General features: G+C 67.5%; 99 protein-coding genes and 5 tRNA genes (2 of these 104 cut by a window edge). 80 read left to right on the top strand and 24 right to left on the bottom strand.

The window, feature by feature from the left end:
* Positions 1 to 353: the beginning of a DUF1963 domain-containing protein gene (locus tag B7R22_RS08905; RefSeq protein WP_116411393.1), read on the bottom strand. 355 nt of this gene lie to the left of the window's left edge; 353 of the gene's 708 nt are visible here — the first part of the coding sequence; the start codon lies at positions 351 to 353; its stop codon lies off the left edge, out of view.
* Positions 354 to 418: 65 nt separating this feature from the next.
* Here B7R22_RS08905 and B7R22_RS08900 point away from each other — a divergent pair, with 65 nt between their 5' ends.
* Entirely contained in the window at positions 419 to 1,567 is a 1,149-nt protein-coding gene (locus B7R22_RS08900; RefSeq protein ID WP_116411392.1) for an alkaline phosphatase family protein, read from the top strand.
* Positions 1,568 to 1,615: 48 nt separating this feature from the next.
* On the opposite strand, the gene B7R22_RS19165 is transcribed toward B7R22_RS08900, so the two are convergent.
* Together B7R22_RS19165 and sepH are read right to left on the bottom strand one after the other, a co-directional pair.
* Positions 1,616 to 1,828: a hypothetical protein gene (locus B7R22_RS19165; protein WP_172582278.1), complete on the bottom strand. Its 213-nt coding sequence runs from the start codon at positions 1,826 to 1,828 to the stop codon at positions 1,616 to 1,618.
* An 11-nt stretch (positions 1,829 to 1,839) separates the two neighbouring features.
* The gene (gene sepH, locus B7R22_RS19785; RefSeq protein ID WP_253258969.1) at positions 1,840 to 3,381 is read right to left on the bottom strand and encodes a septation protein SepH; all 1,542 of its coding nucleotides are present in this window, start codon (positions 3,379 to 3,381) and stop codon (positions 1,840 to 1,842) included.
* A 202-nt stretch (positions 3,382 to 3,583) separates the two neighbouring features.
* On the opposite strand from sepH, the gene B7R22_RS08890 reads away from it, so the two are divergent.
* A complete protein-coding gene (locus tag B7R22_RS08890) occupies positions 3,584 to 3,877 on the top strand; it encodes a DUF4193 domain-containing protein (protein WP_104244106.1) in 294 nt (97 codons plus the stop codon).
* A gap of 12 nt (positions 3,878 to 3,889) precedes the next feature.
* Here the strand turns inward: B7R22_RS08890 and B7R22_RS08885 are convergent, their stop codons facing one another.
* Complete coding sequence (locus B7R22_RS08885) at positions 3,890 to 4,342, bottom strand: DUF3093 domain-containing protein (protein ID WP_116411391.1); 453 nt, start codon at positions 4,340 to 4,342, stop codon at positions 3,890 to 3,892.
* A 51-nt stretch (positions 4,343 to 4,393) separates the two neighbouring features.
* Here B7R22_RS08885 and dut point away from each other — a divergent pair, with 51 nt between their 5' ends.
* From dut to B7R22_RS08860, 5 genes are all read left to right on the top strand, one after another.
* Positions 4,394 to 4,846 (top strand): dUTP diphosphatase, encoded by a 453-nt coding sequence (gene dut, locus B7R22_RS08880; RefSeq protein WP_116411390.1) that lies wholly within the window; start codon positions 4,394 to 4,396, stop codon positions 4,844 to 4,846.
* Between the two features lie 84 nt (positions 4,847 to 4,930).
* The gene (locus B7R22_RS08875; protein WP_116411454.1) at positions 4,931 to 5,605 is read left to right on the top strand and encodes a DUF3710 domain-containing protein; all 675 of its coding nucleotides are present in this window, start codon (positions 4,931 to 4,933) and stop codon (positions 5,603 to 5,605) included.
* 8 nt (positions 5,606 to 5,613) lie between these two features.
* Complete coding sequence (locus tag B7R22_RS08870) at positions 5,614 to 6,378, top strand: DUF3159 domain-containing protein (protein ID WP_116411389.1); 765 nt, start codon at positions 5,614 to 5,616, stop codon at positions 6,376 to 6,378.
* Between the two features lie 22 nt (positions 6,379 to 6,400).
* The gene (locus tag B7R22_RS08865) at positions 6,401 to 8,791 is read left to right on the top strand and encodes an HAD-IC family P-type ATPase (protein ID WP_116411388.1); all 2,391 of its coding nucleotides are present in this window, start codon (positions 6,401 to 6,403) and stop codon (positions 8,789 to 8,791) included.
* A 111-nt stretch (positions 8,792 to 8,902) separates the two neighbouring features.
* The gene (locus B7R22_RS08860) at positions 8,903 to 11,725 is read left to right on the top strand and encodes an aconitate hydratase (RefSeq protein ID WP_116411387.1); all 2,823 of its coding nucleotides are present in this window, start codon (positions 8,903 to 8,905) and stop codon (positions 11,723 to 11,725) included.
* 292 nt (positions 11,726 to 12,017) lie between these two features.
* Here B7R22_RS08860 and B7R22_RS08855 read toward each other — a convergent pair whose 3' ends face one another.
* Complete coding sequence (locus B7R22_RS08855; RefSeq protein ID WP_116411386.1) at positions 12,018 to 13,688, bottom strand: YncE family protein; 1,671 nt, start codon at positions 13,686 to 13,688, stop codon at positions 12,018 to 12,020.
* 143 nt (positions 13,689 to 13,831) lie between these two features.
* On the opposite strand from B7R22_RS08855, the gene B7R22_RS08850 reads away from it, so the two are divergent.
* Positions 13,832 to 15,160, top strand: coding sequence for a virginiamycin B lyase family protein (locus B7R22_RS08850; protein ID WP_172582277.1), 1,329 nt, complete (start codon positions 13,832 to 13,834; stop codon positions 15,158 to 15,160).
* A 100-nt stretch (positions 15,161 to 15,260) separates the two neighbouring features.
* Positions 15,261 to 17,204: a 1-deoxy-D-xylulose-5-phosphate synthase gene (dxs, locus tag B7R22_RS08845; RefSeq protein WP_116411384.1), complete on the top strand. Its 1,944-nt coding sequence runs from the start codon at positions 15,261 to 15,263 to the stop codon at positions 17,202 to 17,204.
* Between the two features lie 178 nt (positions 17,205 to 17,382).
* Here dxs and B7R22_RS08840 read toward each other — a convergent pair whose 3' ends face one another.
* From B7R22_RS08840 to B7R22_RS08825, 4 genes are all read right to left on the bottom strand, one after another.
* Positions 17,383 to 19,518, bottom strand: a complete 2,136-nt coding sequence (locus B7R22_RS08840) for a 3-hydroxyacyl-CoA dehydrogenase NAD-binding domain-containing protein (protein WP_116411383.1) — start codon at positions 19,516 to 19,518, stop codon at positions 17,383 to 17,385.
* Between the two features lie 15 nt (positions 19,519 to 19,533).
* Complete coding sequence (locus B7R22_RS08835; RefSeq protein WP_116411382.1) at positions 19,534 to 20,742, bottom strand: thiolase family protein; 1,209 nt, start codon at positions 20,740 to 20,742, stop codon at positions 19,534 to 19,536.
* 80 nt (positions 20,743 to 20,822) lie between these two features.
* Positions 20,823 to 22,001, bottom strand: a complete 1,179-nt coding sequence (locus tag B7R22_RS08830; protein WP_253258977.1) for an HRDC domain-containing protein — start codon at positions 21,999 to 22,001, stop codon at positions 20,823 to 20,825.
* Positions 22,002 to 22,095: 94 nt separating this feature from the next.
* Positions 22,096 to 22,704: a DUF3000 domain-containing protein gene (locus B7R22_RS08825; RefSeq protein WP_116411380.1), complete on the bottom strand. Its 609-nt coding sequence runs from the start codon at positions 22,702 to 22,704 to the stop codon at positions 22,096 to 22,098.
* 88 nt (positions 22,705 to 22,792) lie between these two features.
* Here B7R22_RS08825 and B7R22_RS08820 point away from each other — a divergent pair, with 88 nt between their 5' ends.
* Entirely contained in the window at positions 22,793 to 24,004 is a 1,212-nt protein-coding gene (locus B7R22_RS08820) for an alpha/beta hydrolase family protein (protein WP_116411379.1), read from the top strand.
* On the opposite strand, the gene B7R22_RS08815 is transcribed toward B7R22_RS08820, so the two are convergent.
* Positions 24,001 to 24,444 (bottom strand): SufE family protein, encoded by a 444-nt coding sequence (locus B7R22_RS08815; RefSeq protein ID WP_116411378.1) that lies wholly within the window; start codon positions 24,442 to 24,444, stop codon positions 24,001 to 24,003. The two genes, B7R22_RS08820 and B7R22_RS08815, sit on opposite strands and share 4 nt — an antisense overlap.
* Positions 24,441 to 25,346 carry a sulfurtransferase gene (locus B7R22_RS08810; RefSeq protein WP_116411377.1) on the bottom strand — a complete coding sequence of 302 codons (906 nt, stop codon included), beginning with the start codon at positions 25,344 to 25,346 and terminating at the stop codon, positions 24,441 to 24,443. Before B7R22_RS08810 ends, B7R22_RS08815 begins: the two co-directional genes overlap by 4 nt.
* 62 nt (positions 25,347 to 25,408) lie before the next feature.
* On the opposite strand from B7R22_RS08810, the gene zapE reads away from it, so the two are divergent.
* Positions 25,409 to 26,446 carry a cell division protein ZapE gene (gene zapE / locus B7R22_RS08805; RefSeq protein ID WP_116411376.1) on the top strand — a complete coding sequence of 346 codons (1,038 nt, stop codon included), beginning with the start codon at positions 25,409 to 25,411 and terminating at the stop codon, positions 26,444 to 26,446.
* A gap of 234 nt (positions 26,447 to 26,680) precedes the next feature.
* Positions 26,681 to 27,988, top strand: coding sequence for an ammonium transporter (locus B7R22_RS08800; protein ID WP_116411375.1), 1,308 nt, complete (start codon positions 26,681 to 26,683; stop codon positions 27,986 to 27,988).
* A 102-nt stretch (positions 27,989 to 28,090) separates the two neighbouring features.
* On the opposite strand, the gene B7R22_RS08795 is transcribed toward B7R22_RS08800, so the two are convergent.
* Positions 28,091 to 29,782 carry a long-chain-fatty-acid--CoA ligase gene (locus B7R22_RS08795; RefSeq protein WP_116411374.1) on the bottom strand — a complete coding sequence of 564 codons (1,692 nt, stop codon included), beginning with the start codon at positions 29,780 to 29,782 and terminating at the stop codon, positions 28,091 to 28,093.
* Positions 29,783 to 29,944: 162 nt separating this feature from the next.
* On the opposite strand from B7R22_RS08795, the gene B7R22_RS08790 reads away from it, so the two are divergent.
* From B7R22_RS08790 to B7R22_RS08780, 3 genes are all read left to right on the top strand, one after another.
* The gene (locus B7R22_RS08790; protein ID WP_116411373.1) at positions 29,945 to 30,139 is read left to right on the top strand and encodes a hypothetical protein; all 195 of its coding nucleotides are present in this window, start codon (positions 29,945 to 29,947) and stop codon (positions 30,137 to 30,139) included.
* Positions 30,140 to 30,252: 113 nt separating this feature from the next.
* On the top strand, positions 30,253 to 30,564 hold the full coding sequence (locus tag B7R22_RS08785) for a DUF3072 domain-containing protein (protein ID WP_116411372.1): 312 nt from the start codon (positions 30,253 to 30,255) through the stop codon (positions 30,562 to 30,564).
* Positions 30,565 to 30,600: 36 nt separating this feature from the next.
* Complete coding sequence (locus B7R22_RS08780) at positions 30,601 to 31,206, top strand: type II toxin-antitoxin system PemK/MazF family toxin (protein ID WP_253258967.1); 606 nt, start codon at positions 30,601 to 30,603, stop codon at positions 31,204 to 31,206.
* A 324-nt stretch (positions 31,207 to 31,530) separates the two neighbouring features.
* On the opposite strand, the gene B7R22_RS08775 is transcribed toward B7R22_RS08780, so the two are convergent.
* Positions 31,531 to 32,748, bottom strand: coding sequence for an alanine racemase (locus B7R22_RS08775; RefSeq protein WP_116411371.1), 1,218 nt, complete (start codon positions 32,746 to 32,748; stop codon positions 31,531 to 31,533).
* An 84-nt stretch (positions 32,749 to 32,832) separates the two neighbouring features.
* Positions 32,833 to 32,905 (bottom strand) — tRNA-Val (locus B7R22_RS08770).
* Positions 32,906 to 33,100: 195 nt separating this feature from the next.
* On the opposite strand from B7R22_RS08770, the gene B7R22_RS08765 reads away from it, so the two are divergent.
* The 3 genes from B7R22_RS08765 to B7R22_RS08755 all read left to right on the top strand — a co-directional run bounded on the left by B7R22_RS08765 (position 33,101) and on the right by B7R22_RS08755 (position 33,424).
* Positions 33,101 to 33,172, top strand: a tRNA-Gly gene (locus tag B7R22_RS08765).
* A gap of 36 nt (positions 33,173 to 33,208) precedes the next feature.
* A tRNA-Cys gene (locus B7R22_RS08760) sits at positions 33,209 to 33,279 on the top strand.
* A gap of 73 nt (positions 33,280 to 33,352) precedes the next feature.
* Positions 33,353 to 33,424 (top strand) — tRNA-Val (locus B7R22_RS08755).
* Positions 33,425 to 33,588: 164 nt separating this feature from the next.
* Here the strand turns inward: B7R22_RS08755 and B7R22_RS08750 are convergent.
* Both B7R22_RS08750 and folP read right to left on the bottom strand, forming a co-directional pair.
* Positions 33,589 to 34,347 (bottom strand): pyrimidine reductase family protein, encoded by a 759-nt coding sequence (locus B7R22_RS08750; RefSeq protein ID WP_116411370.1) that lies wholly within the window; start codon positions 34,345 to 34,347, stop codon positions 33,589 to 33,591.
* 10 nt (positions 34,348 to 34,357) lie between these two features.
* Positions 34,358 to 35,257 carry a dihydropteroate synthase gene (gene folP, locus B7R22_RS08745; RefSeq protein ID WP_116411369.1) on the bottom strand — a complete coding sequence of 300 codons (900 nt, stop codon included), beginning with the start codon at positions 35,255 to 35,257 and terminating at the stop codon, positions 34,358 to 34,360.
* A gap of 160 nt (positions 35,258 to 35,417) precedes the next feature.
* Here folP and thrS point away from each other — a divergent pair, with 160 nt between their 5' ends.
* The 12 genes from thrS (at position 35,418) to B7R22_RS08685 (ending at position 48,458) form a co-directional block, all read left to right on the top strand.
* Positions 35,418 to 37,340 carry a threonine--tRNA ligase gene (thrS, locus tag B7R22_RS08740; RefSeq protein ID WP_216363430.1) on the top strand — a complete coding sequence of 641 codons (1,923 nt, stop codon included), beginning with the start codon at positions 35,418 to 35,420 and terminating at the stop codon, positions 37,338 to 37,340.
* 80 nt (positions 37,341 to 37,420) lie between these two features.
* Positions 37,421 to 37,930, top strand: a complete 510-nt coding sequence (locus B7R22_RS08735; protein ID WP_253258976.1) for an HIT family protein — start codon at positions 37,421 to 37,423, stop codon at positions 37,928 to 37,930.
* An 83-nt stretch (positions 37,931 to 38,013) separates the two neighbouring features.
* Positions 38,014 to 38,913, top strand: coding sequence for a pyridoxal 5'-phosphate synthase lyase subunit PdxS (gene pdxS / locus B7R22_RS08730; protein ID WP_116411366.1), 900 nt, complete (start codon positions 38,014 to 38,016; stop codon positions 38,911 to 38,913).
* On the top strand, positions 38,903 to 39,502 hold the full coding sequence (pdxT, locus tag B7R22_RS08725) for a pyridoxal 5'-phosphate synthase glutaminase subunit PdxT (RefSeq protein ID WP_116411365.1): 600 nt from the start codon (positions 38,903 to 38,905) through the stop codon (positions 39,500 to 39,502). Before pdxS ends, pdxT begins: the two co-directional genes overlap by 11 nt.
* A gap of 29 nt (positions 39,503 to 39,531) precedes the next feature.
* Positions 39,532 to 40,290 (top strand): YebC/PmpR family DNA-binding transcriptional regulator, encoded by a 759-nt coding sequence (locus B7R22_RS08720; RefSeq protein WP_116283192.1) that lies wholly within the window; start codon positions 39,532 to 39,534, stop codon positions 40,288 to 40,290.
* A 12-nt stretch (positions 40,291 to 40,302) separates the two neighbouring features.
* Positions 40,303 to 40,953, top strand: a complete 651-nt coding sequence (ruvC, locus tag B7R22_RS08715) for a crossover junction endodeoxyribonuclease RuvC (protein ID WP_116411364.1) — start codon at positions 40,303 to 40,305, stop codon at positions 40,951 to 40,953.
* Positions 40,954 to 41,077: 124 nt separating this feature from the next.
* Entirely contained in the window at positions 41,078 to 41,713 is a 636-nt protein-coding gene (gene ruvA / locus B7R22_RS08710) for a Holliday junction branch migration protein RuvA (RefSeq protein ID WP_116411363.1), read from the top strand.
* Positions 41,710 to 42,789 (top strand): Holliday junction branch migration DNA helicase RuvB, encoded by a 1,080-nt coding sequence (ruvB, locus tag B7R22_RS08705; RefSeq protein WP_253258966.1) that lies wholly within the window; start codon positions 41,710 to 41,712, stop codon positions 42,787 to 42,789. The genes ruvA and ruvB overlap by 4 nt, the downstream gene beginning before the upstream one ends.
* Positions 42,790 to 42,866: 77 nt before the next feature.
* Entirely contained in the window at positions 42,867 to 43,292 is a 426-nt protein-coding gene (gene yajC, locus B7R22_RS08700) for a preprotein translocase subunit YajC (RefSeq protein ID WP_116411362.1), read from the top strand.
* A gap of 130 nt (positions 43,293 to 43,422) precedes the next feature.
* Positions 43,423 to 45,153 (top strand): protein translocase subunit SecD, encoded by a 1,731-nt coding sequence (gene secD, locus B7R22_RS08695; protein ID WP_116411361.1) that lies wholly within the window; start codon positions 43,423 to 43,425, stop codon positions 45,151 to 45,153.
* Positions 45,153 to 46,178, top strand: coding sequence for a protein translocase subunit SecF (gene secF / locus B7R22_RS08690; protein ID WP_116411360.1), 1,026 nt, complete (start codon positions 45,153 to 45,155; stop codon positions 46,176 to 46,178). The genes secD and secF overlap by 1 nt, the downstream gene beginning before the upstream one ends.
* Before the next feature lie 27 nt (positions 46,179 to 46,205).
* Positions 46,206 to 48,458 (top strand): RelA/SpoT family protein, encoded by a 2,253-nt coding sequence (locus tag B7R22_RS08685; RefSeq protein ID WP_116411359.1) that lies wholly within the window; start codon positions 46,206 to 46,208, stop codon positions 48,456 to 48,458.
* Here B7R22_RS08685 and B7R22_RS08680 read toward each other — a convergent pair.
* From B7R22_RS08680 to B7R22_RS08670, 3 genes are all read right to left on the bottom strand, one after another.
* A complete protein-coding gene (locus B7R22_RS08680; protein ID WP_116411358.1) occupies positions 48,445 to 49,014 on the bottom strand; it encodes a hypothetical protein in 570 nt (189 codons plus the stop codon). The two genes, B7R22_RS08685 and B7R22_RS08680, sit on opposite strands and share 14 nt — an antisense overlap.
* A gap of 135 nt (positions 49,015 to 49,149) precedes the next feature.
* Entirely contained in the window at positions 49,150 to 50,376 is a 1,227-nt protein-coding gene (locus B7R22_RS08675; RefSeq protein WP_116411357.1) for a DUF349 domain-containing protein, read from the bottom strand.
* A 13-nt stretch (positions 50,377 to 50,389) separates the two neighbouring features.
* The gene (locus B7R22_RS08670) at positions 50,390 to 51,193 is read right to left on the bottom strand and encodes a peptidylprolyl isomerase (RefSeq protein ID WP_116411356.1); all 804 of its coding nucleotides are present in this window, start codon (positions 51,191 to 51,193) and stop codon (positions 50,390 to 50,392) included.
* A 155-nt stretch (positions 51,194 to 51,348) separates the two neighbouring features.
* On the opposite strand from B7R22_RS08670, the gene B7R22_RS08665 reads away from it, so the two are divergent.
* The 44 genes from B7R22_RS08665 to pyk all read left to right on the top strand — a co-directional run bounded on the left by B7R22_RS08665 (position 51,349) and on the right by pyk (position 99,983).
* A complete protein-coding gene (locus B7R22_RS08665) occupies positions 51,349 to 52,680 on the top strand; it encodes a replication-associated recombination protein A (RefSeq protein ID WP_116411355.1) in 1,332 nt (443 codons plus the stop codon).
* Positions 52,681 to 52,870: 190 nt separating this feature from the next.
* Positions 52,871 to 53,506, top strand: coding sequence for a 30S ribosomal protein S4 (gene rpsD / locus B7R22_RS08660; protein WP_172582275.1), 636 nt, complete (start codon positions 52,871 to 52,873; stop codon positions 53,504 to 53,506).
* A gap of 114 nt (positions 53,507 to 53,620) precedes the next feature.
* Complete coding sequence (locus tag B7R22_RS08655; RefSeq protein ID WP_116283179.1) at positions 53,621 to 54,049, top strand: DUF948 domain-containing protein; 429 nt, start codon at positions 53,621 to 53,623, stop codon at positions 54,047 to 54,049.
* Positions 54,050 to 54,102: 53 nt separating this feature from the next.
* Entirely contained in the window at positions 54,103 to 54,324 is a 222-nt protein-coding gene (locus B7R22_RS08650; RefSeq protein WP_116411354.1) for a hypothetical protein, read from the top strand.
* A complete protein-coding gene (alaS, locus tag B7R22_RS08645) occupies positions 54,324 to 56,990 on the top strand; it encodes an alanine--tRNA ligase (protein ID WP_116411353.1) in 2,667 nt (888 codons plus the stop codon). The genes B7R22_RS08650 and alaS overlap by 1 nt, the downstream gene beginning before the upstream one ends.
* A gap of 67 nt (positions 56,991 to 57,057) precedes the next feature.
* Entirely contained in the window at positions 57,058 to 57,537 is a 480-nt protein-coding gene (gene ruvX, locus B7R22_RS08640; RefSeq protein WP_172582274.1) for a Holliday junction resolvase RuvX, read from the top strand.
* Positions 57,530 to 58,735, top strand: coding sequence for an endolytic transglycosylase MltG (gene mltG, locus B7R22_RS08635; protein ID WP_253258965.1), 1,206 nt, complete (start codon positions 57,530 to 57,532; stop codon positions 58,733 to 58,735). The genes ruvX and mltG overlap by 8 nt, the downstream gene beginning before the upstream one ends.
* Positions 58,732 to 59,592, top strand: coding sequence for a shikimate dehydrogenase (locus tag B7R22_RS08630; RefSeq protein ID WP_116411351.1), 861 nt, complete (start codon positions 58,732 to 58,734; stop codon positions 59,590 to 59,592). Before mltG ends, B7R22_RS08630 begins: the two co-directional genes overlap by 4 nt.
* Positions 59,593 to 59,633: 41 nt before the next feature.
* The gene (aroC, locus tag B7R22_RS08625) at positions 59,634 to 61,001 is read left to right on the top strand and encodes a chorismate synthase (RefSeq protein WP_172582273.1); all 1,368 of its coding nucleotides are present in this window, start codon (positions 59,634 to 59,636) and stop codon (positions 60,999 to 61,001) included.
* Positions 60,998 to 61,498: a shikimate kinase gene (locus tag B7R22_RS08620; RefSeq protein ID WP_116411350.1), complete on the top strand. Its 501-nt coding sequence runs from the start codon at positions 60,998 to 61,000 to the stop codon at positions 61,496 to 61,498. The genes aroC and B7R22_RS08620 overlap by 4 nt, the downstream gene beginning before the upstream one ends.
* Positions 61,495 to 62,601, top strand: a complete 1,107-nt coding sequence (gene aroB / locus B7R22_RS08615; protein WP_116411349.1) for a 3-dehydroquinate synthase — start codon at positions 61,495 to 61,497, stop codon at positions 62,599 to 62,601. The genes B7R22_RS08620 and aroB overlap by 4 nt, the downstream gene beginning before the upstream one ends.
* The gene (locus tag B7R22_RS08610) at positions 62,598 to 63,044 is read left to right on the top strand and encodes a type II 3-dehydroquinate dehydratase (protein WP_116411348.1); all 447 of its coding nucleotides are present in this window, start codon (positions 62,598 to 62,600) and stop codon (positions 63,042 to 63,044) included. The genes aroB and B7R22_RS08610 overlap by 4 nt, the downstream gene beginning before the upstream one ends.
* Before the next feature lie 69 nt (positions 63,045 to 63,113).
* The gene (efp, locus tag B7R22_RS08605; RefSeq protein WP_116411347.1) at positions 63,114 to 63,677 is read left to right on the top strand and encodes an elongation factor P; all 564 of its coding nucleotides are present in this window, start codon (positions 63,114 to 63,116) and stop codon (positions 63,675 to 63,677) included.
* A gap of 12 nt (positions 63,678 to 63,689) precedes the next feature.
* Positions 63,690 to 64,112, top strand: a complete 423-nt coding sequence (gene nusB, locus B7R22_RS08600; RefSeq protein ID WP_116283169.1) for a transcription antitermination factor NusB — start codon at positions 63,690 to 63,692, stop codon at positions 64,110 to 64,112.
* 120 nt (positions 64,113 to 64,232) lie between these two features.
* Positions 64,233 to 64,376 (top strand): transcription antitermination factor NusB, encoded by a 144-nt coding sequence (locus tag B7R22_RS08595; protein WP_253258964.1) that lies wholly within the window; start codon positions 64,233 to 64,235, stop codon positions 64,374 to 64,376.
* A 202-nt stretch (positions 64,377 to 64,578) separates the two neighbouring features.
* Positions 64,579 to 65,256: a bifunctional pyr operon transcriptional regulator/uracil phosphoribosyltransferase PyrR gene (pyrR, locus tag B7R22_RS08590; protein WP_301182604.1), complete on the top strand. Its 678-nt coding sequence runs from the start codon at positions 64,579 to 64,581 to the stop codon at positions 65,254 to 65,256.
* A complete protein-coding gene (locus tag B7R22_RS08585; protein WP_116411345.1) occupies positions 65,253 to 66,227 on the top strand; it encodes an aspartate carbamoyltransferase catalytic subunit in 975 nt (324 codons plus the stop codon). Before pyrR ends, B7R22_RS08585 begins: the two co-directional genes overlap by 4 nt.
* A complete protein-coding gene (locus B7R22_RS08580; protein WP_116411344.1) occupies positions 66,224 to 67,594 on the top strand; it encodes a dihydroorotase in 1,371 nt (456 codons plus the stop codon). The genes B7R22_RS08585 and B7R22_RS08580 overlap by 4 nt, the downstream gene beginning before the upstream one ends.
* Positions 67,591 to 68,238, top strand: a complete 648-nt coding sequence (locus B7R22_RS08575) for a PH-like domain-containing protein (RefSeq protein ID WP_116411343.1) — start codon at positions 67,591 to 67,593, stop codon at positions 68,236 to 68,238. Before B7R22_RS08580 ends, B7R22_RS08575 begins: the two co-directional genes overlap by 4 nt.
* Positions 68,238 to 69,398 (top strand): glutamine-hydrolyzing carbamoyl-phosphate synthase small subunit, encoded by a 1,161-nt coding sequence (gene carA, locus B7R22_RS08570; RefSeq protein ID WP_116411449.1) that lies wholly within the window; start codon positions 68,238 to 68,240, stop codon positions 69,396 to 69,398. Before B7R22_RS08575 ends, carA begins: the two co-directional genes overlap by 1 nt.
* Positions 69,398 to 72,739, top strand: a complete 3,342-nt coding sequence (carB, locus tag B7R22_RS08565) for a carbamoyl-phosphate synthase large subunit (RefSeq protein ID WP_116411342.1) — start codon at positions 69,398 to 69,400, stop codon at positions 72,737 to 72,739. Before carA ends, carB begins: the two co-directional genes overlap by 1 nt.
* Positions 72,736 to 73,632 carry an orotidine-5'-phosphate decarboxylase gene (pyrF, locus tag B7R22_RS08560; RefSeq protein ID WP_116411341.1) on the top strand — a complete coding sequence of 299 codons (897 nt, stop codon included), beginning with the start codon at positions 72,736 to 72,738 and terminating at the stop codon, positions 73,630 to 73,632. Before carB ends, pyrF begins: the two co-directional genes overlap by 4 nt.
* Positions 73,629 to 74,555: a guanylate kinase gene (gmk, locus tag B7R22_RS08555; RefSeq protein WP_116411340.1), complete on the top strand. Its 927-nt coding sequence runs from the start codon at positions 73,629 to 73,631 to the stop codon at positions 74,553 to 74,555. Before pyrF ends, gmk begins: the two co-directional genes overlap by 4 nt.
* Before the next feature lie 61 nt (positions 74,556 to 74,616).
* On the top strand, positions 74,617 to 74,883 hold the full coding sequence (gene rpoZ, locus B7R22_RS08550) for a DNA-directed RNA polymerase subunit omega (RefSeq protein ID WP_104243599.1): 267 nt from the start codon (positions 74,617 to 74,619) through the stop codon (positions 74,881 to 74,883).
* A gap of 87 nt (positions 74,884 to 74,970) precedes the next feature.
* On the top strand, positions 74,971 to 76,191 hold the full coding sequence (coaBC, locus tag B7R22_RS08545) for a bifunctional phosphopantothenoylcysteine decarboxylase/phosphopantothenate--cysteine ligase CoaBC (protein ID WP_116411339.1): 1,221 nt from the start codon (positions 74,971 to 74,973) through the stop codon (positions 76,189 to 76,191).
* Positions 76,184 to 77,380, top strand: a complete 1,197-nt coding sequence (metK, locus tag B7R22_RS08540) for a methionine adenosyltransferase (protein WP_116411338.1) — start codon at positions 76,184 to 76,186, stop codon at positions 77,378 to 77,380. The genes coaBC and metK overlap by 8 nt, the downstream gene beginning before the upstream one ends.
* Before the next feature lie 53 nt (positions 77,381 to 77,433).
* Positions 77,434 to 79,617 carry a primosomal protein N' gene (locus B7R22_RS08535; RefSeq protein ID WP_253258963.1) on the top strand — a complete coding sequence of 728 codons (2,184 nt, stop codon included), beginning with the start codon at positions 77,434 to 77,436 and terminating at the stop codon, positions 79,615 to 79,617.
* Entirely contained in the window at positions 79,614 to 80,564 is a 951-nt protein-coding gene (gene fmt / locus B7R22_RS08530; protein ID WP_116411337.1) for a methionyl-tRNA formyltransferase, read from the top strand. Before B7R22_RS08535 ends, fmt begins: the two co-directional genes overlap by 4 nt.
* On the top strand, positions 80,561 to 82,261 hold the full coding sequence (locus B7R22_RS08525; RefSeq protein ID WP_216363428.1) for an RsmB/NOP family class I SAM-dependent RNA methyltransferase: 1,701 nt from the start codon (positions 80,561 to 80,563) through the stop codon (positions 82,259 to 82,261). The genes fmt and B7R22_RS08525 overlap by 4 nt, the downstream gene beginning before the upstream one ends.
* A 92-nt stretch (positions 82,262 to 82,353) precedes the next feature.
* Positions 82,354 to 83,016, top strand: coding sequence for a ribulose-phosphate 3-epimerase (gene rpe / locus B7R22_RS08520; RefSeq protein ID WP_116411336.1), 663 nt, complete (start codon positions 82,354 to 82,356; stop codon positions 83,014 to 83,016).
* Between the two features lie 60 nt (positions 83,017 to 83,076).
* Positions 83,077 to 83,340 carry a phosphoribosyl-ATP diphosphatase gene (locus B7R22_RS08515; RefSeq protein WP_116411335.1) on the top strand — a complete coding sequence of 88 codons (264 nt, stop codon included), beginning with the start codon at positions 83,077 to 83,079 and terminating at the stop codon, positions 83,338 to 83,340.
* A gap of 32 nt (positions 83,341 to 83,372) precedes the next feature.
* Complete coding sequence (gene hisG / locus B7R22_RS08510; RefSeq protein WP_116411334.1) at positions 83,373 to 84,212, top strand: ATP phosphoribosyltransferase; 840 nt, start codon at positions 83,373 to 83,375, stop codon at positions 84,210 to 84,212.
* 31 nt (positions 84,213 to 84,243) lie between these two features.
* Positions 84,244 to 85,005 (top strand): imidazole glycerol phosphate synthase subunit HisF, encoded by a 762-nt coding sequence (hisF, locus tag B7R22_RS08505; protein ID WP_116411333.1) that lies wholly within the window; start codon positions 84,244 to 84,246, stop codon positions 85,003 to 85,005.
* A complete protein-coding gene (gene hisI, locus B7R22_RS08500) occupies positions 85,002 to 85,430 on the top strand; it encodes a phosphoribosyl-AMP cyclohydrolase (RefSeq protein ID WP_116411332.1) in 429 nt (142 codons plus the stop codon). Before hisF ends, hisI begins: the two co-directional genes overlap by 4 nt.
* A 23-nt stretch (positions 85,431 to 85,453) precedes the next feature.
* Entirely contained in the window at positions 85,454 to 87,064 is a 1,611-nt protein-coding gene (locus tag B7R22_RS08495) for an anthranilate synthase component I (RefSeq protein WP_116411446.1), read from the top strand.
* Positions 87,061 to 87,834, top strand: coding sequence for a Trp biosynthesis-associated membrane protein (locus B7R22_RS08490; protein ID WP_116411331.1), 774 nt, complete (start codon positions 87,061 to 87,063; stop codon positions 87,832 to 87,834). Before B7R22_RS08495 ends, B7R22_RS08490 begins: the two co-directional genes overlap by 4 nt.
* A 124-nt stretch (positions 87,835 to 87,958) precedes the next feature.
* Positions 87,959 to 88,189, top strand: a complete 231-nt coding sequence (locus B7R22_RS08485) for a DUF6704 family protein (protein WP_116411330.1) — start codon at positions 87,959 to 87,961, stop codon at positions 88,187 to 88,189.
* Positions 88,190 to 88,195: 6 nt separating this feature from the next.
* Positions 88,196 to 88,969 carry an indole-3-glycerol phosphate synthase TrpC gene (gene trpC / locus B7R22_RS08480; RefSeq protein WP_116411329.1) on the top strand — a complete coding sequence of 258 codons (774 nt, stop codon included), beginning with the start codon at positions 88,196 to 88,198 and terminating at the stop codon, positions 88,967 to 88,969.
* Complete coding sequence (gene trpB / locus B7R22_RS08475) at positions 88,966 to 90,303, top strand: tryptophan synthase subunit beta (RefSeq protein WP_116411328.1); 1,338 nt, start codon at positions 88,966 to 88,968, stop codon at positions 90,301 to 90,303. The genes trpC and trpB overlap by 4 nt, the downstream gene beginning before the upstream one ends.
* Positions 90,304 to 90,314: 11 nt before the next feature.
* Positions 90,315 to 91,100: a tryptophan synthase subunit alpha gene (gene trpA / locus B7R22_RS08470; RefSeq protein WP_116411445.1), complete on the top strand. Its 786-nt coding sequence runs from the start codon at positions 90,315 to 90,317 to the stop codon at positions 91,098 to 91,100.
* Between the two features lie 228 nt (positions 91,101 to 91,328).
* Positions 91,329 to 92,312, top strand: a complete 984-nt coding sequence (gene lgt / locus B7R22_RS08465) for a prolipoprotein diacylglyceryl transferase (RefSeq protein ID WP_253258975.1) — start codon at positions 91,329 to 91,331, stop codon at positions 92,310 to 92,312.
* 125 nt (positions 92,313 to 92,437) lie between these two features.
* Positions 92,438 to 97,015: a glutamate synthase large subunit gene (gene gltB, locus B7R22_RS08460; RefSeq protein WP_116411326.1), complete on the top strand. Its 4,578-nt coding sequence runs from the start codon at positions 92,438 to 92,440 to the stop codon at positions 97,013 to 97,015.
* Positions 97,008 to 98,465 carry a glutamate synthase subunit beta gene (locus B7R22_RS08455; protein ID WP_116411325.1) on the top strand — a complete coding sequence of 486 codons (1,458 nt, stop codon included), beginning with the start codon at positions 97,008 to 97,010 and terminating at the stop codon, positions 98,463 to 98,465. The genes gltB and B7R22_RS08455 overlap by 8 nt, the downstream gene beginning before the upstream one ends.
* A gap of 66 nt (positions 98,466 to 98,531) precedes the next feature.
* Complete coding sequence (pyk, locus tag B7R22_RS08450; protein WP_116411324.1) at positions 98,532 to 99,983, top strand: pyruvate kinase; 1,452 nt, start codon at positions 98,532 to 98,534, stop codon at positions 99,981 to 99,983.
* A gap of 80 nt (positions 99,984 to 100,063) precedes the next feature.
* Here pyk and B7R22_RS08445 read toward each other — a convergent pair.
* Positions 100,064 to 100,144, bottom strand: a tRNA-Leu gene (locus B7R22_RS08445).
* Positions 100,145 to 100,183: 39 nt separating this feature from the next.
* Between B7R22_RS08445 and B7R22_RS19160 the strand changes: the two genes are divergently transcribed.
* The 3 genes from B7R22_RS19160 to polA are packed head-to-tail and all read left to right on the top strand — an operon-like array spanning position 100,184 to position 103,984.
* Positions 100,184 to 100,789 carry an ANTAR domain-containing response regulator gene (locus B7R22_RS19160; protein WP_172582271.1) on the top strand — a complete coding sequence of 202 codons (606 nt, stop codon included), beginning with the start codon at positions 100,184 to 100,186 and terminating at the stop codon, positions 100,787 to 100,789.
* 8 nt (positions 100,790 to 100,797) lie between these two features.
* Complete coding sequence (locus B7R22_RS08435; RefSeq protein WP_253258974.1) at positions 100,798 to 101,193, top strand: hotdog fold thioesterase; 396 nt, start codon at positions 100,798 to 100,800, stop codon at positions 101,191 to 101,193.
* A gap of 58 nt (positions 101,194 to 101,251) precedes the next feature.
* Positions 101,252 to 103,984 (top strand): DNA polymerase I, encoded by a 2,733-nt coding sequence (gene polA, locus B7R22_RS08430; protein ID WP_116411321.1) that lies wholly within the window; start codon positions 101,252 to 101,254, stop codon positions 103,982 to 103,984.
* Between the two features lie 156 nt (positions 103,985 to 104,140).
* Here the strand turns inward: polA and B7R22_RS08425 are convergent, their stop codons facing one another.
* Genes B7R22_RS08425 through B7R22_RS08415 form a run of 3 tightly spaced genes read right to left on the bottom strand, consistent with a single transcriptional unit; the run spans position 104,141 to position 110,259 of the window.
* Positions 104,141 to 107,776 (bottom strand): error-prone DNA polymerase, encoded by a 3,636-nt coding sequence (locus tag B7R22_RS08425; RefSeq protein WP_116411320.1) that lies wholly within the window; start codon positions 107,774 to 107,776, stop codon positions 104,141 to 104,143.
* A gap of 60 nt (positions 107,777 to 107,836) precedes the next feature.
* Entirely contained in the window at positions 107,837 to 109,483 is a 1,647-nt protein-coding gene (locus B7R22_RS08420; protein WP_116411319.1) for a DNA polymerase Y family protein, read from the bottom strand.
* Positions 109,484 to 109,485: 2 nt separating this feature from the next.
* Positions 109,486 to 110,259 carry a hypothetical protein gene (locus B7R22_RS08415; protein WP_253258962.1) on the bottom strand — a complete coding sequence of 258 codons (774 nt, stop codon included), beginning with the start codon at positions 110,257 to 110,259 and terminating at the stop codon, positions 109,486 to 109,488.
* Positions 110,260 to 110,328: 69 nt separating this feature from the next.
* Between B7R22_RS08415 and B7R22_RS08410 the strand changes: the two genes are divergently transcribed.
* Both B7R22_RS08410 and B7R22_RS08405 read left to right on the top strand, forming a co-directional pair.
* Positions 110,329 to 110,658: a hypothetical protein gene (locus tag B7R22_RS08410; RefSeq protein ID WP_116411318.1), complete on the top strand. Its 330-nt coding sequence runs from the start codon at positions 110,329 to 110,331 to the stop codon at positions 110,656 to 110,658.
* 98 nt (positions 110,659 to 110,756) lie between these two features.
* A complete protein-coding gene (locus B7R22_RS08405; protein WP_116411317.1) occupies positions 110,757 to 112,499 on the top strand; it encodes a DUF885 domain-containing protein in 1,743 nt (580 codons plus the stop codon).
* 2 nt (positions 112,500 to 112,501) lie between these two features.
* Here B7R22_RS08405 and B7R22_RS08400 read toward each other — a convergent pair whose 3' ends face one another.
* On the bottom strand, positions 112,502 to 113,791 hold the full coding sequence (locus B7R22_RS08400) for a putative Ig domain-containing protein (protein WP_172582270.1): 1,290 nt from the start codon (positions 113,789 to 113,791) through the stop codon (positions 112,502 to 112,504).
* Between the two features lie 234 nt (positions 113,792 to 114,025).
* On the opposite strand from B7R22_RS08400, the gene rpsA reads away from it, so the two are divergent.
* A protein-coding gene (rpsA, locus tag B7R22_RS08395; RefSeq protein ID WP_116283136.1) for a 30S ribosomal protein S1 crosses the window boundary here: on the top strand, positions 114,026 to 115,343 show its 5' portion. Its footprint extends 143 nt past the window's final position; 1,318 of the gene's 1,461 nt are visible here — the first part of the coding sequence; it begins with the start codon at positions 114,026 to 114,028; the stop codon falls past the right edge of the window.

The raw sequence follows: 115,343 nt of genomic DNA, 5'->3' as shown, positions 1-115,343 counted from the left end.
GATGGGCCTTCGGCTTCAGCGCAAAGGGGCCCGGAAAACGCATGCCCCGGCTGGAGGATCACAGCATTCTCGCCTCCGTCGAAGGATCGGGTCTCAGGCACCGGCACTCCATCAACCAGGCTGTCAGTCATGAAGAGGTAGGCCATCTGCTGGGGCGGCCAGCGCGGCGGAGCATCGACAGGCGAGGCATCCTTGACCGCGATCTGGCCGACGAAGCGCATCTTCGTGCCGAAGCGCCGGCTCAACGGCCATTTCGGGGATGCTCTCCATACCGGCTGCCCGCCGAACTTCGTGACGAATCCACGCGGATCGCGCGCCTGTTCGACGAAGGACAGTCTCGCTCCGAATACCATCTAATCGAGGATACATCATGTTACGTGCCTGAGGGAGCTGAAGGGCGTGTGACATTCTTGGAACAATGACCGCACCGCTTCCCACTCTCTCTCCTGACGTACCGCACCTCGTCGATGTGCTGCCCAGCTGCCTTCAAGCGTTCGACGGCCAGCCCAATGCGCTCGAGCTCCCTCGTGCCGAGCGCATCGTCGTGGTGCTGGTCGACGGGCTCGGGGTCTCCTCCCTCCGGGCGCGGGCCGGGCATGCGCGTCACCTCATGGCGGCGCTCACGAAGAAGGCGAAGCTCGCGAGCGGGTTCCCCACCACGACCGCCGTCGCGCTGGCCTCGCTCACGACAGGCACGCCACCCGGCACGAACGGGATGGTCGGCTACACCGCGCTCGTTCCCGGCCACGACGTGGTGCTCAACCAGCTGAGCGGCTGGGGAGTGCAGATGGTTCCTCGCGAATGGCAGGCCCAGCAGACACTCTTCGAGCGCGCCTCGGCCGCGGGCATCGGATGCTCGGCCATCGGTGCGGCCCGCTATGAGACCAGCGGATTCACCGAAGCAGTGCTGCGGGGTGCCCGCTACATCGCCGGAAAGACGATAGCCGACCGGTTCGCTGCAGCCCGCGTCGCCCTCGACGCCGGGGGCCGCCAGCTGGTCTATGTCTACGTGCCCGAGCTGGACATGGCCTCCCACGCCCACGGTTGGCAGAGCGGCCAGTTCATCACCGCACTCGAAGCTGTGGACTCCTCGGTCGCCTCGTTCGCCGCCGCACTTCGGGCAGGGGAGGGGATGCTGCTCACCGCCGACCACGGCATGGTCGATGTCCCCACCACCTCCCATGTGCTCTTCGACACCGTGCCGGAGCTCGTGGCGGGGGTGCGGCACGTGGCCGGTGACCCGCGCTGCCTGCAGCTGCACCTCGAGCCGGGGCTGCCGGTGGGAGCCGCGGATGCCCTCGCCGAGGCCTGGCGGGCGGTCGAGGGATCGCGGGCCTGGGTGGCGACCCGGGACGAGGCGATCGACGCCGGCTGGTTCGGGGACGTTCTGCCGGGCATCCGCGGCCGGATCGGCGACGTACTCGTGGCGGCGCGCAAGAACATCGCCTACTACGACTCCAGGCGGACGCCCCCGGCGAAGCGCACGATGATCGGGCAGCACGGCTCGTGGAGCGACGATGAGCTCTCCGTACCGCTGCTGCGCTTCGGCGCGTTCGCGCAGGCTTGATGGTGTGGCCGAGGGTCTGGTGATCCACCGGGCGTGACGCTCAGGCAGTCAGGACTGCCAGCGCTGTTCTCCGCCTACGGACTGGGCGGTCGGGCGGAGGCCGAGGTGGCGAGCGGCGGCCTGCGAGGCTGCGTGGTCGGAGTGGATGTGCACGACGATGGTGGTGGCGCCCACGCTCTCCCTGAACCATTCCTGCGACCCGGATGGGCCGGAGGTCCAACGCGGTGTGACCAGGCGAGCGGCGAGCACAGCTCGGCTCACCTCAGCGCGGCTCAGCTCAGGTCGTCGTCGCTTCGCGCGCCGAACACGATCTCGTCCCAGCTGGGCATGGAGGCGCGTGCCTTGCGGCGGGGCTGGGAGCCGGTCTGGCGCTGCCTGCCCACTGCAGACTGCTCCGTCGCCTCGAGACCCGCCAGCGGCGTGTCGGCGGAATCCTGGGCGGCCTGCTCGGTGGTGTCCCCGTCGTCGCGGGTCGACGTCGCGTCGCTCTCGGCGGCCGGCGTGAGGTGGGCCACGGGGCGGCTGTCGCGGCCGAGACCAGAGGATCCGCGGGTGAACATGCCGGCGTGCGCGTGCTGGGAGGGGTGGTCGGCGCGGCCATCGTCGTAGCTGTCGAGGTCGTCACCGTCGTCGGTGAACGACGCGGATTCCCGCTCACCCCGTCGACGGCGGAGTGCCTCGAGCAGATCGGCCGTCTCGTTGTGGGCGGCCGCCGGCGGGGTTGCGCGGTTGACGGCAGCGGCTGCGGCACGCGCAGACGACTCCTGGTCGGTGCGCGATGCGGGGCGAGCGAAGGGTGTGGGATCGACGATCACCGGGGGAGCGGTCGGGCCGCGACCGGGTTCGCGCGTGGTCGTCTCTGCCGAATCGGTAGGGGACGCGGACGCCGAGCGGGCCACCGAACCCCAGATGGAGCGTGCGGCCGGGCTCTCGGTGCGCTCGGCCGCAGGGGGAGCTGCGGGGCGGGAGTCCGGCCGGGCAGTTTCGTCGTCGGAGTCCGAGGCGTCGTCGGCGTAGCGGCCCTGGCTGCCCAGGTCGTCGTCGCTCTGGTCGACGCCGAACGCGGCATCCAACTCGTCGAGGCCGAGACCGGCCTTCGCTGTACGACTGGGAGAATCGGTGCGCCCGAGAGCATCGGAACGTCCCAGACCATCAGTGCGCTGGATGCCCGGGCCTGCGGGCGTCGTCTCGACACCGTTCAGGTCGACGGCACGAAGGCGCGGGATGAGTCCGTCGGAGAGCTCGCCGTGCTGCGAGAGCGTGATCGCCCCCGAGTTGAGCGGCGTGAGGGAGTGCCTCTTCGGCTCGTACTGCCAGCGCGCATCGTGATCGATCTCGCTGGCGGTGAAGGTGAGCTTCACGATCCAGCCCGACTCCTCCTTCCAGCTGGCCCAGCGCAGGTCGGTCGCGCCGAGACCCGCCAGGCGCTCCTCGATGATCTCGCCGAAGGTCGATGACTGCTCGTCGCTCAGGGGATCGCCGCGGAGCGGATCATTCGAGGAGGCGACCTTCACGGCGACCTTGAGGGCCGACGACACGATGTGCAGCCGCTCGGCCACCACCGGGCCCTCGAAGCGCTCGACGTACTCGAGAGAGGCTCCTGTCGCGCGGGCGACATCCTCGGCACTCATCCCCGCCCGGATCTGCGACTGGATCTCGCGCGGCGACACCTTCACGCCGGTGGTCGCGGCTGAGGTGCTCTGGCGGAGCCTCGACTGGAGCACTTCGTCGATGGCCACGCGGTAACGCTCGCCGGTCTCCGAGGAGACGAGGAGCGCCCCGTTCTCGATGCCGATGACTGTGAGATCTTGCATGGTTTCTGGCCCCGTCTTGGTCTGGAGTTCCCTGCAAGGATGCCACGACAAACCCCCGGATCCCGGGAATGTTCGGGGCGTGCCGTAAGTTGCTACGGGCATAGGAGATAGTGGTCGCCGAGGCGGTTTGCTATTCCTACTTGAATGATGCAAACTAACGCCGCCGATTTTGTTTCAGCTGGCGTATGAGAAGTGGATAAGCATGGCAACCGATTACGACGCTCCGCGCAAGACCGACGACGATTCCGACTCGATTGAGGCGTTGAAGGAGCGGGTCCCCGACAAGATGTCCGGGGTCGTAGACGTTGACGACGCCGACAACCCCGGTGGCTTCGAACTGCCCGGCGCAGATCTCTCAGACCTCGATCTCGATGTGGTGGTTCTCCCACCGCAGGCAGACGAGTTCACCTGTGTGAGCTGTTTCCTGGTGAAGCACCGTTCGCAGATCGATCACCAGACGAAGCTCGGGCCCGTCTGCATCGAATGCGAGATGTAAGAAACCAAACGTCTACGACGTGAGCTCGTGGTCAGCCTTCTCGAGGGCGGCCACGAGCTCTTTTGGGTTACGGGTCGAGATGAGCCAGTAGGGCACCGGGTCTTCGGGGTCCTGGATGGTCACTTTTACCACAGGCTGGATCCAGCCCCGGATGCACAGCCACGCCCGCGCGTCGAGTCGCTGCCCCCGGGCCATCGTGGCCGCCGCACCGGTCATCGCCTCGGGCTCACCGACGAGCGACAGCGGGATGCGAGCCTTGCCGGCCACGAGCATCCCGTCCTCCACACTGATGACGGGTGAGAGAACGAACAGAACGAGTACGCTTCCGCCGTACAGAACGACGGCGCAGATGATTCCCGCCAGCATGTTGATCGGCGCGAAGACCAGGATGCTCGCAGGGATGAGCAGAACCAGGTAGAGGTAGATCCGCCCGCTGGGGCTGAGTCTCTCGCGATACGTCGACATGACCCTATTCGATCAGATATTCGCTGGAGCAAACTGCACTACCCTCGACTCGTGACTGAATCCGTCGAAGTTCTCATCAAGGCTGAGCACATTCCCAGCTACGCCCACCCGGGCGATGCCGGTGCCGACCTCCACGCGACCGAAGCGCTGACGCTGGCTCCCGGCGAGCGCCGCACGGTCGGTACAGGCGTCTCCATCGCGCTCCCCGACGGCTACGCGGCCTTCGTCGTTCCGCGGAGCGGGCTCGCCAGCAAGCACGGAATCACCATCGTGAACTCGCCGGGAACGGTCGACGCCGGCTACCGGGGCGAAATCAGGGTGGCCCTTCTGAACACGGACACCTCTGTGGCGTACGATATCGCCGTCGGGGAGAGGATCGCCCAGCTCATCGTCATGCCGGTGACGCGCGCAGTCTTCGTTCCCGTCGAACACCTCCCGGGCAGCGCCCGCGGAGTCGGCGGCTTCGGCTCGACCGGCACCACCACCCTCCCCTCAGGAAGCTGATTGAACGTGTCAGACAACGCAGAGAGCACCACCCCGGCCGGCAAGCGCGGAAGGGGAAAGCGCTCCCGGGCGACCGCGGTCGAGTTGGCCGGCGAGGTCTCCACCGAGCTCGAACCGGGTTCGGCACTCGCCGACCAGAGCGCTGCCGACGGCGACGAATCGTCGGATGTCAGCGCCGCCCAGCCGGTCGACGCGAAGTCGGCCCCGGAGAACCGCGCCACCGACGGCCCCTTCGACTCCGACGAAGCCAATCCGGCCAGGCCCTACGTCGACCTTGGCGGCGTGAAGATCCTGCCCCGGGAGGGCCTGCAGTTGCGGCTCGAGGTCGAGGAGGGCACACAGCGCGTCGTCGCGGTCGGTCTCGACTTCGCCGGCTCCACCCTGCAGGTGCAGGCGTTCGCCGCTCCCCGCTCGACCGGGCTCTGGAACGACATCCGGGGCCAGATCCGTGACCAGATCACCGGGCAGGGCGGAACACTCGTCGAGCAGGAGGGCGTCTTCGGCCCCGAACTTATCGCCGAGGTACCCGCTCCGGGCCCCGACGGCACGCCGGTGCTGCGCCTCGCGCGTTTCGTCGGCGTCGACGGGCCGCGCTGGTTCCTCCGCGGGGTCATCGCGGGCGATGCCATGCAGAACGAGGCGTCACGGGCTGCGGTCGAAGAACTCTTCCGCAGCGTCGTCGTGGTGCGGGGCATCTCGCCGATGCCGCCGCGCGATCTCATCCCGCTGACCATTCCCAAGTCGAGCGCTGCGATCTGAGCCGCCGGATGCCCGAAACCCCCGGTTCACCCGAGACCCCAGATCCACTGGCCGCTCGGGAGCCTGCCGAGCGGCCCGCCTCGTTCTCCGACGCATTCGCCGCTGCGGCCCGGCGCTCGGGGATCGGCCAGGTCGCACCCGGTGAGACGCCCACAGCGCAATCGCTGGTGCGTGCCATCGGCGGCGTCCGCGGCCTGATCGAGTCGATCCTCCCGGGGCTCGCCTTCCTCGTCATCTACACGGTCACGAAAGACCTGACGCCGAGCGTGATCGCCCCGCTGGTGGTCTCGGTCGTGTTCATCGTGGTGCGCCTCGCCACGCGGAGCCCCGTGATGCCGGCCGTGGCCGGACTCATCGGTGTCGCAATTTCCGCCGCTCTCGCGCTCTTCACGGGGCGTGCCGAAGACAACTTCCTTCCCGGGCTCATCATCAACGCCGTCTCGATCGTGGTGCTGCTGGTGTCGATCATCGTGCGCTGGCCGCTCATCGGGCTGATCGTCGGTGTGCTGACCGGCGACATGACGGGGTGGCGATCCGACCCGGCGAAGTTCCGCGTGGTACTGATTGCGTCCTGGTGCTGGGTCGGGCTGTTCGCCCTCCGCCTGGGCGTCGAGGCGCCTTTGTATCTCGCGAGCCAGGCCGCCGCGCTCGCCTCGGTGAAGCTGCTGCTGGGGGTTCCGCTCTACGCGGCGATGCTCTGGGTGACATGGTTGCTCGTGCGCGCTGCCTTCGGGCACCAGAAGGCAGTCGCAGCGCCCGCCGAGCGCCCGTAGCGACCACGAGGGCGAGCGCGGGATGACCCAGGAGAAGGTGGCGACCGATCCCGGCCTGTCGCGTGCCGAGGTCGAGGAGCGGGTCGCCGCGGGGCAGGTGAACGTCACCCGCACGCCGACCTCCCGGCCGGTGAAGAGCATCCTTGCCGAGAACGTCTTCACGCTGTTCAACGGCATCCTGACCGTCTGTTTCGTCGTGGTCTGCCTGCTGGGTGACCTCCGAGACGGCTTCTTCTTCGGAGTCGTCGTCTTCAACGCGGCCATCGGCATCGTGCAGGAACTCCGCGCCAAGCGTGCCCTCGACCGGCTCGCCCTGCTCGCCTCGCCCGAGACGGCTGTGCGCCGGGGCGGGGAGCTGGTGGTCATCCATCCGGAGCAGGTGGTGCTCGGCGACCTGGTGATCGCGCGGCCGGGTGACCAGATCACGGCCGACTGCGTGGTCGAAGCGACGACCGCGCTCTTTCTCGACGAATCGATGTTGACGGGGGAGTCCGACCCCATTCCCAAGAAGACCGGCGACACCCTGATGTCGGGGTCGTTGGTGTCCTCCGGCACGGGCGAGGCCCGCGTCGTCGCTGTCGGCGCCGACTCCTACGCCAGCAGGCTGACGGCCGAAATCAAGCGCCACAGCCTGGTGCACTCCGAACTGCGCGCCGCGACGAACCGCATCCTCGTCTACCTGTCGTGGATCCTGGTTCCCCTCATCGTCATCATCCTGCTGGGCCGGATCGGCGCCTACGGCGGGTTCGCCGCCCTGTTCGACCCGAACGACCAGAGCTACCGCCAGGCACTGATCGACGCAGTCGCGAGCGTGGTCGGCATCATCCCCGAGGGCCTGGTGCTGCTCACCAGCCTCGCCTTCGGGGTCGCGGCCATCCAACTCACCCGCCAGCGGGTGCTTGTGCAGGAACTCGCGGCGGTCGAGGTGCTTGCCCGCGTCGACGTGCTCTGCCTCGACAAGACGGGCACCCTGACCACGGGGGCCATCGGGTTCCACGGCCTGCAGCAACTGCCCGGCCGCGACGACGACCTCGGCGGGGCCACCCGCGCGCTGGCCGCGCTGTCGACGGATGACGCGGGCAACGCCACCTCGCGGGCCCTCGCCAACCGTTTCGAACTCGGCGGTGCGGTCGTGGGAGAACGGCTCGCGTTCAGTTCGCTCCGTGGATTCAGCGCGGTGGGCCTGACCCTTGGGGATGTTCCCACCACGTGGCTGCTCGGGGCTCCGGAGCGGCTGCTGGCCGGGCATCCGGAATACCTCGCCGAGGCGCACGCCATCGCGGCGACAGGGCGTCGCACGCTCGCCCTCTCGCAGACAGCGGATGCACCCTCGAGCCTGCTCGACGATCCTGCTCTGCTCGAGCGGGCCGAACCCGCGTGCTTCGTGATCCTGGAGGAGACCCTCCGCCCGGAGGCACCCGGTACGCTCGGCTACTTCGCCGACGAGGGCGTGCGGGTGATCATTCTCTCGGGCGACAACCCGCACACCGTCGGATCGATCGCGCGCCAGCTGGGTCTCGGCGATGCTGCGGTGGATGCCAGCACCCTCGTCACAGACGAGGAACTCACGGATGCCCTGGCCGCCGGCAGCGTCTTCGGCCGTGTCGCCCCCGAGCAGAAGCGCCGCATCGTGAAGACGCTCCAGGCCCAGGGCCGCTCGGTCGCGATGACCGGCGACGGCGTCAATGACGCGATGGCCATCAAGGACGCGGATCTCGGCATCGCGATGGGCAACGCCACGCCGGCGACCCGGGCCGTCTCGCGGCTGGTGCTGCTCGACAGCCGCTTCGACCGCCTGCCCGAGGTGCTCATGCTGGGGCGGCGGGTCATCGCGAACGTCGAGCGGGTGTCGAACCTGTTCCTCTCGAAGACGGTCTACGGCATCGTGCTGGCCCTCGTGACGGCGGCCGCGGCCTGGGAGTACCCGTTCCTGCCACGCCAGCTGACCCTTGTGTCGACGCTGGCGATCGGGATCCCGTCGTTCTTCCTCGCTCTGGCCCCCAACCGGCGCCGCTACCGCTCCGGTGTGCTGCCGCGGGTGCTGAAGTTCTCCCTTCCGACCGGGCTGATCGCCGCGGCGACGTGCCTGGTCGCGTATGCGCCGCTCCGGGTGGCGCTGCCGCAGTCCGATGCGCGGAGTCTCACGACGATCGCCCTGTTCATGGTGTCGCTCTGGATCGTGTCGGTGCTCGCACGGCCCCTGTCGAGGCCCCGGGTGATCCTCGTCGCCTCGGTGAGCGCGGCGTTCGTGCTGTCGTTCGTGGTGCCCTTCACGCGGGACTTCTTCATGCTGTCGTTCACGCTGTCCCCGTGGTTGGCCTACGTCGCCGCGATCGGTACCCTCGGGGCATCCGGGATCGAGCTCTACTACCGGTTCGCAAAACGCAAGGGTCTCGTCGTCGACCGGGCCTGATCCAGGTGGTAAAGTTATCTCGACGTCAAGATACTTTGGTAAGGGGACCCTTGCTAGCCACTGTTGTCCCAGACGAACAAGATTGACGTAGTCAGCGAAGGAGAAGACGCCGTGTCTGCAGTAAACAGTTTTGGGTCGAAAGACACCCTCACCGTGGGAGACAAGGGGTACGAGGTCTACCGCCTCGACACCGTTCCCGGGTTCGAGAAACTCCCGTTCAGCCTCAAGATCCTGCTCGAGAACCTGTTGCGCACCGAAGACGGTGCGAACATCACGGCGGAGCACATCAAGTCCCTCGGTTCCTGGCAGCCCACCGCCGAGCCCGACACCGAGATCCAGTTCACCCCCGCACGCGTCGTGATGCAGGACTTCACCGGCGTTCCCTGCATCGTCGACCTCGCCACCATGCGCGAGGCAGTCGGCGAGCTGGGCGGCGACCCCACCAAGATCAACCCGCTCGCACCTGCCGAGCTCGTCATCGACCACTCCGTCATCGCCGACCTGTTCGGCAGCGAGAACGCTCTCGAACGGAACGTCGACATCGAGTACGAACGCAACGGCGAGCGCTACCAGTTCCTGCGCTGGGGCCAGACCGCGTTCGACGACTTCAAGGTGGTGCCTCCGGGAACCGGCATCGTGCACCAGGTGAACATCGAGTATCTTGCACGTGTCATCTTCACCCGAGAGGTGGGCGGGGTGCTCCGCGCCTACCCCGACACCTGCGTCGGCACCGACTCGCACACCACGATGGTCAACGGCCTGGGCGTGCTGGGCTGGGGCGTCGGCGGCATCGAGGCCGAGGCGGCCATGCTCGGCCAGCCCGTCTCCATGCTCATCCCGAAGGTCGTCGGCTTCAAGCTCTCCGGCACCATCCCGGCCGGCGTCACCGCCACCGACGTCGTTCTGACGATCACGCAGATGGTGCGGAAGCACGGCGTCGTCGGCAAATTCGTCGAGTTCTACGGAGAAGGCGTCACCGCCGTTCCGCTCGCGAACCGCGCCACCATCGGCAACATGAGCCCCGAGTTCGGCTCGACGGCCGCCATGTTCCCGATCGACGACGTGACGCTCGACTACCTGCGCCTCACCGGCCGGAGCGACGAGCAGGTCGCCCTGGTGGAGGCCTACGCCAAGCTCCAGCACCTCTGGCACGACGCATCCGTCGAGCCCTCGTTCAGCGAGTACCTCGAACTCGACCTCTCGACGGTCGTGCCGTCGATCGCTGGGCCCAAGCGGCCCCAGGATCGGGTCGAGCTCAGCCGTGCCAAGTCGCAGTTCGAACTCGACCTCAACGACTACGCCACGCAGGACCTCTCGCGGGTCGACGCAGGCCTCGAGGACACCTTCCCCGCCTCCGACCCGCCCAGCTTCACGCCGCAGGATTCGGATCGTGCCCACGAGCTGGCCCACAGCCACGTGTCACACGCTCCCGGCAGCGTCTCGAAGCCGACGGCCGTGCACACCTCGTCCGGCGACTACACGCTCGACCACGGAGCGGTTGCGGTCGCCGCGATCACCTCGTGCACCAACACGTCGAACCCCTCCGTCATGCTCGCAGCAGGCCTCCTGGCCCGCAACGCGGTGAAGAAGGGCCTGAAGTCGAAGCCGTGGGTCAAGACCACCCTCGCGCCCGGCTCCAAGGTCGTCACCGACTACTACGAGAAGGCCGGCCTCACGGGCGACCTCGAGGCCCTCGGCTTCTACACCGTCGGCTACGGCTGCACCGTCTGCATCGGCAACACCGGCCCCCTCATCGAGGAGGTCACCGACGCGATCAACAAGAACGACCTCGCCGTCACCGCCGTGCTCTCGGGCAACCGCAACTTCGAGGGTCGCATCAGCCCTGACGTCAAGATGAACTACCTGGCCTCACCGCCCCTGGTCATCGCGTACGCCCTCGCCGGGTCGATGAACTTCGACTTCGAGGTCGACCCGCTCGGCCAGGACTCCGACGGCAACGACGTGTTCCTGAAGGACATCTGGCCCGACGCGGCCGAGGTGCAGGAGACGATCGACACGTCGATCAACACCGGCATGTTCACCCACGAGTACTCCAGCGTGTTCGACGGCGACGAGCGCTGGCGTTCGCTGCCCACCCCGACCGGCCCGACCTTCGAGTGGGATGCCGAGTCGACCTACGTGCGGAAGCCCCCATACTTCGACGGCATGACCATCGAAACCACTCCGGTGTCCTCGATTGTGGATGCGCGGGTGCTCGCCAAGCTCGGCGACTCCGTCACTACCGACCACATCAGTCCTGCCGGCAACATCAAGGCCGACAGCCCCGCCGGCAAGTACCTCGACGCCCACGGAGTCGACCGCAAGGACTACAACTCCTACGGATCGCGCCGCGGCAACCACGAGATCATGATCCGGGGCACGTTCGCGAACATCCGCCTGCGGAACCAGCTCCTCGACAATGTGGAGGGCGGCTACACCCGCGACTTCACGCAGCCGGATGCCCCGCAGGCGTTCATCTACGACGCGTCGCAGAACTACCAGGATGCCGGCACTCCGCTGGTCATCCTGGGCGGCAAGGAATACGGATCGGGTTCCTCGCGCGACTGGGCCGCGAAGGGCACGTCACTTCTCGGTGTGAAGGCCGTCATCGTCGAGAGCTTCGAACGCATCCACCGGTCGAACCTCATCGGCATGGGCGTGCTGCCCCTGCAGTTCCCGGCCGGCGAGAGCTGGGCGTCGCTCGGTCTCGACGGTACAGAGGTCATCAGCATCTCGGGTGTCGAGGAGCTCAACGAGGGTCGCACCCCGAAGACGCTCCACGTCACCGCGGTGCCGTCGGCCAACTCGCCCTCGGGCAAGGAGACGATCGAGTTCGACGCCGTGCTGCGCATCGACACCCCCGGCGAGGCGGACTACTACCGTAACGGCGGGATCCTGCAGTACGTGCTCCGTTCGCTGGTCACTGCGGCGTAACAGCCCCGGTGCCTTCCCGCCGAAACGGCCTCCTTCCTTCGCGGAGGGGGCCGTTTCGCTGTTTCCGTCACACGTTGCTCGTCACACGCTGCCCGTCGGGCAGCGATCCGTGCCGTGAGTGCACGGAACGGTCGGCCCTCGCCGCATCCGTCGCGCTATCGGCCGAGGATCGGCCTGTGGCCGCCGATTCGATGATTCGCGGAGGTGCCGGGCGGTCGTCACCCGCGCGGGACGGTGTGTATCGCGAGTCCTGGCGGCAGCTTCTCTCACCCGGATCGAAGAGGGCGATCTTTCAGTTCCGGCGGTGAACGGAGCGCGAACGGATGCCGGGCTGGGTGCGCCTGCGAGCCAGTCGCGTCGTGGCCATGCCGAGGATCAGCGCCGTCGCAGCGGCCGCCAGGGCGCTCACTACTGCATCCGTACCGGAACCCGTCGAAGCCAGGTGGTGCGCATCCGCGGCTGATCCGCCGGCCGTCAGCGATGCGGAGTCACCGGGGGTGTGAAAGTCACCAGAGCTCCCGGAGTCGCCGCCAGCGCTCCCGCCGCCCGGCGCCGGCGGGTCGACCGGAGGCGCGGGCCGGGTGGTCGGCGGAAGCGGGGCGGGCTCGATCACGAGCGTGTAGTTGGCCGCTCCAGCGGGGTCGACACCGTTCGAGGCCGTCACCGTGAACGGCGCGGGGGACACGGGCACCGAGGTCGGCGTGCCGGTGATGGTGCCTGTTCCGCTGCCGGGTGTCGCCGTGAAGGCGAGGCCGGGCGGAAGGGATCCCGTCAGCGTGACGGTTGGAGCGGGTGTTCCGCTGGCCGTGATCGTGAAGGTGTACGGCTCGCCGACGGAGGCGGTGGGCGGCGCCCCGCTGGTGATCGTCGGACTCGTCTGGCGACTGATCACCGAGAGACGGTTGCTGCCGAAGTCGGCCACGATGGCTCGGCCGAGCGCCGGGTCGATGGTGACCTGCCGGGCATCCGAACCGACCGGTACTGTCTGCGTGAGCAGGGACTCGCCCTCTATGACCGAGACGTTCTGCGAGGTGTTGTTCACGACGTAGGCCGTGTGGGTCGTGCTGTCGACGGCGATGGCGTCGGGGTCGGCGTTCACACTCACCGTGCGGAGCACAGCGCCGCCCCGGATCTCGGTGACGTTCGTCGACTGCGCGTTCAGCACATACGCAGTGTGGGTCGAGGTGTCGACGGCGACCGCGAGGGGGTTCGCGCCCACAGGAACGGTCATCGGCACGATACCGGTGCCCTGGATGACCGAGACGTTCTGCGAGGTGTTGTTGACGACATAGGCCGTGTGGGTCGTGCTGTCGACGGCGATGGCGTTCGGATCGGCGTTCACGCTCACTGTCCGCACCACGGCGTTGCCGACGACCTCGGAGACGTTCGTCGAGAGGGTGTTCACGACGTACGCGGTGTGCGTCGAGGTGTCGACGGCGATGGCGACGGGCCTGTTGCCCACGGCGACAGTTGTCGCGGCGAACGCGCCAGGCGCAGGCTCGCGGATGATCGACACGGTGTTGCTCAGCCGGTTGCCGACATACGCGGTTCCCGTCGTGTCATCGACGGCGACCGACGCGGGCGCTGTGCCGACGCCGATGGTCGCAATGACCGCGTCTCCGCGGATCAACGTCACGTCACTCGACCCCGCATTCGTGACGTAGGCCGTGTGGGTCATGCTGTCGACGGCGACGGCCGTCGCGTCGGCGCCGATGCTGAGCGCGCGCACGAATGCACCTGTGCGGAAGAGCGTCACCGTGGATCCCGCGCTGTCGACGGCGTAGATGGTGTGGTCGACCGTGTCGACCGCAACCGCCAGGGGAGCGTGCACCGTGAGCGACGACGTCACGACATACACGGTCGTTGCGGCGAGCGCGTTGGCGGGCATCCCGGCCAGCGCGAAGGGAACGAGTGCTGCAACAGCGCAGACGGAGAGATGCAGAGAGTGACGAGTGTGGCGCATGGGACCACAATAGATGATTTTCTATCATGATGCACACATACCTGAGGTTTGAAAACCAGAGGTGGTCATTCTGCACAATAAATGAGACACTCTCAGTACCGGGGGAACACTGGGGCTCGCCCCTCGACCCCGAATGGATCGCCGTGAATCCGATCATCCGTCGCCTCCCCGCTGCTGCTGCGGCCGGGCCGATGCCAGCCGTTGCCGCTCCTGCCTCCGTCTGGGCCTCGGCCCGAGCTCTGGCTCTCGCCCTCATGCTGGCGCTGGCACTGTCGGTCGTCGCTCCCGCTGTCCGGGCGGAGGCGAAGACCCTCGACTCGGTCGTCGCCGAACTCGGTTCCGCCGCGAAGCCGGTGGCAGCTGCGACGGATGCCGCGGGCAACGTCTACGTGCTGAACGAGGGCGACGCCACCGTCTCGAAGTTCATGCCCGGTGGCGGTCTCGTGCGCATCTTCGCCTCTCTCGGCGCATCGGCCAGGCCCCAGGGAATGACGATCGATCCGAAGGGCTACCTCTTCGTCGCCTGCGCGGGCACCGACTCGGTGACGCGCATCTCCCCGACGGGCACGGCCGTCGCGTACTGGGCCTACGACGGCGCCGGATCGATGCCGCGCGGCATCACCTCCGACCGGGTCGGCAATGTCTTCGTCTCGAACTGGGGCACGTCCACGATCACCAGGATCTCGGCGACAGGCGCCGTGCTGCCGGTCTTCGCGCGGCTCGACCCCGCCGACCGGCCGCTCGGCCTCACGACAGACGCCGCAGGAAGCGTCTACGTGGCCGAGACGCAGACCAATCGCGTTTCGAAGGTGCTGGCGCCGGGTGCTGTGCAGGAAGCCTTTGCCGAGTTGCCGAAGGGTGCCGGCGCGCCCTCCGGACCTTTAGCGGTGGCGGTGGATCCATGGGGTGCACTCTCGGTGGTCACCTCGAGTGGAAGCGTGTCGAGGTTCGCGGCCGACGGCTCGCTGCTGGCGGCGAGCGTTCCGCTCCCGCCCGGGTCGCATCGTCCGACGGGAGTGCTGCTCGACGCTTGGGGGGATGCTTTCGTCGGAGACGAGTTCGCGCCCGGGGTGACCGTGCTCGACGCGGCGGGCAGCGGCGCAGCATCCCTCGCCGCGTTCGGTTCGGGCACGATCGTCCGCGCGGTGGCGCTCTCGGGCAGCGGGCTGCTGGCGGCCGACTACGTGTCCGGGTCCGTCCACCGAATCGAGTTGGCCCCCACGCTCGCAACACCGCCTCTTGCGGCTACGGTGCGGCGCGGTGTGCCGACGGCTCTGGATGTCCAGACCACCGGTCTCACCCCGAAACTCATCGTGAGTGTCGGGGTGCTTCCTCCCGGTCTGACCCTGGATGAGACGACGGGTCGACTCTCGGGCTCGCCGACCGTACTCGGCACCTACGCTTTCGACGTCGTGGCCGCGAACCACTGGGGCGTGACGGCTCCGCAGCACGAGGTGCTCGTGGTGCGCTGAGCATGTCAAGCATGCGCCAGCCTTCAAGGGTTCTCATGAAGCACTTATAGACTCAGGGGAGCCCTCTTCCGGGCGACGAGAACTCGAAAGGTGGCATCAGGTGACACTTCTCGAACAGATCCACGGCCCGCGCGACCTCGACGCCCTGACCCAGGAGCAGCTGGTGCAGCTGGCCGCCGACGTGCGGAACTTCCTCATCGCCGAGGTGTCGAAGACCGGCGGCCACCTCGGGCCGAACCTCGGCGTGGTCGAGCTGACCATCGCCATCCACCGGGTCTTCGACTCACCTCACGACGCGATCGTGTTCGACACCGGCCACCAGTCCTACGTGCACAAGCTCCTCACCGGTCGTCAGGACTTCAGCCGCCTGCGCGAGAAAGGCGGCCTCGCCGGCTACCCGCAGCGCTCGGAGAGCGAGCACGACGTCGTCGAGAGCTCCCACGCCTCCAGCTCGCTGAGCTGGGCCGACGGCATCTCCCGTGCCTTCACCATGACTGGCCAGGCCGATCGGCACGTCGTGGCCGTGGTGGGCGACGGCGCCCTCACCGGTGGCATGACGTGGGAGGCGCTCAACAACATCAGCGACGACAACGACCGGAACCTGGTCATCGTGGTGAACGACAACGGCCGCTCCTACGCCCCGACGATCGGCGGCATGGCGCGCTACCTCAATGGCGTCCGCACGAAGGCCGGCTACCAGGATCTGCACCACTCGAGCGAGCGTCTGTTCGGCCACTTCGGAGCGGCCGGCCGGGCGATCTACCGCGGCGCGCGCGGCGGGATGCACGGCTTCCTCTCCCGTCTCACGAACAACGAGTCGCTCTATTCCAACCTCGAGATCAAGTACCTGGGGCCGATCAACGGTCATGACCTCAGCGCCATGGAGGAGGCTCTCCACCAGGCCAAGGAGTACCACGGCCCGGTCATCGTGCACGCCATCACCGAGAAGGGACGCGGCTACCAGCCCGCCCGGAACGACGAGGCCGACCAGTTCCATGCCGTCGGGCAGATCGACCCCGAGACGGGCGAGCCGATCGGGGGTGCCTCGGGCGGCCCGTCGTGGACGAGCGTCTTCTCGGCCGAGATCGCCAAGCTCGCAGCATCCAACGACCGCATCGTGGGCATCACCGCCGCGATGCTCCGCCCCACGGGCCTCCATACGATGGCCGAACACTTCCCGAAGCGGGTGCTCGACGTGGGGATCGCCGAGCAGCATGCCGTGACGAGTGCCGCCGGCCTCGCCTTCGGTGGTCTGCACCCGGTGGTCGCCCTCTATGCGACCTTCATCAATCGCGCCTTCGACCAGGTGCTGATGGATGTCGGCCTGCACAAGGCCGGCGTCACGTTCGTGCTCGATCGCGCGGGTGTGACGGGCCCTGACGGCCCGAGTCACCACGGAATGTGGGACCTCGCCATCCTGCAGGTCGTACCGCACATCCGCCTGGCCGCGCCCCGCGACGCCGAACGTCTGCGTGAGGAGCTCGCCGAGGCGATCGCTGTGGATGACGCTCCCACCGTCGTGCGCTTCCCGAAGGGTGCGGCGAGTGCCACCATCGACGCTGTCGAGCGTTTCTCCGACGGAGTGGATGTTCTCCGCCACGCTTCCCAGAAGGATGTGCTCATCGTCACCGTCGGGCCGTTCGCGGCCACGGGCCTGGAGGTCGCCGAGCGGCTTGCGGCGCAGGGCATCGGGGCGACGGTCATCGACCCTCGCTGGGTGGTGCCCGTGGCGAAGAGTCTCGTCGACCTCGCAGCTGAGCACCGCCTCGTCGTGACCATCGAGGATGGCGTGCGCGTCGGCGGTGTCGGTACCCGGATCCGCCAAGATCTCCGTGCGGCCGGCGTCGACACGGCGCTCACCGAGTTGGGGCTGCCCGACGAGTTCCTCGACCACGCCTCGCGCGCCGAGATCCTCGAGCGGGTGGGCCTCACTCCGCAGCACATCGCCCGCGACATCGTGGCGCAGGTCATCGGCAGCAAGATCCCGCACGCCCGCCCCCTGCCCGACGACGCGGACTCGTCCCGCCAGCTCGACGCCCGCTAACGCTCTCGCACCGGTCATTCCCGCGGAGGCGCGCACGCTTGTCGCTTCCGCGGGTGCGCGCGCAAGCGCGAAAGCGACAAATTGGCACGCCCGTGACGAACGGCACACAACGCGAAAGGCCCCGCCGGGCATCCGGAGTGGATGATCGGCGGGGCCTGGGGGTCAGGCAGGATGCGAGCTACTCGACGCCCGCGATGCGGGGGTGGTGGAACGTGTCTCCGAAGACGCGCTCCGACGCACCGACACGGTCGAGGTACGGCGTCACGCCGCCCATCTGGAACGGCCAGCCGGCACCGAGGATCATGCAGAGGTCGATGTCCTCCGCTGCGTGCACCACGTCGTCTTCGAGCATGCGGTGGATCTCGTCGGCCAGGCCGTCTTCGACGCGCCGCAGGATCTCCTCACCGGTCATGGGTGACGTTCCACCCGACACGATCTTCACCGCGGTCTTGTCGAAGCCCTTGATCTTGCCTTTGGCATCGCGCTCGAAGATCCTGCCGTGCTCGGCGAGCCTGTGCAGGTTGGTGCTCTCGAAGAACCGGTCGGGGAAGGCCGCGTGGTGCGTGTCGAGCACGTGCGCGCCGACCTTCAGCCCCACGAGCTCGAGCAGTTCGAACGAGGACATCGGCAGCCCGAAGGGATCCAGAGCCGTGTTGACGACCTCGAACGGGGTTCCGGTGTCGACGGCGTGCATGGCCTCACCGAGCAGCTTCGCCAGGATGCGGTTCACGACGAATCCGGGGGTGTCGCGCGTGATCACCGCATTCTTGCGGAGCAGAGCGGCCGTCACCATCGCGGTCGACAGCGTCGCCTCGTCGGTCAGCGGCGTGTTCACGACCTCGACCAGCGGCATCACGGCCACCGGGTTGAAGAAGTGGAAGCCGACGACGCGCTCCGGATGCGCCAGCTTCGCCGAAATGGCCTCGACCGAGAGCGACGAGGTGTTGGTGGCCAGCACGGCCGTCTCGGAGATGTACTGCTCGATGTCGGCGAAGACGTCCTGCTTCACCCCGAGCTCCTCGAAGACAGCCTCGATGACCCAGTCCGCGTCGGCGAAGTCGGCCTTGTCGGTCGTGCCCGAGATGAGGTGGTTGAGGCGGTTGGCCTCGTCGGGGGAGATGCGCTTCTTCGACAGCAGCGTCGCAATCTCGCTCCGGATGTAGTCGAGTCCCTTGTCGACGCGCGCCTGGTCGAGGTCGGTGATGATCACCGGAACCTTGAGCCGGCGAACGAAGAGCAGCGCGAACTGCGAGGCCATCAGGCCGGCGCCGATGACGCCCACCTTGGTGACCTTCTTCGCGAGTGCCTTGTCGGGAGCCCCCGCCGGCTTCTTCGCGCGCTTCTGCACGAGGTTGAACGCGTAGATGCTCGCGCGGAACTGGTCCCCGGCGACGAGATCGGCCAGCGCCTCATCCTCTCTCGCGAACGCCTCCTCGCGGGTGCCCGACTTGGCAGCCTTGAGCAGGTCCAGCGCAGCGTAAGGCGAGCGCGCCACCGTACCGATGCGGCCTTCGAGCATCTTTCGCGCGATGCCAATCGCGGTATCCCACTTCACGAGGCGCTCGACGCGCCCCGGCTCGTTGGCGCGCTTGACGGAGATACGTCCGGTGAGCACGCCGTCGGCCCAGACCAGCGACTCCTCGAGGAAGTTCGCCGAGCCGAAGATCGCATCCGCCATCCCGAGGTCGAAGACATCCTGGCCCGTGAGGGTGCGGTTGTTCTTCAGCGGGTTCTCGACGATCACCTTCAGGGCATTCTCGATGCCGATCAGGTTCGGAAGCAGGTAGGCGCCGCCCCAGCCGGGAATGATACCGAGGAAGACCTCGGGCAGGGCCGCAGCTGCGATCCCCGAGTCGACCGTCCGGTAGTCGCCGTTCAGGCCGATCTCGACCCCGCCACCGAGCGCGAGCCCGTTGATGAACGTGAATGACGGCACACCCACCGAGCCGAGCTTCGAGAGCATGAAGTGCCCGAGCTGGGCCATCTTCAGAGCGAGGTCGCGGGAGGAGACCTCTCCGACCTTGCTGAGGTCGGCACCGGCGGCGAGGATGAACGGCTTGCCCGTCACGCCCACGGCGTGGATCTCCCCGGCGGCCGCGCGGACGGCGAGGGCATCCAGAGCGGTGCCGTACTCGAGCAGGGTCACCGGCCCGAGAGTGGACGGGCGCGTGTGGTCGCGCCCGTTGTCGAGCGTCAGCAGGGCGAGGACCTTGCCGCTCGGGAGCGGGATGTCACGCACGTACGAGTGCGTGACGACCTCGTCGGCGGAGAATTCGAGAAGGTCGGTGAAATCGATGTCAGCGTAGTTCGTCATGTGAGGATCGCCGCGTCAGCGCGACTTCTTCGCCTTCCGGTCGTAGTTCGGGTTCTCCCAGATGACGGTGCCGCCCTGGCCGAGGCCGACGCACATCGCCGTGATGCCGTAACGCACCTCGGGGTGCTCGGAGAACTGGCGGGCCAGCTGGTTCATCAGGCGCACGCCCGAGGAGGCGAGCGGATGCCCGATGGCGATGGCCCCGCCGTACTCGTTCACGCGCGGGTCGTCATCGTCGATGCCGAAGTGGTCGAGGAACGACAGCACCTGGATGGCGAAGGCCTCGTTGAGCTCGAAGAGCCCGATGTCGGTGATCGACAGGCCGGCCTTCTTCAGCGCCTTCTCGGTGGAGGGCACCGGGCCGATGCCCATGATCTCGGGCTCGACGCCGGCGAACGCGAAGCTCACCATGCGCATCTTGGTGGTCAGGCCGAGTTCCTTCGCGACGGCACCGCTCGCGAGCAGGCTCGCCGTCGCACCGTCGTTCAGGCCGGACGAGTTGCCCGCTGTGACGCGGCCGTGCGGCCGGAAGGGTGTGCGCAGACCGGCGAGACCCTCCATGGTCGTCTCGGGGCGGGGAGCCTCATCCCGTGTGGCCAGCCCCCAGCCGCTCTCGCTCCGGGTGGCGACCGGGATCAGGTCGGGCTGGATCTTGTTCGCCTCGTAGGCTGCGGCGACCTTCTGCTGGCTGCGGAGCGCGTAGCGGTCGGAACGCTCTTTGGTGAGCGCCGGGAACCGGTCGTGGATGCGCTCGGCGGTCATGCCCATGTTGAGAGCTTCTGCGCCCACGAGCTTCTCGGCGAGGAACCGCGGGTTCGGGTCGGCCCCGAAGCCCATTGGGTGACGGCCCATGTGCTCGACGCCCCCGGCGATCACGAGGTCGTAGGCGCCGAAACCGATGCCGCCGCCGAGGGTGGTGACCGACGTCATGGCGCCGGCGCACATCCGGTCGATCGCGAAGCCGGGAACCGACTTCGGCAGCCCGGCGAGCAGAGCAGCCGTGCGACCGAGGGTCAGGCCCTGGTCGCCCTGCTGCGTCGTGGCCGCGATGGCGACCTCGTCGATGCGGTCGTGCGGCACGTTCGGGTTTCGCTCGAGCAGGCCCAGCATTGCCTTGACGACCAGGTCGTCGGCTCGCGTGTTCCAGTACATTCCTTTTTCGCCGGCACGCCCGAAGGGGGTGCGGACTCCATCAACAAAGACGACTTCAGATATTTCGGCCACTGTGCCTCATGCCTCTCATGGATTCGCGTGGTTCCCACCCTACGCACCCACATTTTCGCCCTGAAATCGGTTGTTGCTTCCTACGATCCGCTGTCTGCGTCGTCGAGAAGCATTTGGTGGGCTCCTACAAAGGCTTGGGCGATTGGCTGTGCGGTTAGCTCAATCTGCCAGGGCCTCGCACCGGCCTTCTGGAGGGCATCGCCAATGGTCTCCGGTGTGATGGACGTCGGGGGAGTCCACGCTGCGCGGCGCAGGTACTCCGGGGTGAGCAGGTTCTCGAGCGGGATGTTCTGCTGTTCACCGAGTTCGACGAGAACCAGTCGCGCTGCCTTGAGCCGGGCATCCGCCTCGGGGTTCCGATCGGACCAGCTCCGCGGTGGCGGCAGGGTGTCGCCGTTCCGGGCGATCTGCGGAGGCTCGGTGGATGCTCGCCCCACCTCGACGGCGTTCCACCACCGATCGAGCTCCGAGCGTGATGCCCGGCCGGTGAAGTCCCGCATCGAGGCGAGGTCGCGCTTCGTGGCGGGAAGCGCGCGCGCTGCGGCCGTGAGGGAGAGATCGGGCACGAGCCGGCCCGGCGACACGTCGAGTTCCTGGGCGAGCGCGTCGCGCGCAAGCCAGAGCTCGCGGGCAGCCGACAGGTTCTTCGCCCCGCGGAGCGAGTGCACCCCCGAGAGCCGACGCCACGGCTCGGCTGCCGGGGGCTTCGCCTCCTTGTCGAGCGTCGCCTGGAACTCCTGCGAGGCGATGTCCGTCTTCCGCTGTTCGCTCAGCATGCCCACCATCACGTCGCGCACATCGATCAGCAGTTCCACGTCGAGGGCGGCGTATTCGAGCCAGGTCGCGGGCAGGGGACGCGTCGACCAGTCGGCCGCGGAGTGCTCCTTGGCGAGATGGATGCCCAGCAGCTCCTCGACGACGGTGCCGAGCCCAACACGGGGGAGGCCGAGGAGTCTCGCGGCGAGCTCGGTGTCGAAGATCCGGGTGGGTTCGAGGCCCACCTCCCGGAGACACGCCAGATCCTGGCTCGCTGCGTGCAGGATCCACTCCTCGCCCGCGATCAGCTCGGAGAGCTCGGCGAACGAACCGATCGGCGGCGGGTCGAAGAGGAATGTGCCTGCCCCGCGACGGTAGAGCTGGATGAGGTAGGCGCGCTGGGAGTATTTGAAGCCCGATGCCCGTTCCGCGTCGATCGCGAGCGGGCCCGTTCCGGCGGCGATCCGTTCCACAGCGTCGAGGTAGGCCTCACGCGTGTCGATGACGGTGCGACCGGCGGCGAGAGTACCGGCCGCGGCAGTGTCGTCGTCAGGGCTGCCGGCGGCAGGTGCGCCTTTCGCAGGAGTCGGAGCCGGCTCAGCCACGCGCCTGGCGCCTCGCCTGGAGCAGGCTCACTCCTTCGGGAACGGGCGGGAGGCCGGCAAGCATGCACAGCAGCTCACCCCACCCTTCGACGTGCGCCTTCATCTCTTCGTCTCCCGGAGTCCACGATGCGCGAAGCTCGATCTGGGCCCCGTCGCCCTGCTTCGCGAGTTCGCCGAATCCCGACGAGATGATCTTTGTTGCCGTGCCCGAAGCATGTGAATAGTCTGCACCCTTTGTGTCGAGCGCATCGATCAACCACGACCAGGTGACGTCGGCCAGGAACGGGTCGAGCCCGATCTCGGTCTCGAGCGGTGCCTGCACGAAGCAGACCACGCGGAACGCCCCTCCCCAGGCCTCGGGCTCGTCCGGGTCGTGCAGCAGGATGAAGCGGCCGGTACCGAGGTCGCTGTCGGAGCCGTGGCGCGGTGACCCGTCGGCACGTCTCACATCAGCGCTGAGGGCGAGGGAGTAGGGAGCCAGGTTGGCCGGTGAGGCGATCTCGTTCACGACGAGTTCGGGCCGGGAGACCGCTTGGCGGAGTGAGCCGAGAGCCGCAGTGAAAGCCGCCGGCAGAGCAGGGCTGAAGGGAGAATCGGACACGTCGCCAGACTAGAGTTTTTTTGTGTGTCCGCTGGGAGGCACGCCGTCGGCGTCCTGCCGCGGAGCGGACACGTGAAATGCTGGTCCGATGACAGACGAACACGCTCCGATGGGGGCAACAGCTGGCCGGGCCGTTCCCGCGTGGGCGATCACGGCCATCGCGGTCGGCTCCGTCGCGACTCTCGCCGCAGCGGGCCTCGCCGTCGTCACCGCCAAGTTCTCGCGGTCGGTCGTCATCCCTACCGATTCCGCCGTCGAGGATCTGCGCATCCACGCCGTCGACCTCAACGCCCGCACCGTGACCCTCGGCGTCTCGGCCGACTCGCTGGTGCCCGGCCGCTACAGCCTCTGGTTCCAGAACGGCACGGGTCATGCCCGCGTCGGCGACATCGTCAGCGTGGGCGGCGGCCGCGTCATCCGGAGCCTCGAGCGCGTCGACTACGGCGAGCTGCAGGATGCCCGGTGGGGCCGCCTCGGCAGCTGGTACTACCTCGACCCGAGGGAACTCGGGCTGCCCGTCGAAGACGTCGTCGTCGGGACGGAGCTCGGGCCGGCGCCGGCCTGGGTCGTGCGGCCCGATCCGGAGGCGGCCGAGGCGAGGCCGGGACGCTGGGTCATCGCCGTGCACGGCCGCGGAGTACGGCGCCCAGAGACGATCCGCGCCCTGCCGCTGCTGCACGAACTCGGGTTCACCACGCTGCAGGTCTCCTACCGCAACGACGGTGAGGCACCGCGCAGCTCCGACGGCCGCTATGCGCTCGGCGACACCGAGTGGCACGACGTGGAGGCGGGCATCCGGTACGCCGTGGATCACGGGGCGACGAGCATCGTGCTCTTCGGCTGGTCGATGGGCGGGGCGACCGTGTTGCAGGCGGCGACGCGGTCGGAGTTCCGGGATCGCATCACCGCGGTCATCCTCGACTCGCCGGTGGTCGCGTGGAGCGACACGATCGTGTTCCAGGGCCACCTCAAGCACCTGCCCGAGCCGGTCTCCCAAGCGGTGATGGCCACGATCGGCAACGCCGTGGGCAAGGTGGTCACCGGCCAGCAGCAGCCGATCGACTTCAAACGGCTCGACTTCGTGGCGCGTGCCTCGGAGATCTCGTTCCCTGTGCTCATCCTGCACAGCGACGACGACGGCTTCGTGCCCCCGACCGCCTCCCGGAAGCTCGCCGAAGCCCGCCCCGACCTCGTGACGCTGGTGCCGTTCTCGATCGCGAAACACGTGCGCCTCTGGAACTACGATCCGGCCCGCTACATGGCCGCCATCCGCGCCTGGATCGTGGCCCGCGGTCTCTAAGCCGAGTGCTTGCGCTCCCTGACCTGGCGCTTGGTGCGGCCGAGCATCGCCGTCATACCGCGCACGCGGAGGGGCGAGACGGCCTCCATCAGGCCGATCATCTGCGGGAAGTCGTCGGGCACCGCCAGAACCTCGTCGGCGGTCATGCCGGCGAGGCCCTGCGCCAGGATCGACGCGAAACCGCGCGTGGTGGGCGACTCCTTCGGTGCGGTGGCGTGCAGGTGCACGACGTCGGCGTCGTCGACCTCCACGAAGATGAACACCGGCGACTGGCACTCCTCGACGCGCTCGAAGAGATCCGGATGCTCGGCATACCGTTCGGGAAGCTCGGGCAGCTCGTTCGAGAACTCCAGCAGCAGTTGCAGCCGCTCCTTGAGCGTCAGTGCGAGGAAGTCGTCGCGGATCTCTGCGAGGGCTTCCGGCAGTTCGGCAGCGCTCACGCCGTCGGCACCTCGCCGCGCTCAGCGCCCTTCACGATCGGCACCCGCACGGCGGAACCCCACTCGGTCCACGAACCGTCGTAGTTGCGCACGCCCTCGAAGCCCAGCAGATGGGTGAGCACGAACCAGGTGTGGCTCGACCGCTCGCCGATGCGGCAGTACGCGATCACGTCGTCGTCGTCGGTCAGGCCGAGGCCCTCCCGGTAGATCTCGTTAAGGTCGGCCAGCGGTTTGAAGGTGCCGTCCTCCGCTGCGGCCTTCGCCCACGGCACGTTGTGCGCGCTCGGGATGTGGCCGGCCCGGAGCGCGCCCTCGTCGGGGTACGCCGGGGCGGTGGTGCGCTCACCGCTGTACTCTTCGGGGGAACGCACGTCGATCAGCTTGCCGCCCACGTCGAGGTGGTCGAGCACGTCATCCTTGAACGCGCGGATCTCCACGTCGCTCCGCTCGGAGACCGGGTACTCCTTCGGGATGATCGGGGGCTCGTCGGTCGTCGTCTCGCGGCCCTCGGCGATCCACTTGTCGCGGCCGCCGTCGAGCAGGCGCACGTCTTCGTGGCCGAACAGGCTGAACACCCAGAGCGTGTAGGCCGCCCACCAGTTGCTCTTGTCGCCGTAGATGACCACGGTCGAGTTGCGGTCGATGCCGCGGGAGCCGACGAGCTCGGCGAACTGCTCACCGAAGATGTAGTCGCGGGTGACAGGGTCGTTGAGGTCGGTGTGCCAGTCGATCTTGACCGAACCCGGAATGTGGCCGGTCTCGTAGAGCAGCACGTCTTCGTCGCTCTCGACGACCACCAGGTCGAGGTCGCCCAGGTGTTCGGCGAGCCACTCGGTGCTGACCAGACGGTCGGGGTGGGCGTACTCGGCGAACTTCGGTGTGGTGTCGGTTTCGACAGCCATGGTGTTACCTCCAGTAGCGGCCGTGCGGCCGGGCGATCCTCATTGCGCTTTAATACTCAGTGATGACAACTGACAGCGGCAGTACAAGTATTCCTTTGCACCTCGTCGACCTCCGACCGACACTGAGCGGTGCAGAGATGGCGGCGGTGCTTGTACCGCCCCGCCAGTTTGACACGGCATCCTTCGAGTCCTACCGGCCCGACCGGGATTACCCGTCACAGGGCGAGACACTGCACCGGATGCGCGACTTCGCCGCCTCGTGGGCCCCGGCCAAGGGCGGTGGGTTCTTCTCCCGCGCGAAGAAGCTGCCCGCCGCTAAACCCGGCATCTACCTCGACGGCGGGTTCGGCGTGGGCAAGACCCACCTGCTCGCCGCTCTCTGGCATGCCGCCCCGGGGCCGAAGTACTTCGGCACGTTCATCGAGTTCACGGCGCTCGTGGGCGCGCTCGGCTACCTCGAGACCGTGAACCTGTTGAAGGGCGCCAAGCTCATCGCCATCGACGAGTTCGAGCTCGACGACCCGGGTGACACGATGATGATGACGCGCTTGCTGGGGGATCTCGTCGCAACGGGCACGAAGATCGCCGCGACATCCAACACGCCGCCGAACGCGCTGGGGGAGGGCCGGTTCGCGGCCCAGGACTTCCTCCGCGAGATCCAGGCCCTCGCCGACCGGTTCGAGATCATCCGCATCGACGGCACCGACTATCGGCGCCGCGACATCGAGGGGCATGCGAAGACCTTCACGGCCGAGCAACTCGGCGTCGAGGTCGACCGCCTGGCCGCCGCCGGAGAGACGTTCACCGCCGACAGCTTCGGGGAGGTGATCCAGTTCCTCGGCTCACTACACCCGTCGAAGTACGTCAAGCTGCTGGATTCACTCGATGCGCTGGTGCTCACCGAGGTCGTGGAGCTCACGAACCAGACCGATGCGCTCCGCTTCGTGGCCTTCATCGACCGGGTGTACGACGCGCAGCTGTCCATCCTGGCCTCTGGGGTGCCGCTCGACGGCGTCTTCGCGGGAGACATGATGAACGGCGGCTATCGCAAGAAGTACCTGCGCTCCGTGTCCCGGCTGATCGCCTCGACGCAGCGCTAACACCTTTCAGGCGAGCCCCCAAACGGGGGTCATAGACCTCAATCGAACTGTCGGCTCGGCGAAACACAGTTGTTACAAAGGGCAGAGTCGCGTTACGTGCCCGAAACATACTTTCACCTCAGCCGAAACGTCGACCCGCGATGCTGTTGGGCGTAGCCGAGGCAAACGCAGACCCGACAGTGAGGGCATCTGTGCATCGGTGCAACAACTCGGTTCGAGAGAGGTAACTTTTCGATGGATCCCACAATTGGAGACCTGACCACCACGGTCAACGCACTCTGGCTACTCGTAGCAGCGGCGCTCGTTCTGATCATGACTCCCGGCGTAGCATTCTTCTACGGCGGCATGGTCAAGGCGAAGAGTGTCGTCAGCATGATGATGATGAGCTTCGGCGCCATGGGGCTCGTCGGTGTGCTCTGGGTGCTCTACGGCTACGGATTCGCCTTCGGCACCTCCGTGGGCGACACCTCGAACGATCTCATAAAGGGTGTTCTCGGCAACCCGAGCGGCCAGTTCCTGCTCGGCGACCTGGTCTCCAACCCCGATGGCTCGGGCCCGAACCTATACGGACTGGCGTTCGCCGGCTTCCAGGCGACCTTCGCGATCATCACCGTCGCTTTGATCTCGGGCGCCATCGCCGACCGCGCGAAGTTCGGCTCCTGGATGCTCTTCGCCTTCCTCTGGGTGACCATCGTCTACTTCCCGGTCGCGCACTGGGTGTTCAACTTCACGCTCACTGACGGCAAGACGTCCGATGGTGGCTGGATCGTGTTCGGCCTCGGAGTGAACGACTTCGCCGGTGGTACGGCTGTGCACATCAACGCCGGCGCTGCGGGCCTCGCTCTCGCTCTCGTCCTCGGCAAGCGCATCGGTTTCCAGAAGGGCATCCAGAAGCCGCACAACGTGCCACTGACCCTCCTCGGTGCTGCTCTCCTCTGGTTCGGCTGGTTCGGGTTCAACGCCGGTTCAGAAGCTGCAGTCGACGGCACCGCCGCCCTCGCCTGGATCAACACCCTCGCCGCTCCTGCCGCCGCCATCCTCGGCTGGCTGATCGTCGAGAAGGTAAAGGACGGCAAGCCCACCTCGATCGGTGCGGCATCCGGCGCGGTCTCCGGCCTCGTCGCCATCACCCCGGCCTGCAACATCCTGACGCCCGGCTGGGGCATGGTGCTCGGCCTCATCACCGGTGCGGTCTGCTGCCTCGCGATCGAGCTGAAGTTCAAGCTCGGCTTCGATGACTCGCTCGATGTCGTGGGCATCCACCTCGTCGGCGGCATCATCGGAACGCTCTACATCGGTATCTTCGGAACCGGCATCGGCCTGATCGACAGGATCGCGAACGGTGACGCGACCCCGCTCAGCCAGCTGGGTGCGCAGGCAGTCGGAGCCGGAGCGGTGCTCGTCTTCTCGTTCGTCATCGCCTGGCTCCTCGGAACGGCGATCCAGAAGACCATCGGCTTCCGCATCAGCACGGAAGACGAAGTCGCCGGCGTCGACACGGTCGTTCACGGCGAAGAGAGCTACGCGCTCGATCCCGCCTGATCCACCGCCTGCACCAACAGGCACTGCACCACTGATACAGAAGCCGGGCGTCTCTCCTTCGGGAGGGGCGCCCGGCTTTTTTCGTTTCAGACCTCGGTCGTTTCAGGCCGCGTTCTTCAGCAGGTCGTCGCGCACCTTCTTGCGCAGCACCTTGCCGATGAGCGAGGTCGGCAGCTCATCCACCACCACGACGCGCCTCGGCACCTTGTAGGCGGTCAGCGCCTCACGGCAGAAGTCCCGGATCGCCTTCTCGTCGAGAGTCGCACCCGGATTCAGCACGACGGCGGCGACGACATCCTCGCCGCCGTTCGCGCCGGGCAGGCCGACCACGGCGGCATCCTTCACGCTCCGGTGCTGGCAGAGCGCATCCTCGACCTCGCTCGGGGAGACGTTGAAGCCGCCCGTGATGATGAGCTCCTTGATGCGGTCGACCACGGTCACGAAGCCGTCGGCGTCGATCGAGACGATGTCCCCGGTGCGGAACCAGCCGTCATCCAACAGGACCTCACGGGTCTGGTCGGGCTTCTGCCAGTAGCCCTGGAACACCTGTGGACCCCGGATGAGCAACTCCCCGGCCTCGCCGGTCGGCCGTTCGCTCGTCACATCGTCGGGGTCGACGACCTTCGCGTCGGTGCTCGGGAACGGCACGCCGATGGTTCCGGCGCGCCTGGTCGGCCCTACGGGATTGCCGAGCGCCACCGGGGAGGTCTCGGTGAGTCCGTAGCCTTCCACGAGCAGACCGCCCGTCACGCGCTCCCAGAGCTCGACCGTCGGCGTGGGCAGGTTCATCGCCCCTGAGATGGCGAACCGGATGCCCGACAGATCGGTTCCGCGCGTCTCGGCTGCCTCGGCGAGCCGTTTGTAGATCGGCGGAACGGCGGGCAGGAAGGTCGGCGGATGCTTCCTTGCCGCGTCGAGCACGAGGTCGACGTCGAAGCGGGGGAGCAGCACGAGCCGCGCCCCGGCGCTCATCGCGAACGTGAGGCAGAGCGTCAGTCCGTAGGCGTGGAACATCGGAAGCACCCCGTAGACGACCTCGCGGCCCTCCTCGAGCCCCGGCAGCCACGCCCGGCCCTGCAAGGCGTTCGCGTGCAGGTTGAAGTGGGTCAGCATCGCGCCCTTCGGCGTTCCCGTGGTGCCGCTGGTGTACTGCAGGAGGGCGATGTCGTCGACGCCCGGGCGCGGGTGGGACTTCCGGATGCGCCGGCTCTCGAGCAGGGACTCCCAGTCGATGGTGCGGCGCACCTTCGCGTGCAGGGCGTTCCGGGCATCGCGCGCCTTCTTTACCGGGAGCCGCAGGGCGATCCGTGTGTGCAGGGGCATCGCGCGGGTCAGGTCGACCGAGACGATGTGCTCGAACGCGACGTCGTCGGGCATCCGCTGGATGGTGTCGACCACCTTGTCCCAGGCGATGACGACGGTCGCGCCGTGGTCCTCGAACTGGTGGCGGAGCTCCCGCGGGGTGTAGAGCGGGTTGTGCTCGATCACGATGGCGCCGAGTCGCAGCACGGCATAGAAGGCGGCGATGTGCTGGGGGCAGTTCGGCAGCACGAGCGCCACCCGGTCGCCCTTCTCGACACCGAGCCGGCGGAGGCCCTCTGCTGCCCGGTCGATCTGGTCGCCGAGCTCACGGTAGGAGGTCTCGGCTCCGAAGAACACCAGGGCCGGCTTCTTCGCAAACCGTTTCACCGACGCCTCGATGAGATCGACGAGCGAACCCGTCGGCAGATCGATCTCGTGCGGAACACCCTCTGCGTAGCTGCTCAGCCAGGGCCTGGCGGTGTCACTCGTCATCGTCGTGCTGCCTTTCGTCGGCCTCGTCGCCCCCTTCATTATGTTGCCTTAGCACGACCCGTGAATCACCGCCAAGACCTTTACCGGCCGTCGACGAGATCAATAGGCTGTGGCCACGGAGTGCCGGAGAGCCTGCACTCAATGAGAGACGGAGCAGAAGACATGGGACTTCTTGACAACGCCAAAGAGGCAGCAGAAGCGGCAGGCGAGAAGCTGAGCCGTGCATTCGACGACACCAAGGGGCGTGTCTCCGACAAGGTCGATGAGGCCAAGGCCGACGCCGAGGTGAAGAAGGCGGAGCAGAACCGCGACGCCACCGAGGCGAAGAACGACTTCAAGGAGAACCTGCGCGACTGATCTCCGACCCGCGGATCCCGGGCCTTGCCGCTGCACTTTCGTGCGGTGTCAAGGCCCTCGTCGTTTCTCCGCCGGTGTTGGTCGGCTGATTTATTCTGACGTACATGAGTGACATGAACAGCACAGACGACAACACCGAACCCACGACCGAGCCAGCTGAATCGACCGAGCCGACCGAGCCGACCGAACCGACCGAACCGACCGGCGACACCCTCGGCGGCGACCGCCCCGATCCCAGCACGAGCGCCAGCAAGGACCCGAGCGACTGGGTCACCGGCGACGAGCCGATGACCGGTCCGCAGCGTAGCTACCTCGACACCCTGGCGCACGAGGCGGGCGAAACGCTGTCTGCCGACCTGACCAAGGCCGAAGCCTCCGAGCAGATCGACCGGCTGCAGCAGGAGACGGGTCGCGGGCAGGCCTGATCGGCCGGGAGGGCACGCTCACGTAGATTGGTGTCCGTGCCCTCCTTCACCCATTTCCTCGGAACGGTTCTCCGGTCGATCGCCTCCGGGCTGGCTCCGCAGAAAGCCTCGCCGCGAAACCCTCCGCGCGGCACGACCCCACGGGGCTCCAACCCTCGCGGTACCACTTCTCGCCCCACGACTTCTCGCACCTCGACCCCGCGCACCACGACCACCCGGCCTGCTCCGCCGCCCTCCGATGCCACCCGCACGGTCGAGATCGACTCCCGCACCCTGGGTCACCAGAAGCTCGCCTATGCCCCGCACGCCGATGCGCGGCCGGACCCGGGCGAGGTCGTCTGGACTTGGGTGCCGTACGAGGAGAACGACGGCCGCGGCAAGGACCGCCCCATGCTCGTTCTGGCGCGCCTGAGTGCGACGACGGTGCTGGGCATCCAACTCACCAGCAAGGCGCACCCCGACGACCGGGGCGCTCTGGAGCTTGGCCCCGGCCCCTGGGACCCCGCGGGCCGGGCCTCCTGGGTGCGCCTCGACCGGCTCTTCCGCGTCACTGATGCCGGCATGCGCCGCGAGGGCGCGGCTCTGGATGCCCCCACCTACGCCCGCGTAGCGAAGGCCCTCCAGCAGCGCTACCGCTTCTGACCGGCCCCCGCACCCCAGCCTGCGCCACCCCGCCTGCGCCGCCCCGCCTGCGCCGCCCCGCGCGTGCCGCCCCTGCGCCACCCCGCCTGCGCCACCCGTGCGCGCCACCCCGCCTGCGCCGCCCCTGCGCCACCCGTGCGCGCCACCCCTACCTTCGCCACCCCTTCCCGCGCCACCCGTGCGCCATCCCCGCTCACAGTTGGAACGATCGAAGGGACGCAAATCGCTCCAAAACAGCCGGGAGAGAGCAGTTTGGGTCCCCTCGACCGCTACTCCGCGCCGCTACTCCGCGCCGCTACTCCGCGCCGCTACTCCGCGCAGAGGTCAGAGCGCGGGCGTGATCTGGCCCACCACGCCGTAGCGTGCATCGACGAGCGGGATGCTCCGCCAGCGGTCGAAGGCGCCGCAGGGGTGACTGATGCCGAACCGCAGCACCGTGCCCGGCAGCACGGAGGGCTCTGGCTGGACGCGCAGGTAGGCGTGGTGATCGTTCACCGCCGTCACCGTCCAGCCTTCGGTGTCGAGAGGCACGCCCCCATCCGGGGCCAGCGCTCCCAGCACCACCGGCAGATGGTCGTCGGTGGGCGCCTCACGCCGTCCGAAGCCGACGATCACGAGTTCCGGCTCGGGCGCCGACAGAACACTCGCCAGCAGCTCGAAGGCGGGCTCGAACGCGGCGGCGACCTCGGTGACTGTGGTGGGCGCGGTCGGCGTTCCGGCCGTCCCGGCCAGTCGAGCGACCTCCCGTGGGCTGTCGCCCAATGGCGACGTGCGCGCGTAGACGCCGTGGTCGTGCGTCAGGTAGCAGCCGCTCCGCAGCACCGGCAGCACCTCGAAGTCGAAGTTCTGCGGCCCGAGCTCGGCCGCCACGAGGTCGAAGTACGAACTCCCGCCCGCTGTCACCACCGGCGTGCCGGCGAAGAGCCCCTCGGTGTGGAAGTACGTTGCGAGGCACCGGATGCCCGCCAGCAGTGCGGGCGCAGCATCCGGGAACACGCCCTCGCCCCGAGGCATCAGCCCCTCGTAGCCAGCGATGCCTGCGAGCTCCAGCCGGCTCGACGCCGCGACCTCGTGACCGATCCTGCGCGCATCCGATTCGCTCCGGGCACCTGTTCGTCCGCCCGGATACCCCAGCTCGACCAGCACCCGCAGCTTCTTCGCCGGAGACAGCAACTCCAGCGCGTGTTCGAGCAGGTCGAGGCCGGCCAGGCTGTCCACGTAGCAGAGGTACTCGGTGCTGGAGTCGGTGCCGAGGAAGGTCGAGGCGGCAAAGCGGATGGCAAGAGCATCCACCAGCACATTTGCGTGCAGGATGCGCGGCGAACCGAACTCGACGAGGGTTCGCACCTGCGACGTGGTGGCCGCAGTTAGTCCCCAGGCGCCCGCCGCCAGCTGTCTGTCGCAGAGATCCTTCGAGAGGTGCGTCTTCGCATGCGGGGCGAGCAACACACCCGCCTGCGCACAGAACTCGCTCATCAGGGCGATGTTGTGCGCGATCGCTGATTCGTGCAGCACCATGCGGGGCAGATCGTCGACGGTCATCAGCGTGTCTCCCGGAGCTCTCGGCGTGAACGAACAACACCCCCGACGCTCACGCCGGGCGGCGGAATGTCGGGGGTGTGGGGGTGGGCGATACCGGACTCGAACCGATGACCTCTTCGGTGTGAACGAAGCGCGCTACCAACTGCGCCAATCGCCCGAGAGTGACTCAGGGTGACCGTGGTCACCCCATCTCGTGCTCGTCGATCTTAGCCGACGAGGGGCTCCGAACGCACATCGAGCGAGTGTGACGACACGCGCTCCGGCCGGTTTTGTTTTGTGCCGAGGCTTCCGGTAGAGTCTTCCGAGCACGCAGTAATGCAGGCAAAGCAACAAACCGAGCAGTCGTAGAAATGCGGATGTGGCGCAGTGGTAGCGCACAACCTTGCCAAGGTTGGGGTCGCGAGTTCGAATCTCGTCATCCGCTCGAGTGTAGATGTACCGTTGGGGCAACCCTCCACATGGTGGCGTGGCCGAGAGGCGAGGCAGCGGCCTGCAAAGCCGTCCACACGGGTTCAAATCCCGTCGCCACCTCGCTCAAATGATTTTCGACGTCCTCGCAGTCGAAAATCTTGCAGTATCGAAGTCGCGAGGCAAGTGAAAGATTGGGCGGTTGGCGCAGCGGTAGCGCGCTTCCCTGACACGGAAGAGGTCGCTGGTTCGATCCCAGTACCGCCCACAGATGAATGGCCCCGAACATGTTCGGGGCCATTCCTGTTTTCCGCCCCGGCACCATGCCTCGCCGTCGGGCACAATTCAGGCCAGGGGCGTCGCCGAGCCCAGATCGTCCACGCCGTCCCGCATGTCCTGAATTACGCGCACAGCCAGACCATTCGGGCTCGGTCAGCGCACCCGCGAGTACTTCGACAGCGTCATGCTGCCGCTGAGGAGAAGGTGGTCGAGCCGCATTCCGCGGAGCGGAACGGGCGTCGCCGCATGCACGATGCGCGCACCTGTGCCCCCTTCGAGCACCGGACTGGTCGTCAGGCACAGTTCGTCGAGGGCGTCTGCGGCGACCAGGGAACCGAGCAGCGACGGCCCGCCCTCACAGTGGATCCAGGTGAGCGTCCGGTTCGTCAGCACATCGAGCATCGTCAGGATGTCGAGGGAGTCCGAGCCGCAGTCCACGACGTCGGCGACCTCCTCCAGAGCGGCACGCTTCGTCGCTGAAGCGCTCTGCACCGTCAGCACCAGCGGCCGAACAGGCGCCTTCGCGAAGACGTCGCTGGAGGGGTCGAGGTCGAGCCGACCGCTGACGAGGGCGAACACCGGATGCTCGGGGACGCCGTTCGCGACACGCCAGCTCGCGGCATCCGGAGCAAGGCGCATCGCGCCGTACCCCTCGGAGCGAACCGTTCCCGCACCCACGAGCACGACATCCGCGAGCTGACGCAGCAGGTCGAAGACGCGTCTGTCAGCCGGGCCGCCGAGCTTTCCCGACAGCCCCGAGGCAGTCGCCGAGCCGTCGACGCTCGAGACGAAGTTCGCCCGCACGAGCCGCTCTCCGCGGGTGGGCGTGGCATACAGGGCCAGCAGCTGGTCGTCGGTCAGGGCCGCAGGCGAGGCGGCGGTGGGGTAGAGCTGCAGGATGCCGTCGGTCATCGGTCGCCTTTCAGAGGTTGTGCCGGGGAGCGAGAGGCTGCCGCCAGCCGAGGATGGCTTCGAGCATCCGCATCGCCTCGACCGACGCACGGACGTCGTGCATCCGCACAATGCGGGCACCGAGCAGCACGCTGGCCGAGGCGGCGGCGAGCGACCCTGCGAGACGTTCCGGTTTCGGCAGGTCGAGCGTCTCGCCGATGAAGTCCTTGTTCGAGACCGCGGCCAGCATGGGAAACCCGAGGGCGGCGACTTCGGGGAGCCGCCTCGTCAACTCCAGGGTGTGGAGGGTGTTCTTGTTCAGGTCGTGACCCGGGTCGACGATGATGCGCGACGACGGCACGCCGCGGCAGAGCGCCAGCTCCACCCGTGACAGCAGAAAGTCTCGCACCTCACCAGCCACATCGGCGTACTGCGGCTTCGGGAAGGGCTTCCGCGGCTCGGCACGCGAATGCGTGATGACGAGGGTCGCCTCGCTGTCTGCGACCACGTCGGCCAGCCGGGGGTCGTGGATGCCCGTGGTGTCGTTGATCACGGACGCCCCCGCCGCGATCGCCGCCGCCGCGACCTCCGGGCGGAAGGTGTCGACGGAGATCACCACGTCTGACGAAGCGGCCAGCGCCTCGATGACGGGGAGAACCCGCGCGGCCTCTTCTGAAGCCGGCAGTTCGGGGCCGGGCGCGAACGGCACGCCCCCGATGTCGACCCAGTCGGCTCCCTCGGCCCCGGCGCGCACCGCTGCGGCCACCGCCTGGTCGAGCGCGAACGTACGTCCTTGGTCGTAGAACGAATCAGGTGTGCGGTTCACGATGGCCATCACCGCGATCTGCCTCGAGAAGTCGAAGCGGCGGCTGCCGATCATCCTCACCGGCTCAGTGATGGGCGGCAGGTAGAGGCCCGAGGCATCGGTCATGGCTCCATCTTCGCAGCAGTAAAGTTGAGTTCACGCCCGTTCGCGCCAGGACACGAGTACCACCGCCGCACCCGAGGAGCCCCAGTACGTGAGTGACATCATCCAGGTTGAGAACACCAGCACCGGATTCGAACTGTTCACCGAGCGAACGATTGTGGCCATGAAGGTGAACGGCGAACTGCGTGACCTCGCGGCGACCATAGCGCCCGGCGACTACGTCGAGGGTGTGGAGATCTCGTCGCCCGACGGCCTGAACATTTTGCGCCACTCGGCCACCCACGTGATGGCACAGGCCGTGCAGTCGGTGAATCCCGAGGCGAAGCTCGGCATCGGGCCGCCCGTCACCGACGGTTTCTACTACGACTTCGATGTGGCGACGGCATTCACCCCCGACGATCTGAAGACGCTTGAGAAGGCGATGGAACGCATCATCCGCCAGGGCCAGCGCTTCATGCGCCGGGTCGTCACCGAAGAAGAGGCGCGCGCGGAGCTGGCGGATGAGCCCTACAAGCTCGAACTCATCGGCATCAAGGGCGGTTCCGCCGCCGAAGACGAGTCGGTCGAGGTGGGAGGCGCTGAGCTGACCATCTACGACAACGTCGACCCGAAGACCGGCGAGACGATCTGGAGCGACCTCTGCCGCGGCCCGCACCTGCCCAACACCCGCATGATCGGGAACGGATTCGCGCTCACCCGCCTGGCCGCCGCCTACTGGCGCGGTTCGGAGAAGAACCCGCAGCTGCAGCGCATCTACGGCACCGCATGGCCCTCGAAAGACGAGCTGCGCGCCCACCAGGCCCGGCTCGAGGAGGCCGCGAAGCGTGACCACCGCCGCATCGGCGCCGAACTCGACCTCTTCTCGTTCCCCGAGGAGATCGGATCGGGTCTCGCGGTGTTCCACCCGAAGGGCGGCATCATCCGCCAGGAGCTCGAGAACTACTCCCGGCAGCGCCACATCGCGGCCGGATACGACTTCGTCAACACCCCGCACATCACCAAGGCGAACCTGTTCATGACCAGCGGCCACCTGCAGTGGTACGCCGACGGCATGTTCCCGCCCATGCACCTCGACGAGGAGCGCGACGACGAGGGCAACATCACCCGGCAGGGCCAGGACTACTACCTGAAGCCGATGAACTGCCCGTATCACAACCTCATCTTCCGGGCCCGTGGTCGGAGCTACCGTGAGCTCCCGCTCCGCCTGTTCGAGTTCGGGTCGGTGTACCGTTACGAGAAGAGCGGAACCCTGCAGGGACTCACCCGCGTGCGGGGCATGACGCAGGACGACGCGCACATCTACGTGACCCCCGAGCTGGTGAAGACCGAGCTGACAACCACCCTGCAGTTCGTGCTCGACCTGCTGAAGGACTACGGTCTCGACGACTTCTACCTCGAACTGTCGACCCGCGACGCCACCAACCCCAAGTTCATCGGGGCGGACGACCTGTGGGAGAGCGCGACGGAGACCCTGCGCGAGGTCGCGGTCGAGTCGGGCCTCGAGCTGGTGCCCGACCCGGGTGGGGCAGCCTTCTACGGCCCGAAGATCTCGGTGCAGGCCCGCGACGCGATCGGCCGCACCTGGCAGATGTCGACGATCCAGCTCGACTTCAACCAGCCCGAGCGGTTCGAACTCGAGTACACGGCGAGTGACGGAACCCGCCAGCAGCCGATCATGATCCACCGCGCCCTGTTCGGCTCGATCGAGCGCTTCTTCGCGATCCTCACCGAGCACTACGCCGGGGCGTTCCCGGTCTGGCTGTCGCCGGTGCAGGTGGTGGGCATCCCGATCGCCGAACAGTACGAGGAGTACCTGGGCGAGGTCATCCAGCAGCTGAAGCTGAAGGGTGTGCGGGCGGAGCTCGACCGTTCGGACGACCGCATGCAGAAGAAGATCCGCACCCACACGAAGGAGAAGGTGCCCTTCCTCCTGATCGTCGGGGAGGATGACCGGGCGGGCGGCACCGTGAGCTTCCGGTTCCGCGACGGCAGCCAGGAGAACGCCGTGCCGATCGCCGACGCGGTCGACCGCATCGTGGCCGCGATCGAGAACAAGGTTCAGGTCAGCACAGTGGGGGAGGCGTGATGCCGGGTGGGCCCGGAAGTGCTTCCGATTTCGCCGGAACCCCGGACTTCGACGGCGTCGAGATCACCGACTCGAGCACGATGGCGGGCGTGCCCGACGAATTCCAGCGCCTCTGGACCCCGCATCGCATGGTCTACATCCAGAGCGGTACCCAGCCGGGCGCAGACGAGTGCCCGTTCTGCATCGCTCCGACTCTGGATGACGAACAGTCCCTGATCGTCGCCCGGGGCACGCATGCGTACGTGCTGCTGAACCTGTTCCCGTACAACAGCGGTCATCTGCTCGTCTGCCCGTATCGCCACATCTCGCTCTACGACGAGGCGAGCCCCGAGGAGACCGCCGAGATCGCGAGCCTCACCCAGACCGCCATGCGGGTGCTCCGCACGGTGTCACGCTGCGACGGCTACAACCTCGGCATGAACCAGGGCCGGGTCGCGGGAGCGGGCATCGCCGACCACCTGCACCAGCACATCGTTCCGCGCTGGGCGACCGACGCGAACTTCTTCCCGATCATCGCCAAGACCAAGGCACTTCCCCAGCTCCTCGGCGAGGTTCGCGCATCCATTGCCGCCGCCTGGCCTGTTGCCTGAACAACTACCCAATTCTACTCCGCGTAGAACTTCAGTGACACCCGCCGAACGAAGCGTTCGCGCCCGAATAGAATAGATCCACTATGACAGACACACCCTCGTTCTCCGTCGGCAGCGATCGCGTCAAGCGCGGGCTCGCAGAGATGCTGAAAGGCGGCGTCATCATGGACGTCGTGAACGCCGACCAGGCCCGCATCGCTGAAGACGCCGGTGCCGTGGCCGTGATGGCACTCGAGCGAGTGCCCGCCGACATCCGTTCGCAGGGAGGTGTCGCACGCACCAGCGACCCCGACCTCATCGAGGGCATCCAGAAGGCTGTATCGATCCCGGTCATGGCGAAGGCCCGGATCGGCCACTTCGTCGAAGCGCAGATGCTGCAGGCGCTCGACGTCGACTACATCGACGAGTCCGAGGTGCTCTCGCCCGCCGACTACGTGAACCACATCGACAAGTGGAACTTCACGATCCCGTTCGTCTGCGGCGCGACGAACCTCGGTGAGGCGCTCCGCCGCATCAACGAGGGCGCGGCCATGATCCGGTCGAAGGGCGAGGCCGGCACGGGTGACGTGTCGGAGGCCACCAAGCACATCCGCAAGATCCTCGGCGAGGTCCGCGCGCTCACCGCGCTCGCCCCCGACGAGCTCTACGTTGCCGCGAAGGAGCTCCAGGCGCCCTACGCACTAGTCGCGGAGATTGCTTCGACGGGCAAGCTGCCCGTCGTGCTGTTCACGGCCGGCGGAGTCGCCACGCCCGCCGACGCCGCGATGATGATGCAGCTCGGCGCAGACGGTGTGTTCGTCGGCTCCGGTGTCTTCAAGTCGGGCGACCCGGCGAAGCGTGCCGCTGCGATCGTCAAGGCCACCACATTCTACGACGACCCTCAGGTCATCCTCGACGCCTCCCGCGGCCTCGGCGAGGCGATGGTCGGCATCAACGTGAGCGACATCCCCGCGCCCCACCGCCTCGCGGACCGTGGCTGGTAGCCCTGTAGGGGTTCTTGCTCTTCAAGGCGACTACCGTGAGCACGCCGCGGTACTGGAGTCCTTCGGGGCCGACGTCGTCACGGTTCGCCGGCCTGAGGAGCTGGCCCGTGTCTCCGGGCTGGTGATTCCGGGCGGCGAATCGAGCGTGATGGACAAGCTGTCGCGGATGTTCGGCCTCGCAGACCCCCTGAAGCAGGCCATCGCGGCTGGCCTCCCGGTCTACGGCACCTGCGCGGGCTTGATCATGCTCGCCGACCGGATCATCGACGGCATCGGTGGGCAGCAGAGCCTTGGTGGTCTGGACATCGCGGTACGCCGGAACGCCTTCGGTCGTCAGCGCGATTCGTTCGAGGTCGAGGTCGAGGTACCGGAATTCGGCGAGCCGGCCGTGCACGCGGTCTTCATCCGGGCGCCAGTCGTCGAAGAGGTGGGGGAGCGAGCGTCCGTTCTCGCCGCCCTTGACGACGGGCGGGTGATCGCGGTCGAACAGGGAAACCTGCTCGGCACCTCGTTCCATCCGGAGATGACGGAGGACTATCGTTTCCATCGCCGCTTCTACGACCGGGTGCTCGCGACGCGGTTCGCTTAGACTGGGTGAGAATTTTTTAGGAGAACACTGTGTCAGGACATTCCAAGTGGGCGACCACCAAGCACCAGAAGGCGATCACCGACTCACGTCGGGCCAAGTCGTTCGCGAAGCTGATCAAGAACATCGAGGTCGCGGCGAAGCTCGGCGGCGCAGACCTCTCGGGTAACCCCACCCTGGTCGACGCGATCCAGAAGGCGAAGAAGACTTCTGTGCCGAAAGACCTCATCGACCGTGCCGTCAAGCGCGGCGCGGGCATCGGCAGCGAGGCCGTCGATTATCAGACCATCATCTACGAGGGCTACGGGCCCAACGGCGTCGCCATGCTCATCGAGTGCCTCACCGAGAACAAGAACCGGGCGGCTGCAGATGTGCGCACGGTGATGTCCCGGAACGGCGGAACCATGGGCGACCCGGGCAGCGTGGCTTACAACTTCCACCGCAAGGGTGTCATCACCGTCGCCCACACCGACGGGCTGAGCGAAGACGACGTGCTCGTCGCCGTGATGGATGCCGGCGCCGAAGAGGTCACCGACCACGGACAGTCCTACGAGGTGCTCACCGAGGCCTCCGACCTGGTTGCGAACCGCACCGCCCTGCAGGAGGCGGGTATCGACTACGAATCCGCCGATGTGGAGTTCGTGCCCAGCCTGAAGATCGAGGTCGACGCCGACACGGCTCGCAAGGTGTTCCGCCTCATCGATGCGCTGGAAGACAATGATGACGTGCAGAACGTCTACAGCAACTTCGACCTGACCTCCGAGGTTCGCGCCGAGCTCGAGAACGACTAGCGACCGACGGCCGTGCGGATCCTCGGGATCGACCCCGGCCTGACCCGCTGCGGCGTGGGGATCGTCGATGTGTCCGAGAGCCGGCAGGCGACGCTCGTGCATGTCACGGTCATCCGCACGGCACCCGGCACTCTGCACGAGAGCCGGCTGTTGTCGATCAGTACGGTACTCGACGAGCTGCTCGACGAATACCGGCCCGCCAGGGTCGCGCTCGAGCGGGTCTTCGCCGACACCAATGTCAGCACGGTGATGGGCACGGCGCAGGTGAGCGGCATCGCCATGGTGGCCGCTGCCCGCCGCGGGCTCCCCGTCGGCATGCACACTCCGACCGAGGTGAAGGCGGCGGTCACGGGCTACGGCCAGGCCGACAAAAAGCAGGTGGGCACGATGGTCGCGAAGATCCTGCGCCTCGAGGCCGTGCCGAAGCCCGCGGACGCTGCGGACGCCCTGGCCCTCGCCATCTGCCACGCGTGGCGTTCCCCCCTCGGAGCTCTGGCCGCCGGCGCAGCCCCCGCCGCCGGTGACCTGCACGGCGGCGCCTCACCCCGCACGGCCGCCGGCACCGGGGGAGTGCGGGCGCTAACCGGCGCGCAGGCGGCCTGGTTCGCTGCCGAACAGGCCGCCAAGGCCGCCAGCCCCGAGAGGCGCGGCCTCCGCCGCTGAGCGCTGGCCGCTCTGCGCGCCTCGACTGCCTTCCACCGACGTAGCAGGTCTCCTGTCAGCAGGGGAGTGCCACACTCCCGAGTGTCGCACGTTCGAAGGTGTGTACGAGTAATAGGCTGGCGTCGTGATATCCAGTCTTCGTGGCACCGTGCTCCAGGCGGTCGGCTCCTCTCTCGTGATCGAGGTCGGTGGGGTCGGCTTCGCCGTGCAGGTGACGCCCACTCATGCCCTCACCCTGCGGGCCGGGCAGGAAGCCCTCGTTCTCACCACCATGATCGTGCGGGAGGACTCGCTCTCGCTCTTCGGCTTCGCCGACGCCGAGTCCCTGGAGATCTTCTCCCTGCTGGTCGGGGTGACCGGTGTCGGCCCGAAATCCGCCCTCGGCGTGCTGGCGGCGCTGACCGCCTCGGAGATCGTGCGAGCGGTGACCCACGACGACGACGCGGTGTTCCGACGCGTCTCGGGCATCGGTCCGAAGACCGCCAAGCTCATCGTCGTCTCGCTCACGGGCAAGGTCGCCGGTCTCGGCGCAGTTCCGGCAGCAGGCCAGGCTCCGACGTTCGTCGGAACCACCTCGATCCACGACGACGTGCTGGTCGCGCTCGTCGGGCTGGGCTGGAACGAACGGAATGCCTCGGAGGCCCTCGACAGGGTGGTCGCAGGGGCGAACGACGACGTCGACACCATGAGCGTGCAGTCCCTTCTGCGTCTCGCCCTCACCGAACTCGGGCCCCGCCAGGGCTCGGCCGGGCCCCGATGAGCACCGAGGGAATGGGGTCCGGCGAGTTGCTGCAGCCCGAGCTGGGCTCCGAGGCAGAGGTCGCCTTCGAGGGTGCGCTCCGCCCGAAGAGCCTGGCCGAGTTCGTGGGGCAGCAGCGGGTGCGCGGGCAGTTGCAACTGCTGTTGGATGCCGCGACCATCCAGAACCGCACCCCCGACCACATCCTGCTGGCCGGCCCGCCCGGCCTCGGCAAGACGACGCTCGCGATGATCGTCGCCCACGAGAGCGGGCGCCCCCTCCGCATGTCGAGCGGGCCGGCCATCCAGCACGCGGGCGATCTCGCCGCGGTGCTGTCGTCGCTGGTGCCGGGTGAGGTGCTCTTCGTCGACGAGATCCACCGCATGGCGCGGTCGGCCGAGGAGCTGCTGTACCTCGCGATGGAGGACTTCCGCATCGACATCATGGTGGGCAAGGGGGCGGGGGCCACATCCATCCCCCTCGATCTCGCACCGTTCACCCTCGTGGGGGCGACGACGCGATCGGGCCTGCTGCCGAACCCCCTCCGCGACCGGTTCGGATTCACCGCGCACCTCGAGTTCTACGACCCCGAGGAACTGGTGCATGTGCTCCGCCGTGCCGCGGTGATGCTCGAACTCTCGATCGAGGAATCTGCGCTGATCGAGATCGCTGGCCGCTCACGGGGAACACCCCGGATAGCGAACCGGCTGCTCCGCCGGGTGCGGGACTACGCGCTCGTGCACGGGGGAGAGGCGACGCGGGCTGTCGTGCGCTCGGCACTCGAACTGTACGACGTCGACGAACGCGGGCTCGACCGACTCGACCGGGCCGTCATGATGATCCTTCTCACCCGGTTCAACGGCGGTCCGGTCGGGCTCAACACCCTCGCCGTCAGCGTCGGCGAGGAGTCGGAGACCATCGAGTCGGTGGTCGAACCGTTCCTGGTGCGGATCGGGTTGATCGTGCGCACACCGCGCGGACGAGTGGCCACCCGCGAGGGATGGCAGCACTTCGGGCTCGAGCCACAGGCCCTTCCCGGCCAGCAGAACAGCACCTCCGGGGCCCGCGCCCAGCCGCTGTTCGGGGATGAACTATAATTCAAGCTGGCGTTCAGCCCCGATCAGTACACTAGGGCCGTCAATCCCCCCACTTCTTGGAAGGCTCTCCCCTCTACATGGATCCGTTGAATCTGGTCATTCTGGCCGTCCTGGCCGTTCTCATCATCTTCATGGTGCGGAACAGTCGCAAGCGCAAGCGTGAGACCGAAGAGCTGGCGCAGAAGATCACCGAAGGCGCCTACGTGATGACCAACTTCGGCGTCTACGGCACGATCCTCTCGATCGATGCAGAGAACAACCAGATCTTCCTCGAGACCACGCCGGGCACCGTACTGAAGGTGCACCGCCAGACCGTCACCCGCGTCGTTCCCAACGAAGACGCTGTTGCCCTCGACGACGTCGAGACCTCAGGCGAACAGGGCGAGCCCGCGTTCGGCGAGCGTGTCGCACCGTCACTCGAGAAGACGACCACCGATGACGGTACGATCCTGAACGGTGTTCCTCTCGACGAGAACGGCAACCCGCGCAAGTCTGCTGAGTAACAACCCCAACCGTTCACGAGTTCGCGGCAGTTCTCTGCGCGGGCGACAGGTCATTGCGGCGCGCATGCCGTATGCTCTAGCGTCGGCAGCACTCTGCCGCGGGGGCGTCATAGAAAGCTGAGTTTCGCAGGTGGCAAAATCTACTGCCGTCAAGAGGGCCAGACGCACACTGGTGTGGCTCCTTGTCATCTTCATCGCCCTTGCCGGCGTCAACACCGCTGGTGCCATCTGGGGCGGTGGAACATTCACCCCGAAGCTCGCACTCGACCTCGAGGGCGGAACCGAGATCATCCTCGCCCCGAAGACCGGCGGCGCGGCCGTCTCCGACGAGCAGGTCTCGCAGGCTGTCGCGATCATCCGGCAGCGTGTCGACGCCAGTGGTGTGTCCGAGGCCCAGATCTCGACCCAGGGCGGCCAGAACATCGTCGTGTCGATCCCCGGCAAGCCCGACGACGCCACCCTCGCCCGCATCGAGGCCTCGGCGAAGCTCGACTTCCGCGCGGTTCTCGTCTCGACGACCGCCGATGTGCCGACGACCACCCCGACACCGGGTCTCGACGCCACCCCGACGGTTGCTCCGACCAATGCCAGCGACCTGAACTACATCACCCCTGCACTCGAGGACCAGTTCCTGAACATCGACTGCACCTCGACCGCCGCGACGGATGCGGGCCAGGCTCCCGCCGACCAACCCCTCGTCGCCTGTGGTGAAAACGGTGCGAAGTACGTCCTCGGCCCGATCGAGGTCGCCGGTGACACGATCTCCAACGCCACGAGCGGAGTCGCCCAGACCAGCTCCGGGGCCTCCACCGGCCAGTACGTCGTCAACATCTTCTTCAACGACCAGGGCACGAGCGAGTTCGCCTCGGTGACCACGCGTCTCTCGGGTCTCACCGGGGCACAGAACCAGTTCGCCATCGTGCTCGACGGCAAGGTCATCTCTGCTCCCCGCACCCTCGCGGTGATCACCAACGGCCAGCCGCAGATCTCTGGCAACTTCGACGCCGCGTCGTCGAAGACGCTCGCCGACCAGCTGAAGTTCGGTGCGCTGCCCATCAGCTTCACCGTGCAGAGCCAGAACACGATCTCGGCGACCCTCGGGTCGACCCAGCTGATCAGCGGACTGATCGCCGGCCTGATCGGCCTGATCCTCGTGGTGCTCTACTCGATCGCCCAGTACCGGGTGCTCGGTGCCGTGACGATCGCATCCCTCGTCGTCGCCGCCGCAGCGACCTACCTCGTCGTCGACCTGCTCTCCTGGCGCGCCGGGTACCGCCTGTCGCTCGCGGGGGTCGCGGGTCTCATCGTGGCCATCGGTATCACCGCAGACTCCTTCATCGTCTACTTCGAGCGAATACGCGACGAACTGCGTGATGGCAGAGGTCTCGAATCATCCGTGCAGGCCGGCTGGAAACGCGCCATCCGCACGATCTTCGCCTCCGACCTCATCAACCTCATGGCGGCCGTGGTGCTGTACATCGTCGCGGTGGGCAGCGTGAAGGGCTTTGCCCTGACCCTCGGCCTCACGACGATCATCGACATCGTGGTGGTGATGATGTTCACGCATCCGGTGTTGACGCTCCTGGCGGAGCTGCCGTACTTCCGCGACGGCCACAAGACGAGTGGCCTCGATCCGCGTCAGCTCGGAGCCGTCTACCGGGGCCGCGCGCAGTTCAAGACGCCCACGGCCGCCGTTCCCCGCTCGAAGCAGGAGTCGGCCGGCCGCGAGGCCGCCCGGCGCCAGACCATCGCCGAGCGGAGGGCTGCGGGTACGTCGACACTCGTAATCGATCCGCCGGCTGAGCCAAAGACGCCCACCCAGACAGACTCGTCCGGCCAGAGCAAAGGGAAGAACAGCTGATGGCCTCGTTCAGTGATCTCGGAAACGATCTGTACACCGGCAAGCGTTCGTTCGACATTGTCGGTCGACGCAAGCTCTGGTACGCGATCGCGGGTCTTCTCATCCTCGTCTCTGTGGTGGGGCCCTTCCTCCGGGGAGGGTTCGTCTTCGGGATCGAGTTCAGCGGCGGTTCGCAGTTCTCGATCTCCCAGGTGTCGAACGCGTCGCAGCAGGCGGGCATCGATGCGGTGAAGTCCGTCGATCCGGCCGTCGTACCCCTGGTTTCGACGCTCGGCCAGAGCGGTATCCGTATCCAGACCGACCAGCTCAACGACGCCGAGAGCAACCAGGTGCGCGACGCCCTCGCCGCGGCGTACAACGTGCAGCCCTCCGACGTGACGATCAACTTCATCGGCCCGACCTGGGGCGCCGACATCACCGGCCAGGCCATTCGGGGCCTGCTGATCTTCATCGTGCTCGCCGCCGTCTTCATGGCGATCTACTTCAGAACCTGGAAGATCGCTGTCTCAGCGATGGTGGCGTTACTCCACGACCTCGTGATCACAGCCGGCATCTACGGCATCACCGGGTTCGAGATCACTCCGGCGGCCGTGATCGGCTTCCTGACCATTCTCGGATACTCGCTCTACGACACCGTGGTGGTGTTCGACAAGATCAGGGAGAACACGGCCGAATGGGGCGACAAGGCGACGCGCACCTTCGGTGAGACGGTGAACCTCGCGGTGAACCAGACCCTGGTGCGCTCGATCAACACGTCCGTCGTGGCGATGCTGCCCGTCGCGTCCATTCTGGTGATCGGGGCCTTCGTGCTTGGTGCCGGAACGCTCCGGGACATCTCGCTCGCGCTCCTGATCGGGATCTTCGTCGGAACCTATTCGACGATCTTCATCGCGTCGCCGCTCTACGCCCAGCTCCGACAGAACGAGCCCAAGGTGAAGAAGATCGACCAGCGGGTGCTCTCCCAGCGCGCCAACCGTGAGAAGCCGGCCGAGACCCAGGCGGCGGCGGAGCAGCTCAAGGCTTAGTGGGATAATGGTTGTGGAGGCCCTCTCATGACCGAAACCACTGCACCGACAAACGCGTCGCTGCGGCGGCTCGTTCCGCGCCTGTTCTCCCGCGCCCAGCCCGCGGGTGCAGTCGACACGCTGATCCGCACGGTTCGGGCGAATCATCCGAAGGCCGATCTGAGCATCATCGAGCGCGCCTACACGGTCGCCGAGCGGGCCCACGACGGTCAGAAGCGCCGAAGTGGCGAGCCGTACATCACGCACCCGGTTGCCGTGGCCCAGATTCTGGCAGAGCTGGGTATCGGAACGAAGACCATCGCAGCGGCGCTCCTGCACGACACCGTCGAAGACACGGAATACTCGCTCGACGAGTTGCGGGCGGAATTCGGCGAAGAAGTCGCCATGCTCGTCGACGGTGTGACGAAACTCGACAAGGTCAAGTACGGCGAGAGCGCCCAGGCCGAGACCGTGCGGAAGATGATCGTCGCGATGTCGAAGGACATCCGCGTGCTGATCATCAAGCTCGCCGACCGCCTGCACAACGCGCGCACCTGGGGCTTCGTCTCGCCGGAGTCCTCGACGCGGAAGGCTCAGGAGACCCTCGAGATCTATGCGCCGCTCGCACATCGGCTGGGCATCCAGGCGATCAAGTGGGAGCTCGAAGACCTTTCGTTCGCTGTGCTCTCCCCGAAGCTCTATGTGGAGATCGAGAACCTGGTGAGGCAGCGTACGCCCCAGCGTGAAGAGTACGTGCAGCAGGTCATCGACATGGTCAGTGACGACCTCAAGACATCGAGGATCCGCGGCAAGGTGGCCGGGCGACCCAAGCAGTACTACTCGATCTACCAGAAGATGATCGTTCGCGGCCGCGAGTTCGACGAGATCTACGACCTGGTCGGCATCCGGGTTCTCGTGAACTCGGTTCGCGACTGTTATGCGGTACTCGGCTCGATCCACGCCCGCTGGACCCCGATGCCGGGCCGGTTCAAGGACTACATCGCCACACCGAAGTTCAATCTCTACCAGTCTCTGCACACCACGGTGGTGGGCCCGGGCGGCAGAGCCGTCGAGATCCAGATCCGGACCAACGAGATGCACCAGCGGGCCGAGTTCGGTGTCGCCGCGCACTGGAAGTACAAAGAGCGGATGAACGCCGGCCGCGCCGGAACCACCGAGGACCGGGGCGACACGGACATGGCGTGGCTCGCCCGCATAAGCGACTGGCAGGCCGAGACGGTCGACCCGGGGGAGTTCCTCGACTCGCTGCGTTTCGAGATCGGCGCGAAAGAGGTCTACGTCTTCACTCCGAAGGGTCGTGTCATCGGCCTGCCGGCCGGAGCGACACCGGTGGACTTCGCGTACGCGGTGCACACCGAGGTGGGCCACCGCACGATGGGCGCCAAGGTCAACGGCCGGCTCGTGCCTCTCGAGAGCACGCTCACCACGGGTGACGTGGTCGAGGTGTTCACCTCGAAGAATCCGGACTCGGGTCCCAGCCAGGACTGGCTCTCGTTCGTGCAGAGCCCCCGTGCCCGCAACAAGATCCGCCAGTGGTTCACGAAGGAACGCCGCGACGAGGCCGTCGAGCAGGGCCGGGACTCGATCGCCCGAGCCATGCGCAAGCAGAATCTCCCCCTGCAGAAGCTGATGAGCCAGGACTCGTTCACCGAGGTCGCGTCGCAGCTCAGCTACAACAACGTCGAGGCGCTGTACGCGGCGATCGGCGAGGGACACGTCTCCACCCAGTCGGTCATCGAGAAGGTGCTGCAGTCCCTCCAGACCGAGGTCGAGAGCGACGACAGTGAGATCGACGTCGGAGTGGGGCGGCGACCGCGGTCGACCCACAGCGAGTCCGGCGTGCTGGTTCGGGGCGCCCCCGACATCCTCGTCAAACTCGCGAAGTGCTGCACCCCGGTGCCGGGCGACGAGATCGTCGGCTTCGTGACCCGCGGCGCGGGGGTGTCTGTGCACCAGTCCGACTGTCACAATGTGAAGTCGCTGCTGATGGAGCCCGAGCGGATGATCGAGGTCGACTGGGCCCCGTCGTCGAAGAGCGTGTTCCTCGTGCAGATCCAGGTCGAGGCACTCGACCGTTCCGGGCTGCTGTCGGATGTCACCCGCGTGCTCTCCGAGCACCACGTCAACATCCTCTCGGCCACAGTCAGCACGTCGAGGGACCGCCTCGCAATCAGCAGGTTCGTCTTCGAGATGGGGGACACCACCCATCTCGACAGGGTTCTGAACGCCGTTCGTCGGATCGACGCCGTCTACGACGTCTATCGGGTCAGCGGGGGCTGAGCACAGCACCGAAGGCCTCCTTCAGCCGAACGGTCGCGCGGGTCTTGTTCGGCATATTGCGGCACCGCTCCAGGCGTTCGAGGCATTCGTCGAGGGTGGCGCCCGATGCTTCGACGAGCAGCCTGAGCTGATCACGCTGGATGTCGTCGACTGATGCCGGGGCCCGCGCCAGGTCGATGGCCGTTCGGATCCTGGATGTCAGGGCGATGCCGGACACCGCCACGACATCGTCTGCCTCCAGGACGACCTCACGCACCTGGAGCCGCACGGAACTCGGAGCCCGACGGCCGACCCCCGCACGCACACACGCCTGGTGACGCGCAGGCGGGAACGGCCGGAACCCATAGACCCAGAGGGCGCTCTGCCGCTCGACGATGGCCGTTTCCGGCAGGAGGGGTACCAGGGCGCGGAGCCGGAGGGCGACCGTTCCCGGGCAGTCCAGGGGCGCGAAGCCGGAATCGACGGGTGTCAGCTCGCCGTCGAGACGGGCCGCGCTGAGTTCAGCGAGGCCGAACTGGGCACTGGGGAACAGGAGGTCGGGCAGAAGTCGGGGCATGACCCCATGGTGCCGCTCCTCGGCCTCGACTCCCGATCCGGAACCCGGATCTGTGGACAACCCCGCCGCCGGTGGGGCTGTGGAGGACAAGGCTGCGGAGGACGAGGCTGCGGAGGGAGAAGACCGGACTGTGGATCAACCCAGGGCGTCGAGCCAGACCTTCCGGGCATCCAGAGCTTCTTGCAGCTCGGCCACCTTGGAGGCATTGCCGACAGCCTTCGCTGCATCGATCTCGCCCTGCAGCTTGGCGATCGCGTCGGTCAGCTGGCCGGCCAGACCCTCGGCACGAGCCTTCTTCTCGGGGTTGTTCTTCTGCCAGAAGTCGTCGTCGAGCTTGCGAACGGCGGCCTCGACCTTGCGGAGACGCTCGTCGACGGCCTTGACCGAATCGCGGGGGACCTTGCCGATCTCATCCCAGCGGCGCTGGATCGACGTGAGGCGCTCGCGCGCAACGGCACGGTCGGTCTCGGTGAGCAGAGGTTCGGCCTCCGTCAGCAGTTCGAGCTTCAGCGTGAGGTTGCCAGCGAACTCCTCGTCGTCTTTCGCGACGATCTCGGTGCGGGCGGCGTAGATGAGGTCACCGGCCGCTTTGAACTTCTCCCAGAGGGTGTCGTCGACGCGCTTGCCTGCGCGCCCGGCGTTCTTCCACTCCGTGAGGAGGTCGCGATAGGCGTTCACGCCATCTGCGCCCTGGGGAATGAGTGCCTCGGCGCGTTCGACGAGCTGCTGCTTCTTCGCACGGGCGTCACGATGAGTGCTGTCGAGCTCTGCGAAGAACGCCTTGCGGTGCCCTTCGACGATGGTACGGGCGTCCCGGAATCGCTTCCACAGTTCGCCAGCTTCGGTGCGGGGCAGACGCGGTCCGTCCTGCTGGTGCTTCTGCCAGCGCGCGAACATGTCGTCGAGACGAGCCGTGACCTGCTTCCACTGCGCCTTCGCGGGGTCTTCGGCCGCAAGCGCCTCGACCTCTTCGACGATGGCGGTGCGCTCAGCGATCGCGTACGTGAGCTGGGCCTTCGATTCTTCGTTCTGCTTCTCGGTGAGCGACGACACGACCTCGGTGAGGGCATCCACCCGGCGCTTCAGCGACGCGAGGTCACCGATTGCGTTTGCGGTCTCGATGGCTTTCGAGAGCGACGAGACGGCCTTGCTGACGTCGGAGGCCGACGCGCCGCGTTTGACCCGCTGTTCGAGCAGGGTCACCTGGCCGGCGAGATCGGTGTACTTGCGCTCGAAATAGGCGAGCGCCTCCTCGGGCGAACCGTCGGGAAACTGGCCGACGACCCGTTCTCCGTCAGGCTCGCGAAGGTAGACCGTTCCGGTTTCATCGACACGGCCCCAGGGCTGTTGGTCACTACTCATCACGAAATTCACCCTACTGCACGGTGACGTTCGTGATGGTGGCGGGAACAACGGGGGTCTCTGTGCCGCTCGTGACGCCGGCGGCAATGACTCTGCTCTGGAGCTGGTCGAGCCCGCTGGTGACCTGGCCGAGGACGGTGTATCCGCCTGCGGTGTCGGAGGGGATGGTGGAGTCGGCGTACACGATGAAGAACTGGCTGCCGTTGCTGTAGGCGTTGTCACCCTGTCGTGCCATGGCGAGCGTGCCCGCCGGGTAGACGTTGTCGGCCGGAGCATTCTCCACCGGGCCATACGAGTAGCCGGGACCACCCGTGCCGTCGCCCTTCGGGTCACCGCACTGCAACACGAAGATGCCCGTTGTGGTCAGACGGTGGCAGGTGAGCCCCGTGTAGAACCCGGCCTGCACCAGCGAGATGAACGACGAGACGGCCTGGGGGGCTGCCACACCGTCGAGGCCGATGGCCAGGGGGATGTCGTTGATCGTGAGGGTACCTGTCCAGTCGCGGCCCTCGGCCACGGAGGTCGGCGGTACATCACCGGTGTTCTCGGTGGAGCTCGGCGTCGCCGAGGGTGACGCTGTCGGCTCGGCGGTGGCGGATGCGGACGGCGAGGGCAGAGGAGTACCTGGGCCCCCGGAGAAGTAGAAGACCTGCACGACGATGGCGACGATGACCACGACGAGCACGACGATCACCGAGACGAGGTTGTCACGCTTCCGACGGGTCACCTGCGACGCGTGCACGGTCTGCCGCGCCTGGTAGTTGCGGAGTCGCTGCTTGGACTCGCGTGCTTCACGATCAGAATTGCTCGGTGCCACGAATCCTCCGTCAACGACTGTTCCGGCGCTGACAAGCGACGGACCCCCCGAGAACTTTACGGTGAATCCGGCCCTCAGCTCAAAAGCTCCCTGCGAAGCAGCCCTTGCAGTCCCGGCGAAGCAGCCCTGTCAGTGGGTCGGGCTACCCTGAAGCCATGGTCTCGACACAGCAGGGGCTCCACTCTGGAGCCGTCCCTCTCGCGGTGCGCATGCGCCCGCGAAACCTCGAAGAAGTGGCCGGCCAGAAGCACCTCCTCCGCCCGGGTTCGCCGCTGGTGAACCTCGCTTCAGACTCCGGCGGCGCCCGGGGGTCGGTGTCGATCATCCTCTGGGGGCCGCCCGGCACGGGCAAGACCACGCTGGCGCAAGCCATCGCGCACAGTTCCAACCGTAAGTTCGTCGAGCTGTCAGCGGTGACGGCCGGGGTGCGAGACGTGCGCCAGGTGATGGAGGAGGCCTTCACCAGCCGCGACCTCTACGGAGTGTCGACCGTGCTCTTCCTCGACGAGATCCACCGTTTCACCAAGGCCCAGCAGGATGCACTGCTTCCCGGAGTCGAGAACGGCTGGGTGATCCTGGTGGCCGCAACCACCGAGAACCCGTCGTTCTCCGTCATCTCGCCCCTGCTCTCCCGCTCCCTCCTGCTCACCCTCGAGCCGCTGAGCGACGACGACCTCGGTCTGCTGGTCGACCGTGCGGTGGTGGATGCCCGGGGCCTGGCCGGGCGCGTCACGCTGACGCCCGAGGGCAGAGCCACGATCATCCGCCTCGCGTCGGGAGACGCCCGGCGGGCCTTGACGGCGCTGGAGGCCGCGGGTACGAGCGCGCTGGCGGGTGGTGATGCCGACGCGGTGCCGGAGATCACCGACGAGACCGTGGCCCAGGCCGTCGATCGTGCTCTTCTGCGGTACGACCGCAACGGCGATGAGCACTACGACGTGATCAGTGCGTTCATCAAGTCGGTGCGGGGGTCGGATGTCGACGCGGCGATCCACTACCTGGCGCGCATGATCGAAGCGGGTGAGGATCCGCGATTCATCGCCCGGCGCATCATCATCTCCGCAGCCGAGGACATCGGCATGGCCGATCCGCAGGCACTGGTCATCGCGACCGCTGCCGCCGATGCTGTTCAGTTCATCGGCATGCCGGAGGGACGCATCCCGCTCGCCGAGGCGGTCGTGTACCTGGCGACGGCGCCCAAGTCGAACGCGTCGTACGTGGCCATCGACAAGGCGATAGCCGATGTACGGGCCGGAAAGATCGGGCGTGTTCCGAAGCCGCTACGGGATGCGCACTATCCGGGCGCGAAACGGCTCGGTCACGGCAAGGGCTACACATACCCGCACGATAGCGACCTGGGCGTGGTGGCGCAGCAGTACCTGCCCGACGAGCTGAAGAGCACGGAGTACTACCGGCCGACCGAACACGGCAACGAGCGGGATGTCGCAGCGAGGCTGGAGAAGATCCGCAGGATCACGCGGGGTTGAGCCGTGGTTCGGGTATCTCCTGTGGTAATCTTCTCAAGGCCTACTTCTGGGTGTCTTTAGCGCGGCTGCGAGAGACTCCCACCTCAGGAAAAGCGCGTTCTGTAGCCGAAGCGCCTGGTCCATCCCTCGATTTCCCCGGGCATCCATGTGCCCGAGGGTCAACAACTCAACCGTATTTATCTTTTGAAGGATGTTTGTGTCTACCAAGTCACGTACCCGCAGCAAGACCCGCCTTTCCCGGGCCCTCGGCATTCCGCTGACCCCGAAGGCCGCCAAGTACCTCGAGAAGCGTCCCTACGCTCCGGGTGAGCACGGCCGCACCAAGCGCAAGACCGACTCCGACTACGCGGTGCGGCTTCGCGAGAAGCAGCGCCTGCGTGCCCAGTACGGCATCCGCGAGGCCCAGCTCAAGATCGCGTTCCAGGAGGCCCGTCGCGGCAGCGGCCTGACCGGTGAGAACCTGGTCGAGCTGCTCGAGATGCGTCTCGACGCCTTGGTTCTTCGTGCAGGCTTCGCCCGCACGACCGCCCAGGCCCGCCAGCTGATCGTTCACCGCCACATCCTCGTCGACGGCGCTCGTGTCGACCGCCCGTCGTTCCGCGTCAAGCCGGGACAGATGATCCACGTGCACGCCCGTTCAGAGGCCCTGCCTCCGTTCCAGGTCGCGGCTGCCGGCGGCCACGTCGACGTTCTGCCCAAGGTTCCGGGCTACCTGTCGGTCGAGATCGACAAGCTCCAGGCCCGTCTCGAGCGTCGCCCGCGTCGCGCCGAGGTTCCCGTGACCTGTGAAGTGCAGCTGGTCGTCGAGTACTACGCGGCTCGCTAGGTCCCGCGTTCGTTACAGATACGCTGAGGGCGGTCCACCTCAGGGTGGGCCGCCCTTTTTCGTATCCTGCCCAGCTGACCTGCTGGTGCACACCGAGTTGTAAGGAGTGTCCACATGTCTGGTGGAGACATCGCCGGGCTGATCGCCGCGGGAGTTTTTGCGGTGCTGGTCGTGTTCCTCGCTCTTCCGCTCATCAAGCTCGGCAAGGTGTTCGACGAGACCACTCTGGCGATCAGGGATGTCAGCAAGGGGATCACGCCGATCCTCGAGGAGACGACGGTCACGGTGCAGGAGGCGAACAAACAGCTGGCACGAGTCGACTCGATCACCTCGAATGTCGCGGAGGTGACCGGCAACGTGAACTCGCTGGTCGCGCTGTTCGCCGCCTCCGTCGGGGGCCCGCTCATCAAGATCGCCGGATTCAGCGCCGCGGTGCGTGCGGCCATCCGGGGCGGCCGCGAGCTTGCGGATGACTCCTCGTCCACACAGGCGAAGTCGAAGAAGAAATCCACCGGTCGCCGCGCCCGTAAATCGGACTACTGAGAGCCACTAAACTGGCCGAAGCTCGAAACCGAACCCCCAAGAAGGAGCCCGCCTTGAAGAAAGTCCTGTGGTTTGCAGCCGGAATCGCCGTCGGCGTCGTGGCAGCCCACCAGCTCAACCAGACGGCCCAGGGCAAGAGGTTCTTCGCGGAGCTCGACGCCAAGATCAAGGACTTCTCCGAGGCGCTTGCCGACGGTTACCACGAGCGCGAGAACGAACTTCGCTCCGCCATCGGTGACGCGGGCGACGCCGCGCGGAAGGCCGCACAGAAGTAGTGCAGACCGCAGACATCCGCCGGCGCTGGCTCGAGTTCTTCGGCGACCGCGGCCACACCGTCGTTCCCTCCGCCTCCCTGGTGAGCGACGATCCCACCCTGCTGTTCACCGTCGCGGGGATGGTTCCGTTCATCCCCTACATGTCCGGGCTCGTACCGGCTCCGTTCCCGCGGGCCACGAGTGTGCAGAAGTGCATCCGCACCCTCGACATCGAAGAGGTCGGCAAGACGACCCGGCACGGCACGTTCTTCCAGATGAACGGCAACTTCTCGTTCGGCGACTACTTCAAAGAGACCGCCATCGAATACGCCTGGGAGCTGCTCACCACGAGCGAGGCCGACGGCGGGCTCGGTTTTGCTGAGAAGGATCTCTGGGTCACTGTCTACGAAGACGACGACGAGGCGATCGGCATGTGGAAGAAGACGGCCGGCCTTCCCGACCACCGCATCCAGCGCCTCGGCAAAGAAGACAACTACTGGTCGACTGGGCAGCCGGGGCCAGCCGGACCATGCTCGGAGATCTACTTCGACCGGGGGCCGGCGTACGGCGCCGAGGGCGGGCCCATCGCCGACGAGAACCGCTACATCGAGATCTGGAATCTCGTGTTCATGCAGTACCTCATCGGGAACGTGAAGTCGAAGGTCGACTTCGACATCCTCGGCGAGTTGCCCCGCAAGAACATCGACACGGGCATGGGCCTCGAGCGAGTGGCGTTCATCAAGCAGAACGTCGAGAACCTCTACGAGATCGACCAGGTGAGGCCGGTGCTCGACCGGGCCGCCGAACTCTCCGGCCGCCGCTACGGCGCCGACCACGAAGACGACGTGCGCATGCGGGTCGTCGCAGACCACGTGCGCTCGGCGCTGATGCTGATGTCAGACGGCGTGACGCCCTCGAACGAAGGGCGTGGCTACGTGCTCCGCCGTCTTCTGCGGCGCACCGTCCGCAGCATGCGGCTGCTGGGCGTCGACCGCTCGACGTTCCCGGAGCTCTTCCCTGCCTCACGAGACGCGATGTCGACGGCCTACCCGGAGGTCTCGGCGGACTACGAGCGCATCTCCCGAACGGCCTACGCCGAGGAGGAGGCCTTCCTCCGCACGCTCACCGGTGGCACGACCATCCTCGACCTCGCTGTTCTGAAGACCAAGGAGAAGGGCGCTCCGGCTCTCGCCGGCGACACGGCCTTCCAGCTGCACGACACCTATGGTTTCCCCATCGACCTGACGGTGGAGATCGCCGAGGAGGCCGGCCTCTCTGTCGACCGCACAGCCTTCGAACGCCTGATGACCGAGCAGAAGCAGCGGGCCAAGGCCGACGCGAAGTCGAAGAAGCTCGGCAACGCCGACCTCAGCGCCTTCGCCGCCTTCCGGGCGCAGGGTGAGACCGTGTTCACCGGCTACACCGAGCTGGAGACCGAGTCGCGCGTGCTGGGCCTGATCATCGACTCCCAGTCGGTGAACACCGCGGTGTCGGGCGAGCTCGTCGAGGTCATCCTGGCCGAGACCAGCCTCTACGCCGAATCAGGTGGCCAGGAGGCCGACTCCGGAACCATCGTCGGCGACGGCTTCGTGCTCGAAGTGCTGGATGTGCAGAAGCCCGTGAAGGGCCTCATCAGCCACCGTTCCCGGGTCACGAGCGGGCAGGTCGCCGTGGGAGACGCCGCCCGCAGCGTGGTCGACAACGACTGGCGGAAGGGTGCGACGCAGGCGCACTCGGCCACCCACATCGTGCATGCGGCGCTGCGGGAGATCCTCGGATCGACCGCCCACCAGTCAGGGTCGTACAACAAGGCCGGTTATCTCCGCCTCGACTTCACCTGGAGCCAGCCGCTCTCGGCCGCGACGAAGTCGGAGATCGAGGAGATATCGAACACGGCCGTCCGGGCGGATTTCAGCGTGGTCACCCGCGAGATGGCGGTCGATGATGCGAAGGCACTCGGTGCCATGGCTCTCTTCGGAGAGAAGTACGGTGACGTGGTGCGGATGGTCGAGATCGGCGGCCCCTGGTCGAGAGAGCTCTGCGGCGGCACCCACGTCGTTCACACCTCGGAGATCGGGCTGATCAACCTGCTGGGCGAATCGTCCATCGGCTCGACGAACCGCCGGGTGGAAACCCTCGTCGGCGCCGACGCGTTCCGCGAGTTCGCCACCGAGCGGGCGATCGTGTCGCAGTTGACGTCGTCGCTGAAGGCACCCCGCGACGAACTCACGAACCGCATCGCGGATCTGGTGGCGAACCTCAAGACGGCCGAGAAGAAGATCGCCGCCTACGAGACGAGTGCGCTCTCGTCACGGGTGCCCGCCCTGGTGGATTCCGCCGAGCTACTGGGCCCCGTCTCCCTCGTGAGTGCCAACGTGGGGGAGCTCCGTTCGAGCGACGACCTGCGGATGCTCGTCACGGCGGTTCGCGAACGACTCGGCAGCGCGCCCGGAGTGGTCGCGCTGGCCGCCAGTGTCGCCGAGAAGCCGGTGGTCATCGCCGCGACGAACGACGCTGCGCGTGCGGCTTCGATTCGTGCCGGCGCCCTGGCCAAGCTCGCTGCGACCGTGCTCGGCGGCGGAGGCGGCGGCAAGGACGACCTCGCGCAGGGCGGAGGAACGAACGTCTCGGCGATCGACGATGCCCTGGCTGCGATTCGTTCCGCTGTGGGCGACGGGCGAGCGTGATTCCTCCCGTCGGCCTGCTCACGCGGGCCCGGGCGGCGGCGTTCGTGCCGTCGTCCGGGTGTGTCTCGTGAGGCAGGGAGTGCGAATCGGCATCGACGTCGGCAAGGCCAGAGTGGGCGTTGCGCGCTCCGATCTGCACGGCATCCTCGCGACGCCGGTCGAGACGGTGGCGCGCTCGAGCTCCGGCACTGCGGACATCGAGCGGATCCTCGCCATCGCCACGGAGATCGACGCCACGGAGTTCATCGTGGGGCTGCCGCTCTCGATGTCGGGTGGCCGCACGCCCTCGACCGATGATGCCTCCGTGTTCGCACTGGAGCTTGCCCGGGCGGCCTCACATCCGGTTCGGATGATCGACGAACGCCTGACGACTGTCTCGGCCCAGGCCGCCCTCCACCGCTCGGGCAAGAACACGAAGAACTCACGCCCAGTGATCGATCAAGTAGCCGCCGTTATACTTCTGCAACATGCCCTCGACGTCGAGCGCTCCACGGGTAACCTCCCAGGGCTCCCGGTCGACCCGAACCAAGGACCACACAGTGACTGACCCCCAGCCACCCGAGAACCACCCCTTCGCCGAATTCTTTCGAGAGTCGCCTCCGAGCGACAGCCGGCGAGCGGCGCGCCGGGAACACCAGCAGACCGCCGGAGCGAGCCGCTCCGGCGGACCTCGCAGACGGCGTCCTGCCCGCGTGATCATCACTGTTGTCGTCACCCTGGTGCTGGTGGGCGGCCTGGCTGCTGCGGCCAGTGCGGTCATCCCGCCGCTGGTTCCGGGAATCCAGAAGATCTTCGGCGGTTCGAGCACCGCAGCCGACTTCACCGGTACCGGAACAGGTGAGAAGGTCGACTTCGTCATCAACTCCGGCGACGACGGCTCGATCATCGGCGACAATCTGGCCGCCCAAGGAATCGTCGGGTCGTCGGCGATCTTCTACAAGCTTCTTCTCACCCAGCCCGACGTCGTCTTCCAGCCCGGCACCTACACGCTCTCGAAGCAGATGAGCGCGCAGTCCGCCCTCACGGCGCTCAAAGACCCGGTGAACCACGTGACCAATCAGGTGGTGATCCCCGAAGGCACGCTCGCAGCCGAGGTGCTGACGACGCTCTCCACCGACACGGGGGTGCCGCTCACCGATCTGCAAGCGGAGGCCGCCAACTTCACCCAGTTCGGCATCGACGCGTCGGCGCCGAACATCGAGGGGTACCTCTTCCCCGCGACGTACACGTTCGAACCGAACATGTCGGCGAAGGATCTGCTGAAGACGATGGTCGATCGCACCTTCCAGTCCCTCGACACAGCCGGTGTGCCGGTGGCCGACCGCGAGAAGGTGCTGACGCTGGCCTCGGTCGTCCAGAAGGAGGCACGGCTGGAACCCGACTTCTACAAGGTCTCGCGGGTCTTCACGAACCGCATCGCCGACGACATGCCGCTCCAGTCGGATGCGACGGTCGCGTACGGCACCGGCGAGAAGCGCGTGGACACGACGGATGCCGAACGGAACGACGAGTCGAACCCGTACAACACGTACGCGCACACCGGGCTCCCGGTTGGCCCCATCTCGAACCCCGGGGACACCGCCATCGACGCGGCCATGCATCCCGCCGACGGTACGTGGCTCTACTTCGTGGCGGTCAATCTCGACAGCGGTGAGACCGTGTTCTCCACCTCGTACGACGATCACCTGAAGGCCGTCGCCCAGTACCAGGCCTGGTCGGCTGCCAACCCCGGCGCCGGGGGATGACCGGGCAGGGGCGACCCCGCCTCGCCGTTCTCGGGTCGCCCATCGCGCACTCCCAGTCGCCGGCCCTGCACGCGGCGGCCTACCGGGTGCTCGGTTTCGACGCTGAATACAGCTCCGCCGAGGTGCCGTCGGGGGGGCTCCAGGCCTTCGTCGACACCCTCTCTCCCGACTGGCGCGGGCTCTCCCTGACGATGCCGCTCAAGGAGGCGGTGCTGCCGCTGCTCGATTCGGCAGACAGACTGTCGACGCTGGCGCGTTCGGCCAACACCGTACTGTTCACCGATGACGCCGGTCGCCGCAGGATCGACGGGTTCAACACGGATGTCGCCGGAATCGTGAACGCCCTGGCCGACGGGGGAGTGCGCAACGCCCAGGAGGTGCTGTTGCTCGGGGCCGGAGCAACAGCTCGCTCCGCCGTCGTCGCTGCCGCGAGCCTCGGTGCCCAGCACATCACGATCGCCGTGCGGAACGCCGCCCGCGCCGAGTCCGTCGCACGGACGGCCGACGAATCCGGGGTGGCCACCACGATCATCCCGCTCTCCGAAGGGCTCGCCCGAACCAGCGCTGCGGTCGCCATCAGCACCCTGCCCGGAGGCGCGCTGACCTCAGTCGACGTCGCCGCCGTGATGCCCGCAGCAGGATCGGTGCTGCTCGATGTCGCCTACGCACCTTGGCCCAGCCTGCTGGGCCAGCAGTGGGCGGCCGACGGAGGCGAGGTCGTCTCCGGTCTCCGGATGCTGGTGCACCAGGCCCTGGCTCAGGTGCGCATTTTCATCGGAGGAGACCCGGAGCTGGTACTCGAGAACGAGCCGGCCGTGCTCGCCGCAATGTTCGAGGCGGTGGGCCTGCCCGCCTGACCGCGACGCGGCGAGCGTCAATCCTGTGGGAGGATTTCAGCATGCTCCGTTGGCTCACAGCCGGAGAATCCCACGGCCCCGAACTCATCGCCATCCTTGAGGGTCTGCCGTCTGGAATCCCCGTTTCCGTCGAAAACATCCAAACCGATCTTGCGCGCCGGAAACTCGGCTACGGCCGGGGTGCGCGCATGAAGTTCGAGCAGGACGAGGTGTCGCTCTCGGGCGGCATCGTGCACGGATTCACCCTCGGCAGCCCCGTCGCCATCCGCGTCGGCAACACCGAGTGGCCGAAGTGGACAGAGGTGATGGGAGCAGCGCCCCTCGACGGCGAGGCGAAGTCGACGGGCCGCGGGGCCCCGCTGACCCGCCCCCGCCCCGGCCACGCCGATCTCGTCGGCATGCAGAAGTACGGGTTCGAGGAGGCTCGCCCGATCCTCGAGCGCGCGAGCGCCCGGGAGACCGCCGCCCGGGTCGCCCTCGGTGCCGTCGCACGCAACTTCCTCGCCGAGCTCGGGATCACTCTGGTCAGCCATACCCTGTCGATCGGGCCGGTGCGGGTGCCCGAGGGCTCACGTCTGCCACGACCGAGCGATGTCGACATGCTCGACGCCGATCCACTCCGCTGCTTCGACCCGGCCACCTCTGCCCTGATGGTGGCCGAAGTCGACGACGCCCACAAGGAGGGCGACACCCTCGGCGGTGTCGTCGAGGTACTGGCCTACGGACTGCCACCCGGCCTCGGCTCGCACGTGCACTGGGACAGGCGGCTCGACTCGCAGCTCGCCGCCGCGCTGATGGGCATCCAGGCCATCAAGGGTGTCGAGGTGGGAGACGGGTTCCTCACGACGACCCGCCGCGGCTCGCAGGCGCACGACGAACTCTTCGAGGTCGACGGCGAGATCGGCCGCTCCAGCGACAGGGCCGGCGGCACAGAGGGTGGCATGAGCACCGGTACCGTGTTGCGGGTGCGCGCGGGCATGAAGCCCATCGCGACCGTGCCGCACTCCCTCCGCACGGTGGATGTCGCCACCGGCGAAGCGGCAGCGGCGAACCACCAGCGCTCCGACGTCTGTGCTGTTCCGGCGGCCGGTGTCGTCGCGGAGGCGATGGTCGCGCTCGTGCTCGCGAACGCGGTGCAGGAGAAGTTCGGGGGCGATTCGGTGCGGGAGACGAAGCGCAACCTCGACGGCTACCTCGCGGCGATTCCGGCGGCGCTCCGGAGTGGGCACGAGGCCGTCGAGGCGCCGGAGCGAGGCGACGAGACCCCCGCGGTGCGAAGCGACGGCACGAGCGCAGCGCCCATGCGGGACGGATTCGACCGGGGCCTACCGGACGCCGGCCCCGGCCCCGCAGACGCCGACCCCGCAGACGACGGACGAGCGCCCGACGACCCGACGGGCATCCGGTGACCGTCGTCATCATCGGCCCGCCGGCCGCCGGCAAGACCCGCATCGGCCGCCGTGTCGCGAAGCTGCTCGACCTGACGTTCACCGACACGGACAAGCAGATCCAGGCCCTGCACGGGCCAATCCCGGCGATCTTCGAGACCGAGGGCGAACCGCGATTCCGCGAAATCGAACGGGCGGAGGTCGTGCAGGCGCTGAAAGGCGGCGGCATCGTCTCGTTCGGTGGCGGGGCCGTGCTGAACCCCGCCACCCAGCACGATCTCGACGGCTGCCTCGTTGTGCTCTTCACCTGCACTGCCGAGGCCGTCGAGGCGCGGCTCGGCAATTCCAAGCGCCCCCTCGTTCCCGACGTCGCAGCCTGGCAGAAGGTGGTGGATGCCCGGCGGGAGCTCTACGACGAACTCGCCGACTTCACCGTCGACACCTCGCACCATCGGGCCGACGACATCGCCGAAGACGTCGCCGCCTGGATCCGAACCCAGCTGGGAGAACACGCATGAGCACCGAGAGCACAGACATCACGGGCACAGACACCCCCACCACGATCACCGTTCCGGGCACGGAGCCCTACGATGTGATCGTCGGGCGCGGGGTTCTCGCAGGGCTCGGAGCGTCGCTCGCGCCCGGTGTGCGGAAGATCCTCATCGTGCACGCACCCCAACTGGCCGACTGGGCCGGCGTGCTCCGTGACGGGCTGAAGACCGATTACGAGGTACTGCTCGCCGAGATCCCCGACGGCGAGGGCGCCAAACGGGTCGAGGTCGCGTCGTTCCTCTGGCAGATCCTCGGGCAGGCCGACTTCACGCGCTCCGACGCCATCGTGGGCTTCGGTGGGGGAGCGACCACCGACCTCGCGGGCTTCGTCGCTGCGACGTGGCTGCGCGGAGTGCAGCTCATCCAGGCTCCGACCACCCTGCTCGGCATGGTCGATGCGGCCGTCGGCGGCAAGACAGGCATCAACACCGCTGAGGGCAAGAACCTCGTCGGCGCCTTCTACGCTCCGACCGCGGTGCTCGCCGACCTCGACACGCTGGCCAGCCTGCCGCGGAACGACCTGCTCGCCGGGTTCGCCGAGGTCGCCAAGGCCGGCTTCATCGCCGAGCCGGAGATCCTCGACATCATCGAGCGCGATGTGGATGTCGCCACCGACCCGGCCTCGCCCGAATTCCGCCGACTCGTCGAGCTCTCCATCGGGCTGAAGGCCAGGGTCGTCGGCGAAGACTTCAAGGAGTCGGGCCTCCGCGAGATCCTGAACTACGGCCACACCCTCGGTCACGCGATCGAGCACACGGAGCGCTACCAGTGGCGGCACGGGGCCGCTGTGGCCGTGGGCATGGTTTTCGCAGCTGAGCTCGGGCGGCTCACCGGCTCGCTCTCCGACGAGGCAGTCGACCGTCACCGCCGGGTGCTCGAACTGCTGACGCTGCCGACCAGCTACCCGGTCGGCCGCTGGAACACCCTGCTCGCAGCGATGCAGCGCGACAAGAAGGCGCGCGGCAGCATGCTGCGTTTCATCGTGCTCGACGACATCGCGAAGCCGACCGTTCTGCAGGGTCCGGAGACGGCTCTGCTGTTCGCCGCCTACCAGGAGATCGGGTCATGACCCGGGTGCTCGTGCTGAACGGTCCGAACCTCGGCCGGCTCGGCAGCCGCGAGCCCGACGTCTACGGGCATCAGGATCTGGAAGCGCTCCGCTCTCTGCTCGAAGACACTGCGCCCGAGGGCTTCGACGTCGAGGTGCGCCAGACCGACGACGAGTCGGAGCTGATCGGCTGGCTGCACTCTGCGGTGGATGCCCGCACCCCCGTCATCCTGAACCCTGCCGCCTTCACGCATTACTCCTACGGGCTCCGCGACGCGGCCGCACTCGTGACGAAGGCAGGTCTCCCGCTGATCGAGGTGCACATCTCGAACCCGCACGCCCGCGAGACGTTCCGACACACCAGCGTCATCTCCGGTATCGCGACCGGCGTCATCGCGGGGTTCGGATTCGACGGCTACCGGCTGGCCCTCGAACAGCTCTCCCGCATCTCGACTACACTGTGATGTCGGGCCGGACGGGCCCGCTGCAGTGTTTCACCCGTAACTTCCCAACCGAATGGATCCACCTCTCCCATGGCTTCGACAAGCGACATCCGTAACGGCGTAGTGATGAAGATCGACGGCCAGCTCTGGGCTGTCATCGAGTTCCAGCACGTCAAGCCCGGCAAGGGTGGCGCGTTCGTGCGCACCAAGATCAAGAACGTGCTCTCGGGTAAGGTCGTCGACCGCACCTTCAACGCGGGTGCCAAGATCGAGACGGCCAATGTCGACCGCCGCGACTATACCTACTCCTACAACGACGGCCAGGACTTCGTGTTCATGGACAACGACACCTACGAGCAGCTCAGCGTGACCGACAAGGTCGTCGGCGACGCCAAGAACTACATGCTCGAGAACCAGCCCGTCACCATCGCGCTGCACGAAGACGCGCCGCTCTATGTCGAGCTGCCGGCATCCGTGATCCTCGAGATCACCTACACCGAGCCGGGCCTGCAGGGCGACCGTTCCACCGGCGGCACCAAGCCCGCGACCGTCGAGACCGGGCACGAGATCCAGGTGCCGCTGTTCCTCGAACAGGGCACGAAGGTCAAGGTCGACACCCGCACGGGCGACTATCTCGGCCGCGTCAGCGAGTAGGGCTGCTGTTCTGTGAGTGCACGCACGAAAGCCCGTAAGCGGGCGCTCGACATCCTGTATGCGGCGGATGTCCGCCAGATCTCCATCAATGAGTCCCTCGCGGCCGAGGCGGCGCGCGCACTGACCGAGCCCGCGCGCGAGGCCTCCTGGGAGTATGCGCGTGAGATCGTCGACGGTTTCGTGTCGCACGGCTACGAGATCGACGAGCTGATCGAGACCTACGCCGTCGGCTGGACCCTCGGCCGCATGCCGCACATCGACCGCGCGCTCCTCCGCATCGGCATCTGGGAGATCCTCTACAACGACGGCGTTCCGGATGCCGTGGCCATCGCCGAGGCGGTCGAAGCCGCCCAGTCGATGTCGACCGACGACTCGGCCGGCTTCATCAACGGTATCCTGGCCAAGATCGCCCAGACCAAGGGCGTCGCCCACTAGCTTTCGGCAGAGTCGCGGAAGACGGCGTCTCGCTGGGTGAGGCGCCGTTCTCGGCTCTCGACCCGAGAGAAGACAGTGTGCACGAGGCGGCATTCGAACCCGCAACGGCGGAGGCCCAGTTTGGCCTCTGAACCACGGCGCAGCCCGGCGGCCGGACCCGCCGAGGCAGTCGAAGCGGCCCAGTCGATGTCGACCGACGACTCGGCCGGATTCATCAACGGCATCCTGGTCAAGATCGCCCAGACCAAGGGCGTCGCCCACTAGCGCATTCCCTGAGGCCATGATCAAATCGGCGGCCACAACCCAATCCGCGGACTATGGCGCGGCAGATTCGGCGGGGGCCGCCCGTTCAGCGAATCTACATCGCGGTTCGTTGGTCGGCCGAGCACGACTCCCGGAAGGACTCGGGCACCGCGGGGCGGGCTGGTAGGATGGGGGCAACACGACAACCTTTAAGAGCCGTTCTGTGAAACGGAGAAGGGAGTCCGACATGGCGCGCACTGTGCTGTCTCAGGCTGACATTTCGCGGGCGCTGACCCGCATCTCGCACGAGATCCTCGAGTCGAACCGGGGGGCCGGCGGGCTCGTCATCCTCGGGGTCCCGACGCGCGGCGTCTTTCTCGCCCGGCGCATCGCCGAGATCATCCAGCGCATAGAACAAGGCGCCCCGGCGTCGCTGGTGGGCGCGCTCGACGCCACGATGTACCGCGACGACCTTGGCCGCAACATCACCCGCACCCCGCAGCCGACGGACATTCCAGCCGGGGGAGTCGACGGCAAGACCGTCGTGCTGGTGGATGACGTGCTCTACTCGGGTCGCACCATCCGCGCCGCACTGGATGCGCTCAGCGACATCGGCAGGCCGAAGGTCGTGCGGCTCGCGGTGCTGGTCGACCGGGGCCACCGGGAGCTTCCCATCCGGGCGGACTTCGTGGGCAAGAACCTGCCGACGTCGACCGAGGAACGCATCAACGTGCGACTCCGCGAGGTCGACGAGGTCGAAGAGGTGAGCATCGAAAGTCCACGCGACGCCGGGGCAGCGACATCCGGAACCACAGCGACATCCGGAACCACCGCAGCACCGCGCGTCTTCCACGACCCCTTCGACGAGGGCAGCGACGAGCCCGACGGAGGCACCCGATGAGGCACCTGCTCTCAACGAAGACCCTCAGCCGTGACGAGGCGCTGCAGATCCTCGACGTCGCCGAGGACATGGCCGCCGTCAATGACCGAGAGGTCAAGAAGCTCCCGACTCTTCGCGGCAAGACCGTCGTCAACCTGTTCTTCGAGGACTCGACCCGCACCCGCATCTCGTTCGAGGCCGCGGCGAAGCGCCTGAGCGCCGACGTGATCAACTTCAGCGCCAAGGGATCCAGCGTCTCGAAGGGCGAGAGCCTGAAGGACACCGCGCAGACCCTCGCGGCGATGGGCGCCGACGGCGTGGTCATCCGCCACCATGCAAGTGGGGCGCCGCTGGTGCTCGCCGAGAGCAACTGGATCGACGCTCCCATCGTGAATGCGGGCGACGGCACCCACGAGCATCCGACCCAGGCCCTCCTCGACGCGTTCACGATGCGGCGCCGGCTCTTCGGCACACAGAGCCGCGGACGCGACCTGAACGGTGTGTGCGTGGTGATCGTCGGCGACATCCTGCACTCCCGGGTCGCCCGGTCGAACCTCTGGTTACTCGAGACCCTCGGGGCCCACGTCACGTTCGTCGCCCCCGCCACGCTCGTGCCGTTCGGTGCCGAGCAGCAGTGGCCCGCCACCATCAGTTATGACTTCGACGAGACCATCCGCCAGACGCAGCCGGACGTGGTGATGATGCTCCGCATCCAGAGCGAGCGGATGAACGCCGCCTTCTTCCCCAATGCCCGGGAGTATGCCCGGGAGTGGGGCCTCGACGATGCGCGCCTCGCCGCGCTTCGCCCGGATACGATTGTGATGCACCCGGGCCCGATGAACCGGGGCCTCGAGATCTCCGCAGCGGCTGCGGACTCGGCCCAGTCCACCGTGCTCGAGCAGGTCACGAACGGGGTGTCGATCCGCATGGCAGTTCTCTATTTGCTGATGTCCGGCCAACCCGAAGCTGCCGAACGAGAGGCCGCCGAATGAAAGGCACACACGTGGGCAATCCGAGTCACCTCATCGTCGGAGCCACCCTTCCGTCGGGGGAGCGTACCGACCTGCTGGTGCAGGATGGCCGGCTCACCCGTGTCGGCCCGGGAGCCGGTGACGCCTCAGCGAGAGGCGCGATCCGCATCGACGCCGACGGCCTCGTCGCCCTGCCCGGTCTCGTCGACCTGCACACCCACCTCAGGGAGCCCGGCTTCGAACAGAGCGAGACGGTTCTCACCGGCACGCGCGCCGCGGCGGCCGGCGGATTCACCGCCGTGTTCCCGATGGCGAACACGCTCCCCGTCTCCGACACAGCTGGCGTCGTCGAGCAGGTCATGACCCTGGGGGATGACGCGGGGTACGCCACCGTGCGCCCGATCGGCGCCGTGACCGTCGGGCTCGCCGGCGAACGGCTGAGCGAGATCGGCGCCATGGCCCACTCGAAGGCCCGGGTGCGGGTCTTCTCCGATGACGGCAAGTGCGTGCACGACTCCCTGCTGATGCGGCGCGCACTCGAATACGTGAAGACGTTCGACGGCGTCGTCGCCCAACATGCGCAGGATCCGCGGCTCACCGAGAACGCGCAGATGAACGAGGGCGCCCTCTCCAGCGAGCTCGGCCTGAAGGGCTGGCCGGCCGTGGCCGAGGAGTCGATCATCGCCCGGGATGTGCTGCTCGCCGAGCACGTGGGGGCGAGCCTCCACGTCTGCCATGTCTCGACGGCAGGGTCGGTCGACGTCATCCGCTGGGCCAAGGCGCGGGGTATCGTCGTGACCGCGGAGGCAACACCCCACCACCTCCTGCTGTCGGAAGACCTGATCCGGAGCTACGACGCCCGGTACAAAGTGAACCCACCGCTCCGCCGCAACGAGGATGTCCGGGCCCTCCGCGAGGGGCTGGCCGACGGCACGATCGACATCATCGCCACCGACCATGCCCCGCACCCGACGGAGTCGAAGGAGGCGGAGTGGGATGCGGCGAGCTTCGGTATGGTCGGACTCGAGTCCGCACTGAGCGTCGCCCAGACGGCCCTCGTCGACACCGGCCTGCTGAGCTGGGACGACATCGCCCGGGTGCTCTCCCGCACCCCGGCCGAGATCGGCCGACTGGCAGACCACAGCCACGGCTTCGAGAACGGCGCCCCCGCCAACTTCACCCTGCACGATCCGGCGACAACGAGTGTCTTCGACCTGTCCCGCCTGGCCGGCAAGAGCCACAACTCGCCGTTCCTCGGGCGCACCCTCTCGGGCCGGGTGCAGCACACCTTCCACCACGGGTATCCGACAGTGCTCGGCACCCGGGTGCTCGAGAGTGACATCGTCGCAGCGTCGGCTGCGGCCAAGAAAGCAGGTTCAACACTGTGAACACCCTCGTTCTCGCCATCCCGGTGATCGCCCTCCTCGTCGTTCTCTATCTCGCCATGCTGCTCGGCTGGCGCGCGCGAAAACGACGTCAGGCCGGGTTCGCCGCGGCGGCCGTGACACCCGAGGATGCGGGTGCCCTGCTGTTCGAGGCACCGATGCTGTACGTGGCGACCACACCCGCCAAAAAGCCGCTTGAGCGACTCGTACTGCCGGGTCTCGCGTTCCGCGGCCGCGGTACGTTCATCGTCTGGGAGAAGGGTGTCACGCTCTCCATCAACGGTGAGCTCGACGTCTACGTTCCGTATGGCAACATCCGTTCCATCGGAACCTCGACCTTCACAATCGACCGCGTCGTCGAGACGGGCGGCCTCGTGCGCCTCGACTGGACGACCCCTCTGGTCGGCGATGAGAAGGCCCGCACCGCCGCCGCGACCGCCGGTGCGACGCGCACGGAGAAGAAGGTCATCCTCGCCGCTGCAGCGGCCGGCGACCGCCCCGCGATCGCAGACATCGAATCGTACGTACGCATCCTCGACCAGGTCGACAGCGCACGCGTGCTCAGCACCGTGCAGTCGCACCTCCCCGCCTCCGGCACCCCGACCCCAGGCACAGACACCCCGAAACAGGAAGGCCAGGTCGCGTGATCGTCACCGAACCGGCAGTATTCGTTCTCGAAGACGGCAACCGCTACACCGGACGGGCCTACGGCGCCCGCGGGCGTACCTTCGGTGAGGCCGTCTTCGCCACCGGCATGACCGGCTACCAGGAGACCCTCACCGACCCGTCGTACGCCGGCCAGATCGTCATGATGACGGCCCCGCACATCGGCAACACCGGCACCAACGACGAAGACCTCGAGTCCAGTCGCATCTGGGTCTCCGGCTTCGTCGTGCGGGACCCCTCCCGCATCGTCTCGAACTTCCGCGCGACGCGGTCGCTCGGCGACGACCTCGTGCGCGATGAGGTGGTGGGCATCAGCGGTATCGACACGCGGGCCGTCACCCGCCACATCCGTTCGGCCGGGGCCATGCGCGCCGGCATCTTCTCCGGGCCCGACTTCGAGTTGTCACCGGATGCCCAGCTGAAGCTCGTGCGGGAGGGCGCCGAAATGGCGGGCCAGAACCTCTCCAGCCGCGTCTCGACCGCCGAGCGCTACACGGTTCCCGCGGTGGGCGAACGGATCGGGTCTGTCGCCGTGCTCGACCTCGGCGTCAAGAAGTCGACGCTGAACTACCTCGCCGACCGCGGATTCGACGTAGAGGTGCTGCCCGAGTCGATCTCGTCGGCCGAGGTGCTCGCGCTGGAGCCCAGCGCACTGTTCTACTCGAACGGGCCCGGTGACCCCGAGGCATCCGAGGGTCACGTCGAGGTGCTGCGCGATGTGCTGCGCGCCGGTGTGCCGTACTTCGGCATCTGCTTCGGCAACCAGCTGCTCGGCCGGGCCCTGGGGTTCGGCACCTACAAACTGCCGTTCGGCCACCGCGGAATCAACCAGCCGGTGCTCGACCGCACGACCGGCCGCGTCGAGATCACGAGCCAGAACCACGGTTTCGCGGTCGACGCACCGCGGGAGGGCGTCACCCAGAGCCCCGAGGGCTTCGGCCGGGTCGAGGTGAGCCACATCAGCCTGAACGACGACGTGGTGGAGGGCATCCGGTGCCTCGACATCAACGCGTTCAGCGTGCAGTACCACCCGGAGGCGGCGGCGGGGCCGCACGATTCGATGTACCTGTTCGACCGGTTCCGGGAGATGGTCCTCACAGGCTCCCTCGACGCTGCCGAGATCACGAAGGAAGGCAACTGATGCCCAAGAGAGAAGACATCAAGAGCGTCCTGGTCATCGGATCCGGACCCATCGTCATCGGCCAGGCGTGCGAATTCGACTACTCGGGCACGCAGGCCTGCCGGGTGCTCCGCGAGGAGGGCGTGCGCGTCATCCTCGTGAACTCGAACCCCGCCACGATCATGACCGACCCCGATTTCGCCGATGCGACCTACATCGAGCCGATCACCTGGCAGGTCATCGAGAGCATCATCAAGAAGGAGAAGCCCGACGCGATCCTGCCGACCCTCGGCGGCCAGACCGCGCTGAACGCGGCGATCGACCTGCACAACCACGGCATCCTCGAGAAATACGACGTCGAGCTGATCGGCGCGAACTTCGAGGCGATCAACAAGGGCGAGGATCGCCAGATCTTCAAGGAGCTGGTGCTCGAGTGCGGTGCGGATGTCGCGCGCTCGTTCATCGCGCACACCGTCGAGGAGGCCGTCGAGTACGCGCTCGACCTCGGCTACCCGCTCGTGGTCCGCCCCTCGTTCACCATGGGCGGACTCGGATCGGGTTTCGCGTACACCGAGCAGGAGCTCCGTCGCATCGTCGGCGACGGCCTCCACCAGAGCCCGACCACCGAGGTGCTTCTCGAGGAGTCGATCCTCGGCTGGAAGGAGTACGAGCTCGAACTCATGCGCGACACGGCCGACAACACCGTGGTCGTCTGTTCGATCGAGAACGTGGATCCGGTCGGGGTGCACACCGGCGACTCGATCACCGTCGCGCCCGCCCTCACGCTGACCGACCGCGAGTACCAGAACCTCCGGAACATCGGAATCGACATCATCCGCGCCGTCGGGGTGGACACGGGCGGCTGCAACATCCAGTTCGCCATCGACCCGGCCAACGGGCGCGTGATCGTCATCGAGATGAACCCGCGCGTGTCGCGGTCGTCGGCGCTGGCCTCGAAGGCCACGGGGTTCCCGATCGCGAAGATCGCAGCGAAACTGGCGATCGGCTACCGGCTCGACGAGATCCCGAACGACATCACCAAGGTCACCCCGGCCTCGTTCGAGCCGACGCTCGACTATGTCGTCGTAAAGGTGCCGCGTTTCGCGTTCGAGAAGTTCCCGGCGGCAGATGCCACGCTGACGACCACCATGAAGTCGGTCGGCGAGGCGATGGCCATCGGTCGGAACTACTCGACCGCGCTGCAGAAGGCGCTGCGGTCGCTCGAGAAGCGCGGCTCGTCGTTCCACTGGGACGGACCCGTCTCAGCGCTGCCGTCGAAGGAAGAGCTGCTGGCGATCGCCGCGGTTCCGACCGACGGCCGCATCGTGACCGTGCAGCAGGCCCTCCGGGCGGGCGCGACCCTCGAGGAGGCCTTCGAGGCCACCAAGATCGACCCGTGGTTCATCGACCAGATCGTGTTGATCAATGAGGTCGCAGACACTATCGCTGCCGCCCCGCTCGCCGACGAGGCAACGCTGCGGCTCGCGAAGGACCACGGCTTCTCCGACATCCAGATCGCGGCGCTCCGCGGGGTGAGCGAGGAGGAGATCCGCGAAGACCGGTACGGGCTGGGCGTCCGCCCGGTCTACAAGACAGTCGACACCTGCGCGGGCGAGTTCCCGGCCCTCACGCCGTACCACTACTCGTCGTACGACTCCGAGACCGAGGTCACGCCGTCGGATCGCCGCAAGGTCGTCATCCTGGGCTCCGGCCCGAACCGCATCGGGCAGGGTGTCGAGTTCGACTACTCCTGCGTGCACGCGTCGTTCGCGCTGTCGGATGCCGGCTACGAGACGATCATGATCAACTGCAATCCGGAGACCGTGTCGACCGACTACGACACGAGCGACCGGCTCTACTTCGAGCCGCTGACGCTCGAAGACGTGCTGGAGGTCATCCACGCCGAGCAGCAGAGCGGCGAGCTCGTCGGCGTCGTCGTGCAGCTCGGTGGCCAGACCGCACTCGGGCTTGCGAAGGGCCTGAAGGCCGCGGGCGTCCCGATCCTCGGCACCACCCCCGAGGCGATCGACCTGGCCGAGGAGCGCGGGCTCTTCGCCGGGATTCTGGATGCCGCGGGCCTGCTTGCTCCGAAGAACGGCACCGCCTACGACTACGACTCCGCCGTCACCGTGGCCGAGGAGATCGGCTACCCGGTGCTCGTGCGCCCGTCGTACGTGCTCGGCGGCCGGGGTATGGAGATCGTCTACGACAGCCCGTCGCTCGAGGACTACTTCGAGCGGGTCGCCGGCCAGGGCATCGTCGGCCCGTCGCATCCGCTGCTCGTCGACCGTTTTCTCGACGACGCGATCGAGATCGATGTCGACGCTCTCTACGACGGTGACGAACTCTACATCGGCGGCATCATGGAGCACATCGAGGAGGCCGGCATCCACTCCGGCGACTCGTCGTGCACCCTGCCGCCGGTCACCCTCGGGCAGGACGTCATCGCCCGGGTCAAGACGGCGACGCTCGGCATCGCGTCGGGCATCGGCGTGCGCGGGCTGCTGAACGTGCAGTTCGCGGTGGGCGCGGGCATCCTCTACGTGCTCGAGGCGAACCCCCGCGCATCCCGAACCGTTCCGTTCGTGTCGAAGGCGCTCGGCATCCCGCTCGCCAAGGCCGCCTCGCGGATCATGGTGGGCGACTCGATCGCTTCTCTGAAAGCGGAAGGCATGCTGCCGGTCATCGACGGGTCGATCGTGCCGTTCGACGCGCCGGTCTCGGTGAAGGAGGCCGTGCTGCCGTTCAAGCGGTTCCGCACGAAAGAGGGTCTCGTCGTCGACTCGGTGCTCGGGCCGGAGATGCGCTCGACCGGCGAGGTCATGGGCATCGACCGCGACTTCCCGCGGGCCTTCGCGAAGAGCCAGGAGGCCGCGTACGGAGGGCTGCCGCTCACGGGTTCGGTGTTCGTGTCGGTCAGCGACCGCGACAAGCGCGCGATCGTGCTGCCGGTGCTGCGGTTGCAGCAGCTCGGCTTCGAGATCCTCGCGACGGCCGGCACCGCGGAGGTTCTGAACCGCAACGGCATCAAGGCGCGTATCGTGCGGAAGTACTCACAGGGCGCGGATGCGTCGACGTCGGAGCCGACCATCGTCGACCTGATCAACCGCAACGAGGTCGACATCGTGATCAACACGCCCTCGGGACGTTCGGCGCGGGCCGACGGGTACGAGATCCGGGCGGCGGCAGTGGCGGCGGACAAGCCGCTGTTCACCACGATCGCGCAGCTCGGTGCCGCCGTGGCATCGTTCGACGGCATGAAGGACGGCTTCACGGTGACAAGCCTGCAGGAGTACGCGTGGGAGCGCGCCGAGGCCCTCGAACGGGCAGAGGTGCTCGCCCTGGCGAACGCGGCGCTGTGACGGACGGCATCATCCCGTTCGGCGAGCGGCTGGCCGGCGTCTTCGAGACGCTCGGCCAGCTCTGCGTGGGCATCGACCCGCACGACTACCTGCTCGATGCGTGGGGGCTTCCGCGTTCGGCATCCGGTGTACGCGAGTTCGGACTGCGAGTCGTGGATGCCGCGGCCGGCCGGGTGGGCATCCTGAAGCCGCAGGTGGCCTTCTTCGAACTCTACGGATCGGCCGGCTTCAGCGCCCTCGAGGACGTGCTCGCTGCCGCCCGCGCGGCCGGTCTCCTGGTGATCGCCGACGCCAAGCGGGGTGACATCGGCACCAGTGCGGCGGCGTACGGTCGTGCCTGGCTCGAGCCGGGATCGCCGCTCGAGGCCGACGCGGTGACGCTCACGGCCTACGCTGGTGTCGGGTCGCTGTTACCGGTCTTCGAGTTGGCCGAGCGGGCCGGCAAGGGCGCTTTCGTGCTGAGCGCGACATCCAATCCGGAGTCGTTCGCGCTGCAGACCGCGCGCGCCAGCTGGGGAGGAGAGGACCTCTCGCTCTCAGGGCTCGTTGCGGGCGAAGTCTCCACCTTCAACCGTTCGGCGACGCCCGGTCCCGGCGGCGTGCGTGCTGCTGTCGGTAACATCGGACTCGTGCTTGGAGCGACGAAGAACCTGACCGACTACGGAATCGACCGTGATGCCCTTGCGGCGGCCCCGGCCACCCCGGTGCTTGCGCCCGGATTCGGCTTCCAGGGCGCCACGTTCGCCGAGGTGAGGCCGGTCTTCGGGGCGCTCACGCCGACGACGGTGGTCGCGATCTCCCGCTCCGTGCTCGCTGCCGGAGCGTCAGGGCTCGCCGCGAGCATCCAGAGCCAGGCGGCCGAGCTCCATGACGCTCTGGCGGGCAGCCGGTGAGGCCCCCCGAGGTCGACCGGGTCGCAGCCTCTCGCGCGGCAGTCGCAGCCCGGCGTGCACGGGCCGACGTGAAGAGGAACGTCGTAACCGGCGTGCGGAGTCCCGAAGACGTCGTGCGGGCCGGCCTCGCCGAGCCGGCGGGAGCCGAGGGCAGCCTACGCGTGCGCGACCTGCTGCTGAGCATCCCGGGGCTCGGGCCGGTGCGCGGCGACCGGATGCTCGAGAAGCTGGCGATCTCGCCGTCGAAACGGGTGGGCGGCCTCGGACGGCACCAGCAGGAGCGGCTGCTCGAATCTCTCGGTTCGCGCTCAGGCGGCTCCGCGACGGCCCGCCCGGGCGGCGGCCGCGGCGACGGCTCGCAGCTGGTCGTGCTCGCCGGTCCCACAGCGGTCGGCAAGGGAACGGTGTCCACGTACATCCGCGAGAACTACCCCGAGGTGAAGCTCTCGGTGTCGGCCACGACACGGGCGCCCCGCCCCGGTGAGATCGACGGGGTCAGCTACTTCTTCGTCACCGATGCGGAGTTCGACCGGATGGTCTCCGAGGGCGAGTTCCTCGAGTGGGCGATCGTGCACAACTCCTCGCGCTACGGCACCCCGCGGGGCCCTGTGCAGGAGGCGCTCGACGCCGGTCGCAGCGTGCTGCTGGAGATAGACATCCAGGGTGCACGGCAGGTTCGGGCATCCGCACCGGAGGCGGTCCTGGTGTTCCTGCTCCCGCCCACCTGGGACGAACTGGTGCGCCGACTCATCGGCCGCGGAACCGAATCGAGCGAGGAGCAGGCCCGCCGCCTGGCCACCGCGAAGGTCGAGCTGAGAGCCCAGAACGAGTTCGATTTCCGTGTCGTGAACAACAAGGTCGAAGACGCGGCCCGCGAGGTCGTAGACTTGATGAATATTTCCGCACGGCCTGCCACGGCCTGATGCACGTTCTGAAGGCCCTGTTCACGACCTCGGCCTTCCCCCCGAATCAAGGAGCACCCCCATGCCAGCCAAGCCCCTCGGCATCATCGATCCGCCCATCGACGAGCTGCTCTCGAAGGTCGACTCGAAGTACGCCCTCGTGATCTTCGCCTCCAAGCGTGCGCGCCAGATCAACGACTACTACGCAGACCTGCACGAAGGCAGCCTCTTCGACAACGTCGGCCCGCTGGTCGATTCCGGCATCGACGACAAGCCGCTGTCGATCGCGCTGCACGAGATCAACGAGGACAAGCTCACCGTGAAGGCGAACGCGCCGATCCCTGAGTAGTCCAGTTCTTCGCGTGAGGCCCGTTGTCGTCCAGACTGCGGGCCTTTCGTTTTCCCTCCGCCCACTTTCGCCTGACAGAGTAGAGCCATGAACATCGTCGTCGGAATCACCGGGGGAATCGCCGCCTACAAGGCGATCGGGGTCGTCCGCGGCTTCGTTCTCGCGGGCCACAGCGTGCAGGTCATCGCTACAGAGCACGCCCTGCGCTTCGTCGGCAAGCCCACGCTCGAGGCGATCTCCCGCAACACCGTTCACACCGACCTCTATGAGGGCGTAGCCGAGGTGCGGCACGTGGCGCTCGGGCAGGCCGCCGATCTGATCGTCATCGCGCCGACCACGGCCAATACGCTCGCGAAACTTGCGGCGGGGCTCGCGGACGATCTGCTCGGCAACACCGTGCTCGCATCCACTGCGCCTGTTCTCCTGGCCCCTGCGATGCACACCGAGATGTGGCAAAACGCGGCCACCGTGGCGAACACCGCCCTGCTGCGCTCACGTGGATACCGCTTCATCGGGCCTGCGGTGGGGCAGCTGACGGGAACCGACTCGGGGCCCGGACGGATGTCGGAGCCCGACGAGATCGTGGCTGCAGGGCTGGCGCTGCTGGTGCCGACTGTGGCAGACCTCGCAGGCCTCCGCATCCTCATCTCCGCCGGCGGGACACGCGAGCCGCTCGATCCTGTGCGTTTCCTCGGCAACAGGTCGAGCGGCAAGCAGGGTGTCGCCCTCGCCGAAGCCGCCCTCAGCCGGGGCGCCTCCGTCACGCTCGTCGCCGCTCACCTGGAAGTACCGGCGCCTGCCGGAGTCGAACGCCACGCCGTCGAGACGGCGGAGCAGTTGCGCACGGAGATGAACGCCCTGCTCGGCGGGGCCGACATCGTGATCATGGCCGCAGCCGTCGCCGACTACCGGCCGCGCGAGGTGGCGGAGGGCAAGATCAAGAAGGACGCCACGGGCGACGTGCTCACCCTGGAGCTGGTGAAGAACCCCGACATCCTCGCCGAGCTGGCCGCGAACCGTGCACCGGGCCAGCTCGTCGTCGGCTTTGCCGCGGAGACCGCCCGCAGCCGCGACGAACTCCTGGAACTCGGCCGCACGAAGGCCGCCCGCAAGCGCGCGGACTATCTTGTCGTCAACAGGGTGGGCTGGACCGAGGGTTTTGCCACAGACGGCAACACAGTCGTGGTGCTCGACGGAGCCGGGCATATAGTGATCGAGGCCACCGGCTCGAAGTTGTCAGTGGCACACAGCATTCTGAATGTGCTGGCAGAGGCCGGCCGTTCGAACCACCAGGAGCACAATGACTAATCTTCGCCTCTTCACGTCCGAGTCGGTCACCGAAGGCCACCCCGACAAGATCTGCGACCAGATTTCCGACAGCATCCTCGACGCCCTCCTCACGGTCGACCCGAAGAGCCGCGTCGCCGTCGAGACGCTGGTGACCACCGGGCTCGTGCACGTCGCGGGCGAGGTCACGACCGAGGGCTACGTCGACATCCCCACGATCATCCGTGAGCGGGTGAACGCCATCGGCTACACCTCCTCCGACATCGGGTTCGACGGCAACAGCTGCGGCGTCTCCGTGTCGATCGGTGCGCAGTCGCCCGACATCGCGCAGGGTGTCAACAACGCGTGGGAGACCCGCCAGGACGCCCACGACGACGATCCGCTCGACCGGCAGGGCGCGGGCGACCAGGGCATCATGTTCGGTTTCGCGACCACCGAGACCCCGCAGCTCATGCCGCTGCCGATCTGGCTCGCCCACCGGCTCTCCGAGCGTCTCGCCGAGGTACGCAAGACCGGTCAGCTCGACTACCTCCGGCCCGACGGCAAGACCCAGGTGACCATCGGCTACGAGGGTCTCACTCCGCGCACGGTCGAGACCGTGGTGCTCTCCACCCAGCACACGCCGAGTGTGACGAGCGAACAGCTCGCACACGACGTGGAGGAGCTGGTCATCCGTCCCGTTCTCGCCGACGCACCGCTCGACTCCTCGGCGGCGGCCCTCCTGATCAACCCCACCGGCCGGTTCGAGATCGGCGGGCCGCAGGGTGATGCCGGTGTCACCGGGCGCAAGATCATCGTCGACACCTATGGGGGAGCGAGCCGTCACGGCGGCGGTGCCTTCAGCGGCAAAGACCCGTCGAAGGTCGACCGCTCCGCCGCGTACGCGATGCGCTGGGTCGCGAAGAACGCGGTCGCCGCCGGGTTCGCCGACAAGCTCGAGGTGCAGATCGCCTACGCGATCGGCAAGGCTGCACCGGTGGGCCTCTACGTCGAGACGTTCGGTACGAACCACGTTCCCGACGAGCTCATCATCGACGCCATCAGGCAGGTCTTCGACCTGCGCCCGGCCGCGATCATCCGCGACCTCGACCTGCTCCGCCCGATCTACGCCCAGACGGCCACCTACGGCCACTTCGGCCGGGAGCTCCCAGACTTCACCTGGGAGCGCCTCGACCGCGTGGCCGATCTGCAGGCCGCAGCGCGCTTGTGAGCCCTGACGGCGGCGCTCCCGCCGCCGAGGAGGGTGCCCCAGGGGCAGGCGGCGTGGAGGCAGGCTCCGGCTCCGCAGAGGCAGGCGTCGCAGAGCTGCACGGCTCCGGCCGTGCTCCCACCTGGGTCGCCCGGGTGATGCTGGAGTCCCCGCTGCCGCAGCTCGACCGGCTGTTCGACTACCGCATCCCCGAGGGCCTGCGGTCGGATGCCCAGCCGGGCGTGCGCGTGAAGGTGCCGCTCCGCTCGGCCGGACGGGTGTCGCGCGCCTACATCGTCGAGGTGACGGACCACGCCGACTACGTGGGCACCCTCAGCGACATCGAGGAGGTCGTGTCGCCGGTCGCCGTGCTCACGCCCGACGTGTGGCAGTTCGCCCGCCGGGTGGCCACACGCGCCGCGGGAAATGCGAGCGACGTCGTGCGGATCGCCGTGCCGCCGCGCACCGTGCGCGTCGAGAAGGCGTGGGTGGCGAAGCAGGCGGCGGCAGCCGAAACGACGGCGGGCGCGGCGACAGCGGGTGCGGCGACAGCCGCCGCGGCGGTGACCGAGGCAGGAGCGGCCACAGCCGCGGAAGGTGCTGCCGGAGCAGACGCGGTGGCGACCGAAGGAGAGGCCCCCGCACCCGCACCGGCAGGGGTGGCCCCGGCCATCACGGGATACGGCGACGGTGTCGTCGAGGGTGCCCTCCGGGCGCGGGCGCGCCTCGCCATCACCGCGGTGCCCACCGTGCGGCAGACTGCCGACGGGGAGTGGGTGGGCGCCTGGGCCGAGACGATGGCCGCCATGGCTGCGTTCACGCTGCACCTCGGCCGATCATCCATCCTGGTGGTGCCCGACTACCGCGACCAGGAACAGCTCACCACCGCCCTCCGCGGTGCGGGTGTGCCGGCCGACCGGGTCTCGCCGCTCGACGCCCACCAGACCAATCCGGAGCGCTACGGGCACTTCCTGGAATGCCTCGAGGCCGTTCCGCGCGTGATCATCGGCACCCGCTCGGCGATCTATGCCCCCGCCCACGATCTCGGCCTGATCGCCCTCTGGGACGAAGCCGATCCGCTCCACGACGAACCGCTCAGCCCGTACGTCTCCTCCCGCGACGCGGCGCTCGTGCGCCAGGAGTTGAGCGGGGCGGCCCTGGCCTTCGTCTCGCACTCCCGCAGTTCGGAGGTCGAACGGCTGGTCGAACTCGGCTTCCTCCGCGACGTGGCGCAGAGCCCCCGATTCCTGCCGAACGTCGTCCCCACCTCTGCGCAGTCGTCGAACGACAGGCTCGCTCAGTCCGCCCGCATTCCATCGAGCGCCTGGAATGCTGTGCGGAAGGCCCTCGAGACCGGGCCCGTGCTCGTGCAGGTCGCCCGCCCCGGCTACGCTCCCGTGCTCGCCTGCGCGAGTTGCACCAACCCCGCGCACTGCCTCGTCTGCGAGGGCCCGCTCCGCCAGGCCGCCCGAAGCTCTCCGCCCTCCTGCGCCTGGTGCGGGGCCATCGCCGCCCAGTGGCAGTGCCGGCACTGCGAGGGCACGACCTTTCGCCTCGTCGGCCAGGGCAGCACCCGCACCGCCGAAGAGCTCGGTCGCGCCTTCCCTGCGACGCGCATCATCGTCTCGGATGGCTCCCGCTCCCTCGGCGATGTGGGGTCGGCCCCGGCCCTCGTGATCGCGACCCGCGGCGCAGAACCGGTGGCCGCGGGTGGCTACCACGCCGTACTGCTGCTCGACGGAGAACGGATGCTCGCACGCGAGTCGCTCACGGTGGGGGAGGACTGCCTCCGGTGGTGGTCGAACGCCATCGCCCTCGCCGCGCCCCGCGCCCCGGCCATCATCGTGGGCGTCGGGGGAGACCTCGCCCGAACGTTGGTCACCTGGCAGCATGCGCGCTTCGCCAGCGCAGAACTCGCCGACCGGAGGCGCCTGCGCTTCCCGCCCGCGGTGCGGATCGCTACGGTGCGAGGCACCCCTGACGCAGTCGCCAAGGCTGTGCAGGAGCTCCACGATTCGGTCCAGGGCGAAGACAGCGCGAAGATAGATGTGCTCGGACCCGTTCCCGACGAGACCGACGACTTCGTGCGGTCCGTCGTGCGTTTCGACTATGCGGTGGGGGCGAACGTCGCCTCGACGCTCAGGGCCGCTGTCGTCAAGAACGCGACCAGCCGGCGCAAGATCCCCGGCAAACCCGCCAACTACCGACCACCGCCCACCCTGCGGGTGCGGTTCGACGACCTGGAGATCCTCGATTGAGACTTGTCTTCGCCGGAACCCCTGAGGTTGCCAACCCCACCCTCCGCCGGCTGGCTGCCGAACACGAGGTCGTCGCCGTCATCACCCGGCTGGATGCCCCGCAGGGCCGGAAGCGCGTGCTCGCCCCGTCACCCGTGGCAACCCTGGCCGAGGAGCTCGGCATCCCGGTCATCAAGGCGAACCGACTCGACGACGAGGTGACCGCGCGCGTGAAAGCGCTCGACGCCGAGCTCGGTGTGATCGTCGCGTACGGCGGCTTCGTTCGGGAACCCCTGCTCAGCACGCCCCGCCTCGGCTGGATCAACCTGCACTTCTCCCTGCTGCCCCGCTGGCGCGGGGCGGCGCCTGTGCAGCACGCAATCATCGCGGGCGACGCCGTCACCGGGGCATCCGTGTTCCAGCTGGTGGCGGGAATGGATGCCGGACCGGTGTTCCAGACACTCCGCACGCCGATCGGTGCCCACCAGAACGCCGGCAGCCTGCTCGGTTCGCTGGCCGACGACGGCGCGGGGCTCGTCTCCGAGGTCGTGCGCGGCCTCGCCGACGGCACCGCCGTCTCGATCGAACAGCAGGGCGAGACGACCCTGGCTCCGAAGCTCGGCATCGAGGATGCCCGGCTCGACTGGTCGCGGGGCTCCGCCGAGATCTACCAGCGCCTCCGCGGTGTCACGCCCGAGCCCGGAGCCTTCACGACGGTCGCGGGTGAGCGCTTCAAGATCCTCGAGGCGGAACCCGCGCGAGATGCACCGCCGTTGCCGCCCGGTCACATCCGGCTCGACGGGCGTACACCGGTGATCGGCACGGCCGACACGCCGCTCCGCCTGGTGCGTGTGCAACCATCGGGGAAGAAGCCGATGGCGGCCGCAGACTGGTGGCGCGGGGCGCAGGCCGGTAGCGGGCAGGCGGGCAACGCAGCAGGATCGACGATCGAGATGGTGGCGGAATGAGCGGCACGAATGACGGCGGCACCGGTGGCACGGGCGACGCACCGGGCGACCGGCCGAAGCACGGCCGCCGGGGCGCCAACCAGGGGCGGAGTTCCAGCCCGGGCCGGGGTAGCGCAGGTCGCGACGGCACCGGTCGTGACAGCATCGGTCGCGACGGCACCAGTCGTGACACACCCAGCCGCGATCGCGGCCGCGGCCACGGGGCCGGGGCCGGGCGCGACCGTTCGGGCACCGCTCCGGGCCCTCGCGAACGCACGCAGAGCGCCACGGCCGTGCAGCCGGCCCGGCGGATCGCCTTTGAGGTGATCCGGGCGGTACGGGAGGACGACGCCTACGCCAACCTGCTGCTGCCCACCAAGCTCGCCCGCGCGAAACTCAGTACCGCCGATGCCGGCCTCGCCACAGAACTGACCTACGGAACGCTCCGGCTCCGCGGGTACTACGATCGCGTCATCGAGCTCGCTGCCAATCGCCGGATCGACGAGATCGACGGCCCGCTCGTCGACGTACTCGAACTCGCCGCCCACCAGCTGCTGTCGCTCCGCGTGGCGAGTCACGCCGCTGTCAACGAGGCGGTGGAACTCGCCCGCGTTGTTGCATCCCGCTCGTCGACCGGCTTCGTCAACGGCGTGCTCCGTACGATCACCCGTTCGACGCCCGAACAGTGGCAGGACAGGGTGCTCGAGAGCGCCACAGGCGAGGATGGCCGCCTCGAGGTGCTGTACTCGCACCCGTCATGGATCGTCCGTGCCTTCCGTCGGGCCCTTCTGACCGACGCCGCGGCTGGAGCCAGCACGACCAGCAGCGGCAGCGCCCCAGACGCCGCCGCCATCGCCGAAGTCGACCTCGTCGCCCTCCTCGAAGCCGACAACGAACCCGCACGGCTCGGCCTGGTCGCCCTGCCGGGGTTGGCGAAGCGCGACCAGATCGCCGTCGACGGGCATCCAGCGCCCTACTCGCCGTTCGGCTTCATCACCGACTCGGGCGATCCGCGCGACATCCCCGAGGTCACGGCAGGCACCGTCCGCGTGCAGGACGAGGGATCACAGCTCGCCGCGCTCGCCCTCACCCGGGCACGACCGATCGCGACGGGCGAACGGTGGCTCGACCTCTGCGCAGGCCCCGGTGGCAAGTCCGCCGTGCTCGCGGCGGAAGCCCGGGAGGGCGGAGCCATCCTCACCGCGAACGAACCCGTGCCGGCCCGGGCCGAACTCGTGCGGAACGCCCTCGCGGCCTTCCCCGACTCGCCCGCCGTGTGGGAACTCGACGGCACCACCGTCGGCGCAACGAACCCCGGTGAGTTCGACCGCATCCTCGTCGACGCCCCCTGCACCGGCCTCGGGGCCCTCAGGCGTCGACCGGAGGCGCGCTGGCGCAAGTCCCCGAAAGACGTCGCCGAACTCGTCGTGCTGCAGTCGAAGCTCATCGACTCGGCCGTCGCCGCCCTGAAGCCCGGCGGCATCCTCGCCTACGTCACCTGTTCGCCGCATGTCGCCGAGACGCGCGGGCAGGCGACGGATGCCCTAAAGCGCCACAGCGGAGTGCTTGAGCCGCTCGCCACCCAGGCCACCCTCCAGTCGTTCGCAGACACGCCCCTGGTGCTCGGCTCAGACGAAACGCAGGCGCAACTCTGGCCGCACGTGCACGGCACCGACGCGATGTTCATCGCTCTGTTCCGAAAGCTCCCCGCGGCCTGAGGTCCACACGGTGACCGAGAGGTCCCGTTCTGCGGTCCACGTGCCCCCGGCAGCGCAGAACGGGTCCTTTCGACCCCAGTAGGGTTGGAAGCGTGCCCGTGAGAATCGACCCCAGCATCCTTGCCGCCGACTTCGCCAACCTCCAGGCCGAGATCGACCGTGTCTCCACCGCCGACCTGATCCACGTCGACGTGATGGACAACCATTTCGTGCCGAACCTCACGCTCGGCCTCCCTGTCGTCGAGAGCCTGCAGAAGGTCTCGCCGCTGCCGCTCGACCTGCATCTCATGATCAGCGACGCCGATCGCTGGGCACCCGTCTACGCCGAGACCGGTGCGTTCTCGGTCACGTTCCACGCCGAGGCTGCCGTGGATGCCGTGGCCACCGCCCGGCGTCTCCGGCAGATCGGTGCCCGAGCCGGTCTCGCCGTGAAGCCGGGCACGAGCATCGTGCCCTACCTCGAACTGCTGGCCGAGTTCGACATGCTGCTCATCATGACCGTCGAGCCCGGCTTCGGCGGACAGTCCTTCATGGCCGACACGATGCCGAAGCTCGCCGCCGCCCGCGAGGCCGTCGCGAAGAGCGGCCTCGACGTGTGGCTGCAGGTCGACGGCGGCATCGGCGAGACGACCATCGAGATCGCGGCGGCGGCCGGCGCCGACACCTTCGTCGCCGGTTCCAGCGTCTTCGGCGCCGAGAACGCGGCGACCCAGATCGGACTGTTGCGGGAGCTGGCCGCGAAGCATACGCACTGACGCATCCGGCAACCCCTGAATCACCCGGCAACCTCCGGCGCACCCGGTAACCTAGAACACGTGAAGACCTTCGACTCCCTGTTCGACGAACTGCAGCAGAAGCAGCAGCTCCGCCCCGAGGGCTCCGGCACCGTGCGCGAGCTGGACGCGGGTGTGCATGCCATCGGCAAGAAGATTGTCGAAGAGGCCGCAGAGGTGTGGATGGCGGCCGAGTTCCAGAGCCTCGATGAGACGGCCGAGGAGATCTCCCAGCTGCTCTACCATCTGCAGGTGATGATGCTGGCGAAGGGCCTCAGCCCCGCCGACGTGTACAAGCACCTGTAACACCACACCCCCACTTTCCACGAAAGATCACCATGCTGAAAATCGCGGTACCCAACAAGGGTTCGCTGTCGGAGACCGCTGCCCAGATGCTCGCGGAGGCCGGCTACCACGGCCGCCGCGACCCCCGCGAGCTGGTCACCCAGGATCCACGCAACAACGTCGAATTTTTCTACCTCCGGCCGCGGGACATCGCGACCTACGTCGGCTCTGGTGCGCTCGATGTGGGCATCACGGGCCGCGACCTGCTGCTCGATTCCGAGTCGCCGGCCGCGGAGGTCGCCGAGCTCGACTTCGGCGAGTCGACCTTCCGCTTCGCCGCGCCCGGCGGGCAGTTCGACAGTCTCGACCAGCTGCAGGGCCGCCGTGTCGCCACCAGCTACCCGGGGCTCGTCGGTGCGTTCCTTGCGAAGACGAACGTCACGGCGACCCTCGTCAAGCTCGATGGCGCCGTCGAGTCAGCCGTGCGCCTGGGCGTCGCGGATGCCGTCGCCGATGTCGTCTCGACCGGCAGCACGCTCCGGAAGGCGGGGCTCGAGATCTTCGGCCCGGTCATCCTGCAGTCCACGGCCGTGCTCATCTCCTCCGGGGTGCAGAACCCCGGCGCCGACACCCTGCTCCGCCGCCTCCAGGGCGTTCTCGTCGCCCGCCAGTACGTGCTGATGGACTACGACGTGCCCCGCGTGCACCTCGACGCCGCCACGGCGGTCACCCCCGGCATCGAGTCGCCGACCATCTCCCCGCTCGCCGATCCCGACTGGGTCGCTGTTCGCGCGATGGTTCCGCGAACGGAGATGAACCTCGTCATGGACTCGCTCTGGGAGGTCGGGGCCCGCGCCATCCTGGTGAGCCCGATCCACGCCGCGAGGCTCTGACCATGTCGCTCACGCGCCGCGAGGCTCTGTCATGACGCTCGCTGTGCGCGTCATTCCCTGCCTCGACGTGGCCGCCGGCCGGGTCGTCAAGGGAGTCAACTTCGAGAATCTGCGCGATGCGGGCGATCCCGTCGAGCTCGCGCGCCTCTACAGCGCGCAGGGTGCCGACGAGATCACCTTCCTCGACGTGACCGCGACGGTCGACGAGCGCGAGACGACCTACGACATCGTGCGGCGGACCGCCGAGCAGGTCTTCATCCCGCTGACGGTCGGCGGGGGAGTGCGGAGCGCCGAAGACGTCGCCCGGCTGCTCGCGAGCGGGGCCGACAAGGTCGGTGTCAACAGCGCCGCGATCGCCCGGCCCGAACTGCTGGGCGAGATCGCCGACCGCTTCGGCGCCCAGGTGCTGGTGCTCTCGCTCGACGTGAAACGTTCCTCCAGAACCGACTCGGGATTCGTCGTCACGACGCACGGCGGCCGCCGCGAGACGGATCTGGATGCCCTGGCCTGGGCCGCACGCGCCATCGAACTCGGTGCGGGCGAACTGCTCGTCAACTCGATCGACGCCGACGGCACGAAAGACGGCTACGACCTCGAGCTGATCCGGCTGATGAAAGCCATGAGCAGTGTGCCGGTCATCGCCTCGGGCGGCGCCGGCACGCTCGGCGACTTCCCCGAGGCGGTCGAAGCGGGCGCCGATGCGGTGCTCGCGGCATCCGTGTTCCACAACCGTGAACTGACCATCGGCGACGTCAAAGAGGCGCTGGCCGAGAGCGGAGTGACCGTCCGATGAGCGAAAACACACGGCAGCGCGAGAACAGAGGGTCGAGTGACAGCATCGAGAAGCTGCCTGTCGACGCGGAGGCGGTGATCGCCCGCGCGACCTTCGACGCGCAGGGACTCCTTCCAGCCGTCATCCAGCAGTTCGACACTCTCGAAGTGCTGATGCTCGGGTACATGGATGCCGAAGCCCTCCGCCGCACGTACACCACCGGCCGCGTGACTTTCTGGTCGCGGTCCCGCCAGGAGTACTGGCGAAAGGGCGACACCTCCGGTCACGCGCAGTATGTGCGGAGCGCCGCGCTCGACTGCGATGGGGATACGCTTCTGGTGACGGTCGACCAGATCGGCGTCGCGTGCCACACCGGCACCCGCACCTGCTTCGATGGCGACCCGCTTGCTCCGGTGCAGGGTGCGCCGGACGCTACCGAGGGATGATGGTGATGACGGAGACTCCCACGATGTCGAGCACGCCGACGTCCACGACGGCGACGTCCACCACGGCGACGTCCACCACCCGGGCAGAGTTCGACGCACTGCTCCCGACGCATCGCGTGCTGCCGGTCATCCGCACCCTCTTCTCCGACGGTGAGACCCCGGTGGGCATCTACCGGAAGCTCAGCGACAACCGGCCGGGGACGTTCCTGCTCGAGTCGGCGGCCCAGGGCGGTGTCTGGTCGCGCTTCTCCTTCATCGGCGTGTCGAGTTACGGCGTGCTGAGCGCGGACGGCGACCGCGCGGTCTGGATGGGGTCGGGGCTGAGCGCCGCGCGCGCCTTCCCCCAGGGCATGCCCGCCGGCCCCCTCGAGGCCCTCGCCGAGCTCTATGAGGAATGGAAGACCCCGGTCATCCCCGGGCACCCTCCCCTCACCGGCGGTCTCGTCGGCTTCATCGGCTGGGAGACGATCCGCCAGATCGAGCACCTGCCGAACCGGCCGCCCGCCGACTTCAGCATGCCGAGCCAGGCCCTCTCGTTCGTCTCCGACCTGATCGCCGTCGACCACCTCCTCGGCACGGTCACCCTCGTCTCGACCGTGCTCGCCGACGGTTTCTCTGCGGCCGGTTCGGGGTCCCGTCGGCGCGCGGCGGCCGAGGCTGAGAAGCTCAGCGCCGACGAGCTGTGGCGCGATGCCCAGACCCGCCTCGACTCGATGCAGCGCCGGCTCGCCAAACCGGCGGAAGCCTGGCTCGCTGAGGCCGACTTCGGCCTGACCGCGGCTCCGGACGCCCGAACCACGCGCGACGAATTCCTGGCGTCGATCGACATCGCCAAGCAGCACATCCGCGACGGCGACGTGTTCCAGGTCGTCATCGCGCAGCGGTTCGACCTCGAGTGCGTGGCCGAACCCATCGACGTCTACCGCGTGCTCCGCACGCTCAACCCGAGCCCGTACCTGTACCTGCTGAACCTCGAGTCGCCGGCCCGCGAGCCCTACGCGATCGTGGGCTCGAGCCCCGAGGCGCTCGTGAAGGTGGCCGGTGGCACGGCGTTCACCCATCCGATCGCCGGTTCCCGGCCACGCGGCCGCACGGTCGAGGCTGATCTCGAGTTCGAGACCGACCTGCTGGCCGATCCGAAGGAGCGCGCCGAGCACCTGATGCTCGTCGACCTGGCGCGGAACGACCTGCTGAAGGTCTGCGAGGCCGGATCCGTCGAGGTGACCGAGTTCATGCGCATCGAGCGGTTCAGCCACATCATGCACATCGTGTCGTCTGTCGAGGGCACGCTGGCCGACGATGTCACAGCGATCGATGTGTTCCGGGCGACGTTCCCCGCCGGCACCCTCTCCGGCGCCCCGAAGCCGCGCGCGCTGCAGATCATCGACGACCTGGAGCCGGCCCAGCGGGGGGTCTACGGGGGAGTCGTGGGCTACTTCGACTTCGCCGGCGACGCCGACCTCGCCATCGCCATCCGTACGGCGGTCATCTCCGACGGGGTCGCGCGCGTGCAGGCCGGCGGCGGGCTCGTCGCAGACTCCGACCCGGACTCGGAGTTCATCGAGTCCCAGAACAAGGCGGCCGCACCCCTCCGGGCCGTGGCGATCGCGAACGCGATGACGAGGGTCGGATGACCGGCGGAGCGGCTCTGCCGGAACCTGTGCCCAGCGCGACGGCGCCCAGCAAGACGGTGCCCAGCGAGACAGTGCCCAGCGAGACGGAACTCACGGCGGCGAGGGCCCGGCGACTGAAGTCGTATACCATCCTGGCCGTCATCGTCTGGAGTGGGCTCGTCTTCCTGGCCTGGTCGCAGCCGTGGTTCAGCCTGCACGCCCAGGGGCGCGTGGGCGACACCGTGACGGTCACCGTGCAGGGCGCCGTCGCGGCTCCCGCGCTCTCTGCCCTCGCCCTCGCGGGGTTGGCACTTTCAGCCGCCCTCGCGATCGCCGGCCGGGTCATCCGCGTGGTGCTCGGCGTGCTGGAGTTCGTGCTCGGTGCCTCCATCACCGTGTCGTCGGTCTCCGCGCTGGCGGATCCGGTGCAGGCGGGCCAGTCGGCCATCACCACGGCCACCGGCGTGGCCGGAACCTCCTCCATCGGCCAGATCGCCACCTCTGCCGGAACGGAGCTGTGGCCCTTCCTGGCCGTGGTCAGCGGTGTGCTGATGGCGCTGACGGGCATCCTCATCGTGGTGTCGATGCGGCGCTGGCCGGCCTCCGGCCGCAAGTACCAGCCGGTGACCTTCGCCGCCTCAGACGGGCGGACGTCGGGCAATCCCGTCGACCTGGTCGTCGAGAGCCCCGCCGAACCGGTGAAGCCTGTCGCGCGAGACGTCAACACGACGCGTACCGCCGCAGTCGACAGCTGGGACAGTCTGACCCGCGGCCAGGACCCGACGGACTGACCTGCAGCAGGCGGCACCTGACCGCCACCTGCCCGGCAGTCAAGCCACCGCCTGGCACCAGTCGCACCGACCGGCACCGGATACACTGGATGGCGACCCGCGAACACGAATCACAAGGAGCAAGATGAGCATCGAGTCAGAAGAACCGGGCCACGGCAGTTCGACAGCATCCTGGACTGCAGTCGTCATCATGCTGGCGGCCTTCGCCATCGGCACGACCGCCTTCTTCTTCAGCATCGTGTGGCTCGTCTGGGCATCGGCAGCGCTCGTCATCGTGGGTCTCCTGGTGGGCTACGGCCTCGCCCGGGCCGGTTACGGTGTCGGCGGTATCAAATCTGCTGCCAGGGGGCACTGACCTCCCGTGCTCTCATCCCTGACCGCCGGGGCTGCCGAAGATGCAGCAGCGCGGCTCGAACTCGTCCCCTTCGATGAGGTCGAGCGCCGGGCGCACGCTGCCCCGGCCGCGCTCGACGCCCTGGCGTTCCTCGCCCCGGCCGAACGTGTCAAGATCATCGCCGAGGTGAAGCGCTCGAGTCCCTCACGGGGTGCCCTAGCCGCCATCAATGACCCCGCAGCCCTGGCCTCGACCTACCAGTCGGCCGGTGCCAGCACCGTCAGTGTGCTCACCGAGGGTCGCAAATTCAAGGGATCACTCGAAGACCTCGAACTCGTGCGCGAGTCGGTCTCGATCCCGGTTCTTCGCAAAGACTTCATCACCCTCGACTACCAGGTCTACGAGGCGCGTGCCGCCGGCGCAGACTTGGTGCTGCTGATCGTCGCGGCGCTCGACCAGGGCCAGCTCGAGCACCTGCAGGAGCTCATCCAGTCCCTCGGCATGACGGCCCTGGTCGAGACGCACTCCGCCGAGGAGGTCGAGCGCGCGCTCGACGTGGGCGCATCCCTCATCGGGGTGAACGCCCGCAACCTGTCGACGTTCGAACTCGACCCCGACCTGTTCGGCACGCTGGCCGATCGCATTCCGGCCGGCATCATCCGCGTGGCTGAATCCGCCGTCAAGACGGCTGCGGATGTCAGCCACTACCGCGCGAGCGGCGCTGACGTGGTCCTCGTGGGCGAAGCTCTCGTCACCGGCGATCCCGCCCGCACGCTCGAAGAATTCCTGGGAGTCTCATGACCACGCACCTCCGCGACGAGCAGGGGCCGTTCTTCGGCGAGTTCGGCGGGAGGTTCATGCCCGAGTCGCTGATCGCCGCCCTCGACGAGATTGCCGCCGCCTACGACGAAGCCAAGAACGACCCGGCCTTCGCCGCCGAGCTCACCGAGCTCCACCGCAGCTACACCGGTCGGCCGTCGATCCTCACCGAGGCCCCGCGCTTCGCCCGGCATGCAGGGGATGCCCGCATCATCCTGAAGCGGGAAGACCTGAACCACACGGGCTCGCACAAGATCAACAACGTGCTCGGCCAGGCCCTTCTCGCCAGACGCCTCGGCAAGACGCGGCTCATCGCCGAGACCGGCGCCGGCCAGCACGGTGTGGCCACGGCGACCGCGGCCGCCCTGATGGGCATGAGCTGCGTCGTCTACATGGGCGAGGTCGACACCGAGCGCCAGGCCCTGAACGTGGCCCGCATGCGGCTGCTCGGTGCCGAAGTCGTCCCCGTCACAACGGGTACGCGCACGCTGAAGGATGCTCTCAACGAGGCCTTCCGCGACTGGGTCGCCAACGTGGAGGACACCCACTACGTGCTCGGCACGGTCGCCGGTCCCCACCCGTTCCCCGTGATGGTGCGCGACTTCCACAAGATCATCGGCGAGGAGGCGCGCCAGCAGGTGCTCGACCTCACCGGCGCGCTGCCCGACGCCGTGATCGCGTGCGTCGGCGGCGGCTCGAACGCCATCGGCATCTTCCACGCCTTCCTCGACGATCCCGACGTCACCCTCATCGGGTATGAGGCGGCCGGGGATGGTGTCGACACCCTCCGCCACGCCGCGACCATCACGATGGGTCGCCCCGGGGTGCTGCACGGCTCCCGCAGCATGATGCTCCAGGACGAAGACGGCCAGACCTCGGACTCACACTCCATCTCCGCCGGCCTCGACTACCCGGGCGTCGGCCCGGAGCACGCCTGGCTCGCCTCGATCGGCCGCGCACAGTACCTGCCGATCACCGATACGGAGGCCATGGCCGCCTTCCGGCTGCTCTGCGAGACCGAGGGCATCATCCCGGCCATCGAGTCGGCCCACGCTCTCGCTGGCGCCCTCACCCTCGGTCGTGAACTCGGCCCCTGCAAGGTCATCCTGATCAACCTCAGCGGTCGGGGCGACAAAGACGTGGAGACGGCGGCGCGCTACTTCGGTGTTCTCGACGAGGTCGCCCTGGTCGCCACCGAGCTCGAGGCGAGCTCCCTCGAAGCCGGTGAGTTGGCGAGCGACGCGCTGACCGACGAACTCCACGCGGGATCCGGGGAAGCGGCCGAGCTCGCCTCGGGTCGAGGGGTGCAACTGTGAGCGGCACGACGATCGTCTCACCCGTCGGCACCCGCATCGCCCGGGCGAAGCGCGACCGGGCCGGTGCACTGATCGGCTACCTGCCGGTCGGGTTCCCGACGCTTGAACAGAGCATCGACGCGGCCGTGGCGCTCGTCGAGAACGGCGTGGACGTGCTGGAACTCGGTCTGCCCTACACCGATCCGGTGATGGACGGCCCGGTCATCCAGAGGGCGACCCAGACCGCTCTCGAGAACGGCTTCCGCCTGCGCGACGCCTTCACTGCCGTCGAGGCGATCCGTTCGCGAGTGGATGCTCCCATCCTGCTCATGACGTACTGGAATCCTGTGGTGCAGTACGGCGTCGACCGGTTCGCAGACGACCTCGTCTCCGCGGGCGGCGCGGGCCTTATCACGCCCGACCTCACGGTCGACTCGGGGGCCCCGTGGCTTGCCGCAAGCGACCGCACGGGCCTGGACCGGGTATTCCTGGCAGCGCCCACCTCCACCGGGGAGCGCCTTGAACTGGCCGTCACCAACAGCCGCGGTTTCGTCTACGTGGTGTCGACGATGGGCGTCACCGGCGCCCGGAGCGACGTCGATGCCTCAGCGCGAACACTCGTCGACCGGCTGCGGGCCGTCGGCTCCACCAGCGCCTGCGTCGGCATCGGCATCTCGACGGGGGAGCAGGTCGCCGAAGTGCTCGAATACGCCGACGGTGCCATCGTCGGTTCGGCCCTCGTGCGTGCTCTCAGCGAAGACGGAGTGCAGGGAGCTGCGAAGGTGGCAGCATCCCTCGCCGTCGGCACGCGCCGCTGACCCTCTGCACGCCCCGGCCAGTCTCTGAGAGACCCACCAGACTCTGAGAGACCCACCAGACTCTGAGAGACCGGGCAGACAGCAGGCCCCTGTCACACGCCGCCTCATGGCGCACCCTAGAATTGGGCTTGCCGATTGCCCTCTTCGCCTTCGGTTCCCGCATGGAAGGTCTACCACCAGGTGTTTCTGCCGCAGAGCATTCCCAGCCCGTCGATCAACTCGCTTGACATCACCGGGTGGATTCGCACGTTGGGCCTCGCCCTGCCCGAGAACTGGAACCTGAGCATCCGCATCTATGCGCTGTGCATTCTGCTCGGCATCGTGATTGCGACGATCATGACGTCGCGTCGCCTCACGAAGCGGGGGGCCGAGCCGGGCATCGTTCTTGACATCATCCTCTGGGCGGTTCCGCTCGGAATCATCGGATCCCGTGTCTTCCACGTGCTGACGCACCCGGGCGACTACTTCTATCCGGGTGCCGACCTGCTGAAGACCCTCTACATCTGGGAGGGCGGCATCGCCATCTACGGCGGTCTGCTCGGTGGTGCGCTCGGCGCCTACATCGGCTGCCGCCTCACGGGCATCCGCCTGTGGACGTTCGGCGACGCCCTCGCCCCGGGCCTCCTGCTGGCCCAGGCCTTCGGCCGTTTCGGCAACTACTTCAACCAGGAACTGTTCGGCTACCCGACGAACGGCTGGTGGGGACTCGAGATCGCGTCACCGAACCCGGCCATCCCGATCGGCCTCGAGCCCGGAACGCTCTTCCAGCCCACCTTCGCCTATGAGGTCATCTGGGATGTCGTCGGCGTCATCGTGCTCCTCATGCTCTCGAGCCGCCTGAAGCTCCAATGGGGCAAGGTCTTCGGGGCCTACCTGATCTGGTACGGCGCCGGCCGGAGCGTCTTCGAGACGATCCGCATCGACCCGAGCGAGATCTTCTTCGGCGTGCGCACGAACGTGTGGGCCTCGTGGATCTCCATCGCGATCGGCCTGATCCTCATCATCGTGCAGACGAAGCGCCACCCCGGTCTCGAACGCGGGCCGTACCGATCGGGAATTGCGTGGTCACCGGCGAACGCTGAGGTAGACTCGGTCGACAGGTACACAGACGAAGAACTCCGTGGCGACGACGCCTCGGAGGAGTCTGTGGCAGACGTACCTCTCGAACCGAAGGCCACAAGCACACTCGGAAAGAAGCCAGTCTCGAAATAGCACGGCCATTCACAAGCTGCAGTCACACACCACTGCACTCATCACCATCGCACTTCTCCACTCGGGCCGCCGGCGTCCCAATTCAGCACAACCCGGTTGTCACAGTTCCGGGGGGATGGATTCCTATGGTTGAGCACAGCATCTCGCCCAGCTTCAGCATGAACCCGAACGCTCAGGGTATGTATGACCCCTCGAACGAGAAGGACGCCTGTGGCCTCGCCATGGTCGCGACTCTTCGCGGCACGGCTGGGCACGACATCATCGACACGGCTCTGGATGCCCTCCGGCACCTCGAGCACCGGGGCGCCGTCGGCTCAGACGCCGGTACCGGCGACGGTGCAGGCATCCTGACCCAGATCCCCGACGAGTTCCTGCGTGCTGTCGCGGGCTTCGAACTGCCGGCGGTCGGCCACTATGCCGTGGGCAACGCGTTCCTCCCACTCGACCACGACGAGCGGGAGACCGTGATCGCCCGCCTCGCCGAAATCGCCGACGAAGAGGGCCTCACGGTTCTCGGCTGGCGCGACGTTCCGGTGCGCCCCGACGAGCTCGGTCGGCTGGCCCGAGAGGCCATGCCCGCGATCCGGCAGTTGTTCGTCACCGCGAAGCACCACGACGCCTCGGGCGACACCCCCTCGGGCATCCACCTCGACAGGCTCACCTACCGGCTCCGCAAGCGCGTCGAGCACGAGCACGAGGTGTACTTCATGTCGCTCTCGGCCCGCACCCTGACCTACAAGGGCATGGTCACGACGCTGCAGCTCGAGCCGTTCTACCCCGACCTCAGCGACGAGCGCTTCGCGTCGAAGCTGGCCCTGGTGCACTCGCGGTACTCCACCAACACGTTCCCGTCGTGGCCGCTCGCGCAGCCGCTTCGCATGATGGCGCACAACGGTGAGATCAACACCGTGCAGGGCAACCGCAACTGGATGCGCGCCCGGCAGTCGCAGCTGAAGAGCGAGCTGCTCGGCGACATGCAACCGCTGCTGCCCATCGTCACACCCGGTGCGAGTGACTCCGCGTCCTTCGACGAGGTCGTCGAACTGTTGACCCTCGCCGGTCGCCCGCTTCCGCACGCCATCATGATGATGGTGCCGGAGGCGTGGGAGAACAACGCCGACTTCGATCCCGAGCGCCGCTCGTTCTACGAGTTCCACTCCATGCTGATGGAGCCGTGGGATGGCCCGGCCGCCCTCGTCTTCACCGACGGCGACCTCGTCGGCGCGACCCTCGACCGCAACGGCCTCCGCCCCGGCCGCTACCTGATCACCGACGACGGCCTCGTCGTGCTCGCGAGCGAGATCGGCGTGCTCGACGTCGACCCGGCCCGAGTCGTGCGAAAAGGCCGGCTCCGTCCCGGCAAGATGTTCCTCGTCGACACCGAGGCCGGTCGCCTGATCGAAGACGATGAGATCAAGTCCGACCTCGCAGCCTCCGAGCCCTGGGCCGAATGGCTCGAGAAGGGCCGCATCAACCTCCGCGACCTGCCGGAGCGGGAGCACATCGTGCACACCCCTGCGTCGGTCACGCGCCGCCAGCGCACCTTCGGTTTCACCGAGGAGGAGATCCGCATCCTGCTCACGCCGATGGCGAAGAACGGTGCGGAGCCGCTCGGCGCGATGGGTTCCGACACGCCGATCGCCGTGCTGTCGAAGCGCCCGCGGCTGCTGTTCGACTACTTCACGCAGCAGTTCGCGCAGGTGACGAACCCGCCGCTCGACTCGATCCGCGAAGAGGTCGTGACCTCGCTCCGGCTGGGGCTCGGCCCCGAGCGCAACCTGCTCGATGCGACACCCGGCCACACCGGCCAGGTCATCCTCGACTTCCCCGTGATCGACAACGACGAGCTGGCGAAGATCCAGCACATCGACCCCACTTCGGGCAGCTCGACCACCACGACCATCCGCGGCCTCTACCGTGTCGAGAACGGTCCCTCGGCCATGCAGGAGCGCATCGCGGAGATGTGCGCGGAGGCCGACGAGGCCATCGCGCACGGGGCGCTCTTCATCGTGCTCTCCGACCGTGACTCGAACAAGGAGTACGCGCCGGTTCCGTCGCTGCTGATGCTCTCCGGGGTGCACCACCACCTCATCCGTCGCGAGACCCGAATGAAGGTCGGCATCATCGTCGAGGCCGGTGACGTGCGCGAAGTGCACCACGTCGCTCTGCTGATCGGCTATGGCGCCTCGGCGATCAACCCGTACCTCGCCATGGAGACCTGCGAGAACCTGGTGAGAAGCGGCATGATCACCGGCATCACGCCGGAGAAGGCCGTCAAGAACGTCATCAAGGCGCTCGGCAAGGGCGTTCTGAAGATCATGTCCAAGATGGGCATCTCGACGGTCTCCTCCTACGCCGGCGCCCAGGCGTTCGAAGCCGTCGGCCTCGACAAGGGCTTCGTCTCCGAGTACTTCACGGGAACATCCTCGAAGCTCGGCGGCATCGGAATCGACGTCATCGCGGCCGAGAGCGCGAGCCGGCACCGGGCGGCCTTCCCCGAAGACGGCGCGATCACCGTGCACGAACCGCTCGCTGTTGGCGGGGAGTACCAGTGGCGCCGCGAGGGCCCGCCGCACCTGTTCAACCCCGACACCGTCTTCCGCCTGCAGCACTCCACGCGGGCACGCCGGTACGACATCTTCCGGGAGTACACGAAACTCGTCGACGACCAGGCCGCCGAGCTGATGACCCTCCGCGGTCTCTTCAAGCTGAAGACGGATGCGCGCCCCGCGGTGCCGCTCGACGAGGTCGAGTCGGTCGAATCCATCGTCAAGCGTTTCTCCACGGGAGCGATGAGCTACGGCTCCATCTCCGAAGAGGCACACACCACCCTCGCCATCGCGATGAACCGGCTCGGTGCGAAGTCGAACACGGGTGAGGGCGGCGAGGACACCGCGCGGCTCCTCGACCCCGAACGCCGCAGCGCCATCAAGCAGGTGGCTTCTGGTCGGTTCGGCGTGACCAGCATGTACCTCACGCACGCCACCGACATCCAGATCAAGATGGCGCAGGGCGCGAAGCCCGGCGAGGGCGGCCAGCTGCCCCCGACGAAGGTCTACCCGTGGGTCGCCCGCACCCGTCATGCGACCGCTGGCGTCGGCCTCATCTCGCCGCCGCCGCACCACGACATCTACTCGATCGAAGACCTCAAGCAGCTGATCTTCGACCTCAAGCGCGCCAACCCCGAGGCCCGGGTGCACGTCAAGCTCGTGAGCCAGAACGGCATCGGGGCGGTCGCCGCCGGTGTCACGAAGGCCCTCGCCGACGTCGTGCTCGTGTCGGGCCACGACGGTGGAACGGGCGCGAGCCCGCTGAACTCACTGAAGCACGCCGGAACCCCCTGGGAGCTCGGCCTCGCCGAGACCCAGCAGACCCTGATGCTGAACGGCATGCGCGACCGGGTGGTCGTGCAGGTCGACGGCCAGATGAAGACCGGCCGTGACGTCATCGTCGGCGCGCTGCTGGGTGCCGAGGAGTTCGGTTTCGCCACCGCGCCCCTCGTCGTCTCGGGCTGCGTCATGATGCGCGTCTGCCACCTCGACACCTGTCCCGTGGGCGTCGCCACGCAGAATCCCGAGCTCCGTGCGCGCTTCACCGGCAAGCCCGAGTTCGTCGTGAATTTCTTCGAATTCCTGGCTCAGGAGGTGCGGGAGTACCTCGCCGAGCTCGGTTTCCGCTCGCTCGAGGAGGCCATCGGCCACCACGAACTCTTGAATGTCGACCACGCCGTCGATCACTGGAAGGCCGACGGCCTCGACCTCAGCCCGATCCTCGTCGGTCCCGAGTTCGGTGACGACGAGCCGCGGGTCAACCACCGGCAGCAGGAGCACGACCTCGACAAGCACTTCGACAACCGTCTCATCCGGGACTCGGCCGAGGCCCTGGAGTTCGGCGAACCCGTGGTGATCAGCCTGCCGATCCGCAACACCGAGCGGGCGGTCGGCACGATGCTCGGCCACGAAGTCACGGTGCGGCACGGTGAAGACGGGCTGCCCGACGACACCATCCAGATCACCCTCACGGGCTCAGCCGGCCAGTCGCTCGGCGCCTTCATGCCGCGGGGCATCACGCTCCGCCTCGAAGGCGACTCGAACGACTACGTCGGCAAGGGTCTCTCCGGCGGGCGCGTCATCGTGCGTCCCAACCGGGCGGCCACGTTCGCGGCCGAGCAGAACGTCATCGCCGGCAACGTGATCGGGTACGGCGCGACGAGCGGCAGCATGTTCATCCGGGGCATCGTCGGTGAGCGCTTCCTGGTGCGGAACTCCGGTGCGACGGCCGTCGCCGAAGGTGTGGGCGACCACGCTCTCGAATACATGACGGGTGGTGTCGCCCTCATCCTCGGTGAGACCGGGCGGAACCTCGGAGCCGGCATGTCGGGCGGCACCGCCTATGTGTACAAGCTGCGCTCCGAACTCGTCAACACCGATTCGCTCGGCTCGGGCGAGCTGCAGCTGTCGGCGCTCGACGAGAACGACACGGCATTGGTGCGCTCCCTGCTGGTCGAGCACGAGTCGGAGACCGAGTCGGCAGTCGCCTCCGCGATGCTGGCCGACTTCGACACGACTGTCCGTGATTTTGTGAAGGTGCTCCCGCGCGACTACGCGGCTGTGCTTGCAACCCGCCAGACCGCCGTCGACGAGGGTCTCGACCCCGACGGCGACGTGGTCTGGGAGAGAATTCTGGAGGTAACCGGTGGCTGATCCCAAGGGATTCCTGAAGGTCACGGAGCGCGAAGTCCCCAAGCGCCGCCCCGTGCCGATCCGCCTGATGGACTGGAAAGAGGTCTATGAGGCCGCCGATCCGTCGGAGACCCGCCGCCAGGCCGGGCGCTGCATGGACTGCGGCATTCCGTTCTGCCACCACGGCTGCCCCCTCGGCAACCTCATTCCCGAGTGGAACGACCTCACCTGGCGCGGCGAGGGCCGCCAGGCGATCGAACGCCTGCACGCCACGAACAACTTCCCCGAGTTCACCGGTCGGCTCTGCCCGGCGCCCTGCGAGAGCTCCTGCGTGCTCGGCATCAACCAGCCCGCGGTGACCATCAAGCAGGTCGAGGTGTCGATCATCGACCAGGCCTTCGCCAACGGCTGGGTCACCCCGCACCCGCCGGAACGCCTCACCGGCAAGACGGTGGCGGTCGTCGGATCGGGCCCTGCGGGCCTCGCGGCGGCACAGCAGCTGACCCGTGCCGGCCACACCGTGGCGGTGTACGAGCGCGACGACCGCATCGGCGGACTGCTGCGATACGGCATCCCGGACTTCAAAATGGAGAAGAAGCACCTCGAGGCGCGCCTGACCCAGATGATGGCCGAGGGCACCCGCTTCCGTGCCGGCATCAACATCGGGGTCGACATCACCTGGGCCGACCTCCGCTCACGCTACGACTCGGTGATCATCTGCACCGGCGCGACCGTTCCCCGAGACCTGCCGATACCCGGCCGCGACCTCGAAGGCGTGCACTTCGCCATGGAGTACCTCGTGCAGGGCAACAAGGTCGGCGCCGGTGACACGGTGCACGACCAGATCACCGCCGAGGGAAAGCACGTCGTGGTTCTGGGCGGCGGCGACACCGGAGCCGACTGCATCGGAACCGCGCACCGCCAGCAGGCGATCTCCGTCACCAACCTCGCCATCGGGCAGCAGCCGCCGGCCGAGCGTCCCGAGGAGCAGCCGTGGCCGATGGTCGCGAACCTCTTCGAGGTGTCGAGTGCCCACGAGGAGGGCGGAGAGCGCGTCTACCTCGCCTCCACCGTCGAGTTCCTCTCGAACGAATCCGGTGAGGTGCGCGCCATCCGTGTCGCCGAGACCGAGTACCTCGACGGTCGTCGTGTGCCGAAAGCCGGCACCGAGCGCGAGATCCCGGCCGACCTCGTGCTGTTGGCGCTCGGCTTCACCGGCCCCGAAGACCAGAGTCTCACCCACCAGGTGGGCGCGGCCTTCGACAAGCGCGGCAATGTCGAGCGCGGCGACGACTACGAGACGAGCATCCCGGGCGTCTTCGTCGCCGGTGACGCAGGCCGCGGCCAGTCGCTGATCGTCTGGGCCATCGCCGAGGGTCGTGCAGCGGCCGCAGCCGTCGACAAATATCTCGAAGGCGCCACCGAACTGCCATTCCCCGTTTCCCCGCGCGACCGTGCAATCACGGTCTAGAACGAGCAGACTTACCCGTACCCCATCGATGCGCTCACGCGCAGAAACACGGAGCAACTCACACACATGAGACGCGCTAAAATCGTCGCCACCCTCGGGCCGGCAACGTCGTCGTACGAAAACCTCAGGGCCATCATCGATGCCGGTGTCGATGTCTGCCGCATGAACCTCAGCCACGGAACCTACGACGTGCACGAGGCCATCTACGCCACCGTGCGGAAGGCCGCCGAAGACTCCGGCCGCGCCGTCGCGGTGCTGGTCGACCTGCAGGGCCCGAAGATCCGCCTCGGCAAGTTCGAAGCGGGCCCCTACTACCTCGAGCAGGGTGACATCTTCAAGATCACCACCGAAGACGTGCTCGGCACCCGCGAGCTCTCGGGCACGACCTTCAAGGGCCTGCCGCAGGATGTCGCTCCCGGCGACTTCCTCCTCATCGACGACGGCAAGGTCAAGGTGCGCGTCATCGAGACCGACGGCGTCGTCGTCACCACCGAGGTCATCGTGGCCGGCAATGTGTCGAACAACAAGGGCATCAACCTGCCCGGCGTCGCCGTGAACGTTCCCGCTCTGTCCAAGAAGGACGAAGCGGACCTCCGCTGGGGCCTGAAGCTCGGTGCGGACATGATCGCGCTCTCGTTTGTGCGCGACGCCGCCGACATCTCCCGAGTGCACGAGATCATGGCCGAAGAGGGGCGCCGCATCCCGGTCTGCGCCAAGATCGAGAAGCCTCAGGCCGTCGAGAACCTCGAAGAGATCATCGACGCCTTCGACAGCATCATGGTCGCCCGTGGCGACCTCGGCGTGGAGCTTCCCCTCGAAGCCGTGCCGATCGTGCAGAAGCGCGCCGTCGAGCTCTCCCGCCGCATGGCGAAGCCCGTCATCGTCGCAACGCAGATGCTCGAATCGATGATCTCCTCACCGATCCCGACCCGCGCAGAGACTTCGGATGTGGCGAACGCCGTGCTCGACGGGGCAGACGCCGTCATGCTCTCCGGCGAGACGAGCGTGGGGGAGTACCCCGTCATCACGGTGCAGACCATGGCCCGCATCGTGGAGTCCACCGAGGTCCACGGCCTGGAGCGCATCCCCGCCCTCGGCACGAAGCCCCGCACCCAGGCCGGCGCGATCACGCTCGCGGCCTCGGAGGTCGCCGACTTCGTGGGCGCCAAGTACCTCGTGGTCTTCACGGAGTCGGGCGACTCGGTGCGGCGGATGACTCGGCTGCGGTCGAGCATCCCGATCATCGGGCTCACACCGGAGCCGGGCATCCGCAACCGCATGGCGCTCTCCTGGGGCGTCGAGTCGTACCTCGTGGATCGCGTGAAGCACACCGACCAGCTGATGGTGCAGGTCGACGACGTGCTGCTCGGTGAGAACCTGGCCGCCCTCGGCGACAAGGTCGTGGTGATCTCCGGATCCCCTCCCGGAAAGGCCGGCACCACCAACGACATGCGCGTGCACATCGTCGGTGAGGGCCACAACCCGCAGAAGCCCGATCCTGAAGAGCTCGACCACTAGGCAGACGCCAGCTCCACAGAAAAGGCCCGGGAGGATTCTCCCGGGCCTTTCTCGATGGTGCACAAACTTTCAGACTCTTGTACCGGTGGTGGGACTCGAACCCACACGTCTTGCGACAACGCATTTTGAGTGCGCCGCGTCTACCATTCCGCCACACCGGCTCGCATCAACACCGTTCAGAATACCGTAGGGTTATCTCTGTGACCGACCAACCTGCCTCCACCTCCGCACCCCGTCGTGTGGTTGTCGCTGAAGACGAATCCCTGATCCGACTCGACATCGTCGAGATCCTTCGCGACGCCGGTTTCGAGGTCGTCGGCGAGGCCGGCGACGGCGAGACCGCTGTGGCACTGGCCACCGAGCTCCGGCCCGACCTTGTCATCATGGACGTCAAGATGCCGCTCCTCGACGGCATCTCCGCTGCCGAGCGCCTCAGCAAGGGTCACATCGCGCCCGTCGTACTGCTCACCGCCTTCAGCCAGAAGGAGCTCGTCGAGCGGGCCACCGAAGCCGGTGCCCTCGCCTACGTCGTCAAGCCGTTCACGCCGAACGATCTTCTTCCGGCCATCGAGATCGCCCTCTCGCGCTACGCCCAGATCATCACGCTCGAGGCAGAGGTCGCCGACCTCGTCGAGCGTTTCGAGACCCGCAAGCTCGTCGACCGGGCCAAGGGCCTGCTGAACGAGAAGATGGGCCTGACCGAACCCGAGGCGTTCCGCTGGATCCAGAAGGCCTCGATGGATCGCCGGCTCACCATGCACGACGTCGCCCAGGCGATCATCGAGCAGCTGAGCGTCAAGAAGTAGGCAGCGCCATCAACGAGGCCGAAGCACTCGCTCTGGGCAGTGGCGCCTTGGCCGAGCGCATGGGTATCGTCTTCAGCCAGCTGACAGCTGAGCGTGCGGTTGCCACGATGCCTGTCGAGGGCAACACCCAGCCGTTCGGTGTGGTCCACGGCGGTGCCTATGTCGTTCTCGCCGAGAGCCTCGGCTCGGCCGCTGCGAACATCCATGCCGGTGCGGGTCGCCTTGCCATGGGCATCGAAGTCAACGCGAGTCACACTGGTTCCGCGACATCCGGAACCGTCACCGGCGTGTGCACGGCGATCAAGCTGGGTCGCACCCTGACCGTGCACGAGATCGCGATCTCGGACGACGCCGGCCGCCGCCTGTCGACGGTGCGCATCACGAACCTGCTGCGGGACGCCTAGCCCGAGCATCCCTCCAGGGCCTCCGGATGCTGTCGGTGGGCTTTAGTAGGCTTGAGCTGTGCCCGACAACGAACAGCCCACCCTCCTTCTCATCGACGGCCACTCGCTGGCCTTCCGGGCGTTCTATGCGCTGCCGGTCGACAGCTTTCAGACCCGTGACGGGCAGCACACGAACGCCATCCACGGCTTCCTGTCGATGCTTCTCAACCTTCTGAAGAACGAGAAGCCCACCCACCTCGCCGTCGCCTTCGACATCTCGCGGCACTCCTTCAGAACCACCGAGTACCCCGAGTACAAGGGCACCCGCGGTGAGACTCCGCCGGAGTTCATGGGCCAGGTCCCCCTGCTGAAAGACGCCCTGCACGCGATGAACATCATCACCCTCGAGAAGGAGAACTACGAGGCCGACGACATCCTCGCGACCCTGTCTGTGCAGGGCGCCGAACAGGGCTTTCGCGTGCTCGTCGTTTCGGGCGACCGCGACACGATCCAACTGGTGAACGACAACGTCACGCTGCTCTATCCGTCCAGGCAGGGCGTGACCGACCTCACCCGGTACGACCGCGACAAGGTGTTCGAGCGCTACGGCATCGAACCGCACCAGTATCCCGAGATCGCCGCTCTGGTGGGGGAGACGAGCGACAACCTGCCGGGCATCCCGAAGGTCGGCGAGAAGACCGCAGTGAAGTGGCTGAACCAGTTCGGCAGCCTCGAGGAGATCCTGCGACGCTCCGATGAGATCGGCGGCAAGGTCGGCGAGAGTCTTCGCGAATTCCAGGAGAACGCTGTACGGAACCGGCGGCTCAACCGCCTGCTGACCGATGTCGAGCTCGAGGCCGGCCCGGCCGACTTCGATCGGCGACCGGTCGACGAGCAATGGGTGCGCGACCTGTTCGAGCGGCTCGAGTTCCGCACCCTCCTCGAGCGGGTCTTCAAGCTCGACGGCCTCGATGCCGCTTCGGGCGGAAACGGTGGCGCAGGCGGCTCCGGTTCGGCGGGCGGCGTCGGCGGCGCCGTCGGCTCCGCATCGGGTGAGGGCGGGGTCGACCCCAAGGCGGTTGTGGCGCCGGTGCCGAGCACCCTGCTCGACGAGCAACTCGCCGCCTGGCTCGCCCGGGTCACCGCCGCCGAACCGTTCGGGCTCGCCCTGTCGACCGAACTGCTCGACGGCCGGCCCATCGGTTTCGGCCTCGCTGCCTCCGACTCCGCCGTCTTCCTGCCGTGGATCCCCGACAGCCGCGACTATCTGCCGTTCGAGAACTGGCTGGCCTCGGATGCCCCCAAGATCCTGCACGGAGCGAAACATCAGCTCAAGGCCCTCCTCACCGCCGGCCTGACGGTCTCCGGCGTCACTTTCGACACGTCGATCGCTGCCTGGTTGCTGAAATCCGACGGCACCCCGCCCACGTTGGCCGATCTGGTCGACCGGATGCTCGCCGAGACGCTTCCCTCGCCCGACCCCAACCAACTGGTACCCGACGACGACTCGGTGATCGGCCCGGCCGTGCAGGCCTGGTTTATCGGGCGGGTCGCACGTGTGCTCGACGGCAAGCTAGATGCGGGCTCGCGCTCGGTGCTCGAGACCATCGAGATGCCCGTTCTGGCTGTGCTCGCCCGAATGGAGCTCGACGGTGTCGCCGTGAGCCACCCGCAGCTCTCCGAGCTCTCGGCCGAACTGACCGCCCGCTCGACCGATCTCGCCACGCAGGCCTTTGCGATCATTGAACGGGAGATCAACCTCGGTTCGCCGAAACAGATCCAGGAGGTGCTCTTCGACCAGCTCGGCATGCCGAAGACCCGGGCCACCAAGACCGGCTATTCGACGGACGCAGTCTCGCTCGCCGATCTTCAGGCCAGCTCGCCGCACCCGTTCCTCGACCTGCTCCTCTCGCACCGCGACGCCACGAAGCTGAACCAGATCGTCGAAACACTCGACAAATCGATCGCGCCCGACCGCCGCATCCACACCACCTACGTGCAGACCGGTTCGTCGACAGGGCGCATCTCGTCGACCGACCCCAACCTGCAGAACATCCCGGTGCGAACAGAAGAGGGTCGCCGCATCCGCAAGGCCTTCATGGTCGGCGAGTCGTACGAGACCCTGCTCACCACCGACTACTCGCAGATCGAGATGCGCATCATGGCGCACCTGTCGGAAGACGCCGGCCTGATCGCGGCCTTCCAGTCGGGCGAAGACCTGCACCGCTTCGTCGGCGCGCGCATCTTCGGAGTCTCGCCCGAGGATGTGTCGCCGGCCATGCGCTCGAAGGTGAAGGCGATGTCGTACGGTCTCGCTTACGGGCTGTCGGCCTTCGGTCTCTCGAAGCAGCTTCGCATCCCCACCGCAGAGGCGAAGCAGCTGATGACCGACTACTTCGAACGGTTCGGCGCCGTGCGTGACTACCTGCGGAACGTCGTCGTTCAGGCGCGCGAAGACGGCTACACCGAGACCATCTTCGGTCGCCGCCGCATGTTCCCCGACCTGAACAGCGGCAACCGGGTGCTGCGCGACAATGCGGAACGCGCCGCGCTGAACGCCCCGATCCAGGGCACGGCGGCCGACATCCTCAAGATCGCGATGGTGAACATCTCACTCGACCTCGCCTCGCAGGGTCTTCAGTCGCGCATGCTGCTGCAGGTGCACGACGAGCTGGTGTTCGATGTGTATCCGGGGGAGTGGGATGCGCTGGCGGCCGTTGTGACTTCACGGATGTCGACCGCAGCCACCCTCAAGGTGCCGCTCGACGTGCAGCTGGGCCGCGGCCAGAACTGGAACGAGGCCGCCCACTAAAGGCCTGCCGCCGCGGCGCCGCACCGCGCGCCGCGCCCTATTGCGCGCCACCGTACACAATTCAGGCATGCGACGTCGCCATCGGTGACACATCCTCGGCAGGTGGCTGTGCCTGAATTGTGCACGGGGGCGGCGCAGCTCGAGGTGTGGGGCGGGTCAGCGGAAGTCGCGGGAGCGGGTGGGCGCACCGAGCGGCAGCAGCTCGATGCGGTCGGCCACGAGGTTGACGATGCCGTCTTCGGTGCGCTCGAGGATGCCGCGCACCACCATCGCCGGCGCCTCCCGGGCGACCCGGCGGTAGCGGCTCCAGACGCCCACGCTGCAGATCACGTTCAGGATGCCCGTCTCATCCTCGAGGTTCACGAAGGTGATGCCGCTGGCCGTCGCTGGACGCTGCCGGTGCGTCACGACCCCACCGACCTCGATGCGGCGCCCGTTCTCGCACGTCTGCAACTTCTCGATCGAGAGGGCGCCCCGGTCATCCAGCCAGTCCCGGGAGTGCGCGACCGGATGGTCGTCGGGCGAGATGCCGGTGCTCCAAAGGTCGTAGACCACCTGCTCGGTCGGGCTCAATATCGGCAGCAGCGGCGGTTGCACGCTCACGTGGGTGCCCTGCAAAAACTCGGGGCGGTCCTGGGCGGCGTTGCCGGCCTCCCACAGCGCTTCGCGACGGGTCAGGTCGAGGCTGGTGAAGGCTCCGGCGGCGGCCAGCGCCTCCATCTGCGCGGTGTTGAGGTCGTTGCGCCGGGCCACGTCGGCCATGTCGCGGTAGGGGCCGCCACGATCGCGCTCCGCCACGATGCGTTCGGCGAGCTTCGCCCCGATCGACGTGATCTCGGCAAGCCCCAGCCGCACAACGAGGTTGCCGTCACGACGGTGCTCCCGGTAGTCGGCCGGAACCGACCGGTCGAACACCTCACTCGGCAAGTGGTCGGCCGTGTGCAGGCAGGCGTCCATGCCCGTGGCGGCGGTGTGCACGGCCGGCACCGCCCCGCCACAGGCCGTGCGCGCACTGCCCGCAACCCCGCCATCGCCGGCTCCCGCGCGCGCACTACCCGCAGCCGCGCCGCCTCCCGCGGCCGCGCTCGGCTCGAGCCCCGCCATCACCCCGGAGCACTGGATGTCGGGGCGATGCACCACGACACCGTGCCGCCGGGCATCCGCCACCAGCGTCTGCGGAGAGTAGAACCCCATCGGCTGGGCTCGCAGCAGCGACGCGAGGAACGCTGCCGGATAGTGCAGCTTGAACCACGAACTCGCGTACACCAGCAGCGCGAAGCTGTTCGAGTGGCTCTCGGCGAAACCAAAGCTCGCGAACGCCTCGATCTTCTGGTAGATCTGCTCCGCGACATCCGGAGCAATGCCGTTCGAGGCCATGCCTGCGAACAGCTTCGTCTTCAGCGACGAGATCTTCTCGATGCCGCGCTTCGAGCCCATCGCCCGCCGCAACAGGTCTGCGTCTTCGGGTGAGCAGTTGCCGACCGCCTGCGCCACCTGCATCAGCTGTTCCTGGAAGAGTGGCACCCCGAGCGTTCGCTCGAGAGGTTCTTCGAGCAACGGGTGCAGGTAGGTGACGGGCTCCTGCTTCAGTTTGCGGCGGATGTACGGATGCACGGCACCACCCTGAATGGGCCCGGGCCGGATGAGCGCGATCTCTACCACGAGGTCGTAGAACCGGCGCGGCTGGAGCCGGGGGAGCGTACCCATCTGGGCACGGCTCTCGACCTGGAACACACCGATCGAGTCGGCGCGGCAGAGCATGTCGTAGACGCCCTGCTCCTCCTTCGGGATGCTCTGCAGGCTCCACGCCTCACCCAGGTGCTCGCGCGCCAGATCGAGCGAGTGCTGCAGCGCCGACAGCATGCCCAGCCCGAGCAGGTCGAATTTGACGAGACCCATCCACGCGCAGTCGTCCTTGTCCCACTGCAGAACGGTGCGGCCATCCATCCGACCGTTCTCGATCGGGCAGACCTCACCGACGGGCCTGTCGGTGAGCACCATTCCTCCCGAATGGATGCCCATGTGCCGCGGGAACTTCAGCACCTGCTCGGCCAGGTCGATCACATCAGCCGGAATGTCGTGGTCTTCGCTCGCCACCTTCGACCCCCAGCGCTCGATCTGCTTCGACCAGGCGTCCTGCTGGCCGGGGCTGTGCCCGAGCGCCTTCGCCATGTCGCGCACCGCGAACTTCGGCCGGTAGGTGATCACGTTCGCGACCTGGGCGGCGTTCCGGCGACCGTACTTCGTGTACACGTACTGGATGACCTCCTCCCGACGATCGGAGTCGAAATCCACATCGATGTCGGGTTCTTCATCACGCATGCTCGACAGGAACCGTTCGAACGGCAGTTTGTAGAAGATCGAGTCAACTGCTGTGATGTCGAGGATGAAGCACACCGCTGAGTTCGCGGCCGAGCCCCTACCCTGGCAGAGGATGCCCAGCCGCCGTGCCTCATGCACGATGTCGCGCACGATCAGGAAGTACCCCGGAAAGTCCTTCTGCTCGATCACCGCGAGTTCGCTCTGGATGCGCTTCAGATCGTCGTCGGTCGCATGGGGGTAGTGCGTGGGCATCGCCTCGTCGACCAGTTGGCGAAGGTACGACATGGGCGTGTGGCCTTCCGGCACCTCCTGCCGGGGCAGCTTCGGCTTAGCCGTGCGCAACTGGAACGACAGGTCGTCGGCGATCTCGACCGTGCGTTCGACGGCGCCCGGGTATCGCGCGAAACGCGCAGCCATCTCGGCACCCGAGCGCAGGTGCGAGCCCGCGGATGCCGGCAGCCACCCCTCGAGGTCGTCGAGGCTGCGGCGTGCCCTGACGGCGGCCAGCGCCTGCCCGAGCGGGAACTGTTTGGGCGTGGCGTAGTGCACATTGCCGGTCGCGACCGTGTCGACGCGGTGCTTCGCGGCCAGCTCGGCGAGGGCGTCGTTCGCATCACTGTCGAGCGGATTGCCGTGGTCGAAGAGTTCGACCAACACGTTCTGCCGCCCGAACAGGGCGACGAGGCGGTCGAGCTCACGGGAAGCCCCGGGTAGTCCGTCGGAGGCGAGCGCCTGCCGCACCGCTCCCTTGCGGCACCCCGTCAGCACCAGCCACGCGGATTCACCGGAACCGTCGCCGAAGGCAGAACCCCCGCCGAACCCGGAGCCGCCACTGAACCCGGAACCGGACCCGGAACCCCAGCCCGCCGCCTCGCTCCCGTCGGCCCCGCTCCCACCGCGGGACTGGTCGGCCAACTGCTCGAGGTCGTAGAGCGGTCGCCCCTTCTCGGCATCGACGGCGAGCTGGCCGGTCGTGATCGCACCGGAGAGCCTGTGGTAGCCCTCCTGCTTGCGGGCGAGTACCACGAGGTGGGTTCCCTCGGGGTCGGCCATTCCGTTCTGCGGTTTGCTCAGCCCGAGGGAGAGTTCCGCGCCGAAGACCGTCGAGACGCTCGGGTAGGCCTCCGCCGCCTCGGCCATGTGCACGACCCCGTAGAAACCGTCGTGGTCGGTGAGGGCGAGCCCATGCATCCGGAGCCGTGCCGCTTCTTCGAGCAACTCCTCGGGGGAGGATGCGCCGTCGAGAAAACTGAAGTTCGAATGCGCGTGCAGTTCGGCGTAGCCGACGAAGGGACCGTCGTCGACCTCTGCGGCGGGCGGCGGCGGGGCAGGAGGAACGTACGGCATGCGTTTGCGGGAGAATGCCGGCCCGTCGCCACCGTCTTTGCTCTCGTCGGCGCCGGGTCGCCGCACATCGGAGAGGCGTCGCTCGAGTTCCGACCACGGAATCGCAGGATTGTTGAACCCCATCAGCAGTCACCCCCCGAGGCGTCGGCCCACCCGGTGGCGGCCCACCCAGTCACGGTCTGTTCAGTCATAACGCGCCTCCGCCCACCAGCCGTGCTCGTGCAGCGCGAGCAGCCAGGCGGTGCCTTCGACATCGACCACCTGGAAGCGGTGGAACGACCGGGCGACGGCTTGATCCCACCACCGCTCATGCACCGGCCAGGGTCCTGTCCATGCGGCCAGGGGCTGCGGTCGCGACGGAGACTCGGCATCGTTCACCTGGAACAGCGCGGGCACACCGTCCAGCGTTCCCCGATCACTCACTGCGACGGGGCCGCCGTCTCGCGTCAGCACGGTCACGCCTCGCGGCTTCTCGAACACCGTCGACGGCGCGGGCAGGGGCACGCTCCCCGGCCAGGGCTTCGCCCCACCCGTGCCCGCAGCACCGCCACCCGCACCGCGAGCACCGCCACCCGCGCCCGCAGCACCGCCACCCGCACCGGCACCCGCACCCGCGCCACCCGCACCCACCCGCGGATCGCCCCACGGAATCATGACCTGCCGCTCGGAGACACCGCGCCCCCCGGCGATGACCGCTGTCGTCACGGCCCCGTGCCCGAGCAGGCTCTGCACCCTCGAAAGCCCGTGGTGGATGCGGTCGTCGGGCGCACTGCCCCACAACCCCGTCTCATAGTTGCCAATGGAGTCGAGCCCCTCCGGCACCACGCGCACCTTGATGATCGCCGACGTGAGCGCCCCGGCGCCCGCACCCGTTCGCCCCTGAACCTGCCAGCGGATGCGGTCGAGCACATCGTTGGCGCTGAACCACCGGGGATGCCCCCACCCGCGGTCATGCACCACCCCGTTGTCAGTGTGGAGTTCGACCCGGATGCTCGTGCAGACCAGCAGCGCACGGGTGAGTTCGTCGACGAACCGCTCTGCGGCGGTTCGCACGGCGAAGGTGATCTGGTCGACCCGGTCGAGGGGAGGCTCGAAGGCGACCTCGATGTCCCGCAGCTGTGGGGGGAGCCGGGGAACGACCCGCCGGGCATCCCGGCCGCTCGCCATGGTGTGCGCGTGCACCCCCGCCTCACCGAACCGCGCCCGCACATCGCGGAAGTCGAGCGCCGCAAAGGCGCCCAGGGTCGAGAGCCCGAGGCGTCGCAGCAGGGTGGCCAGCTGGGGGTCGCCGATGGCATCGATCGGATGCTCGGACAGGAACTCCGGCGAACCGCCGGGTTCGACGATGCGGATGCTCTGCTCGCCGGGCATCCGGGCAAGCTGCTCAGCAGCGAACCGTCCGTCGGCGATGGTGATGCGGGCGTCTTCCGCCCCCAGCCCGACAAGCGTGGTGAGCAGTACCCCGGCAGCACCCCGCTCACCGCCGTAGTACCTGCTCGGGCCCTTGGCAGCCAGCGCGCACATTCCCGGCCGGAGCACCTGCACCCCGGGCATCAGCTCCTCGAGGGCAGCGACCACCGCCTCGAAACTCCGGTGGTCGAGAGCGGGGTCGTAGTCGAACGTCATCAGGTCGACGCAGGCCGCCTGCGCCTCGCGCACCCGTTGGCCCCGCCGCACACCGTCGGCCCGGGCACGCGGCGAGCAGGCGAACACCAGCCCGTGGTCGATCAGCGCGATCGGATCCTCGAGGGAGAGCTCTTCTGACTGGGCCAGGGCCCGCACGGGCCAGTCGGGACACCACACCACAATGGTGCGCACGGTCGTCGTCATGATCAGCTCGCCAACTCCCCGGAGCCGGCGAAGGCCGGCCAGGCACCCCGAACCGTCTCAGCGCCCCGAACCGTCTCAGCGGCCCGAACCGTCTCAGCGCCCCGAACTGTCTCCGCTGCCCGAACCTGCTCCGAGACATCCGGTAGCCACAGTCGCGCCGTGCGTCTCTGTCCCATGAACCCCTTGCCCCGGGCGCTCACCGTCACCCGGCGGCTCGCGAGGTGCCCGAAGCCCTGGCCGATACCCTCCCAGCTGCTCTCGGTGACGCTCAGGGTCGCTTCGCTCTGCGGCCAGCCGCCCAGCACGATCATCGTGGCCTCACGCTGCCTGATGCGCGCCGCCAGCCGCGCCGCCAGCGCATCGCCGAGGCGCGGAGGAGCGACGGTGACCACCACCGTGACCACGTCGATCACGGCAGACACCACCGATAGCCACTGCTCACCGGGATGCGGCACGAAGACGAGCCGGTCGAGGTCGACCCCCGAGCGGCTGGCCGCCTCGGCACCGAAGTCGGGCAGCCCGATGACCCCGCACCAGGCCCCTGCGGCAGACGGCCCGGCCATCATCGCCATGACCAGGGAGTGCGACCCCTCGACCGAGTACGCCGCACCGGCTTTCAGCGCCCCACCCGGCAGCAGGGGTGCCAGCGCAGGGGATGTCTGCAGGCTGCGGGTCTCGAGTTTCGTCGCCTGCATCTGGCGGATGCGCTCCTGCAGTTCGCGCACCGAAGGAGCCGCGGGGGCAGCTTCTGCGAGGAGAACGGCGGGGTCTGGCATCTCCCCATATTCGAACATATGTTCGAATAAGTCAACCCGGAGCCGCCCTCAGAACAGTAGTCTCGAGGTATGACATTCGAGAGCGAAGACCGCACGACTCGCCACGCCGAGGAGGATGCCGCGAAGCACCACTCCCGCCATGGGATCTCCGAACGCGACCAGGCCGCCCTCGATCGCGTGGGCACCGCGCAGAGCGAAGCGGACACCGAAGTACTGCAGAACGAAGCCATCGCCGACAGCGATGCCGTCGACGCAGACACCGACCTCGACGAGATCAAGGTGCTGCCGGGCACCGGTGGGCCCGACGACGACGGGGACATCGAGGTCGACCCGTCAGAACTGAACCTGAGCGGCGACTCGATCCCCGGGCATCCGAAGCCCGCCTCGCACCCGCACTGAGCCGGGTTCCTCTCCTCCACAGAAGCATCGCTCAGCGTCTTTTCCACAGATGTGGGCATCGTCCGTGTGCCGTCCGGTACGAGGCATAGTCTGAATGGATGACCGACAGAACACCGACCAATACCTCAGCCGCGGCATCCGCATCCCGTACCCCCACCGCCGTCGACGCCATCGCCGAGCGCTGGGTCGACACCCTGGTGCAGCTCGAACCGGCCATCGGCACCTACATCGGCCGGAACGACGCCAACGACCGTTATGGCGACTACTCCCCGGAGGGGCACGAGCGCTATATCACTGAGGTGCGGCGCACGCTGGCCGAACTCGAAGCCGCGCGGCCGGCCGATGAGGTCGACGAGGTCACCCTCTCCGACCTCGGCAGCGAACTGCGCCTCACGCTCGAGAGCTCTGAGGCCAAGCTCCAGCTCCGGGACCTCAACGTGATCGAGTCGCCGTCGCAGCAGATCCGTGAAGTCTACGACCTCATGCCTACCGAGACCGTCGACGACTGGGAGGTCGTCAGCCACCGCATGTCCGGGGTGGGTGCCGCGATCGACGGCTACATCGAGACCCTGCGGCAGGGCATCCGCGAAGGCGTCGTGCCGGCCCGCCGCCAGGTGCGCGAGGTGCTGCTGCAGGTCACCAAGAACGTGGGTGAGAGCGGGTTCTTCGCAGACCTCGCCCGCTCTGCCTCGAACCCGGATCTCGCTGCTCCCGAGCTCGGGCGACCCGAGGCTCCGGATGACCTCCCCGACTCGCTCGCCAGGCAGCTCCGGCATGGGGCAGGCGTCGCCTCCGCGGCCTACGAGCGGCTGGCAGAGTTCCTGAGCGGCGAACTCGTGCCCGTGGCATGCGAAACCGACGCGGTGGGCCGCGAGATCTACGCCCTCGAATCGCGCAAGTTCCTCGGCGCGAGCGTCGACCTCGACGAGACCTACGAATGGGGCGTCGCGGAACTCGCCCGTATGGTCAGCGAGCAGGAGTCGATCGCGAACGAGATCCTTCCGGGCGCGTCGGTGCACGAGGCGATCGCCCACCTCGACGCAGACCCCTCGCATAAGCTGTTCGGCACCGCCGCCCTCCAGCAGTGGATGCAGGAGACGAGCAACAGGGCGATCGCCGACCTCGCCGACACCCAGTTCGACATCCCCGCCGAGATCGCCACGATCGAATGCATGATCGCGCCCACCAACGAGGGCGGCATCTACTACACCGGCCCTACCGACGACTTCTCGCGCCCGGGCCGCATGTGGTGGTCGGTGCCCGAGGGCGTCACCGAGTTCGACACCTGGCGGGAGCTGACCACGGTCTACCACGAAGGCGTTCCCGGACACCATCTGCAGATCGGCCAGGCCGTCTACAACCGGTCGAAGCTGAACACCTGGCGGCGCCAGCTCGCCGGCACGTCCGGCCACGCAGAGGGCTGGGCTCTCTACGCCGAGCGGCTCATGCAGGAGCTCGGCTACCTCGACCGGCCCGCCGACCGGCTCGGGATGCTCGACGGCCAGCGCATGCGTGCGGCACGCGTGGTGCTCGACATCGGTGTGCACCTCGGCAAGCCCCGCCTTGACGGCACCGGCGTGTGGGACGCGGAGTACGCCCTCCAGTTCATGCGCGAGAACGTCAACATGAACGACGGATTCATCCGCTTCGAGGTCAACCGCTACCTCGGCTGGCCCGGCCAGGCGCCCTCCTACAAGGTCGGGCAGCGCATCTGGGAACAGCTGCGTGACGATTACCGCGCGCGGCAGGGATCCGCGTTCGACATCCGCGAGTTCCACCGCCGCGCCCTCGACCTCGGCGGCGTGCGGCTCGACACGCTGGTGTCGGCGATGGGCCACTGAAATCACCGGGTGACAGTTATGGAAAAACGGCCTTCGGACTTGATGCCGGTGAGGTTGCGGGCTGAAACGGTGAATGAAAACGTGCCTATTTCGACGGCGTTTCCCGAAAGTATGCCGCTGGTCGCGTCGAGCATGAGGCCTCGGGGTAGTACCCCGGAGGTGAGAGTGAAGGTCGGGGCTGGCGAACCCAGAGCGCGAAATTCAAAGAAGTAGGGTGCAGCCAATCGACCGACAGGGGGATCCACCAGGAAAATATCGGGAGTCGACAGTTCTGCCACTCTGATGAGGGTATGGTCTTCTGGATTCGCTACCCACAGCACAGACCTGACGCGATCGAATGCGATGCTGGACGGATGCCTTCCGACCTCGACCGGAGCGCCGACGAGCGTGTGTAACAAGCTGTCGATCACAGAGAAGGAGATTCCTTGGCTGTCGGTCACAAAGACGGAATTGGTGGCTTCGTCGACGCATACGGCGGATGGCGCAGCGGAGACGTTCTTGATGACATTCCTGAACCATCCGTCTCCGTCTATGGCGGTGACAGAGTGCTCCCTCACATTGGAAACGTAGGCGAGTCCGAGCACGGAGTTCGTCGCCACGTTCCTCGAACCCCGCGGAACAGTCGCGTTGGCCACCGGCGTGAGTGATGAAGCGCGGAGGATGACAACCCTGCCGAATTTGGGAAGAACGGCAAACAGGCGATCATGACGGGTGTCGACGGCCAGTCCAGCACCACCGTCCAAGGCAGGAGCGGAATCCAGCTGCCGCGAATCGGAGAAGACATCGAGACTTCCGTCAAGGGCCACTGCAACCACCTCTTCGGTGCCGGCTTCTCCGGCCCTTACGAGCCCGAGTACATAGACGCGGTTATGCACCTCGTCCACCGTGAGGCCGTACGCCTTGGTGGCTGCTCCGACAACTGCGATCAGACCCAGTGTGTCTCCAGAGATCACATAGACATTGCCGTTGGCCGAATCGGTGACATATGCCTTGTGTGTCGTCGAATTGACAGCGATCGCCCAGGGCGACGAACCCACAGCGATCGGCGCACCGATGGGTTTGCCGGTCTCACCGTTGAACACAGTGACGGAGCCAGCATCGCGATTGGCCGCATAGACAAGATTCTTCGACGCGTCTACCGCCACACCAGTGGCCCCCTCGGACGTGGCGAACGCCGGGGCGGCCTTGAAATACCGCCAGCTCTCAGCAGAAGCGGTGAAGGGTGCGGACGCCAGAAGCATCGCCGGAACGGAGATGACAAGGACACATACCAGTGACAGACGGATACTCATGCCTGCGAGACGCAGAATACCCCATTTCATTACGGCGTATCCGCAAATCGTTCGCTCCGTTCGCAGAGAGCTGGGGTTTGAGCGCGGGTTGCTGAGCGCTCTTTCGCGGGGCTAAGATTACTTGGCGCAATTTGCGTCGATCACTCATCTGCCGTGCGGCGAATCACCACCTCGAACACGAGGCACGTCCGTGCTGACCGGCCCGATATATGTCCATACTGGAGCAACTACTACATGACAATCGTAACGACCGACAGGGCACCCAAGCAGGTCGCCGTCAACGACATCGGGTCTGCTGAAGACTTTCTTGCCGCGGTCGAGAAGACACTGAAGTTCTTCAACGACGGAGACCTCATCGAAGGCACCGTTGTAAAGATTGACCGCGACGAGGTCCTCCTCGACGTCGGTTACAAGACAGAGGGCGTCATTCCCTCTCGCGAACTTTCCATCAAGCACGACGTCGACCCGACGGAGGTCGTCCAGGTCGGCGACCTGGTCGAGGCCCTTGTTCTTCAGAAAGAAGACAAAGAAGGCCGCCTCATCCTGTCGAAGAAGCGTGCGCAGTACGAGCGTGCGTGGGGCGACGTCGAGAAGATCAAGGATGCCGACGGTGTTGTCACCGGTTCGGTCATCGAGGTCGTCAAGGGTGGCCTCATCGTCGACATCGGCCTTCGCGGCTTCCTGCCGGCCTCGCTCATCGAGCTCCGCCGCGTTCGTGACCTCACGCCGTACCTCGGCCAGGAGATCGAAGCGAAGATCCTCGAGCTCGACAAGAACCGCAACAACGTCGTCCTGTCGCGCCGCGCGCTGCTCGAGCAGACTCAGTCGGAGAGCCGCACCACGTTCCTGAACAACCTCCAGAAGGGACAGGTCCGCAAAGGCGTCGTCTCGTCGATCGTCAACTTCGGTGCGTTCGTCGACCTGGGCGGCGTCGACGGTCTGGTTCACGTCTCCGAGCTCAGCTGGAAGCACATCGAGCACGCCTCAGAGGTCGTCGAGGTTGGCCAGGAGGTCACCGTCGAGATCCTCGAGGTCGACCTCGAGCGCGAGCGCGTCTCCCTGTCGCTCAAGGCGACGCAGGAAGACCCGTGGCAGGTCTTCGCCCGCACCCACGCCATCGGCCAGGTTGCACCGGGCAAGGTCACGAAGCTGGTCCCCTTCGGCGCGTTCGTTCGCGTTGCAGAGGGCATCGAGGGCCTCGTGCACATCTCTGAGCTGTCGGGCAAGCACGTCGAACTCGCCGAGCAGGTTGTCTCGGTCGGCGATGACGTGTTCGTCAAGGTCATCGACATCGACCTCGAGCGTCGCCGCATCTCGCTGAGCCTCAAGCAGGCCAACGAGGGTGTCGACCCCGAGGGCACCGAGTTCGACCCGGCGCTCTACGGAATGCTCACCGAGTACGACGACCAGGGCAACTACAAGTACCCCGAAGGCTTCGACCCGGAGACCAACGAGTGGCGCGAGGGCTTCGAGACCCAGCGCGAGAAGTGGGAGCAGGACTACGCTGCGGCCCAGGCTCGTTGGGAAGCCCACAAGAAGCAGGTTGCAACCT

The organism is Subtercola boreus, from assembly GCF_003399635.1.
Taxonomy (GTDB): Bacteria; Actinomycetota; Actinomycetes; order Actinomycetales; family Microbacteriaceae; genus Subtercola; species Subtercola boreus_B.
Note: the sequence above shows the minus strand (reverse complement) of the source record. Positions and strands in the feature narration are given on the sequence as shown.

What these genes read in the sequence shown, in the direction of transcription:
- B7R22_RS08490 (WP_116411331.1), top strand. Translation starts at nt 87,061, where the DNA reads ATGACCGGCGGAGCGGCTCTGCCGGAACCTGTGCCCAGCGCGACGGCG.
- B7R22_RS08610 (WP_116411348.1), top strand. Translation starts at nt 62,598, where the DNA reads ATGACCCGGGTGCTCGTGCTGAACGGTCCGAACCTCGGCCGGCTCGGC.
- rpsD (WP_172582275.1), top strand. Translation starts at nt 52,871, where the DNA reads ATGTTTGTGTCTACCAAGTCACGTACCCGCAGCAAGACCCGCCTTTCC.
- secF (WP_116411360.1), top strand. Translation starts at nt 45,153, where the DNA reads ATGGCCTCGTTCAGTGATCTCGGAAACGATCTGTACACCGGCAAGCGT.
- B7R22_RS08785 (WP_116411372.1), top strand. Translation starts at nt 30,253, where the DNA reads ATGAACAGCACAGACGACAACACCGAACCCACGACCGAGCCAGCTGAA.
- carB (WP_116411342.1), top strand. Translation starts at nt 69,398, where the DNA reads ATGCCCAAGAGAGAAGACATCAAGAGCGTCCTGGTCATCGGATCCGGA.
- efp (WP_116411347.1), top strand. Translation starts at nt 63,114, where the DNA reads ATGGCTTCGACAAGCGACATCCGTAACGGCGTAGTGATGAAGATCGAC.
- B7R22_RS08420 (WP_116411319.1), bottom strand. Translation starts at nt 109,483, where the DNA reads ATGACGACGACCGTGCGCACCATTGTGGTGTGGTGTCCCGACTGGCCC.
- B7R22_RS08655 (WP_116283179.1), top strand. Translation starts at nt 53,621, where the DNA reads ATGTCTGGTGGAGACATCGCCGGGCTGATCGCCGCGGGAGTTTTTGCG.
- B7R22_RS08525 (WP_216363428.1), top strand. Translation starts at nt 80,561, where the DNA reads ATGAGCGGCACGAATGACGGCGGCACCGGTGGCACGGGCGACGCACCG.
- gltB (WP_116411326.1), top strand. Translation starts at nt 92,438, where the DNA reads ATGGTTGAGCACAGCATCTCGCCCAGCTTCAGCATGAACCCGAACGCT.
- B7R22_RS08885 (WP_116411391.1), bottom strand. Translation starts at nt 4,342, where the DNA reads ATGTCGACGTATCGCGAGAGACTCAGCCCCAGCGGGCGGATCTACCTC.
- B7R22_RS08870 (WP_116411389.1), top strand. Translation starts at nt 5,614, where the DNA reads ATGCCCGAAACCCCCGGTTCACCCGAGACCCCAGATCCACTGGCCGCT.
- B7R22_RS08630 (WP_116411351.1), top strand. Translation starts at nt 58,732, where the DNA reads ATGACCGGGCAGGGGCGACCCCGCCTCGCCGTTCTCGGGTCGCCCATC.
- B7R22_RS08795 (WP_116411374.1), bottom strand. Translation starts at nt 29,782, where the DNA reads ATGACGAGTGACACCGCCAGGCCCTGGCTGAGCAGCTACGCAGAGGGT.
- B7R22_RS08585 (WP_116411345.1), top strand. Translation starts at nt 65,253, where the DNA reads ATGAGGCACCTGCTCTCAACGAAGACCCTCAGCCGTGACGAGGCGCTG.
- B7R22_RS08400 (WP_172582270.1), bottom strand. Translation starts at nt 113,791, where the DNA reads ATGAGTATCCGTCTGTCACTGGTATGTGTCCTTGTCATCTCCGTTCCG.
- B7R22_RS08580 (WP_116411344.1), top strand. Translation starts at nt 66,224, where the DNA reads ATGAAAGGCACACACGTGGGCAATCCGAGTCACCTCATCGTCGGAGCC.
- B7R22_RS08840 (WP_116411383.1), bottom strand. Translation starts at nt 19,518, where the DNA reads ATGACGAACTACGCTGACATCGATTTCACCGACCTTCTCGAATTCTCC.
- B7R22_RS08890 (WP_104244106.1), top strand. Translation starts at nt 3,584, where the DNA reads ATGGCAACCGATTACGACGCTCCGCGCAAGACCGACGACGATTCCGAC.
- hisF (WP_116411333.1), top strand. Translation starts at nt 84,244, where the DNA reads ATGACGCTCGCTGTGCGCGTCATTCCCTGCCTCGACGTGGCCGCCGGC.
- B7R22_RS08855 (WP_116411386.1), bottom strand. Translation starts at nt 13,688, where the DNA reads ATGCGCCACACTCGTCACTCTCTGCATCTCTCCGTCTGCGCTGTTGCA.
- B7R22_RS08410 (WP_116411318.1), top strand. Translation starts at nt 110,329, where the DNA reads ATGACATTCGAGAGCGAAGACCGCACGACTCGCCACGCCGAGGAGGAT.
- B7R22_RS08415 (WP_253258962.1), bottom strand. Translation starts at nt 110,259, where the DNA reads ATGCCAGACCCCGCCGTTCTCCTCGCAGAAGCTGCCCCCGCGGCTCCT.
- zapE (WP_116411376.1), top strand. Translation starts at nt 25,409, where the DNA reads ATGACAACTGACAGCGGCAGTACAAGTATTCCTTTGCACCTCGTCGAC.
- B7R22_RS08405 (WP_116411317.1), top strand. Translation starts at nt 110,757, where the DNA reads ATGACCGACAGAACACCGACCAATACCTCAGCCGCGGCATCCGCATCC.
- thrS (WP_216363430.1), top strand. Translation starts at nt 35,418, where the DNA reads ATGAAGGTGAACGGCGAACTGCGTGACCTCGCGGCGACCATAGCGCCC.
- B7R22_RS08810 (WP_116411377.1), bottom strand. Translation starts at nt 25,346, where the DNA reads ATGGCTGTCGAAACCGACACCACACCGAAGTTCGCCGAGTACGCCCAC.
- pdxS (WP_116411366.1), top strand. Translation starts at nt 38,014, where the DNA reads ATGACAGACACACCCTCGTTCTCCGTCGGCAGCGATCGCGTCAAGCGC.
- B7R22_RS08495 (WP_116411446.1), top strand. Translation starts at nt 85,454, where the DNA reads ATGTCGAGCACGCCGACGTCCACGACGGCGACGTCCACCACGGCGACG.
- coaBC (WP_116411339.1), top strand. Translation starts at nt 74,971, where the DNA reads ATGAACATCGTCGTCGGAATCACCGGGGGAATCGCCGCCTACAAGGCG.
- B7R22_RS08680 (WP_116411358.1), bottom strand. Translation starts at nt 49,014, where the DNA reads ATGCCCCGACTTCTGCCCGACCTCCTGTTCCCCAGTGCCCAGTTCGGC.
- B7R22_RS08735 (WP_253258976.1), top strand. Translation starts at nt 37,421, where the DNA reads ATGGCGGGCGTGCCCGACGAATTCCAGCGCCTCTGGACCCCGCATCGC.
- B7R22_RS08485 (WP_116411330.1), top strand. Translation starts at nt 87,959, where the DNA reads ATGAGCATCGAGTCAGAAGAACCGGGCCACGGCAGTTCGACAGCATCC.
- B7R22_RS08900 (WP_116411392.1), top strand. Translation starts at nt 419, where the DNA reads ATGACCGCACCGCTTCCCACTCTCTCTCCTGACGTACCGCACCTCGTC.
- B7R22_RS08665 (WP_116411355.1), top strand. Translation starts at nt 51,349, where the DNA reads ATGGTCTCGACACAGCAGGGGCTCCACTCTGGAGCCGTCCCTCTCGCG.
- B7R22_RS08675 (WP_116411357.1), bottom strand. Translation starts at nt 50,376, where the DNA reads ATGAGTAGTGACCAACAGCCCTGGGGCCGTGTCGATGAAACCGGAACG.
- sepH (WP_253258969.1), bottom strand. Translation starts at nt 3,381, where the DNA reads ATGCAAGATCTCACAGTCATCGGCATCGAGAACGGGGCGCTCCTCGTC.
- yajC (WP_116411362.1), top strand. Translation starts at nt 42,867, where the DNA reads ATGGATCCGTTGAATCTGGTCATTCTGGCCGTCCTGGCCGTTCTCATC.
- B7R22_RS08865 (WP_116411388.1), top strand. Translation starts at nt 6,401, where the DNA reads ATGACCCAGGAGAAGGTGGCGACCGATCCCGGCCTGTCGCGTGCCGAG.
- B7R22_RS08820 (WP_116411379.1), top strand. Translation starts at nt 22,793, where the DNA reads ATGACAGACGAACACGCTCCGATGGGGGCAACAGCTGGCCGGGCCGTT.
- aroB (WP_116411349.1), top strand. Translation starts at nt 61,495, where the DNA reads ATGAGCACCGAGAGCACAGACATCACGGGCACAGACACCCCCACCACG.
- metK (WP_116411338.1), top strand. Translation starts at nt 76,184, where the DNA reads ATGACTAATCTTCGCCTCTTCACGTCCGAGTCGGTCACCGAAGGCCAC.
- B7R22_RS08790 (WP_116411373.1), top strand. Translation starts at nt 29,945, where the DNA reads ATGGGACTTCTTGACAACGCCAAAGAGGCAGCAGAAGCGGCAGGCGAG.
- B7R22_RS08750 (WP_116411370.1), bottom strand. Translation starts at nt 34,347, where the DNA reads ATGACCGACGGCATCCTGCAGCTCTACCCCACCGCCGCCTCGCCTGCG.
- hisI (WP_116411332.1), top strand. Translation starts at nt 85,002, where the DNA reads ATGAGCGAAAACACACGGCAGCGCGAGAACAGAGGGTCGAGTGACAGC.
- B7R22_RS08425 (WP_116411320.1), bottom strand. Translation starts at nt 107,776, where the DNA reads ATGGGGTTCAACAATCCTGCGATTCCGTGGTCGGAACTCGAGCGACGC.
- trpB (WP_116411328.1), top strand. Translation starts at nt 88,966, where the DNA reads ATGACCACGCACCTCCGCGACGAGCAGGGGCCGTTCTTCGGCGAGTTC.
- B7R22_RS08800 (WP_116411375.1), top strand. Translation starts at nt 26,681, where the DNA reads ATGGATCCCACAATTGGAGACCTGACCACCACGGTCAACGCACTCTGG.
- B7R22_RS08685 (WP_116411359.1), top strand. Translation starts at nt 46,206, where the DNA reads ATGACCGAAACCACTGCACCGACAAACGCGTCGCTGCGGCGGCTCGTT.
- folP (WP_116411369.1), bottom strand. Translation starts at nt 35,257, where the DNA reads ATGACCGATGCCTCGGGCCTCTACCTGCCGCCCATCACTGAGCCGGTG.
- B7R22_RS08775 (WP_116411371.1), bottom strand. Translation starts at nt 32,748, where the DNA reads ATGACCGTCGACGATCTGCCCCGCATGGTGCTGCACGAATCAGCGATC.
- aroC (WP_172582273.1), top strand. Translation starts at nt 59,634, where the DNA reads ATGCTCCGTTGGCTCACAGCCGGAGAATCCCACGGCCCCGAACTCATC.
- rpoZ (WP_104243599.1), top strand. Translation starts at nt 74,617, where the DNA reads ATGCCAGCCAAGCCCCTCGGCATCATCGATCCGCCCATCGACGAGCTG.
- pyk (WP_116411324.1), top strand. Translation starts at nt 98,532, where the DNA reads ATGAGACGCGCTAAAATCGTCGCCACCCTCGGGCCGGCAACGTCGTCG.
- hisG (WP_116411334.1), top strand. Translation starts at nt 83,373, where the DNA reads ATGCTGAAAATCGCGGTACCCAACAAGGGTTCGCTGTCGGAGACCGCT.
- ruvB (WP_253258966.1), top strand. Translation starts at nt 41,710, where the DNA reads ATGAGCACCGAGGGAATGGGGTCCGGCGAGTTGCTGCAGCCCGAGCTG.